The 112,076-nt window shown below is 72.6% G+C and carries 108 protein-coding genes, 1 pseudogene and 2 riboswitches (1 of these 111 running past the window's edge); of the genes and pseudogenes, 76 read left to right on the forward strand and 33 right to left on the reverse strand.

Annotation, left to right across the window (positions count from 1 at the left end):
* From ACYQ0U_RS08085 to ACYQ0U_RS08095, 3 genes are all read right to left on the reverse strand, one after another.
* A partial coding sequence (locus ACYQ0U_RS08085) for an alpha/beta fold hydrolase (RefSeq protein ID WP_459971426.1) occupies positions 1-1,240 on the reverse strand: 1,240 nt, incomplete at its 3' end.
* Positions 1,241-1,258: 18 nt separating this feature from the next.
* Positions 1,259-2,650: an alpha,alpha-trehalose-phosphate synthase (UDP-forming) gene (locus ACYQ0U_RS08090; RefSeq protein WP_459971428.1), complete on the reverse strand. Its 1,392-nt coding sequence runs from the start codon at positions 2,648-2,650 to the stop codon at positions 1,259-1,261.
* Positions 2,651-2,846: 196 nt separating this feature from the next.
* The gene (locus ACYQ0U_RS08095) at positions 2,847-3,851 is read right to left on the reverse strand and encodes a Gfo/Idh/MocA family protein (protein WP_459971430.1); all 1,005 of its coding nucleotides are present in this window, start codon (positions 3,849-3,851) and stop codon (positions 2,847-2,849) included.
* A gap of 126 nt (positions 3,852-3,977) precedes the next feature.
* Between ACYQ0U_RS08095 and napA the strand changes: the two genes are divergently transcribed.
* From napA to ACYQ0U_RS08165, 14 genes are all read left to right on the forward strand, one after another.
* Complete coding sequence (gene napA, locus ACYQ0U_RS08100; RefSeq protein WP_459971432.1) at positions 3,978-4,274, forward strand: nucleoid-associated protein NapA; 297 nt, start codon at positions 3,978-3,980, stop codon at positions 4,272-4,274.
* Between the two features lies 1 nt (position 4,275).
* Positions 4,276-4,773, forward strand: coding sequence for a LytR C-terminal domain-containing protein (locus ACYQ0U_RS08105; RefSeq protein ID WP_459971434.1), 498 nt, complete (start codon positions 4,276-4,278; stop codon positions 4,771-4,773).
* 29 nt (positions 4,774-4,802) lie between these two features.
* Positions 4,803-5,642 carry a trehalose-phosphatase gene (otsB, locus tag ACYQ0U_RS08110; protein WP_459971436.1) on the forward strand — a complete coding sequence of 280 codons (840 nt, stop codon included), beginning with the start codon at positions 4,803-4,805 and terminating at the stop codon, positions 5,640-5,642.
* Positions 5,643-5,696: 54 nt separating this feature from the next.
* Positions 5,697-7,229 (forward strand): LON peptidase substrate-binding domain-containing protein, encoded by a 1,533-nt coding sequence (locus tag ACYQ0U_RS08115; protein ID WP_459971438.1) that lies wholly within the window; start codon positions 5,697-5,699, stop codon positions 7,227-7,229.
* Complete coding sequence (locus tag ACYQ0U_RS08120) at positions 7,133-8,017, forward strand: S16 family serine protease (protein ID WP_459971861.1); 885 nt, start codon at positions 7,133-7,135, stop codon at positions 8,015-8,017. Before ACYQ0U_RS08115 ends, ACYQ0U_RS08120 begins: the two co-directional genes overlap by 97 nt.
* Before the next feature lie 154 nt (positions 8,018-8,171).
* A riboswitch (SAM riboswitch) is annotated at positions 8,172-8,289 on the forward strand.
* Positions 8,290-8,296: 7 nt separating this feature from the next.
* On the forward strand, positions 8,297-9,577 hold the full coding sequence (gene thrC, locus ACYQ0U_RS08125; RefSeq protein WP_459971440.1) for a threonine synthase: 1,281 nt from the start codon (positions 8,297-8,299) through the stop codon (positions 9,575-9,577).
* 18 nt (positions 9,578-9,595) lie between these two features.
* Positions 9,596-9,874 carry a MoaD/ThiS family protein gene (locus ACYQ0U_RS08130; RefSeq protein WP_459971442.1) on the forward strand — a complete coding sequence of 93 codons (279 nt, stop codon included), beginning with the start codon at positions 9,596-9,598 and terminating at the stop codon, positions 9,872-9,874.
* A gap of 38 nt (positions 9,875-9,912) precedes the next feature.
* Complete coding sequence (locus ACYQ0U_RS08135) at positions 9,913-10,932, forward strand: LacI family DNA-binding transcriptional regulator (protein ID WP_459971444.1); 1,020 nt, start codon at positions 9,913-9,915, stop codon at positions 10,930-10,932.
* A 21-nt stretch (positions 10,933-10,953) separates the two neighbouring features.
* Positions 10,954-11,829 (forward strand): ATP-grasp domain-containing protein, encoded by an 876-nt coding sequence (locus tag ACYQ0U_RS08140; protein WP_459971446.1) that lies wholly within the window; start codon positions 10,954-10,956, stop codon positions 11,827-11,829.
* Between the two features lie 213 nt (positions 11,830-12,042).
* Positions 12,043-13,668, forward strand: a complete 1,626-nt coding sequence (gene groL / locus ACYQ0U_RS08145; RefSeq protein ID WP_459971448.1) for a chaperonin GroEL — start codon at positions 12,043-12,045, stop codon at positions 13,666-13,668.
* 195 nt (positions 13,669-13,863) lie between these two features.
* On the forward strand, positions 13,864-14,262 hold the full coding sequence (locus ACYQ0U_RS08150; protein ID WP_459971450.1) for a RidA family protein: 399 nt from the start codon (positions 13,864-13,866) through the stop codon (positions 14,260-14,262).
* A gap of 50 nt (positions 14,263-14,312) precedes the next feature.
* Entirely contained in the window at positions 14,313-14,828 is a 516-nt protein-coding gene (locus tag ACYQ0U_RS08155) for an RNA polymerase sigma factor (RefSeq protein ID WP_459971452.1), read from the forward strand.
* Positions 14,825-15,442 (forward strand): hypothetical protein, encoded by a 618-nt coding sequence (locus ACYQ0U_RS08160; RefSeq protein WP_459971454.1) that lies wholly within the window; start codon positions 14,825-14,827, stop codon positions 15,440-15,442. The genes ACYQ0U_RS08155 and ACYQ0U_RS08160 overlap by 4 nt, the downstream gene beginning before the upstream one ends.
* Complete coding sequence (locus ACYQ0U_RS08165; protein ID WP_459971456.1) at positions 15,439-16,002, forward strand: nucleotidyltransferase family protein; 564 nt, start codon at positions 15,439-15,441, stop codon at positions 16,000-16,002. Before ACYQ0U_RS08160 ends, ACYQ0U_RS08165 begins: the two co-directional genes overlap by 4 nt.
* Here the strand turns inward: ACYQ0U_RS08165 and ACYQ0U_RS08170 are convergent.
* Entirely contained in the window at positions 15,989-16,237 is a 249-nt protein-coding gene (locus tag ACYQ0U_RS08170; RefSeq protein ID WP_459971458.1) for a DUF3253 domain-containing protein, read from the reverse strand. The two genes, ACYQ0U_RS08165 and ACYQ0U_RS08170, sit on opposite strands and share 14 nt — an antisense overlap.
* 61 nt (positions 16,238-16,298) lie before the next feature.
* On the opposite strand from ACYQ0U_RS08170, the gene ACYQ0U_RS08175 reads away from it, so the two are divergent.
* The 9 genes from ACYQ0U_RS08175 to ACYQ0U_RS08215 all read left to right on the forward strand — a co-directional run bounded on the left by ACYQ0U_RS08175 (position 16,299) and on the right by ACYQ0U_RS08215 (position 26,418).
* The gene (locus tag ACYQ0U_RS08175; protein ID WP_459971460.1) at positions 16,299-17,171 is read left to right on the forward strand and encodes an AAA family ATPase; all 873 of its coding nucleotides are present in this window, start codon (positions 16,299-16,301) and stop codon (positions 17,169-17,171) included.
* Entirely contained in the window at positions 17,168-18,283 is a 1,116-nt protein-coding gene (locus ACYQ0U_RS08180; RefSeq protein WP_459971462.1) for a vWA domain-containing protein, read from the forward strand. Before ACYQ0U_RS08175 ends, ACYQ0U_RS08180 begins: the two co-directional genes overlap by 4 nt.
* The gene (locus tag ACYQ0U_RS08185; protein ID WP_459971464.1) at positions 18,276-19,403 is read left to right on the forward strand and encodes an XdhC family protein; all 1,128 of its coding nucleotides are present in this window, start codon (positions 18,276-18,278) and stop codon (positions 19,401-19,403) included. The genes ACYQ0U_RS08180 and ACYQ0U_RS08185 overlap by 8 nt, the downstream gene beginning before the upstream one ends.
* A 77-nt stretch (positions 19,404-19,480) precedes the next feature.
* A complete protein-coding gene (locus ACYQ0U_RS08190) occupies positions 19,481-20,503 on the forward strand; it encodes an alpha/beta hydrolase family protein (protein ID WP_459971468.1) in 1,023 nt (340 codons plus the stop codon).
* 30 nt (positions 20,504-20,533) lie between these two features.
* Complete coding sequence (locus tag ACYQ0U_RS08195; protein WP_459971470.1) at positions 20,534-21,769, forward strand: transcriptional regulator; 1,236 nt, start codon at positions 20,534-20,536, stop codon at positions 21,767-21,769.
* An 89-nt stretch (positions 21,770-21,858) separates the two neighbouring features.
* Entirely contained in the window at positions 21,859-22,329 is a 471-nt protein-coding gene (locus ACYQ0U_RS08200; RefSeq protein ID WP_459971472.1) for a (2Fe-2S)-binding protein, read from the forward strand.
* Positions 22,326-24,797 carry a xanthine dehydrogenase family protein molybdopterin-binding subunit gene (locus ACYQ0U_RS08205; RefSeq protein WP_459971474.1) on the forward strand — a complete coding sequence of 824 codons (2,472 nt, stop codon included), beginning with the start codon at positions 22,326-22,328 and terminating at the stop codon, positions 24,795-24,797. Before ACYQ0U_RS08200 ends, ACYQ0U_RS08205 begins: the two co-directional genes overlap by 4 nt.
* Positions 24,794-25,648: an FAD binding domain-containing protein gene (locus tag ACYQ0U_RS08210; protein WP_459971476.1), complete on the forward strand. Its 855-nt coding sequence runs from the start codon at positions 24,794-24,796 to the stop codon at positions 25,646-25,648. Before ACYQ0U_RS08205 ends, ACYQ0U_RS08210 begins: the two co-directional genes overlap by 4 nt.
* Before the next feature lie 2 nt (positions 25,649-25,650).
* Positions 25,651-26,418, forward strand: coding sequence for an SRPBCC family protein (locus tag ACYQ0U_RS08215; RefSeq protein ID WP_459971478.1), 768 nt, complete (start codon positions 25,651-25,653; stop codon positions 26,416-26,418).
* On the opposite strand, the gene ACYQ0U_RS08220 is transcribed toward ACYQ0U_RS08215, so the two are convergent.
* The 4 genes from ACYQ0U_RS08220 to ACYQ0U_RS08235 are packed head-to-tail and all read right to left on the reverse strand — an operon-like array spanning position 26,399 to position 31,787.
* Entirely contained in the window at positions 26,399-27,757 is a 1,359-nt protein-coding gene (locus ACYQ0U_RS08220) for an MFS transporter (protein ID WP_459971480.1), read from the reverse strand. The two genes, ACYQ0U_RS08215 and ACYQ0U_RS08220, sit on opposite strands and share 20 nt — an antisense overlap.
* Before the next feature lie 55 nt (positions 27,758-27,812).
* Entirely contained in the window at positions 27,813-28,421 is a 609-nt protein-coding gene (locus tag ACYQ0U_RS08225; RefSeq protein ID WP_459971483.1) for an alpha-ketoglutarate-dependent dioxygenase AlkB, read from the reverse strand.
* A gap of 38 nt (positions 28,422-28,459) precedes the next feature.
* Positions 28,460-31,000, reverse strand: coding sequence for an ABC transporter permease (locus ACYQ0U_RS08230; RefSeq protein WP_459971485.1), 2,541 nt, complete (start codon positions 30,998-31,000; stop codon positions 28,460-28,462).
* Position 31,001: 1 nt separating this feature from the next.
* Positions 31,002-31,787, reverse strand: a complete 786-nt coding sequence (locus ACYQ0U_RS08235) for an ABC transporter ATP-binding protein (RefSeq protein ID WP_459971487.1) — start codon at positions 31,785-31,787, stop codon at positions 31,002-31,004.
* A gap of 201 nt (positions 31,788-31,988) precedes the next feature.
* Between ACYQ0U_RS08235 and ACYQ0U_RS08240 the strand changes: the two genes are divergently transcribed.
* On the forward strand, positions 31,989-32,648 hold the full coding sequence (locus tag ACYQ0U_RS08240; protein ID WP_459971863.1) for a GntR family transcriptional regulator: 660 nt from the start codon (positions 31,989-31,991) through the stop codon (positions 32,646-32,648).
* 137 nt (positions 32,649-32,785) lie between these two features.
* On the opposite strand, the gene ACYQ0U_RS08245 is transcribed toward ACYQ0U_RS08240, so the two are convergent.
* The gene (locus tag ACYQ0U_RS08245) at positions 32,786-33,130 is read right to left on the reverse strand and encodes a hypothetical protein (protein ID WP_459971489.1); all 345 of its coding nucleotides are present in this window, start codon (positions 33,128-33,130) and stop codon (positions 32,786-32,788) included.
* Positions 33,131-33,200: 70 nt separating this feature from the next.
* Here ACYQ0U_RS08245 and ACYQ0U_RS08250 point away from each other — a divergent pair, with 70 nt between their 5' ends.
* Positions 33,201-33,911 carry a copper homeostasis protein CutC gene (locus ACYQ0U_RS08250; protein WP_459971491.1) on the forward strand — a complete coding sequence of 237 codons (711 nt, stop codon included), beginning with the start codon at positions 33,201-33,203 and terminating at the stop codon, positions 33,909-33,911.
* A gap of 2 nt (positions 33,912-33,913) precedes the next feature.
* Entirely contained in the window at positions 33,914-34,171 is a 258-nt protein-coding gene (locus tag ACYQ0U_RS08255) for a DUF4031 domain-containing protein (protein WP_459971493.1), read from the forward strand.
* A gap of 46 nt (positions 34,172-34,217) precedes the next feature.
* Here ACYQ0U_RS08255 and ACYQ0U_RS08260 read toward each other — a convergent pair whose 3' ends face one another.
* The 5 genes and pseudogenes from ACYQ0U_RS08260 to serA form a co-directional block, all read right to left on the reverse strand.
* Positions 34,218-34,814: an HD domain-containing protein gene (locus ACYQ0U_RS08260; RefSeq protein WP_459971495.1), complete on the reverse strand. Its 597-nt coding sequence runs from the start codon at positions 34,812-34,814 to the stop codon at positions 34,218-34,220.
* Positions 34,815-34,905: 91 nt separating this feature from the next.
* Entirely contained in the window at positions 34,906-36,159 is a 1,254-nt protein-coding gene (locus ACYQ0U_RS08265) for an MSCRAMM family protein (protein ID WP_459971497.1), read from the reverse strand.
* A 34-nt stretch (positions 36,160-36,193) separates the two neighbouring features.
* On the reverse strand, positions 36,194-37,060 hold the full coding sequence (locus tag ACYQ0U_RS08270) for an oxygenase MpaB family protein (protein ID WP_459971499.1): 867 nt from the start codon (positions 37,058-37,060) through the stop codon (positions 36,194-36,196).
* Positions 37,061-37,069: 9 nt separating this feature from the next.
* Positions 37,070-38,196 (reverse strand): annotated as a pseudogene (locus ACYQ0U_RS08275) (RtcB family protein).
* A 24-nt stretch (positions 38,197-38,220) separates the two neighbouring features.
* A complete protein-coding gene (gene serA, locus ACYQ0U_RS08280) occupies positions 38,221-39,429 on the reverse strand; it encodes a phosphoglycerate dehydrogenase (RefSeq protein ID WP_459971501.1) in 1,209 nt (402 codons plus the stop codon).
* Between the two features lie 150 nt (positions 39,430-39,579).
* Here serA and ACYQ0U_RS08285 point away from each other — a divergent pair, with 150 nt between their 5' ends.
* Positions 39,580-42,282 (forward strand): alpha/beta hydrolase, encoded by a 2,703-nt coding sequence (locus tag ACYQ0U_RS08285; RefSeq protein ID WP_459971504.1) that lies wholly within the window; start codon positions 39,580-39,582, stop codon positions 42,280-42,282.
* A gap of 225 nt (positions 42,283-42,507) precedes the next feature.
* Here ACYQ0U_RS08285 and ACYQ0U_RS08290 read toward each other — a convergent pair whose 3' ends face one another.
* From ACYQ0U_RS08290 to ACYQ0U_RS08300, 3 genes are read right to left on the reverse strand one after another with little or no spacing between them, the layout of a single operon-like run.
* The gene (locus ACYQ0U_RS08290; RefSeq protein ID WP_459971506.1) at positions 42,508-44,148 is read right to left on the reverse strand and encodes a DNA repair helicase XPB; all 1,641 of its coding nucleotides are present in this window, start codon (positions 44,146-44,148) and stop codon (positions 42,508-42,510) included.
* 19 nt (positions 44,149-44,167) lie between these two features.
* A complete protein-coding gene (locus tag ACYQ0U_RS08295; RefSeq protein WP_459971508.1) occupies positions 44,168-44,689 on the reverse strand; it encodes a CGNR zinc finger domain-containing protein in 522 nt (173 codons plus the stop codon).
* Positions 44,690-44,705: 16 nt separating this feature from the next.
* Positions 44,706-46,955: a helicase C-terminal domain-containing protein gene (locus ACYQ0U_RS08300; RefSeq protein WP_459971510.1), complete on the reverse strand. Its 2,250-nt coding sequence runs from the start codon at positions 46,953-46,955 to the stop codon at positions 44,706-44,708.
* A gap of 57 nt (positions 46,956-47,012) precedes the next feature.
* Here ACYQ0U_RS08300 and ACYQ0U_RS08305 point away from each other — a divergent pair, with 57 nt between their 5' ends.
* The 5 genes from ACYQ0U_RS08305 to ACYQ0U_RS08325 all read left to right on the forward strand — a co-directional run bounded on the left by ACYQ0U_RS08305 (position 47,013) and on the right by ACYQ0U_RS08325 (position 52,031).
* A complete protein-coding gene (locus ACYQ0U_RS08305) occupies positions 47,013-47,837 on the forward strand; it encodes a PP2C family protein-serine/threonine phosphatase (protein ID WP_459971513.1) in 825 nt (274 codons plus the stop codon).
* The gene (locus ACYQ0U_RS08310) at positions 47,834-48,751 is read left to right on the forward strand and encodes an FHA domain-containing protein (protein ID WP_459971515.1); all 918 of its coding nucleotides are present in this window, start codon (positions 47,834-47,836) and stop codon (positions 48,749-48,751) included. The genes ACYQ0U_RS08305 and ACYQ0U_RS08310 overlap by 4 nt, the downstream gene beginning before the upstream one ends.
* Positions 48,748-49,824: an RDD family protein gene (locus ACYQ0U_RS08315; protein WP_459971517.1), complete on the forward strand. Its 1,077-nt coding sequence runs from the start codon at positions 48,748-48,750 to the stop codon at positions 49,822-49,824. Before ACYQ0U_RS08310 ends, ACYQ0U_RS08315 begins: the two co-directional genes overlap by 4 nt.
* Positions 49,825-50,010: 186 nt before the next feature.
* A complete protein-coding gene (locus ACYQ0U_RS08320) occupies positions 50,011-50,418 on the forward strand; it encodes an SRPBCC family protein (protein ID WP_459971519.1) in 408 nt (135 codons plus the stop codon).
* A gap of 11 nt (positions 50,419-50,429) precedes the next feature.
* The gene (locus ACYQ0U_RS08325) at positions 50,430-52,031 is read left to right on the forward strand and encodes an AMP-binding protein (protein ID WP_459971522.1); all 1,602 of its coding nucleotides are present in this window, start codon (positions 50,430-50,432) and stop codon (positions 52,029-52,031) included.
* A 63-nt stretch (positions 52,032-52,094) separates the two neighbouring features.
* On the opposite strand, the gene ACYQ0U_RS08330 is transcribed toward ACYQ0U_RS08325, so the two are convergent.
* Complete coding sequence (locus tag ACYQ0U_RS08330; RefSeq protein ID WP_459971524.1) at positions 52,095-54,173, reverse strand: S8 family serine peptidase; 2,079 nt, start codon at positions 54,171-54,173, stop codon at positions 52,095-52,097.
* An 87-nt stretch (positions 54,174-54,260) separates the two neighbouring features.
* On the opposite strand from ACYQ0U_RS08330, the gene larE reads away from it, so the two are divergent.
* On the forward strand, positions 54,261-55,679 hold the full coding sequence (gene larE / locus ACYQ0U_RS08335; protein WP_459971526.1) for an ATP-dependent sacrificial sulfur transferase LarE: 1,419 nt from the start codon (positions 54,261-54,263) through the stop codon (positions 55,677-55,679).
* Positions 55,680-55,722: 43 nt separating this feature from the next.
* Positions 55,723-56,115, forward strand: a complete 393-nt coding sequence (locus ACYQ0U_RS08340) for a cold-shock protein (RefSeq protein ID WP_459971530.1) — start codon at positions 55,723-55,725, stop codon at positions 56,113-56,115.
* Positions 56,116-56,127: 12 nt separating this feature from the next.
* Here the strand turns inward: ACYQ0U_RS08340 and ACYQ0U_RS08345 are convergent, their stop codons facing one another.
* Positions 56,128-57,483 (reverse strand): MFS transporter, encoded by a 1,356-nt coding sequence (locus ACYQ0U_RS08345; RefSeq protein WP_459971532.1) that lies wholly within the window; start codon positions 57,481-57,483, stop codon positions 56,128-56,130.
* A 69-nt stretch (positions 57,484-57,552) separates the two neighbouring features.
* On the opposite strand from ACYQ0U_RS08345, the gene ACYQ0U_RS08350 reads away from it, so the two are divergent.
* A complete protein-coding gene (locus tag ACYQ0U_RS08350; protein ID WP_459971534.1) occupies positions 57,553-58,329 on the forward strand; it encodes a DUF3027 domain-containing protein in 777 nt (258 codons plus the stop codon).
* Between the two features lie 10 nt (positions 58,330-58,339).
* On the opposite strand, the gene ACYQ0U_RS08355 is transcribed toward ACYQ0U_RS08350, so the two are convergent.
* Positions 58,340-58,633: a DUF2530 domain-containing protein gene (locus ACYQ0U_RS08355; RefSeq protein WP_459971536.1), complete on the reverse strand. Its 294-nt coding sequence runs from the start codon at positions 58,631-58,633 to the stop codon at positions 58,340-58,342.
* A gap of 36 nt (positions 58,634-58,669) precedes the next feature.
* Here ACYQ0U_RS08355 and ACYQ0U_RS08360 point away from each other — a divergent pair, with 36 nt between their 5' ends.
* The 7 genes from ACYQ0U_RS08360 (at position 58,670) to tuf (ending at position 66,505) form a co-directional block, all read left to right on the forward strand.
* Positions 58,670-60,115 (forward strand): NCS2 family permease, encoded by a 1,446-nt coding sequence (locus ACYQ0U_RS08360; RefSeq protein ID WP_459971538.1) that lies wholly within the window; start codon positions 58,670-58,672, stop codon positions 60,113-60,115.
* Between the two features lie 126 nt (positions 60,116-60,241).
* Positions 60,242-60,694, forward strand: coding sequence for a MarR family winged helix-turn-helix transcriptional regulator (locus tag ACYQ0U_RS08365; RefSeq protein ID WP_459971540.1), 453 nt, complete (start codon positions 60,242-60,244; stop codon positions 60,692-60,694).
* Positions 60,694-62,073, forward strand: coding sequence for an MFS transporter (locus tag ACYQ0U_RS08370; RefSeq protein ID WP_459971865.1), 1,380 nt, complete (start codon positions 60,694-60,696; stop codon positions 62,071-62,073). Before ACYQ0U_RS08365 ends, ACYQ0U_RS08370 begins: the two co-directional genes overlap by 1 nt.
* Positions 62,074-62,207: 134 nt before the next feature.
* Positions 62,208-62,582 carry a 30S ribosomal protein S12 gene (rpsL, locus tag ACYQ0U_RS08375; RefSeq protein WP_011757353.1) on the forward strand — a complete coding sequence of 125 codons (375 nt, stop codon included), beginning with the start codon at positions 62,208-62,210 and terminating at the stop codon, positions 62,580-62,582.
* A gap of 1 nt (position 62,583) precedes the next feature.
* Entirely contained in the window at positions 62,584-63,054 is a 471-nt protein-coding gene (rpsG, locus tag ACYQ0U_RS08380; RefSeq protein WP_028636427.1) for a 30S ribosomal protein S7, read from the forward strand.
* 73 nt (positions 63,055-63,127) lie between these two features.
* The gene (gene fusA / locus ACYQ0U_RS08385; protein WP_459971544.1) at positions 63,128-65,239 is read left to right on the forward strand and encodes an elongation factor G; all 2,112 of its coding nucleotides are present in this window, start codon (positions 63,128-63,130) and stop codon (positions 65,237-65,239) included.
* A gap of 72 nt (positions 65,240-65,311) precedes the next feature.
* Positions 65,312-66,505: an elongation factor Tu gene (gene tuf, locus ACYQ0U_RS08390; protein ID WP_459971546.1), complete on the forward strand. Its 1,194-nt coding sequence runs from the start codon at positions 65,312-65,314 to the stop codon at positions 66,503-66,505.
* 168 nt (positions 66,506-66,673) lie between these two features.
* On the opposite strand, the gene ACYQ0U_RS08395 is transcribed toward tuf, so the two are convergent.
* Complete coding sequence (locus ACYQ0U_RS08395) at positions 66,674-68,017, reverse strand: aspartate aminotransferase family protein (RefSeq protein ID WP_459971547.1); 1,344 nt, start codon at positions 68,015-68,017, stop codon at positions 66,674-66,676.
* Between the two features lie 19 nt (positions 68,018-68,036).
* Here ACYQ0U_RS08395 and trmB point away from each other — a divergent pair, with 19 nt between their 5' ends.
* Positions 68,037-68,771 (forward strand): tRNA (guanosine(46)-N7)-methyltransferase TrmB, encoded by a 735-nt coding sequence (gene trmB / locus ACYQ0U_RS08400; protein WP_459971548.1) that lies wholly within the window; start codon positions 68,037-68,039, stop codon positions 68,769-68,771.
* On the opposite strand, the gene ACYQ0U_RS08405 is transcribed toward trmB, so the two are convergent.
* Positions 68,752-69,756 carry a LacI family DNA-binding transcriptional regulator gene (locus ACYQ0U_RS08405; RefSeq protein ID WP_459971550.1) on the reverse strand — a complete coding sequence of 335 codons (1,005 nt, stop codon included), beginning with the start codon at positions 69,754-69,756 and terminating at the stop codon, positions 68,752-68,754. The two genes, trmB and ACYQ0U_RS08405, sit on opposite strands and share 20 nt — an antisense overlap.
* 47 nt (positions 69,757-69,803) lie before the next feature.
* Between ACYQ0U_RS08405 and ACYQ0U_RS08410 the strand changes: the two genes are divergently transcribed.
* Complete coding sequence (locus tag ACYQ0U_RS08410) at positions 69,804-71,159, forward strand: GH1 family beta-glucosidase (RefSeq protein WP_459971552.1); 1,356 nt, start codon at positions 69,804-69,806, stop codon at positions 71,157-71,159.
* Positions 71,160-71,164: 5 nt separating this feature from the next.
* Here the strand turns inward: ACYQ0U_RS08410 and ACYQ0U_RS08415 are convergent, their stop codons facing one another.
* From ACYQ0U_RS08415 to ACYQ0U_RS08430, 4 genes are all read right to left on the reverse strand, one after another.
* Positions 71,165-72,094 carry a carbohydrate ABC transporter permease gene (locus ACYQ0U_RS08415; protein ID WP_459971554.1) on the reverse strand — a complete coding sequence of 310 codons (930 nt, stop codon included), beginning with the start codon at positions 72,092-72,094 and terminating at the stop codon, positions 71,165-71,167.
* Entirely contained in the window at positions 72,091-73,053 is a 963-nt protein-coding gene (locus ACYQ0U_RS08420; RefSeq protein ID WP_459971557.1) for a carbohydrate ABC transporter permease, read from the reverse strand. Before ACYQ0U_RS08420 ends, ACYQ0U_RS08415 begins: the two co-directional genes overlap by 4 nt.
* A 144-nt stretch (positions 73,054-73,197) precedes the next feature.
* Positions 73,198-74,589 (reverse strand): ABC transporter substrate-binding protein, encoded by a 1,392-nt coding sequence (locus tag ACYQ0U_RS08425; RefSeq protein ID WP_459971559.1) that lies wholly within the window; start codon positions 74,587-74,589, stop codon positions 73,198-73,200.
* A 255-nt stretch (positions 74,590-74,844) separates the two neighbouring features.
* Complete coding sequence (locus ACYQ0U_RS08430) at positions 74,845-75,654, reverse strand: RDD family protein (protein ID WP_459971561.1); 810 nt, start codon at positions 75,652-75,654, stop codon at positions 74,845-74,847.
* Positions 75,655-75,679: 25 nt separating this feature from the next.
* Here ACYQ0U_RS08430 and ACYQ0U_RS08435 point away from each other — a divergent pair, with 25 nt between their 5' ends.
* Positions 75,680-76,675: a stage II sporulation protein M gene (locus ACYQ0U_RS08435; protein WP_459971563.1), complete on the forward strand. Its 996-nt coding sequence runs from the start codon at positions 75,680-75,682 to the stop codon at positions 76,673-76,675.
* An 85-nt stretch (positions 76,676-76,760) separates the two neighbouring features.
* Here ACYQ0U_RS08435 and ACYQ0U_RS08440 read toward each other — a convergent pair whose 3' ends face one another.
* Positions 76,761-77,093: a winged helix-turn-helix transcriptional regulator gene (locus ACYQ0U_RS08440; RefSeq protein WP_459971565.1), complete on the reverse strand. Its 333-nt coding sequence runs from the start codon at positions 77,091-77,093 to the stop codon at positions 76,761-76,763.
* A gap of 124 nt (positions 77,094-77,217) precedes the next feature.
* Here ACYQ0U_RS08440 and ACYQ0U_RS08445 point away from each other — a divergent pair, with 124 nt between their 5' ends.
* On the forward strand, positions 77,218-78,075 hold the full coding sequence (locus tag ACYQ0U_RS08445; protein ID WP_459971567.1) for an SDR family oxidoreductase: 858 nt from the start codon (positions 77,218-77,220) through the stop codon (positions 78,073-78,075).
* Here the strand turns inward: ACYQ0U_RS08445 and ACYQ0U_RS08450 are convergent.
* Positions 78,056-78,808 carry a putative protein N(5)-glutamine methyltransferase gene (locus ACYQ0U_RS08450; RefSeq protein WP_459971569.1) on the reverse strand — a complete coding sequence of 251 codons (753 nt, stop codon included), beginning with the start codon at positions 78,806-78,808 and terminating at the stop codon, positions 78,056-78,058. The genes ACYQ0U_RS08445 and ACYQ0U_RS08450 overlap by 20 nt on opposite strands.
* 16 nt (positions 78,809-78,824) lie before the next feature.
* On the opposite strand from ACYQ0U_RS08450, the gene ACYQ0U_RS08455 reads away from it, so the two are divergent.
* The 3 genes from ACYQ0U_RS08455 to ACYQ0U_RS08465 all read left to right on the forward strand — a co-directional run bounded on the left by ACYQ0U_RS08455 (position 78,825) and on the right by ACYQ0U_RS08465 (position 80,811).
* The gene (locus ACYQ0U_RS08455; RefSeq protein WP_459971571.1) at positions 78,825-79,181 is read left to right on the forward strand and encodes a hypothetical protein; all 357 of its coding nucleotides are present in this window, start codon (positions 78,825-78,827) and stop codon (positions 79,179-79,181) included.
* Positions 79,178-79,573 carry a hypothetical protein gene (locus ACYQ0U_RS08460; RefSeq protein WP_459971573.1) on the forward strand — a complete coding sequence of 132 codons (396 nt, stop codon included), beginning with the start codon at positions 79,178-79,180 and terminating at the stop codon, positions 79,571-79,573. The genes ACYQ0U_RS08455 and ACYQ0U_RS08460 overlap by 4 nt, the downstream gene beginning before the upstream one ends.
* Before the next feature lie 173 nt (positions 79,574-79,746).
* Complete coding sequence (locus ACYQ0U_RS08465; RefSeq protein WP_459971575.1) at positions 79,747-80,811, forward strand: MBL fold metallo-hydrolase; 1,065 nt, start codon at positions 79,747-79,749, stop codon at positions 80,809-80,811.
* On the opposite strand, the gene ACYQ0U_RS08470 is transcribed toward ACYQ0U_RS08465, so the two are convergent.
* Together ACYQ0U_RS08470 and ACYQ0U_RS08475 are read right to left on the reverse strand one after the other, a co-directional pair.
* On the reverse strand, positions 80,801-81,229 hold the full coding sequence (locus ACYQ0U_RS08470; RefSeq protein WP_459971577.1) for a GNAT family N-acetyltransferase: 429 nt from the start codon (positions 81,227-81,229) through the stop codon (positions 80,801-80,803). The two genes, ACYQ0U_RS08465 and ACYQ0U_RS08470, sit on opposite strands and share 11 nt — an antisense overlap.
* On the reverse strand, positions 81,226-82,134 hold the full coding sequence (locus ACYQ0U_RS08475; RefSeq protein WP_459971579.1) for an alpha/beta hydrolase: 909 nt from the start codon (positions 82,132-82,134) through the stop codon (positions 81,226-81,228). Before ACYQ0U_RS08475 ends, ACYQ0U_RS08470 begins: the two co-directional genes overlap by 4 nt.
* A gap of 71 nt (positions 82,135-82,205) precedes the next feature.
* Positions 82,206-82,313: riboswitch (TPP riboswitch) on the forward strand.
* Between ACYQ0U_RS08475 and ACYQ0U_RS08480 the strand changes: the two genes are divergently transcribed.
* The 6 genes from ACYQ0U_RS08480 to ACYQ0U_RS08505 all read left to right on the forward strand — a co-directional run bounded on the left by ACYQ0U_RS08480 (position 82,303) and on the right by ACYQ0U_RS08505 (position 90,558).
* On the forward strand, positions 82,303-83,394 hold the full coding sequence (locus ACYQ0U_RS08480) for a thiamine ABC transporter substrate-binding protein (RefSeq protein ID WP_459971582.1): 1,092 nt from the start codon (positions 82,303-82,305) through the stop codon (positions 83,392-83,394). It overlaps the preceding riboswitch by 11 nt.
* A gap of 10 nt (positions 83,395-83,404) precedes the next feature.
* Positions 83,405-85,039 (forward strand): ABC transporter permease, encoded by a 1,635-nt coding sequence (locus tag ACYQ0U_RS08485; protein WP_459971584.1) that lies wholly within the window; start codon positions 83,405-83,407, stop codon positions 85,037-85,039.
* Positions 85,039-86,028, forward strand: coding sequence for an ABC transporter ATP-binding protein (locus ACYQ0U_RS08490; RefSeq protein WP_459971586.1), 990 nt, complete (start codon positions 85,039-85,041; stop codon positions 86,026-86,028). The genes ACYQ0U_RS08485 and ACYQ0U_RS08490 overlap by 1 nt, the downstream gene beginning before the upstream one ends.
* A gap of 18 nt (positions 86,029-86,046) precedes the next feature.
* A complete protein-coding gene (locus ACYQ0U_RS08495) occupies positions 86,047-87,084 on the forward strand; it encodes a phosphatase PAP2 family protein (RefSeq protein WP_459971588.1) in 1,038 nt (345 codons plus the stop codon).
* Positions 87,085-87,306: 222 nt separating this feature from the next.
* On the forward strand, positions 87,307-88,548 hold the full coding sequence (locus ACYQ0U_RS08500; protein ID WP_459971590.1) for a C40 family peptidase: 1,242 nt from the start codon (positions 87,307-87,309) through the stop codon (positions 88,546-88,548).
* Positions 88,549-88,608: 60 nt separating this feature from the next.
* A complete protein-coding gene (locus ACYQ0U_RS08505) occupies positions 88,609-90,558 on the forward strand; it encodes an acyl-CoA dehydrogenase family protein (RefSeq protein WP_459971592.1) in 1,950 nt (649 codons plus the stop codon).
* A 49-nt stretch (positions 90,559-90,607) separates the two neighbouring features.
* On the opposite strand, the gene ACYQ0U_RS08510 is transcribed toward ACYQ0U_RS08505, so the two are convergent.
* Positions 90,608-91,114, reverse strand: coding sequence for an inorganic diphosphatase (locus tag ACYQ0U_RS08510; RefSeq protein WP_459971594.1), 507 nt, complete (start codon positions 91,112-91,114; stop codon positions 90,608-90,610).
* A gap of 98 nt (positions 91,115-91,212) precedes the next feature.
* On the opposite strand from ACYQ0U_RS08510, the gene dacB reads away from it, so the two are divergent.
* The 13 genes from dacB (at position 91,213) to ACYQ0U_RS08575 (ending at position 103,120) form a co-directional block, all read left to right on the forward strand.
* Positions 91,213-92,592 (forward strand): D-alanyl-D-alanine carboxypeptidase/D-alanyl-D-alanine endopeptidase, encoded by a 1,380-nt coding sequence (dacB, locus tag ACYQ0U_RS08515; protein WP_459971596.1) that lies wholly within the window; start codon positions 91,213-91,215, stop codon positions 92,590-92,592.
* Complete coding sequence (locus ACYQ0U_RS08520; protein WP_459971598.1) at positions 92,589-93,623, forward strand: zinc-dependent metalloprotease; 1,035 nt, start codon at positions 92,589-92,591, stop codon at positions 93,621-93,623. Before dacB ends, ACYQ0U_RS08520 begins: the two co-directional genes overlap by 4 nt.
* Complete coding sequence (tilS, locus tag ACYQ0U_RS08525; RefSeq protein ID WP_459971601.1) at positions 93,620-94,576, forward strand: tRNA lysidine(34) synthetase TilS; 957 nt, start codon at positions 93,620-93,622, stop codon at positions 94,574-94,576. The genes ACYQ0U_RS08520 and tilS overlap by 4 nt, the downstream gene beginning before the upstream one ends.
* Positions 94,577-94,616: 40 nt before the next feature.
* Positions 94,617-95,342, forward strand: coding sequence for an Ig-like domain repeat protein (locus ACYQ0U_RS08530; RefSeq protein ID WP_459971603.1), 726 nt, complete (start codon positions 94,617-94,619; stop codon positions 95,340-95,342).
* 15 nt (positions 95,343-95,357) lie between these two features.
* On the forward strand, positions 95,358-95,909 hold the full coding sequence (gene hpt / locus ACYQ0U_RS08535; RefSeq protein ID WP_459971605.1) for a hypoxanthine phosphoribosyltransferase: 552 nt from the start codon (positions 95,358-95,360) through the stop codon (positions 95,907-95,909).
* Positions 95,910-96,206: 297 nt separating this feature from the next.
* On the forward strand, positions 96,207-98,276 hold the full coding sequence (gene ftsH, locus ACYQ0U_RS08540; RefSeq protein WP_459971607.1) for an ATP-dependent zinc metalloprotease FtsH: 2,070 nt from the start codon (positions 96,207-96,209) through the stop codon (positions 98,274-98,276).
* A 7-nt stretch (positions 98,277-98,283) separates the two neighbouring features.
* Positions 98,284-98,907 carry a GTP cyclohydrolase I FolE gene (folE, locus tag ACYQ0U_RS08545; protein WP_459971609.1) on the forward strand — a complete coding sequence of 208 codons (624 nt, stop codon included), beginning with the start codon at positions 98,284-98,286 and terminating at the stop codon, positions 98,905-98,907.
* A 9-nt stretch (positions 98,908-98,916) separates the two neighbouring features.
* Positions 98,917-99,759 carry a dihydropteroate synthase gene (gene folP, locus ACYQ0U_RS08550; protein WP_459971611.1) on the forward strand — a complete coding sequence of 281 codons (843 nt, stop codon included), beginning with the start codon at positions 98,917-98,919 and terminating at the stop codon, positions 99,757-99,759.
* Complete coding sequence (gene folB, locus ACYQ0U_RS08555) at positions 99,756-100,130, forward strand: dihydroneopterin aldolase (RefSeq protein WP_459971613.1); 375 nt, start codon at positions 99,756-99,758, stop codon at positions 100,128-100,130. Before folP ends, folB begins: the two co-directional genes overlap by 4 nt.
* The gene (folK, locus tag ACYQ0U_RS08560) at positions 100,123-100,692 is read left to right on the forward strand and encodes a 2-amino-4-hydroxy-6-hydroxymethyldihydropteridine diphosphokinase (protein ID WP_459971615.1); all 570 of its coding nucleotides are present in this window, start codon (positions 100,123-100,125) and stop codon (positions 100,690-100,692) included. Before folB ends, folK begins: the two co-directional genes overlap by 8 nt.
* Before the next feature lie 7 nt (positions 100,693-100,699).
* Positions 100,700-101,188: a DUF3180 domain-containing protein gene (locus tag ACYQ0U_RS08565; protein ID WP_459971617.1), complete on the forward strand. Its 489-nt coding sequence runs from the start codon at positions 100,700-100,702 to the stop codon at positions 101,186-101,188.
* Between the two features lie 175 nt (positions 101,189-101,363).
* Positions 101,364-101,978, forward strand: a complete 615-nt coding sequence (locus ACYQ0U_RS08570) for a hypothetical protein (protein WP_459971619.1) — start codon at positions 101,364-101,366, stop codon at positions 101,976-101,978.
* A gap of 59 nt (positions 101,979-102,037) precedes the next feature.
* Positions 102,038-103,120: a GNAT family N-acetyltransferase gene (locus ACYQ0U_RS08575; RefSeq protein WP_459971622.1), complete on the forward strand. Its 1,083-nt coding sequence runs from the start codon at positions 102,038-102,040 to the stop codon at positions 103,118-103,120.
* On the opposite strand, the gene ACYQ0U_RS08580 is transcribed toward ACYQ0U_RS08575, so the two are convergent.
* The gene (locus tag ACYQ0U_RS08580) at positions 103,113-104,126 is read right to left on the reverse strand and encodes an ABC transporter ATP-binding protein (RefSeq protein ID WP_459971624.1); all 1,014 of its coding nucleotides are present in this window, start codon (positions 104,124-104,126) and stop codon (positions 103,113-103,115) included. The two genes, ACYQ0U_RS08575 and ACYQ0U_RS08580, sit on opposite strands and share 8 nt — an antisense overlap.
* A gap of 3 nt (positions 104,127-104,129) precedes the next feature.
* Here ACYQ0U_RS08580 and ACYQ0U_RS08585 point away from each other — a divergent pair, with 3 nt between their 5' ends.
* From ACYQ0U_RS08585 to ACYQ0U_RS08595, 3 genes are read left to right on the forward strand one after another with little or no spacing between them, the layout of a single operon-like run.
* Positions 104,130-104,837 (forward strand): ABC transporter permease, encoded by a 708-nt coding sequence (locus ACYQ0U_RS08585; RefSeq protein WP_459971626.1) that lies wholly within the window; start codon positions 104,130-104,132, stop codon positions 104,835-104,837.
* A complete protein-coding gene (locus ACYQ0U_RS08590) occupies positions 104,834-105,598 on the forward strand; it encodes an ABC transporter permease (protein ID WP_459971628.1) in 765 nt (254 codons plus the stop codon). The genes ACYQ0U_RS08585 and ACYQ0U_RS08590 overlap by 4 nt, the downstream gene beginning before the upstream one ends.
* 50 nt (positions 105,599-105,648) lie before the next feature.
* Positions 105,649-106,599 carry an ABC transporter substrate-binding protein gene (locus ACYQ0U_RS08595; RefSeq protein WP_459971630.1) on the forward strand — a complete coding sequence of 317 codons (951 nt, stop codon included), beginning with the start codon at positions 105,649-105,651 and terminating at the stop codon, positions 106,597-106,599.
* 62 nt (positions 106,600-106,661) lie between these two features.
* Here the strand turns inward: ACYQ0U_RS08595 and ACYQ0U_RS08600 are convergent, their stop codons facing one another.
* The gene (locus ACYQ0U_RS08600; protein WP_459971632.1) at positions 106,662-107,771 is read right to left on the reverse strand and encodes a glycosyltransferase family 2 protein; all 1,110 of its coding nucleotides are present in this window, start codon (positions 107,769-107,771) and stop codon (positions 106,662-106,664) included.
* 34 nt (positions 107,772-107,805) lie between these two features.
* Here ACYQ0U_RS08600 and ACYQ0U_RS08605 point away from each other — a divergent pair, with 34 nt between their 5' ends.
* The 5 genes from ACYQ0U_RS08605 to panD all read left to right on the forward strand — a co-directional run.
* Positions 107,806-108,885 (forward strand): sulfotransferase family protein, encoded by a 1,080-nt coding sequence (locus ACYQ0U_RS08605; RefSeq protein ID WP_459971634.1) that lies wholly within the window; start codon positions 107,806-107,808, stop codon positions 108,883-108,885.
* Positions 108,882-109,796, forward strand: a complete 915-nt coding sequence (locus tag ACYQ0U_RS08610) for a hypothetical protein (RefSeq protein WP_459971637.1) — start codon at positions 108,882-108,884, stop codon at positions 109,794-109,796. Before ACYQ0U_RS08605 ends, ACYQ0U_RS08610 begins: the two co-directional genes overlap by 4 nt.
* Before the next feature lie 204 nt (positions 109,797-110,000).
* Positions 110,001-110,927 carry a Rossmann-like and DUF2520 domain-containing protein gene (locus ACYQ0U_RS08615; RefSeq protein WP_459971640.1) on the forward strand — a complete coding sequence of 309 codons (927 nt, stop codon included), beginning with the start codon at positions 110,001-110,003 and terminating at the stop codon, positions 110,925-110,927.
* Positions 110,924-111,811: a pantoate--beta-alanine ligase gene (gene panC / locus ACYQ0U_RS08620; protein ID WP_459971642.1), complete on the forward strand. Its 888-nt coding sequence runs from the start codon at positions 110,924-110,926 to the stop codon at positions 111,809-111,811. Before ACYQ0U_RS08615 ends, panC begins: the two co-directional genes overlap by 4 nt.
* Positions 111,811-112,076, forward strand: partial view of an aspartate 1-decarboxylase gene (gene panD / locus ACYQ0U_RS08625; protein ID WP_459971644.1) — the 5' portion only. Its footprint extends 154 nt past the window's final position; 266 of the gene's 420 nt are visible here — the first part of the coding sequence; the start codon lies at positions 111,811-111,813; the stop codon falls past the right edge of the window. The genes panC and panD overlap by 1 nt, the downstream gene beginning before the upstream one ends.

Genomic DNA, 112,076 nt, shown 5'->3' on the forward strand with positions numbered 1-112,076 from the left:
ACAGCGCGCGGGAGCCGCCGGAGCCGTAGCGCCGGGAGGGGTTCGAGCCGATGGTCGCCGGGGAGGCCGCGGCCTTCTTCGTGGCCGCTGCCTTCTTGGCGGCCGGGGTGGCCCTCTTCGCAGCCGCCGGCGCCTTCCTCCGCGCCGGGGCCTTCTTCGCCACCCGGGGGTCCGCGCCCGACCGCTGCTCGATCCACTCGTCGAGCACCCGCCACGTCGTGCCGCGGGCGGCGCGTCCGGTGAGCATGCCGAGGTGCCCGCCGGGCACGATCTCGAACCGGACCTCGCGCGAGCCGGTCAGCAGCGGGACCACGGCCTTGACCGCGGCGACGGGGGCGATGCCGTCGGTGGCGCCGGCGAACACCAGCACGGGGGCCGTGATCGACGACAGGGAGACCGGGTCCTCGCCGACCTGGACGGTGCCGGACGCGAGCGCGTTGCCCTTGGCGAAGCGGTGGTAGAGCTGGCCGAAGCTGCGGCCGGGGTAGGCGGTCATCCGCGCGGTGAACCGGTCGACGGCCTCGACCTGTGCGAGGAAGTCGGTGTCGTCGAGGTGGGTGGCGATCGCGATCGGCTTGGTGACGAGCTTCTGGAACGACGAGAGCTGGAAGGCCCAGCGCACCAGCGGCGTCGGTGCGCCGCCGGCGGCGCGGTAGGCCCGTGTGACGAGCCCGTGTCCCCGGGTGAGGTCGAGCAGCGGCCGCAGGGGCGCCACCAGCGGCACCTTGGTGACGTCGACGGGGGAGCCGATGATCGACAGCGACGCGATCGGGAGGTCCTGCTCGTGGGCGGCGGCGAGCATCGCGAAGATGCCGCCGAGGCTCCAGCCGACGACGTGCACGGGCCGCCCGCCGGCGTGCGCGGAGACGGCGCGGACCGCGGCGGGCACGACCTCCTCGACCCAGTGCTCGAGCCCGAGGTTGCGGTCCTTGAAGGAGACGTTGCCGTACTCGACGAGGTACGTCGGGCGCCCGCCCTCGACGAAGTGCTGCACCACCGAGCAGCCGCGGCGCAGGTCGAAGCAGAGCGCGGGGGCGGCGAGCGGCGTCACCAGCAGGATCGGGTCGCCCTGCGAGCGGACGTTGATCGCCGGCCGGTAGTGGTAGACGGCGCGAAGGGTGTCCTCGTCGATCAGCGTGCGGGGCATCGGGCGCAGGTCGGCGACCCCGCCGTAGAGGACGGCGTGGGCGACGTTGCCCGCCGCGGCGACGAGCTGGTCCGGCTTGGGCACCAGGTCCATGCCGGAACTGTACGTTCCCTACGACTTCCGGGCGGGTCGGACCGTCTTGCCGTGGTCGGGGACGACGGCCGCGAGCTCGGTGAGGAAGCTCTGCGCCCAGGCCGCGACGTCGTGCTGCGTGACGGTCTTGCGCATCGCCTTCATCCGGCGGGTGATCTCCTTGGGCTCGGCCCGGCTGGCCTCGAGCAGTGCCGACTTCATGCCGTTGATGTCGTAGGGGTTGATCAGCCAGGCCTGCCGCAGCTCGTCGGCCGCGCCGGCGAACTCCGAGAGCACGAGCGCCCCGTCGTCGTCGAAGCGGCAGGCGACGTACTCCTTGGCGACCAGGTTCATGCCGTCGCGCAAGGGCGTCACGACCATGACGTCGGCGGCGCGGAAGAACGCCGCCATCTCCTCGCGCGGGTACGACGAGTGCAGGTAGTGCACCGCTGGCCGGCCGATCTTGCCGAGGTCGCCGTTGAGCCGGCCGACCAGGCGCTCGATGTCGTCGCGGAGGATGCGGTACTGCTCGACCTGCTCGCGCGAGGGCGTCGCGACCTGGATGAACACCGCGTCCTCGACGTCGAGCTGCCCGTCGGCGATGAGCTCGCCGAACGCGCGGAGCCGGGCGTAGATGCCCTTGGTGTAGTCGAGGCGGTCGACGCCGAGGAAGATCTTGCGTGGGTTGCCGACGGCCTCGCGGATCTCCTTCGCGCGCTGGGCGATCTCGGGCGAGCGGGCGAGCTCCTGGTAGCCCTCGACGTCGATGGAGATCGGGAAGGCGGCGGCGCGGACCGTGCGACCCTCGGGCAGGTAGACCAGGTCGCGGTGCGTCTTGTGACCGACGCGCTGCCGGACGAGCCGGATGAAGTTCTGCGCTGCGCCGCTGAGCTGGAAGCCGACCAGGTCGGCGCCGAGGAGTCCCTCGAGGAGCTGGCGGCGCCACGGCAGCTGGGAGAACAGCTCGTTCGGAGGGAACGGGATGTGCAGGTAGAAGCCGATCCGCAGGTCCGGCCGTAGGTCGCGCAGCATCGCCGGGACCAGCTGGAGCTGGTAGTCGTGGACCCAGACGGTCGCGTTCTCGGCGGCCACCTCCGCAGCGCGCTCGGCGAAGCGCCGGTTGACCGCCACGTAGGTGTCCCACCACTCGCGGTGGAACTCCGGCTTCGCGACGACGTCGTGGTAGAGCGGCCACAGGGTCGCGTTCGAGAAGCCCTCGTAGAACTCCGCGATCTCCTGGGCGGTCAGCGACATCGGCACCAGGTTCATGCCATCGGACTCGAACGGCTCGAGGCCCTGCTCGGTCCCGCCGGGCCACCCGATCCAGGTGCCGTCGTTGGACCGCATGACGGGCTCCAGCGCGGAGACGAGGCCGCCCGGAGAACGACGCCAGGCCCCGTCGACACGGTCCACGGGCAGTCGGTTCGCCACGATGACAAGGTCTGCCGAGCCAGCTGCACCCACGAAGGTCACCCTAGTCAACGCGCCCCAACCCGTCGGGCGGCGTCGTTCCCAGCATGGCCGGCGGGAGAGGCCGGCAGGGCAGAGAAGATCACCATGAGCACCCGGTGCCCGCTGGGAGCGCCGGACACGCCCCGCGGGGTACGGCGGCCCGGTGCCCGCTCGCTCAGGACTTCGGGAAGCCGACGCCGACCTGCCCGCGGACGTCGTCCATCTGGCGCAGGATCGCCAGCGTCTGGGCCTGCGGCACCAGCGGGCTCTCCCGCAGCCCGGCCTCGAGGCAGCGGCCCACCTCGACGATCTCGTGGGCGTAGCCGCGGCCGAGGACCGGCTCGTAGTCGATCGGCGCGGGCTCCGCCCGGACCACCGTGTCGTTGGTGTCGGCCGTCGCGTAGGGGGTGAACGTGATCCGCGACGGGTGGTGGAAGTCGTCGACGTCGATCCGGCCCAGGTCGGTCGCGATCGCGGCGCTGCGGCTCGACCAGGACGTCATCGACGCGGTCATGGTGGCGAGCGCCCCGCCCGGGTAGCGGCCGACGATCGCGACGTCCAGGTCGATGCCGCTCGTGGAGAGCTCGGCGGTCGCCCGGAGGTCGCGCGCCTCCCCGAGCATCAGGTGGGCGAAGGTCAGCGGGTAGACGCCCATGTCGAGGAGGGCCGACGCACCGAGCTCCGGGTTGAGCATCCGGTCCTCCGGGGGCGCGTCCACCCGGAACCCGAGCTCGGCGTGCAGGTGCCGCGGGGTGCCGAGCTCGCCGGAGCGCAGGCGCTCGCGGAGGGCCAGGATCCCGGGCTGGCAGGCGGTCCACATCGCCTCCATGAGGAAGCGGTCGTGCTTGCCGGCCAGCCGCACCATCTCCTCGGCCTCGGTGGTGTCGAGCGTGAGCGGCTTCTCGCAGAGCACGTGCTTGCCGGCCTCGAAGCAGAGGCGGGCGTTCGCCAGGTGGAGGGCGTGCGGGGTCGCGATGTAGACGACGTCGACGGCCGGGTCGGCCACCAGCTCGTCGTAGGAGCCGTACGGCGTGCCGCCGTGCTCGGCGGCGAACGCCTCGGCGCTGGCCAGCCGCCGGGAGCCGACGGCCACCAGCTCCGCGCCCGGTGCCACCGCCAGGTCGCGGGCGAACGTGTGCGCGATCTTGCCGGTCGCGAGGATGCCCCACCGGGTCGTCATGGCCCGACCCTACGGGCGCGCCGGGCGACGCGCCCGCGAGGCGAATGACATCGTTGTGGTTCGTCACCTACAGTGGACGCTGACCCGCACTGTCGGACATGACCAGCTCGGAACGGGGAGGACTCCATGGACGCCGCGAACGCTCTCGGTAGCGAGGCCGCCGACGCCACCCCGGTGCTGAGCGAGCGCGACCGCGAGATCCTCGACTTCGAACGCCAGTGGTGGAAGTACGCCGGCGCGAAGGAGACCGCGGTCCGCGAGAAGTTCGACATGTCGTCGACGCGCTACTACCAGGTCCTCAACGCGCTGATCGACCGGCCGGAGGCCCTCGAGGCCGACCCGCTGCTCGTCCGCCGGCTCCGCCGGTTGCGCTCCGCCCGCCAGCGCCAGCGGTCGGCGCGCCGTCTCGGCTTCGAGATCTGACATGCGCGTCCGCAACCAGCGCGGCGTGGTGATGCCGTCCCCCGTGGTCATGCTCACCGTGATCGCCGTGGCCATGGCCGCGATCGCCTACGTCGCCACCCGCGGCGGCGAGCCGACCGAGCGCGAGGTCACCACGGTCTCCGGCCAGGAGAGCGAGCCGAGCGAGTCGCCCTCGCCGTCGTACTCCCCGACGAAGAAGCCGAAGCCCGAGCCGCCGGCCGTCAAGCGCGGCAAGGTGTACGTCGAGGTCTACAACAACTCCGGCGTCACCGGCCTGGCCGGCAGCGTCGGTGCGAAGGTCACCGGCATGGGCTGGCAGGTCGTCGGCACCGACAACTGGTACGGCACCATCCCGGCGACCACCGTCTACTACCCGCCGAAGCTGAAGGCCGCCGGCAAGCAGCTGGCCCTCGACCTCGGCATCAAGCGCAGCGCGCTCGCCGTCGATCCGATGCGCCGCGACCGGCTGACGCTGATCCTCACGGGTCCGTTGGGCTGAATTCATCCGCGGGTGACAGGGTGGACCTCATGGAGTTCACCTCGCCCGAGGGGGAGCAGAAGTACGCCGCGCTGGTGCGGGCCGCCGGCCGCGCCGTCGTCGGGCTCGACTTCGACGGCACGCTCGCGCCGATCGTGGACGACCCCGAGCGGGCCCACATCCACCCCGAGGCTGCCGACGTGCTCGTCGACCTGGCCGAGGTGGTCGCCGCCGTCGCCGTGATCACCGGCCGGCCGGCCCGCCAGGCGCTCGACCTGGGCGGGCTCGAGGAGGTCGGCAACACGATCGGCGACCACGGCAAGGAGCTCTACCTCTTCGGGCAGTACGGCAACGAGCGGTGGAGCTCCACCCGCCGGCGGATCATCTCGCCGCGGCCGCCGCAGGGCCTGTCTCGGTTCCTCCGGGACCTGCCGCGCACCCTCCGCGACGCCGACGCCGCCGACGCCTGGGTGGAGGACAAGGGCCTCGCCCACGCCGTCCATACCCGCCGGATGGCCGACCCGGACGCGGCGTACGCCCGGCTGCTGCCGGCGCTGCGCGAGCTCGCGGACCGCAACCACCTCGTCCTCGAGCCGGGCCGCCGGGTGATCGAGGTGCGGGCGTCCGGCATGGACAAGGGCAAGGCGGTCGAGGCGCTCGTCGAGGAGGTCGGCGCCGGCGCGTTCGTGTTCGCCGGTGACGACCTCGGTGACGTCGAGGCCTTCGAGGCCGTCGCGACGCTGGCCAAGGACGGCCTGCCGACGCTGCTGGTCTGCTCGGCGTCGGACGAGGTGAGCGCGCTGGTCGAGCGGGCCGACGTGGTCGTGCACGGCCCCGAGGGGGTGCTGGAGCTGCTGCGGCGGCTCACGGAGGACGCGCGTTCGTCCTGAGCGAACAGGAGGGTGTCTCCGGAACACCGCTCCGAGGTCGGGCGTTCAGCGGGCATGTCCCTGAAGCTCCCCGTTCTCTTCGTCTCGGACCTGGTCGTGCTCCCCGGCATGGTCGTGCCGCTGGAGCTCGACGACGCCGCGCGCGCCGCGATCGACGCGGCCCGTGCCGGCAGTGACTCCCAGGTCCTGGTGGCCCCGCGGCTCGAGGACCGCTACGCGTCGTACGGCGTCGTGGCGACCATCGACCGCGTGGGCCGATTCTCTGGCGGCAGCCCCGCCGCGGTCCTCAAGGCCGGTCACCGTGCCCGCATCGGCAGCGGCGTGTCCGGTCCCGGCGCCGCGCTCTGGGTCGAGGTCGACCCGGTGGAGAACCCTGTCGGCGACCACGTCACCGACCACGCCCGCGAGCTCGCGGAGGAGTACAAGCGGCTCGTCGTCGCGGTGCTCCAGCGCCGCGAGGCCTGGCAGGTCATCGACACCGTGCACCAGATGAGCGACCCGTCCGCGATCGCGGACGCGGCCGGCTACGCGCCGTACCTCTCCACCGACCGCAAGCGCGAGCTACTCGAGGACCCCGACGTCGAGTCGCGCCTGGAGAAGCTCATCGCCTGGACCCGCGACTACGTCGCGGAGGCCGAGCTCACCGACAAGATCGGCGAGGACGTGCGCGAGGGCATGGAGAAGCAGCAGCGCGAGTACCTGCTGCGCCAGCAGCTCGCCGCGATCCGCAAGGAGCTCGGCGAGGGCGAGCCCGAGGGCGCGGAGGACTACCGCTCCCGCGTCGAGGCCGCCGACCTGCCCGAGCACGTGCGCACCGCCGCGCTCAAGGAGGTCGACAAGCTCGAGCGCTCCAGCGAGCAGAACCCCGAGGCGGCGTGGATCCGCACGTGGCTCGACACCGTCCTCGAGCTGCCGTGGAGCGTCACGACCGAGGACTCGACCGACATCGCCGCGGCCCGCGCCGTGCTCGACGCCGACCACCACGGCCTCGACGAGGTCAAGGAGCGGATCGTCGAGTACCTCGCCGTCCGCGCGCGCCGCGCCGAGCGCAACCTGCAGGTGATCGGCGGCCGGGGCTCCGGTGCGGTGATCCTGATGGCCGGCCCTCCGGGCGTCGGCAAGACGTCGCTCGGCGAGTCCGTCGCCCGCGCCCTCGGCCGGAAGTTCGTCCGCGTCGCCCTCGGTGGCGTGCGTGACGAGGCCGAGATCCGCGGTCACCGCCGGACGTACGTCGGCGCGCTGCCCGGCCGCATCGTCCGGGCCGTGAAGGAGGCCGGCTCGATGAACCCGGTCGTGCTGCTCGACGAGGTCGACAAGGTCGGCGCCGACTACCGGGGCGACCCGGCCGCACGCTGCTGGAGGTGCTCGACCCGGCGCAGAACCACACGTTCCGCGACCACTACCTCGAGCTCGACCTGGACCTGTCCGACGTCGTGTTCATCGCGACCGCCAACGTCGTCGAGCAGATCCCGTCGGCGCTGCTGGACCGGATGGAGCTGGTCACGCTCGACGGCTACCCCGAGGACGAGAAGGTCGCCATCGCCCGCGACTTCCTGCTGCCCCGGCAGCTGGAGCGGGCCGCGCTGACCGCCGACGAGGTGACGGTCACCGACGCGGCGCTGCGTGAGCTGGCGGCCAACTACACCCGCGAGGCCGGCGTCCGCCAGATGGAGCGGCTGCTGGCCAAGGTGCTGCGCAAGGCCGCGACCCGTCTCGCGACGGGTGCCGACCGGGTCGACGTGGACGTCGCGGACCTCAAGGACCTGATCGGGCGGCCGCGGTTCACCCCGGAGTCGGCCGAGCGCACGGCGGTCCCGGGTGTCGCGACCGGCCTGGCGGTCACCGGCCTCGGCGGCGACGTGCTGTTCATCGAGGCGTCGGTGTCCGCCGGGCCCGCGGGGCTGACCGTGACCGGCCAGCTCGGCGACGTGATGAAGGAGTCCGCCCAGATCGCGCTGTCCTTCGTCCGCTCGCACGCGGCGGCGCTCGGCGTGGACCCGGCCGTCCTCGACCGGGCCGTGCACCTGCACGTGCCGGCGGGCGCCGTACCCAAGGACGGGCCGTCGGCCGGCATCACGATGGTGACCGCGCTGACCTCGCTCGCGACCGGCCGGCCGGTGCGCTCGGAGGTGGGCATGACCGGTGAGGTCACGCTCAACGGCCGGGTGCTGCCGATCGGCGGGCTCAAGCAGAAGCTGCTCGCCGCGCAGCGGGCCGGCCTGACCGAGGTGTTCGTGCCCCAGCGCAACGAGCCGGACCTCGACGACGTCCCGGCCGACGTCCTCGAGAACGTCACGGTGCGCGTCGTGTCCGACGTCCTCGACGTCGTCCGCGGAGCGCTCGCCCAGCCGGAGGCTGTGACTGTGGCGGCGTGACGGTGGCGTACCCACGGACGAAACTGTCGTCGACCGCGCTCGGGAGCGACCGGATCGTCCGTGGGTACGCCGACGCGACGGATTTCGAGACGCGGGCCGTCCAGCATGCGGAACCGATGTGCGCATGCTGAGACGGCCCGCGTACTGTTGCACCTGCTCATCCAGAGGGACTGAGGGAACGGCCCTGAGAAGTCCCGGCAACCGCCGCACACACCAGTGCGGGCTCGGTGCCAAATCCGTCCGCCGCGAAGGTCGCGCCGGAAAGATGAGGAGGACTCCGTGAGCGCACCTGTCATCGAGCACAGCACCACGTCTGGCGCGACCCTGCGTGAGGGCGCCTTCGGCAATGCCACCAACCTGTCGTGTCGCGAGTGCGGCCACCTGGTCGAGCTCGGGCCGCACTACGCGTGTCCGGAGTGCTTCGGCCCGCTGGAGATCGCCTACGACTTCGGCACCGTCACCCGCGAGCAGATCGAGGCCGGCCCGGCCAACATCTGGCGCTACAAGGCGCTCCTGCCGGTGCCGTCCGACATCGAGTCGAGCCCCAACACCGAGCCGGGCTTCACCCGCCTGCTCCGCGCCGACAACCTCGCCGCCGAGCTCGGCATCGCGAGCCTGTGGGTCAAGGACGACTCCACCAACCCCACCAACTCCTTCAAGGACCGCGTCGTCGCCTGCGCCCTGAGCGCGGCCCGCGAGCTCGGTGCCAAGGTGTTCGCCTGCCCGTCGACCGGCAATCTCGCGAACGCCGTCGCCGCCGCTGGCGCCCGCGCCGGCATCAAGACCGTGGTGTTCATCCCGAGCAACCTCGAGCAGCCCAAGCAGGTCAACAGCGCGGTCTTCACCGACTCGCTGGTCGCCGTCGAGGGCAACTACGACGACGTCAACAAGCTCGCCTCCGAGATCGCGGGCGAGGAGGACGGCTGGGCGTTCGTGAACGTCAACGTCCGCCCGTTCTACGCCGAGGGCTCCAAGACGCTCGGCTACGAGATCGCCGAGCAGCTCGGCTGGCGGCTGCCGGACCAGATCGTGATCCCGGTCGCGAGCGGCTCCCAGCTGACCAAGGTCCACAAGGCCTTCCAGGAGCTGATCAAGCTCGGCCTGGTCGAGGACAAGCCGTACCGGGTGTTCGGTGCGCAGGCCGAGGGCTGCTCGCCGGTGTCGGTCGCCTACAAGGCCGGGGTGGACGCGATCCGCCCGGTCAAGCCGGACACCATCGCCAAGAGCCTGGCCATCGGCAACCCCGCCGACGGCATCTACGTGCTCGACATCTGCCGGGAGACCGGTGGCGCCGTCGAGGACGTCACCGACGACCAGGTCCGCGAGGGCATCGTGCTGCTGGCCCGCACCGAGGGCATCTTCACCGAGACCGCCGGCGGCACGACCGTCGCGGTGCTGAGGAAGCTCGTCGAGACCGGCCAGCTCGACACCTCCCTCGAGACCGTCATCATCAACACCGGCCACGGCCTGAAGACGCTCGACGCGGTCTCGGGCTCGGTCGCACCGGCCGCGACCATCGCGCCGACGTACGCCGCCTTCGCCGCCACCGGCCTCGCCTGACCTGTCGAAAGGGAACTGATGTCCGTCTCCGTCCGGATCCCCACCATCCTCCGCACCTACACCGGCGGCGAGTCCGAGGTCAGCGCCGCGGGCGCGACGCTGGCCGAGGTCCTCGACGACCTCGACGGCAACTACAGCGGCATCAAGGGCCGGATCCTCGACGAGTCGGGCGAGCTGCGCCGGTTCGTCAACGTCTACGTCGGGAACGACGACGTGCGGTTCCTCGACAACCTGGCGACGCCCACCCCCGACGGCACCCAGGTCTCGGTCATCCCGGCGGTCGCCGGCGGCTGCTGACGCCCCCTGCTCGCGCCGCGCGTCGGCATACTGACGCCATGAGACCCCCGCCCAGCCGGCCGACCCTCGAGCAGGTCGCCGCTCGCGCCGGGGTCGGGCGGGGCACCGCCTCGCGCGTCATCAACGGCGGCGCGAGGGTCTCCGCGCGCTCCCGGCAGGCCGTCGAGGACGCCGTCGCCGAGCTCGGCTACGTACCCAACCCAGCCGCCCGCGCTCTGGTGAAGCGGCGCACCGACACGGTCGCGCTGGTGATCGCCGAGTCCGAGGAGCGGGTGTTCGGCGAGCCGTTCTTCGCCGGCGTCATCCGCGGCATCGGCGCCGCGCTCGCCGAGGTCGACCGCCAGCTCGTGCTGATCTTCGCCCAGGCCTCCCGGCGGCGCGGCGCCCTCGACGACTACCTCACGCGGCAGCACGTCGACGGCGTGCTGCTCCTCTCGCTGCACGACGACGACCAGCTGCCCGAGCGGATCCGCTCGCACGGCCTCCCCGTGGTGGTCGGGGGCCGCGCCGGCGTCGACGTCGCGAGCGGGTTCGTCGACGTCGACAACGTGCAGGGCGCCGGCCTCGCGGTCGCCCACCTCCTCGAGCGTGGCCGGCAGCGCATCGCCACCATCGCCGGCCCCTCCGACATGGTCGCCGGCAGCTCGCGTCTCCAGGGGTACGCCGCCGCGCTGGCCGCCGCGGACCGGACCGTCGACGAGCGGCTCGTCGAGCACGGCGACTTCGGCCAGGAGAGCGGTGAGTCGGCGATGCGGGCGCTGCTCGGGCGCGAGCCCGCGCTCGACGCAGTGTTCTGCGCCAACGACCTGATGGCCGTGGGTGCGCTCCAGGCGCTCCGCGAGGCCGGTCGCCGGGTGCCGGACGACGTCGCGGTCGTCGGCTTCGAGGACGCGCCGATCGCGCGTTCCGCCCATCCGCCGCTGACCACCGTGCACCAGTCCCCGGAGGAGATGGGGCGCGAGATGGTGGCCCTGCTGCTCGAGACGATGGCCGATCCGGACACCGACCATCCCGGCCGGATGTTGACCACCCGTCTGGTCGTGCGCGACAGCAGCTGAAGCACGCCTTAGCATTTGGGCATGGAGCAGCGTGGCGAGGCACAGGTGCCGCTCGTCCTGCTCGCGACCAGTCGCGAGTGGCCCGACGGCGAGCCGGGTCACGGCGCGCTCGACGCGGCCCTGGCCGCGCACGGTCTGGCGAGCCGGTGGGTGGTCTGGGACGACCTGGCGGTCGACTGGGGCACGGCCGAGGTCGTGGCGGTCCGGTCGGCCTGGGACTACGACGGCCGACTGGGTGAGTTCCTCGGGTGGGCGTCCGGCGTCGGGCCGACCCTGCTCAACGGCGCCTCGGTGTTCCGCTGGAACACCGACAAGCGCTACCTCATCGAGCTCCAGGACACCGGCCTGCCGGTCGTCCCCACGGTCGCGGCCGACACGATCTTCGAGGTGCGCGCGGCCGCCGACGACTTCGGCCTGGCCGTCGTGAAGCCGCGCGTGGGCGCCGGTGGCCGGGGGCTCGAGGTCGTCAGCGACGGCCGGGTCTGGCTGCCGCAGGAGGGCCACGAGGGCCCGTGGGTGGTCCAGCCGCTGCTGGAGTCGATCCACACCGAGGGCGAGATCTCCGTCTTCGTCATCGGTGGCCGCCCGGTCAGCCAGGTCGTCAAGCACCCGAGCGTCAACGACATCCGCGTGCACGACCAGTACGGCGGCACCTCGCGCTCGGTCGAGCTCGGCGAGCAGGCGGCCACCCTGGCGGCCCAGGCCATCGCCGCCGTCGTGGACCTGCTGGGCGAGGAGATCGTCTACGGCCGGGTCGACATGATGCGCTACCAGGACCGCCTGGTGGTGAGCGAGGTCGAGCTCACCGAGCCCGGCCTCTACCTCGACGTGCTGCCGCTCAACGCGCTGCCGTTCGCCGAGGCGGTCGCCGCGCGGGCGTACCCGAAGACCTGGTGAGCGCGGGCGGATCGCCCTTCTTCTTGCACTCGCCATGGTCGAGTGCTAAACATGACGCTGGCACTCTCCTCGGGAGAGTGACAATCCGGATCGGTGCCAGTTGAGGTCCTTCGCGCCGGCGAGAAAGGGTTCGCCGGGTCAGCAGGGCCGTCCGTCGCGGGCAACCCACCGAGCCGGTTCCACGAACTCTAAGCGTGAGGAATCGCAGGAGTTATGCCCAAGCTGATTGCTTTCAACGAGGAGGCCCGGCGCGGCCTCGAGCGTGGCATGAACACGCTCGCCGACGCCGTCAAGGTCACCCTCGGCCCCAAGGGCCGCAACGTCGTGCTCGAGAAGAAGTGGGGCGCCCCCACGATTACCAACGATGGTGTCTCCATCGCCAAGGAGATCGAGCTCGAGGACCCGTACGAGAAGATCGGTGCCGAGCTCGTCAAGGAGGTCGCCAAGAAGACCGACGACGTCGCTGGTGACGGCACCACGACGGCCACGGTCCTCGCCCAGGCCATGGTCCGCGAGGGCCTGCGCAACGTCGCGGCCGGCGCGAACCCGATGGGCCTGAAGCGCGGCATCGAGGCGGCCGTCGAGGCCGTGTCGGAGCAGCTCTCCAGCATGGCGATCGACATCGAGACCAAGGAGCAGATCGCGGCCACGGCCTCGATCTCCGCCGCCGACACCACCGTCGGCGAGATCATCGCCGAGGCGATGGACAAGGTCGGCAAGGAAGGTGTCATCACCGTCGAGGAGTCGAACACCTTCGGGCTCGACCTCGAGCTCACCGAGGGCATGCGCTTCGACAAGGGCTACATCTCGGCGTACTTCGTCACCGACCCGGAGCGCATGGAGACGGTCCTCGAGGACCCGTACATCCTCATCGCGAACCAGAAGGTCTCGAACGTCAAGGACCTGCTGCCGCTGCTCGAGAAGGTCATGCAGTCCGGCAAGCCGCTGCTGATCCTCGCCGAGGACGTCGACGGCGAGGCCCTGTCCACGCTGGTCGTGAACAAGATCCGTGGCACCTTCAAGTCCGTCGCCGTCAAGGCCCCGGGCTTCGGTGACCGCCGCAAGGCCATGCTGCAGGACATCGCGATCCTGACCGGCGGCCAGGTCATCTCCGAGGAGGTGGGCCTCAAGCTCGAGACCACCGGCATCGAGCTGCTCGGCCAGGCCCGCAAGGTCGTCATCACCAAGGACGAGACCACCATCGTCGAGGGTGCGGGCGACGCGGACCAGATCGCCGGCCGCGTGAACCAGATCCGTGCCGAGATCGAGAAGTCGGACTCCGACTACGACCGCGAGAAGCTCCAGGAGCGCCTCGCCAAGCTGGCCGGCGGCGTGGCCGTCATCAAGGTCGGCGCGGCCACCGAGGTCGAGCTCAAGGAGCGCAAGCACCGCATCGAGGACGCCGTTCGCAACGCGAAGGCGGCCGTCGAGGAGGGCATCGTCGCCGGCGGTGGCGTCGCCCTGGTGCAGGCGTCGGCGACGGCGTTCGACAAGATCGACCTCACGGGTGACGAGGCCACCGGCGCGAACATCGTGCGCATCGCGGCCGAGGCCCCGCTGAAGCAGATCGCGATCAACGCCGGTCTCGAGGGCGGCGTCGTGTCGGAGAAGGTGCGCAACCTGGAGGCCGGTCACGGCCTCAACGCGGCCACCGGCGAGTACGTCGACATGATCGCCGCCGGCATCATCGACCCCGCCAAGGTGACCCGCAGTGCGCTGCAGAACGCCGCCTCGATCGCGGCGCTCTTCCTCACCACCGAGGCCGTCGTGGCCGACAAGCCGGAGAAGGCCGCCCCCATGGGCGACCCGTCCGGCGGCATGGGCGGCATGGACTTCTGAGTCCAGCCCGAGCTGTTTCACGCGAGCGGCCCTCGTCTTCCGGGACGGGGGCCGTTCGTCGTCCCGACCCGTCCCGATCGGGGTAGTCCCTGACGTTCGAGGGGTCGACACGCCGTATGGACCCCTCGACCGTCAGGGACTACCCCCGGGAAAACCGGTCGGCACGGCCACCCCCGGGCAGGCAGGATCAGGCCCGTGCCAGTCGAGCTGATCCGAGCCGGAGCCCTGTCCGACGACGTGCCGTACGCGTACGCCGCCCTGGCCGAGCAGGGGAGCCTGGTGTTCACCGCCGGGGCGTGTCCGCTCGACGACGCCGGGGAGGTCGTGGCGAAGGGCGACTACGCCGCCCAGGCGCAGCGCGTGATGGACAACCTCGTCGTCGCGCTGGAGGCTGCGGGGTGCACCCTGGCCGACGTCGCCAAGAGCACGGTGTACGTCGCCGGCACGGATCGGGGCGACCTGGTGACCGCCTGGCAGGTGGTGCGCGCGGCCTTCGGTGACCACGACGCACCGAGCACTCTGCTCGGCGTCGCCCTGCTGGGCTACCCCGACCAGCTCGTCGAGGTCGAGGCGATCGCGGTGCGCCCTGGATAGAACCGGCATAGAACCGGGCCCGATTGGCCACTTGTGACACCGTGTTCAGCGTGGACGAGAGCCGACGGGACCGCTTCGAGCGGGTCGCGCCGACCCTGATCGAGCCGGTGCGCCGATTCCTCGCGCGCCGGACCGACCCCGAGACCGCCGAGGACGTCCTGGCCGAGACCCTGCTGATCTGCTGGCGCCGGGCGACCGAGCTGCCGGACGAGCCGCTGCCGTGGGTGTACGCCGTGGCGCGCAACTGCCTGCGCAACGCCGAGCGCTCCGCGCGGCGGCAGGAGCGGGTCGCGGCCCGGATCATGGCCCAGCCGCCGGACGTGGAGCCGCCCGACGACCCCGCGCTCGAGGAGGCCCTCGCGGCGCTGCGCCCCGAGGATTCCGAGCTGCTCCGCCTGTGGGCGTGGGAGCAGCTGACGCCGGCCGAGATCGCGGTCGTCCTCGCCATCTCGCCGAACGCCGCGAGCACGCGGCTCACCCGCGCGAAGAGGAAGTTGTCCGACCGGCTGCGCAAGAGTAGGGCCGTTGCCGGACATGAGGAGTCGAGAGAGGGGAGAAGGTCATGACCGACGAGCTGCACGACCGCCTGCGGGCCGCCGACCCTGCCTCCTCCCTCCCGCCGGCCGACCCCCACCGGGTGGCCCGACTCCTGGAGGACGTCATGAGCACCGAGCTCACCACCGAGAACCGCGAGACCGGCACGCGCGACCGCAGCCCGCTCACCTGGCTGGTGGCGGCCGCGGCGGTGCTGATCATCGCGGGCGTCGGCCTCTTCGCGGTCCTCGCCCACGGCGAGGACCAGCCCGCGCCCCCGCCCGCCGCCGACCACCAGACCGTCACCGAGCTCACCGCGCCCGGCCCCGAGGCGTACGCCGCCAGGTGCATGGTCCCGAACGCCGAGCTGCTCTCCCGGCAGGAGGTCGCGGTCGACGGCACCGTCACCACGGTCGCCGACGGCGTCGTCACCCTCGCCGTCAGCAAGTGGTACGCCGGCGACCCCACCGACCTGGTCCGGGTGCAGGCGCCCGAGGCCGCGATGCAGGAGCTCGTCGGCGCGGTCGACTTCGAGGAGGGCGGCCGCTACCTGGTGTCCGCGACCGACGGCGTCGTCACGGTGTGCGGGTTCAGCGCGCCGTGGTCGGAGGACCTCGCGGCGCTGTACGCCCAGGGCTTCGAGTGACCGTCGACGGCCTCGTGCTCGCCGCAGGCGCGGGCCGCCGGATGGGACGCCCGAAGGCGCTGGTGGACGGCTGGCTGGTCGGCACCGTCCGCACGCTCGCCGAGGGCGGGTGCGCCCAGGTGACCGTCGTGCTCGGCGCCCGGGCCGAGGAGGCGCTGCCGCTGCTCGAGGGGACCGGCGCGACCGCGGTCGTCGCGGCCGACTGGGCCGACGGCATGTCCGCGTCGCTGCGGGCCGGGCTGAGGGCGCTCGCGGGCACGGACGCCGACGCCGCCCTCGTCAGCCTGGTCGACCTCCCCGACGTCTCCGCGGCGGTCGTCGCCCGGGTCCTGCGCGCGGGAGCGAGCGCCGGCACGCTCCGCCGGGCGGCGTACGGCGGGGAGCCCGGCCACCCGGTCCTGCTCGGCCGGGACCACTGGGCCGGTGTCGCAGGGGAGTCCGCGGGCGACCGCGGGGCCCGCGGCTACCTCGCCACGCACGACGTCGAGCTGGTCGAGTGCGGCGACCTGGCCACCGGGCGGGACGTCGACCGGCGCGGCGACTCCCTCAGCGACGCCTGATCCGCACCGGCCCCTTCGCCGAGGCGAGGTCCACGACCTCGCCGCCCTGGGTCACCTCGACCTCGTCGGCGTCCACGAGCCGCTGCGCGGCCGCGCGGGCGGCGTCCATCAGCGGCCGCCAGTCGTCGGGCTCGACGGCCCGGGCGGCGTCGGACGGGCAGATCGTCGCACCGGGCCGGCGCCGGGTCAGCAGGTCGCGGATCGCCTGCTCCAGGCGGGCGTCGACAGCGCTCACTGGTCCAGTCTGTCGCGGTGGGCCAACCCCGGACCAACGGGCGGGGACGTAGCCTTGACACATGACCCTCGAGTCCCCCGCAGCCGTGGCCGCTCGCCTCGGCGGGACCGGCTACCTCGCCGACGACGCGCTCGCCACGGTGACGTTCCTGGCGCTGCGGATGCAGCGCCCCCTGCTGCTCGAGGGTGAGCCCGGCACGGGCAAGACCGCGCTCGCGGAGGCGATCGCCGAGACGCTCGACCTGCCGCTGATCCGGCTCCAGTGCTACGAGGGCATCGACGCCACCCAGGCGCTCTACGACTGGGACTTCCCCCGCCAGATCCTCCACCTCCGCGCCCTGGAGGCCGCGGGCGGCGCCGACGTGGAGGAGGCCGAGAAGAGCCTGTACGACGCCCGCTTCCTGCTCGCGCGTCCCGTGCTCCAGGCGCTCCAGCAGAGCCCCGCGGTGCTGCTGGTCGACGAGGTCGACCGGGCCGACGACGAGTTCGAGGCGTTCCTGCTCGAGGTGCTGTCGACCTACCAGGTGTCGATCCCCGAGCTCGGCACCGTGCGTGCCAGCACCCCGCCGATCGTCGTGCTGACCTCCAACCGCACCCGTGAGCTGCACGACGCGCTCAAGCGGCGCTGCCTCTACCACTGGATCGACCACCCCGGTCTCGAGCGCGAGGTCGAGATCCTGCGCAGCCGGGCACCCGAGGTGTCCGAGCAGCTGCGCCGCCAGGTCGTCGAGCTCGTGCAGGGCCTGCGCGGCCGGGACGACCTCCAGAAGCCGCCCGGCGTCGCGGAGACCCTCGACTGGGCGCGTGCGCTGCAGTACCTCGGCACCGCCGACCTCGACCTCGCCGCGGCGTCGGCGACGCTCGGAGCGCTCGTGAAGTACCGCGAGGACTCCGACCGCGTCCGCCACGCCCTGGACCAGATGCTGCGGCCATGACCGGAGCCATCATCCGCCAGCCCGACGAGGTGCTCCTCGGCTTCACCCGGGCGCTGCGCTCGGCCGGCGTCCCCGTCACCCACGACCGCACGCAGGGCTACCTCGCGGCGACGGCGGTCCTCGGCATGGACGACCAGCGGGCGACCTACCTCGCCGGCCGGGCCACGCTCTGCGCCGGCCCCGACGACCTCGAGCGCTACGACCAGGTCTTCCACGCCTACTTCGGCTCCCCCGACGGCCTGCCCCGCCCGCGGCCCGCGCAGCCGCCGGTCGCGCCCAGCTACTCCGGGCTGCCTGACGCCGAGGGCGCCGGCGAGGCGGACGAAGCCGACGAGGAGCTCGTCCACGCCCGCGCGAGCGACACCGAGGTGCTGCGGCACCGCGACGTCGCCGCGCTGTCGAACGCCGAGAAGCACCGGCTCGCCGGCATGTTCGCCACCCTGCGCCCGCGACCGCCGCTGCGGCGTACCGCCCGCCACCAGCGCTGGCATCGCGGCCAGGTCGACGCCTCCCGCACGCTGCGCGACTCGCTGCGCCGGATGGGGGAGCCCGCCGACATCGCCTGGCGCCGCCGTGGCCGCCGGCCACGTCGGGTGGTGCTGCTGGTCGACGTGTCCGGCTCGATGAGCGGGTACGCCGACGCGCTGCTGCGCCTCGCGCACCGGTTCACCCAGGTCACCCCGACGGTCGAGACGTTCACGGTCGGCACCCGGGTCACCCACATCACCCGCGCCATGCGGCTGCGCGAGCCCGAGCGGGCGATCGTGGCCGCCGGCGAGACCGTGCCGGACTGGTCGGGCGGCACCCGCCTCGGGGAGACGCTGCGCTTCTTCCTCGACCGCTGGGGCCAGCGCGGCATGGCGCGGGGGGCGGTCGTGGTCGTGTTCAGCGACGGCTGGGAGCGCGGCGACCCGGCGCTGCTCGGCGAGCAGATGGAGCGGCTCCAGCGCCTCGCCCACCGGGTCGTGTGGGTCAACCCGCACCGTGGCAAGACCGGCTACGAGCCGGTCCAGCAGGGGGTGGTGGTCGCGCTGCCGTACTGCGACGATTTCGTCGCCGGGCACTCGCTCGCGACGTTCGCCGAGCTGACGGAGGTGGTCTCCCGTGCGTGACGTGCTGCCCGAGCTGCTGAGCTGGTGGCGGGCCGGCGAGACCGTCGGTGTCGGCACCGTGGTCGCGACCTTCCGCTCCGCCCCGCGCCCGCCCGGCGCCTCGATGCTGGTCGGCCCCGACGGCACGGCCGTGGGGTCGGTGTCGGGCGGTTGCGTCGAGGGCGCGGTCTACGACCTCGGAGAGTCCGTCGTGCAGTCCGGCACGCCGGTGCTGGAGCGCTACGGCGTCTCCGACGACGACGCCTTCGCGGTCGGGCTGACCTGCGGCGGCATCCTCGACGTGTACGTCGAGAAGGTGAACCGCGAGACCTTCCCCGAGCTCGGCGAGGTCGCCGCGGACATCGAGGCCGGCCGCCCGGTCGCGCTGGCGACCGTGGTCGAGCACCCCGACCCGGCCTGGCTGGGCCGGCGCCTGATCGTGCGCCCCGACGAGCCCGCCGCCGGCTCGCTCGGCTCGGCGCGCGCCGACGACGCCGTCCACGACGACGCGCTGGGCCTGCTGGCGCACGGCTCGAACGCCACGCTCACCTACGGCCCCGACGGCGAGCGCCGCGGCGAGGGCATGCGGGTGTTCGTCTGGGCGTTCGCGCCGAAGCCGCGGATGCTGGTCTTCGGCGCCATCGACTTCGCGGCCGCGGTCGCGAAGGTCGGCAGCTTCCTCGGCTACCACGTGACCGTCTGCGACGCCCGGCCGGTGTTCGCGACGAACAGCCGGTTCCCCCACGCCGACGAGGTCGTCGTCGACTGGCCGCACCGGTACCTCTCCGCCGAGGCGGAGGCCGGGCGGATCGACGGCCGCACGGTGATCACCGTGCTCACGCACGACCCGAAGTTCGACGTACCCCTCCTGGAGGTGGCGCTCCGGCTGCCCGAGGTGGCGTACGTCGGGGCGATGGGCTCGCGCCGCACCCACGAGGACCGGCTCGCGCGGCTGCGCGAGGCCGGCGTGGACGAGAAGGAGATCGCGCAGCTCTCCAGCCCGATCGGGCTCGACCTCGGCGCCCGGACCCCGGAGGAGACCGCGATCAGCATCGCCGCCGAGATCGTCGCGGGGCGCTGGGGCGGCTCCGGCGAGCGGCTGGCCAGCCTGGACGGACGGATCCACCGGGACCTGGCGTGACTCGGCTGCGCCGAGACCGTCGAGACACCCCCAACCGCCCCTGGCGGGCCCTGATCGGGACCGTTCTGGGTGTCTCGATGCTCGTGACCGGCTGCTCCTCCGACACCGATCCCGCCGCGGATCCGGGCCCGACCGCGGCGGCGCCCTCCTCGGACCCGACCCCGACGGCGCCCTCCTCGGGCCCCACCCAGCCCCCCACCCCCACCGAGCAGTCCGAGATCCTGCCACCGCGCACCGACACCCCCTCGCTGGCCAACCTGATGCGGGTCGACTTCGACGGCCGCGACCTCCGTGTCCTGCGCAGGGAGGTCCGCACCGACGCCTACACCCGGATGCAGGTGACCTACCGCAGCAACGGCACGCTCGTCTCCGGCGTGCTCCTCCGGCCGCGCGGGAAGGGCCCGTTCTCGGCGGTCGTGCTCAACCACGGCTACATCGAGCCGGCCTCCTACGTCACCGGCCAGGGCATGGCGCGCGAGCAGGACTGGCTGGCGCGGGCCGGGTTCGTCGTGCTGCACACCGACTACCGCGGCCACGCCGCCGGCGACCCCGCGACCGACCTCGAGCGCGAGCTGCGGCTGGCCTATGCGCAGGACGCGATCAACGCCGTGCTCGCCCTCGAGAAGCTCCGGTACGTCGACGAGGACCGCACCGCGATGGTCGGCCGGTCGATGGGCGGCGGCGTCACGATGAACGCGCTCGTCGCGGCGCCCGGCCTCGTGGACGCCGCGGTGATCTACGCCAGCGTGAGCTCGCGCTACCTCGACAACCTCCGACGCTGGACCATCCCCGAGCGTCCGGCCGGCGCCCAGGACCTCTTCCGGCGCTTCGGCACCCCGCAGCAGAGCCCGGCGTTCTACCGCGGTCTGTCACCCCGGACGCACTTCGACCGGATCACCGAGCCGGTGCTCGCCCTGCACGGCGCGGTCGACGCCACCTGCCCGCCGCCGTGGTCGCGCAGCACCCAGCGGCTCATGCGCGCGGCGGGCGTCGACAGCCGGCTGGTGACCTACCCCGGCGAGGACCACACGTTCTACGCGCGATGGGAGGACTCGATCCGCCTGACCGTGCAGTTCCTCCGGCGTCATCTCAGGGTGTGACGGGTCTCACGGAGTGCTACCGTCCCGGGCATGGCCCGCAGTGAGCTGCAGACCCGGCGCACTGACGCCTTCCGCGCCTGGAGCGCGTTCGTCGAGTACGGCGACGACGCCGAAGAGCTCGTGCGCCCCGAGATCCTGAGCAGCTGGAACCGCTCCGGGGCCGCCATCTCCACCGACGTCGCGCAGGCGCCGCTCGACGACGAGTCCGACACCGAGGCGTTCTGGCGGGACTCCCCGCTCCAGACCGCCGTCGAGCGGGTCGAGGCCGAGCTCCGCCGCACCGCCGAGGACGGCGACCTCGTCGTCGCGGTGACCGACGCGGAGACCCGCATCCTCTGGACGTACGGCGGCCGGATCATGCGCCGCAGGGCCGAGACCGTGAACTTCGTGCCCGGTGGGCGCTGGGACGACGAGTCCGTCGGCACCAACGCGCTCGACCTCGCCAACCGCCTCGGCGCCCCCGCGATGGTCTTCAGCGCCGAGCACTACGCCTCGATCGTGCACAACTGGGTCTGCTGGGCCGCTCCGGTGCACGACCCGGTCAGCGGCGCCAAGCTCGGCGTCATCGACCTCTCGACCACCTGGAACCGCACCCACCCGATCGGGCTCGCGACCGCGCGCGTGATGGCGCGGCTGATCGAGTCCGCGATGCCGGTCTCGCACCACCACCCGACCGCGTCCGTGCTCGACGAGCGCAGCGAGCCCGGCCTGGTCATGCGGCTGCTCGGCACCGCCGAGACCTGGCTCGACGGGCAGCGGCTGCTGCTCAACCGCCGCCAGACCGAGGTGCTCGCGCTGCTGGCGATGCACCCCGAGGGTCTCTCGCTCGAGCACCTCCACGCGCTGGTCTACGGCGACCAGGCGGTCACGCTGTCCACGCTCAAGGCCGAGGTCTCCCATCTGCGATCGGCGCTCGGCGGCCAGCTCTCCTCGCGTCCCTACCGGCTGCCGATGCCGGTCGCGACCGACGTCGACCTCGTGCTGTCGCTGCTGCGCACCGGTCGGGTCGGCGCGGCCGTCGAGGCCTACGGCGGGGACCTGATGCCCGGCACGAACTCGCCGGCGCTCAACGAGCTCGCCGAGTACGTCGCCGTCGCGGTCCGCGAGGCCCTGCTCGCCGACCCGCAGCCCGACGCCGTGGTCCGCTACAGCGAGCTGGCGCCGTACGACACCGAGGTCGTCGAGGTCTGCCTGGCGGCGCTCGGCGGGGGTCCGCACCCCGCCATCCCGCTCCTGAAGGGACGGCTCGCCGCGGCTCAACGGTGAGATCCGCACCCAGGCCGCCTGACCCGACTCGGCGACCCCTGGGACGGCGACCAACCCTGCACCAACCCTGAGCCCCTAGCGTGCGCGCCATGACGCGGATCACACTCACCGTCGACGGGGCCCAGGTCTCCGACGACGTCGAACCTCGCATGCTGCTCGTGCAGTACCTGCGGGAGAAGCTCGGCAAGACCGGCACGGTCATCGGTTGCGACACCAGCAACTGCGGCGCGTGCACGGTCCACCTCAACGGCACCAGCGTGAAGTCCTGCAACGTCCTCGCGGTCCAGGCCGACGGGGCGCAGGTCACCACGATCGAGGGACTCGCGCAGGACGGGCAGCTGCACCCCGTGCAGGAGGCCTTCCGCGAGTGCCACGGTCTCCAGTGCGGGTTCTGCACGCCGGGCATGATCATGCAGAGCGTCGACCTGCTGAAGGAGAACCCGAACCCGTCGGAGGAGGAGATCCGGCTCGGGCTCGAGGGCAACCTGTGCCGCTGCACGGGCTACCACAACATCGTCCGCGCGGTGCAGCACGCGGCAGGGCAGGGGGTGACCTCGTGACCGCCACCGAGCTCGAGCGCGAGATCGGCCGCGAGCGCCGCCGCAAGGAGGACCAGCGCCTCATCACCGGTCGCACCCGGTGGACCGACAACCTCCAGCTGCCCGGGATGCTGCACCTGGCGATGGTGCGCAGCCCCTTCGCCCACGCCAACATCACCTCCATCGATACCAGCGCCGCGAAGTCGTCGCCCAACGTCGTGACCGTCCTCACCGGCGCCGACTTCGGCGAGGAGCTCGGCGTCTGCATCAACGCCTGGCCGATCACGCCCGACCAGGTCGCGCCGGTGCACTCGCCGATGCCGGCCGACCGGGTGACGTTCGCGGGCGAGATCGTGGCGGTCGTGGTCGCCCGGTCCGCCGCCGAGGCCCGCGACGCCGCCGAGTTGGTCGACGTCGAGTACGACGAGCTGCCGGCCGTCCTGGACATGAAGGAGGCCGCGGCGGACACGGTGCTGGCGCACCCCGACCTCGGCACCAACAAGTCGGCCCGCTGGGTCTTCGACTCGGGCGAGGCCGGCACCGGCGGCAGCGTCGAGGACGCGATCAGCAAGGCCCGCGGCGACGGCATCGTCATCGAACGCGAGTACCGCCAGCAGCGCCTGATCCCGGCGTTCATGGAGCCGCGCTCGGTCGTGGTCGACCCCACGGGTGAGCAGTACGTCATGTACTCCGCCACCCAGATCCCGCACATCCTGCGGTTCGCCCTGGCGGCCACCACCGGCGTCCCGGAGTCGAAGATCCGTGTCATCGCCCCGGACGTCGGTGGTGGTTTCGGCGGCAAGCTCCAAGTAACGCCGGAGGAGTGGATCGCCTGGGCGGTCGGCCGCCGGCTCGGCAAGCCCGTCAAGTACACCGAGACCCGGTCGGAGTCCCTGCTCGCGGCCCACCACGGTCGTGACCAGTGGCAGAAGCTCACGCTGTCGGCGGAGAAGGACGGCACGGTCACCGGCCTGAAGGTCGAGCTGCTGGCCGACCTCGGTTCGTACGTCTCCCTCGTCGGCGGCGGCGTCCCGGTGCTCGGCGCGTTCATGTTCAACGCCATCTACAAGTTCCCCGCCTACCACTTCGCCGTCCAGACGGTCCTCACCAACAAGACCTGGACCGACGCCTACCGCGGCGCGGGCCGTCCGGAGGCGACGTTCGCGATCGAGCGCCTGATGGACGAGCTGGCCGCCGAGGTCGGTGTCGACCCGCTGGAGATCCGGAAGAAGAACTGGATCGAGGAGTTCCCGTTCACCACGGTCGCCGGGCTCGAGTACGACTCCGGCAACTACGAGGCCGCCACGGCGCGCGCCAAGGAGATGATCGGGTACGACGAGCTGCGCGCCGAGCAGCGTGAGCGCCGCGAGCGTGGTGACCGCGTCCAGCTGGGCATCGGCGTCTCGACGTTCACCGAGATGTGCGGCCTCGCGCCGTCCCGGATCCTCGGCTCGCTCGACTACGGCGCCGGCGGCTGGGAGCACGCGAGCGTGCGGATGCTGGCGACCGGGAAGGTCGAGGTGGTGACCGGCGCCTCCGCGCATGGTCAGGGCCACGAGACGGCGTTCAGCCAGATCGTCGCCGACCGGCTCGGCGTCGCGTTCGAGGACGTCGAGGTCCTGCACGGAGACACCCAGGTGGCGCCCAAGGGACTGGACACCTACGGGTCGCGCTCGCTGGTCGTCGGCGGGGAGGCGCTCGTGCGCGCCGCCGACAAGGTCATCGAGAAGGCCAAGCCGATCGCGGCCCACCTGCTCGAGGCGTCGGCCGACGACCTCGAGTTCTCCGGCGGGCGGTTCACGGTCCGCGGCACCGACCAGGGCCTGGGGATCGGCGAGGTCGCGCTCGCGACGTTCGCCGCGCACAACCTGCCGGACGGGGTGGAGCCGTCGCTGGACTCGGACGCGACCTTCGACCCGGTGGACTTCAACTACCCGCACGGCACCCACATCTGCGCCATGGAGGTGGACACCGAGACCGGCGCGCTGAAGATGCGCAAGTACGCCTGCTGCGACGACATCGGCAACATCATCAACCCGCTGATCGTCAGCGGCCAGGTGCACGGCGGCCTGGTGCAGGGCATCGCCCAGGCGCTGTGGGAGGAGGCGGTGTACGACGACTCCGGCACGCTGGTGTCCGGGTCCTTCGTGGACTACCTCCTGCCCACCACGGCGGACACGATCAGCTTCGACATCGACCACACCACGTCGCCGAGCCTGACCAACACGCTCGGCACCAAGGGGGTCGGCGAGGCGGGCGCGATCGCCTCCACGCCCGCGGTCGTCAACGCGGTCGTCGACGCGGTCCGCCACCTCGGGGTGAACGACATCCAGATGCCCTGCACGCCCGAGCGGGTGTGGAAGGCGATCCAGGGCTCCGGTGCGGGCGGCTCGACCGAGGGGGCGGCGATGCCGCACTTCGAGGCGGGCGGCGCCGCCGGGAACCAGGAGATCCCCGGACAGTCCAGCACGGAAGGAGCGGGCCAGTGATCCCCGCAGCGTTCGACTACGTGGCGCCGACCTCGGTCGAGGAGGCGCTGGCCGCGCTGGCCCAGCACGGCGACGACGCCAAGATCATCGCCGGCGGGCAGAGCCTGCTGCCGGTGCTCCGGCTGCGGCTCAACGCACCCGAGATGGTCATCGACCTCGGCCGGATCGAGTCGCTGCGCGGCGTCCGCGACGACGGCGACGTGATCGTGGTCGGCGCGATGACGCCGCACGCGGTCGTCGGCTCCGATCCCCTGGTCAACGAGCACGCGGGGCTGATCGCCAAGGCGATCGAGCACCTCGCCGACGCGCAGGTGCGCCACCGCGGCACGTTCGGTGGTGCGCTCGCCCACGCCGACCCGGCGGGTGACCTCGGGGCGCCCGCCCTGGCGCTGGGCGCGGAGTTCGTGATCCAGGGCTCCGGCGGGACCCGCACGGTCGCGGCCGACGACTTCTTCGTCGACCTGTTCGAGACCGCGATCGGGGAGGACGAGATCCTGACCGAGGTCCGGATCCCCAAGCGGACCGGCTGGGGTGCGCAGTACGAGAAGTTCGTGCGGGTCGCCCACCAGTGGCCGATCGTCGCGGTGGCGGCGACCGTCCGCCTCGAGGGCGGCACGATCGCCGAGGCCCGGGTCGGGCTCACCAACATGGGCTCCACCCCGCTGCGCGCCCGCGCGGTCGAGGACGCCCTCGTCGGGCAGCCCGCGACCGAGGACGGCGTACGCGCCGCGGCCGAGCGGGCCACCGAGGGCACCAACCCGCCCTCGGACCTCAACGGCGACGCCGACTACCGCCGCCACCTCGCGCAGGTGCTGACCCGCCGCGCGGTGCTCGCGGCCGCAGGAGGCTGAGCGTGGATCTCACCCATCGCTTCACCGTCCCCACGTCGGTCGACGAGACCTGGGCGCACTTCAACGACATCGCCAGTGTCGCGGAGTGCTTCCCGGGCGCGACGGTCGCGTCGGTCGACGGGGACAGCTTCTCGGGATCGGTCAAGGTCAAGCTCGGCCCGATCGCGCTGGTCTACAACGGATCCGGCACGTTCGTGGAGAAGGACGAGTCCGCGCACCGCTTCGTGGTCGACGCGAAGGGCAAGGACAAGCGGGGCAACGGCACCGCGGGCGCCAAGGTCACGCTGACCATGGCGCCCGCGGGCTCCTCCACCGAGGTGGAGGTGGTGACCGACCTGGCGATCACGGGCAAGCCCGCGCAGTTCGGTCGCGGGGTCATGCAGGACGTCTCGGACAAGCTGCTCGGGCAGTTCGTGGACTGCCTGGAGCAGCGACTGTCGGCGGGGCCGGAGGGGTCTGCGGGGTCCCAGGGGTCCGAGGGGTCCGAGGGGTCCGAGGGGTCCGAGGGGTCGCAGGGGTCGCAGGGGTCGCCCGCCGGCGTACCCACGGACGAAACGGTTGCTGCCGAGGCCGAGGGACAACAGGAACGTCCGTGGGTACGAGCCGCCGAGCCATCCGGGGCAGGGGCACCTCCGGCCCATCGCGACGACGCCCTGAACCTGGGTACGGCGGTGCTGCCGGTGCTCGCGCGGTCCTACTGGAAGCAGGGGGCCGCCGGGCTCGGCGTGCTCGTGCTGCTCTGGTGGGTGGTCAGTCGGTCGCGGCGCTGATCGTCTTCGCCGACATCGACGAGATCTCGGCGGGGTCGTCGGAGCGGCGGGCCCGGACGCCGTTGACCTTCGCGCTGAGCTGCGGCTCCAGCCGGGCCACCGCGATCACCGCGGTGAGCAGGCAGCCGGCGACCAGCGAGCCGATGTAGAGCGCGCCCAGCCCGTGGTCGACCAGCAGGCCGGCCACGGGCGGGGCGATGATCGCCGCGAGCTGGAACGTGCCCGAGCTGAGCGCGTTGTAGCGGCCGCGCAGGTGGTCGGGCGCGAGCTCGTTGACCAGCGCCGGGATCGTCGGCTGGAGCAGGGTCTCGCCGAACGCGAAGACCGACGCGCAGGCCGCGAGCAGCAGCGTGGCGCCGACGGTGCCGGACACGAAGCCGGTCGTGCCGAGGAGCAGCCACGAGCACGCCCAGACGACGGCCATCACCGCGATCACGCGGGTGCGCCGCCGGCGCTCGATCCGCTGGAGCACGAACAGCTGGAGCACGACGATCACGACCGTGTTCGCCGCGAACGCCAGGCCCAGGCCGCGGGTCGACACCTCGCCGACTGCACGCGCGAAGGCCGGCATGCCGGCGTTCAGCTGGGAGTAGCCGACGTAGGACGAGACGAAGCTGAGCAGCATCAGCGTGCCGACCGCGGGCCGCCGGGCGACCGCGAGGTAGCCGACCTTCTCCGCGGCGATCTCCGCGTGGTGCTCCGGCCGGCCGGCGACGTGGCGCAGCGGGATCAGCAGGAGGAGCAGCGCCGGCAGGTAGCTCGCCGCGTCGGCGAGGTAGATCGCCGCGTCGGCGAGGTAGATCGCCTGGAAGGTCACCGGCTCGGTGACGTCGACCAGGAAGCCGCCGACGATGCCGCCGATCCCGATGCCGAGGTTGAGCAGGGTGAAGTTCACGCCGAAGTAGCGCTGCCGGAGGTCGCCGGGCACGACGTTCGCGGTCAGGGTCTGGAAGCCCGGCCAGGTCACGCCGAAGGCCATGCCGGACAGCAGCAGGGCGGCGCTGGCCATCAGCTCGGTCGAGGAGAACGCGAGCAGCGTGTTCGAGACGACCTGGAGGACCAGCGCGAGCAGGAGGATGCGCCGCGCGCCGAACCGGTCGATGGCCGTGCCGCCGGGCCCCACGACCAGGAACCCGACCAGGGGCGGGAGGCCGAGCAGCAGGCCCACGTGGCTGAGCGGGATGTCGCGGACCTCGTGGAGGTAGATGACGTGGAACGGCAGCACCAGCCCGGTGCCGATGAACTCGAACACCACCACTGAGAGGAGCAGCTTGCCCTCGCGCGGGAGGTCGTGCCAGAAGGAGGCGAGGGTCGGCCTGGCGGAGGTGTTCTCGGACATTCGGGCCAGTCTCCCAGCGCCCGCCGACAGCGGGCACGCGGCCCGGCAGGTCGCGTCAGAACACGTTCAGCGGCCGGAACTGCACCGAGATCCGCGGGCCGGCGTGCGCGACCTTGGGCACCGCGTGCTCCCACGTGCGTTGGCAGGAGCCGCCCATGACGAGCAGGTCGCCGTGGCCCATCTCGACCGAGATCGACGCACCACCCAGCCGCGGCCGCAGGGCGAGCCGGCGCGGGTCGCCGAGGGAGACGATCGCGACCATCGTGTCCTGGGTCTTGCCGCGGCCGATGGTGTCGCCGTGCCAGGCGACGCTGTCGCGGCCGTCGCGGTAGTAGCAGCACCCGGCGGTCACGAACGGCTCGCCGAGCTCGGGCCGGTAGTGCGCCGAGAGGGCTCCCCGGGCCCGGGCGAGCGCCGGGTGGGGGAGCGGGTCGCCGGCGCCGTACGTGTGCAGCAGCCGGGGTACGTCGACCTCGCGGTCGTACATCTGGCGGCGCTCGGCCCGCCACGGGACGTCGTGGACCAGCGCCGTGAACACGTCGTCCGCCTCGGGCAGCCACCCGCGGGCGACGTCGACCCAGGCGCCCCGGCTGAGCGGCCTCCGCTCGATCGCGTCGAACGAGGGAGCCACCGGTGCGGAGAACAGCGAGCCCTGGAAGTCCATGGACCCACGGTACGCCGTGTTTCGAACAGGTGTTCGACCTATTCGGTGGCGATCGCGTCGAGCACGTCGAGCCGGGACGCCCGGATCGCCGGGAGCACGGCGGCGAGCACGCCGACCAGCACCGCGATCCCGAGGAAGACGACCAGCTGGCCCAGGGGCAGCCCGAGGCTGGTGAGGTCCTCGGCGAGGGCCTGGCGCAGCAGCACGCCGATCAGCAGCCCGAGCGTCATGCCCAGCACCGCGCCGAGGACGGCGATCGCGACCGACTCCAGCGTGATCATGCGCCGCAGGCGCGCCCGGCTCATGCCGATCGCGCGGAGCAGGCCGATCTCACGGGTGCGCTCGATGACCGACAGGCCGAGCGTGTTCACGATGCCGATCACCGCGATCACGATGGCCAGCGCCAGGAGGCCGTAGATGATGTAGAGCAGCTGGTTGACCTGGTCGCGGATGGACTCGGAGAACTCCTCCTTGTCGTAGACCGCGACGATCGGGGTCGACTCCGCCGCCTCGTCGAGCGCCTCTCCGACCGCGTCGGCGTCTGCGCCCGGCTCGAGCACGATGCTGAGCGAGGTGTCCTGGCGAGGCACTCCGGCATCGGCGAGCAGCTCGACCGGGACGCTCAGCTCGCCGATGGTCTCGGTCGGCTCGACGATGCCCGCGACCTCGAGGTCGAGGCTCTCCCCGGCGAGGAACGTCGCGGTCAGCGGAGAGCCGACCTCGAGGCCGTGGTCCTCGGCGAAGTCCGTGGTGACCACGGCCTGCCGGCCCTCCGGCCGGGCGCTCCCGTCGACGACGTCGAGGTCGTAGATGTCGGTGAATGCGGCGTCGTTGCCGGTCAGGAACACCGTCTCGTCCTCGACCCGGGCGCCGGTCCACTGCTGGCGGCTCACCCGGGCGACGCCGTCGACCTCGGCCAGGTCGTCGCCGACGGCGGTGGTGAAGGGCAGGAAGTTGGTGCTCTGCACCACGAAGTCGGAGGTGAACTCCTCGTCGACGAGGTCGTCGACCGACGCGTTGAGCGAGGAGGCCAGCACCCCGATCGTGGAGACCAGGGCCAGCCCGATCATGAGCGCCGACGCGGTCGCGCCGGTCCGGCGCGGGTCGCGCAGGGCGTTCTCGCCGGCCAGGCGGCCGGTGGCGCCGAAGAGCCGGCCGAACAGGCTGCGGCACAGGGCCAGGACCGGCTGGCCGATGACCGGGCTGATCGCGGCGACGGTGAGGATCCAGATCACCGCGGCGACGCCGATCCACAGCGAGTCCGGGCCCGGGGCGCCGGCGATGCCGACGGCCGCGAGGACCGCACCCGCGGCCAGCAGCACCGAGCCGATCGCCGTACGCCGGCCGAGCGAGCCGCGGGCCGGGGCCGAGTCGGCGCGCATCGCGGCGACCGGGGCGACCCGGCCGGCGCGCCGCGCGGGCAGGTACGCCGCGACCAGGGTCACGCCGATGCCGACGACGTAGCTGACGACGACCGCCCGGGCGTCCAGCGTCAGCGCGCTGCCGGCGATGTCGAGCCCGATCGCGCGGAACAGCGCGGCCAGCCCGCGCGCCAGCAGCCAGCCCAGCGCGATGCCCGCGGTCGCCGCCAGCGCGGACATCACGACCGCCTCCAGCAGCACCGAGGAGGTGACCTGGCGGCGCCCGGCGCCGAGCGCGCGCAGCAGCGCCAGCTCGCGGCTGCGCTGCGCGACCAGGATCGTGAAGGTGTTGACGATGATGAACCCGCCGACGATCACCGCGATGATCGCGAACACCAGCAGGAACGTGGAGATCACGTCGAGGAACTGGCCGACGGCGTCCTGTGACTCCTCCGCGACCTGGTCGCCGGTCACGGCCTCGAAGCCCTCCGGGGCGACCCCGCCGGCGGCCGCGGCGAGCTCCTCCTGGGAGACCCCCTCGGCCGCGGTCAGCGAGACCTGGTGGAACGCGTCCGCCCCGTCCAGGAACAGGTCCTGGGCACCCTCGGTGCTGAAGACGAGCAGCGTGGCGCCCGCCGTACCGCCGCCGTTGAACTCGGCGGTGCCGACCAGCGTGGCCGTCCGCTCGGACTTCCCGAAGGGGGCGAGCAGCCCGACCTCGTCGCCGAGCTCGTAGTCGCCGTTGGCGGCCGCGTCGTCGTCGAGGACGATCTGGTCGGGCGTCGTGGGCCACTCGCCGCTCGTGAGGACCATCGGCGGGTCGCCGGCCATGTTGGGGCCGTCGGTGTGGTTGAAGGCCAGGGTGGGTGCTCCGGTGCCGCCGACCAGGGTGCCGTCGGAGGCCAGCAGGCTCATCCCGATGCCGACCACGTCGCCGTCGGCGCGGGCCACCTCGGGCAGCGCCGCGAACTCGTCGACGAGCTCGGGCGGGAGGGTCCGCGTGGTCTGCGCCGGCCCGGCCTCGAAGGACGCCGTCTGCTCGGCGCGCACGACCCCGTCGGGCGTCGAGCTGTAGATGATGCCGTCGAAGGTGCTCGAGAGGCCGTTGCTGAAGACGAGGACGCCGGAGAGGAACGCCACGCCCAGCACGATCGCCAGGCCGCTCATCAGCAGCCGCACCTTGCGGGCCAGCAGGTTGCGGAGGGTCAGCCGGAGCACGTCAGTCCTGCCCGGCCCGGGGCGAGCGCGCCGCCGCCAGGTCTTGGAGGCGGGTCATGTGCTCGAGGATCTGCTCGCGCCTCGGCGCCTGGATCTCGTCGACCACCAGCCCGTCGGCCAGGAACACCACGCGGTCGCAGTACGACGCCGCGACGGCGTCGTGGGTGACCATCACGACCGTCTGGGCGAAGTCGTCGACGCTGCGCCGCAGGAAGGACAGCACCTCGGCCCCGGACGTGCTGTCGAGGTTGCCGGTGGGCTCGTCGGCGAACACGATCGAGGGCTTGCTGGCCAGCGCCCGCGCACACGCCACGCGCTGCTGTTGCCCGCCGGACAGCTCGCCGGGCCGGTGCCCGAGGCGGTCGCGCAGGCCGACCGCGTCGATGACGGTGTCGAGCCACTGCCGGTCGGGCTTGCGGCCGGCCAGGTCGAGCGGGAGCAGGATGTTCTCCTGCGCGGTCAGCGTCGGGATCAGGTTGAACGCCTGGAACACGAAGCCGATCCGCTCGCGCCGCAGCGCCGTCAGCTCCTTGTCCTTGAGTCGGCCCAGGTCGGTGCCGCCGACCTCGACCGCGCCCGCGGACGGGGTGTCGAGGGCCGCCATGCAGTGCATCAGCGTGGACTTGCCGGACCCGGAGGGGCCCATGATCGCGGTGAACCGGCCGGCCTCGAGGTCGAGGGTCACGCCGGCCAGGGCGTGGACCGTCGAGTCCCCGGTCCCGTAGGTCTTGCGCAGGTCGACGGCGCGCGCGGCCGGAGCCGCGGGGGACGGTGGATCGCTGGTCATGGGACCAGCCTGCCGGAGGCGCACCGAGGCGCGCCATCAGGGTTCACCCTGAGCGCGCCGTGCGGGCCGGGTGGGCGCGGCGCGTGACCGGTTTCGGCGAACGGCGGACGGAACCGGCCTAGGCCACCTACATTTCCCCCTGTGGACGAGTTGCTGGTGACTGAGGGGCGTGCGCTGAAGCATGTTCAGGTGCGCGAGTACGTGCGCACTCTCGTCACGGGGGCGGCACCCGGCTCACCTGCGCCGAGCGAACGGGAGCTCGTGCATCGGTTCGGGGTCGCCCGCATGACGGTGAGGCAGGCGATGGATGCCCTCGTGGTCGAGGGCCTCCTGGAGCGCATTCCCGGGCGGGGCACCTTCGTGGCCCGCCCGCGGCGCGCGGCGAGCAGGCTGACCAGCTTCACCGAGGAGATGTCGCGGCGGGGCCTGCTGGCCGAGTCGCAGACGCTCCTCGCGCGCCGTGAGCAGGCGGGGCCGGGCGTCGCCCGCGCCCTGAACCTCACGGAGGGGGACGCGGTCATCCACTGGCGCCGGCTGCGCCGGGCCGACAGCGTGCCCATGTGCGTGGAGGACGCCTACCTCAACGAGGTGCTGCTGCCGGGCTTCCTGCAGAGCGGCATGCCGACGAGCCTGTACGACGCGCTCGAGTCGCGCGGCCTGCGACCGAGCTGGGCCGAGGACTCGGTGAACGCCGACGTCGCCGGCGACGAGGAGGGCCAGCTGCTCGAGATCGAGCCCGGCACTCCCGTCCTGCGCCACTCGCGCCGCGCCTTCGCGGGTGAGAAGGTCGTCGAGGTCTCGCGGACCGTCTACCGGGCCGACCGGTACACGATGTGGACCCAGGTGGGCTCGGAGGGCTGATCGCCTCTGGGCTCGCGCCCGCCGCCGATTCATCACGGTAGGCGGGTGAACTGTCACTCCCCTCAGTGGGTATGCCGCGGGGAGTGCGGACTCGCCTACCTACCGTGATGAATCGCCAGCAGCAGTGCCCGACCCGCTCAGAGCCCCCCCAACGGCGCGACGACGTCGCCGGACTCCTCGCAGACCCACACCGGGTCGGGGCCGCCGAGGTCGGGCTGGATGTAGAGCGCGTGCTCTCGTGCCCGGTCGCCACAGTCCTGGCACAGCGGCCACCGGGCGGAGGTCTCGAAGAGCGCGTCCTGCACGTCCTGGGCGACGAGCCCGGCGACGTACTCCTCGCCCTCGGGCCACTGCTCGGCCCACCACTTGCGCTGGGACACGGCGTCCTCGAGCGCGGAGACCGCCTGGGCGTCGGCCTGCCCGCGTGCCTGGAGGTCTGACAGCACCCGCGCGCGTGCGCTCAGCAACAGGCCGTGGTCCATGCCCCCATCATGCCCCCGCACACCAGCGCGGCTCCCCGTCCACAGGGGTGGAGCCACCTACGATGCCCCCATGGGCACGGCGCTCCTCGAGGTCGCCGTCCTCGACCCGCGGGACGTACCCGGCGCGGAGGAGGGCGGCGCCGACCGGCTGCTCCTCGCGACCGCGGCGGGCACCTCGCCCGAGCCCGCGCTCGTCTCCGCGGTCTGCCGGGACACCGAGGTCCCGGTGCACGTGGTGCTGCGGCTCGACGAGACCTGGAGCACCACCGGCGGCGAGATGACCCGGCTGGTCGGGCTCGCCGAGGACTACCTCGGCTCGGGCGCCGCCGGCGTGTCCTACGGCTTCCTCGACGCCGACCTCGAGGTCGACACCGAGACCTGCGCCTACCTGGCCGGGCAGCTGCCCAACGTGCCGTGGATCTTCTCCCGCGCCATCGACGACACCCTCGACCTGCGCCGCTCGTGGCGCCGGCTCGAGGGCCTGCCTGGGCTCGTCGCCGTCTGCTCGGCGGGCTCGCCGCGCGGCCTGGAGGCCGGGTACGACGAGCTGCTCGCCCTCGCCTCCTCCGACCCCGATGTCGCCCGCAGGCTCATGCCGGGCGGCGGGCTGGTCGCCGAGCAGGTGCCGTGGCTCGTCCGCGCCGGCGTCCGCCAGTTCCACCTCGGCCGCCAGGCCCGGCCGGGCGCGTCCTGGAAGGCGTACGTCGACGCCGGCCACGTCCGCTCCTGGCGGCTGCTGCTGGACGACGCGGTCGATCGGGCCTCCCGCTCCGTCGGATGATCATGATCGACCCGCCCAACGCCGCGGGCCACGGGCGGCTGTGGTCGCACCTGGCCAGCGACGCGTCGTACGACGAGCTCCACGCGTTCGCCGCCACCGTCGGCATCCCGCCCCGCGGCTTCGACCGCGACCACTACGACGTCCCGGCCGAGTGGTACGACGAGGTGGTCGCCGCCGGCGCCGTCCCCGTCACCTCCCGCGAGCTGGTCGCCCGGCTCCACGCGGCGGGGCTGCGACGGCGCAAGCGGGGTAGTCCCTAACGTTCGAGGGGTCGACACGCCGTGCTGACCCCTCGAACGTCAGGGACTACCCCAGCGAAGCGAGCTCGGCCGCGACGTTGGCGCGGGCCGCGGCCTCCCAGGAGGAGCGCGCGTGGGGGGTGTGGAAGAGGTGCGGCTTGGCGAGGAGGTCGCGGAGGATCGCGGCCCGGCCGGCGGCGAAGTCGGGGTCGGAGACCTGGGCGTACTCGCGGCGCACCGCGGCGACGTACTCCGCGTAGCGCTCGGGCGCCGCGGCGAGGATGGCGAGGTCGGCGTCGGAGAGCGCGCAGCCGTTGCGGTCGTCGTCCGCGGGGCGGTGGTGCTCGGTCAGCAGCACGAGCCGGACCACCTCGTCCACCACGGCCGGCTCCACCAGCCCCGGCAGCGCCTCCGCCGCCCACGCCGCGGAGCGCTTCTCGGCGTCCGGCTGGGCGTCGTACACGCTGTCGTGGAACCACGCCGCCAGCACGACCGCCATCAGGTCGAACGACTCGCCGTGCGCCGCCAGCTCCTGGAGGCGCTCGAGCACCTCGTTCAGGTGGCGGCTGTCGTGGTAGCCGCGGTCGGGATGCGCGTACGACGCGACGAGCTGCGCGCCGAGGGTCCGGTCGCCGGAGAGCGGCCAGTCCACGAGGAGGTCCACGCCGGACATCGAAGCAGCACCGGGCCGCTGAGCGCTACGTCCACGAGAACACGTTCCAGGTTCGGCCAGGTCCGGGAAGCCCCGCAGCCGGTCAGCTGCGGCAGGGGGTCGTCTGGGCGGCCGAGGTCGACCGCGGCAGGTAGACCGGGCCGTAGAACGACTCCTCGCCCGTCGTGACGCTGGCGTCGTGGGCCTCGCCGCCCTCGAAGAGACACCAGTTGTCGGGCGGCGCGGCCTTCATCCAGCCGCCGCCCGAGCCGGGGTCGACGGTGATGGTGAGCCCGTCCTGCGTGGCGAGCTGGCCCTCCAGCTCGAAGCGACCGTCCGCGTCCGTGACCGCGGTCGCCAGCTCACGTCCCCGGGCGTCGTAGAGACCGACCCGTACGCCGGCCATGGTGAACTCGGTGGGGCCGTTCGAGCCGCCACCGTCGGCGACGACGCCCGTCACCCAGCCGCCGCGCCTGGGCACGGTGAAGTCGCCGAAGGCCATCCGCCCGGAACGGACGACGCCACCCCTGACGGCTCCCGTGGCGGTGAACCAGACCCCGGCGCCCTCGTACTTGATCCGGTAGCGGCCGGGGAAGAGCCCGCGGAACACCGCCTTGCCGCTCCGGACCTTCGAGGACCACCACTGCCCGGTCGTGCGGCTCGTCACGGTGACGGTGGAGCTCGGCGCGGAGCGACCCTCCTTGGTGTCGACGAAGACGGTGAGGTTCCCTGCCAGCTTCCTGAGATCGACCGCCTGGTTCCTGGACTGGCCGAAGTCGACGCCGCCGACCCAGGTGCACGTGTCGACGTACTTGCGGGCCCGGTCGAAGGTGAACAGGCAGTACTTCCCGGCGGGCAGGCCGCCGACCGCGAAGCGACCCTTCTTGTCCGCCGTCGTCGGGAACGACTGCTCCGAGCGGTTGGCGGCGACGACCCGTGCCCCGGGGAGGACCTTGCCGCCGGCGCGCGCCACACCGGTGATGGAGGCGCCGGGTCGCATCGTCACGCTCGTGCCGATCGCGCGGTGGCGCACGGTGATCTCGATGTCGGTCGGGGCGTACTTCGAGGTGTTCCACGCGGGTCGCTGATCGATGAACTGGAGGTGGTAGGTCCCGGGCTCGAGGCGAAGGGCGTAGCCGCCGCCGTGGGCCCCGCGGGTACCGAGGTAGCTCCAGTCCTGGTCGAACCAGAGCACCTTCATGCTGGGGCACTTCGACATCCCGGGACAGTTGATGGCGCCGTAGACGCGCTCGCGCTCGACGGCCGCGCGCGCAGCCGGCCCCGGGGTCACCAGCAGTGCGGCCAGCAGGGCCGCGAGGGCGAGCAGCACCGTGAGCAGGCGGGCGCGGGAAGCCATGCGTCCATCGTGGCAGCGCTGTCCGGACCGCCGCTCAAGCGATTCTCTCGGTTTCCTCAAGACGCCGCGGGGTCATCGCCCACCTGATCGTGCCGGTCGCGAGCCCGCCGAGCGCGGGCACGACGGTGCGCTCGGAGACCGGCAGCCAGGGCAGGCGCAGCGGCCACCGGGTCCAGCGCGGCATCAGCCCGACCGCCGCGGCGACCAGCACGGCGTAGGGCCCCCTCGCGACCAGCGGCAGCGGCGGCCGGAGCAGCACGTAGCGGACCGCCGCGCGCGCCTCGGGCGTGCCGCGCAGCTCGGGACGGTACGACGCCAGCGCCTCGACCAGCTCCGCCTCGGTCCGCGGCGGGTCGACCACGCCGAGGCGGCGGGCCACCTCGCCGGCCTGGGCGACGTAGGTGTCGCGGTCGGCGCCGACGAGCGGCTCGGCGCCGTACCGGTCGTGTGCGCGCAGGAAGCTGTCCACCTCGGCCACGTGCACCCAGCCGAGCAGGTGCGGGTCGCTGGCGGCGTACTCCGTGCCGTCGGGCAGCGTGCCGGTCACGCGCTCGTGGATCGCGCGGACCGCGGCGACGGCCTGCTCGGCGTCCTCGACGTGCCCGAACGTCGTGACCGCGAGGAAGCGGCTGGTGCGGGCGAGTCGTCCCCACATGTCGCCGCGGTAGCCGCTGTGCTCGGCGACGCCCCGCATGGCCGCCGGGTGGAGGGTCTGGAGGAGCAGCGCGCGGATGCCGCCGACGAACATCGACGCGTCGCCGTGCACCCGCGCGATCGGGCTGTCCGGCTCGAACCAGCGCGGGCCCGGCCGGCGGTGGATCCGCTCGGCGTGGGTCGCGCCGTCGGGGCCGGCCACGCGCAGGAACAGCTCGTGCCCGAGCCGTTCCCGCACGCCACCCATGCCCCGAGCCTACGGATCCGGGGTCAGTCGCCCTTGACGTTGACCAGCTGCCGCAGGGTGTGCCGCACCTCGACGAGGTCGGCGGCGTCGGCCATCACCACGTCGATGTCCTTGTACGCCGCCGGGATCTCGTCGATGAAGGCGTCGGTGTCCCGGTACTCGATGTCGCCATCGCCGCCCGCAGGTCTCGACGGTGAACGTCCTGCGCGCCCGGGTCCGGGAGAACGCCCGCCCCGCGCCGTACGACGCGGTGCCCATCGAGCCCGGGATCAGGCCGGGTCGGCCGGCCTCGGCGCTGATCGCGCCCTTGCGGGAGAGCCACACGCGCTCCCCGAAGTGCTCCTCGACCTCGGTGTAGTTGTGGTGGCAGTTGATCTCCTCCAGCCGCTGCACGGGCTCGCCGGTCCACTCCGACACCTCGCGCACGACGCGGTCCATCATCTCCTCGCGGTTGAGCAGCGCGTAGGTCTGCGCCCGCCGCATCTGCGCGATGTAGGCGTCGAACTCCGCGGTGCCCTCGGTGAGGTAGGCCAGGTCGCGGTGCGGCAGGTCCTCGCCGTCGCAGAGCCGCCGAGCCACGCCGATGTGCCGCTGGGCGATCTTGTTGCCGACACCCGGGAGCCGGAGTGGAGGAAGAGCCACACGCGCGACCGCTCGTCCGCGGTCACCTCGATGAAGTGGTTGCCCGAGCCCAGCGTGCCGAGCTGGAGATCCCACCGCTTCGCGGACGCCGCCGGGTCGAAGCCCGCCTCCTCGGCGAGGCCGCGGAGCTGCTCGAGCCGCTCCCGGGTGTGGTCGCGGCTGATCGTGCGGTTGGCGGCGCCGGCGGACAGCGGGACGGCCCGCTCGATCTCCTGGCGCAGCCGCCGCCGGTCGGCCGGGAGGTCCTCACGGGCGAACTGGGTGCGGACCGCGATCATGCCACAGCCGATGTCCACGCCGACGGCGGCGGGCATGATCGCGCCGCGGGTCGGGATGACCGACCCCACGGTCGCGCCCAGCCCCTGGTGCGCGTCCGGCATCAGCGCCAGGTGCGGGTGGATGAACGGCATCCGCGCGGTCGTGACCGCCTGCTCACGCGTGCCGTCCTCGAGCAGGGAAGCCCAGCTCAGGAGCTTCTCGGTGATCCTCTCCATCCGGGCCCGGTGCCCAGAAGCGGGCTACGACGTGCGCGCGTCCCAGGTCCGCAGCCAGATCGCCGACTCGGACTCGGCGAGCTTCTCCAGCGCGTCGGACGGCAGCGGGTCGAGGGTGTCGGTGACGACGTACCCCTGCTCGCCGCGGGTGGCGAGGTACTGCCCGGTGACGTTGGCGCCGGCGTCGGCGAGCACGCCGTTCACGCTGGCCAGTACGCCGGGGACGTTGACGTGCAGGAAGCCGATCCGGTGGCCGGCCTGGAGCTGCGGCGCCTGGACGGCGGGCAGGTTGACGCTGAGCTCGGTACGGCCCTCCTGGGAGAAGCCGGCGAGCTTGTTGGCGACGAAGAAGCCGATCTCCTCCTGCGCCTCCTGGGTGGAGCCGCCGACGTGCGGGGTGAGGATCACGTTGTCGAGCCCGCGCAGCGGCGACTCGAACGGGTCGCCCTGGGCCTTGGGCTCGACGGGGAACACGTCGAGGGCGGCGCCGGCGATGTGGCCGGAGAGGATGTGCTCGCGCAGCGACTCGGTGTCCACCACCATGCCGCGCGCGGCGTTGATGAACAGGCTGCGCGGCTTCATCTTGGCGAACTGCTCGGGCCCGAAGAACCCGGCGTTGCCCGGCCGCCCGTCGACGTGGAGGCTCACCACGTCGGCCTGCGCGAGCAGCTCGTCGAGGGTGCGCATGCGCTGCGCGTTGCCGTGGGCGAGGCGGTCGGCGGTGTCGAAGAAGATCACCCGCAGGCCCATCGCCTCGGCGAGGTTCGAGAGCTGGGTGCCGATGTTGCCGTAGCCGACGATGCCGAGCGTGCGCCCGCGGATCTCGTGGCTGCCCTTGGCCGACTTGTCCCAGATGCCGGCGTGCATCTTCTCGGTCTTCTCGGCGAGGCGGCGGGCCAGCACGATGATCTCGCCGATGACGAGCTCCACGACGCTGCGCGTGTTGGAGTACGGCGCGTTGAAGACCGCGATGCCGCGCTCGGCCGCCGCCACCAGGTCGACCTGGTTGGTGCCGATGCAGAAGCAGCCGATCGACAGCAGGTCCGAGGCCGCGTCGAGCACGCGCGGGGTGATGTGGGTGTTGGAGCGGATGCCCAGCAGGTGCACGCCGGGCAGCGCCTCGACCAGCTCGTCCTCGGAGAGGGAGCCTAGGCGCAGATCGACCTCGAAGCCGCGGGCCTCCAGGACCTCGACGGCGACCGGGTGGATGTTCTCGAGCAGCAGCACCTTCACGGTCCACCAGCCTAGGTCGGCTCGCGCGCAGCACCGAAACGACGCCGACTGATGGGACGCAACCCTCCGGGCCGCCCGGGCGTCCCAGAGGTAGGCGCCGTGGTGGCGATCATCGAGACGGGGAGACGAGGGAGCGGCATGATGCACGCCATGGGAGCACGTAGGCGCATCGGCGCCGTCCTGGTCGCCCTCGCGACCACCACCACCGTCCTCGCGGTCGGGCCGACCGGGACCACGGCGGACGCCGCCGGCGGCGTACCCGCCAAGGGCGACGTGGGCACGTGGCAGGTGACGTCGCTCGGCGACGGGCGGTACGACGTGGCGTGGCGCTCGCCCCGCCGCTTCCCGATCACCTCCGACCGGCCGACGATCACCGGGCCGTCGGGCCTGCTGATCGGCCCGCCGACGGTGGCACCCGACGGCCGCACCGTGCACGCCGTGGTCACCGCCGCCGAGCTCCCGGACCCGGCCGACCTCGACGTCGTGCTCTCCGGCGACCGGCTCGACCAGGCCGGTGACGACCTCGCCCGGGTCGCCGCGGCCCCGGGCCGGTCCCTCGTCCTGCCCGGCACCGTCACGCTCGAGGAGGACCCGGCGACGCCGGGGCCCTACGAGGTGGTGACCAGCGACTACGAGCTGCCCGGCGTGAAGATCAAGCGCATGCCGCGGCCGATCGAGATGGTCGGGCACGTGGTCGAGCCCGCGGCGGACGCCGAGACCGGTCCACGGCCGCTCGTGCTGTTCATGCACGGCCGCCACAGCTTCTGCTACAGCCCCGACGACGAGCTCGGTGACGGCGACTGGCCCTGCGAGCCGCCGATGCAGGAGATCCCGAGCCAGCTCGGCTACGACTACGTCCAGCGGATGCTGGCCTCGCAGGGCTACGCGACGGTCTCGGTCCGCGTCAACGGCATCAACGCGCAGGACTACCGGCTCGACGACGGTGGCGCCGACGCCCGCGCGGAGATCGTCGAGGCGCACCTACGCGAGTGGGTCGGGCTCGCGGCCGACCACCAGGTCGACCTCGACCGTGTCGTGCTCGTCGGCCACAGCCGCGGCGGCGAGGGCGTGAACCGCGCCTCGATCCAGATCCCGCTGAGCGCGCCGTACCGCATCGCCGGCCAGGTGCTCATCGCGCCGACCGACTTCGCCAACCAGACGGCGCCGTACGTCCCGACCGTGACGCTGCTGCCGTTCTGCGACGGCGACGTCAGCGACCTCCAGGGCCAGAAGTTCACCGACACCGCGCGCGACCTCACCACCGGCGACACCTCGCTGAAGAGCTCGGTCCTCGTGATGGGCGCGAACCACAACTACTTCAACACCGAGTGGACCCCGGGCCAGGCCGTCGCCCCGGCGTGGGACGACTGGGGCGGCCCACGGCGGGCCGAGTGCGGCACGAAGAACCCCGACCGCCTCAGCGCGGAGGAGCAGCAGGACGTCGGCACGGCGTACGTCGCCGGCGCGGTGCACCTTTTCGCGGCCGACGACCAGAGCGCGCTGCCGCTGTTCGACGGCTCGCGGGTGCGGGTCGACTCGATCGGTGACGCGCAGGTGCTCAGCCACGCGATCGGCGGGGGCCGCGACGTGCGCACCCCGGGCCGCGACCTCGGGCGCGCGCTGCCGGACGGCGCGACCACCCGCTTCTGCCGGGGGATCTACGCGCCCGGCCGGATCGCGTCCTGCGCCTCCGGCCTCGACTACACCGGGACGCGGCCGCACTGGCCCGAGGAGTACGAGCACCTCCGCACCCGCGAGTTCTTCCAGATGGCGTGGACCGCGCCCGGCCAGTCCGGCGGCGTGGTCCTCGACGAGCCGCTCGACCTGAGCGGCGACCGCCTCGAGCTGCGCACGATCGTCGACCCGAACGCCGGCGACGTCGACCTGCGGGTGCGGATCACCGACGCCGACGGAAGCACCGCCGTGGTGACGCCGCAGGGCGGCGGCAACGTGCCGGCCCTCGGGGTGCGGCGCGAGACGCAGAAGTACTGGGCCGAGACGGTCGTCGTCGACGCCACGGGCACCGACGGCGTCGACCTCACGCGGGTCGTCCGGGTCGACCTGGTCAGCGCCAGCGACAGCGGACGCGTGTGGGTGGCCGACCTCTCCGCCGCGCCGGCCGAGCTGGCCGACGTACCGGACGTGCGCCTGCCGACGGTGAACATCGGCCGGGTGAGGGTGCAGGAGGGCAACGGCACCAAGCCGGTGACCGCGTCGCTGCCGTTCACGGTCGTCGGTGAGGTGACGCGGCCGGCACGGTTCTCGGTGACCACGGCCGGGCAGGCCGTCCGCGACGTGCAGCGCTTCAACGTCGACCTCGCTCCGGGCCAGACCTCGGGCTCGATCCCGGTGACCTACCAGCCGGACCGCCGCGACGACTTCCGCGCGATGATCACCTCGGCCTCCGCCTGGGCGACGCGGAACATGATGACCGACGCCTACCTCGGCCAGCTCGCGGTCGTGGACGACGACCCCACGCCCCCACTGCGGGTCCGGGCGCTCGACCGCACCGTCACCGAGGGCGAGCCCGTGCGGTGGGAGGTGACGCTCGGTGCCCCGGTCGACTACGACCTGTTCGTGTGGGGCCGGATCGTCAGGAGCCCGCGCCCCGCGCTCGCCGCCGACGACGTGCCCGCTTCGTGGTTCCGCAGCCACGTCGGGACCGGCGCCGAGCCCGGCAAGCCGCTGTGGCGCTACCGCCCGTCGCTCTACGACCAGCTCGCCAGCGGCGACACCCGGGTGGTCCTGTCGGTGCCGACCGTGCGCGACGACCGGGACGAGGGCCGGGAGTCGATCACGCTGCGGGTGAAGGTCAACCGCGCCGCGGTCGAGCGGACCGTCTACGTCAGGTAACGACCCGGCCCGGCGGCGCGTTCGAACGCGTTCGTCGCTCGCCGGGAGATGACTCGGGGCGGCTGCCCTTGCGGCGCAATTGCGCGGAACGGGCGGTCGGGGTGCGGTCCGGGTTGCCCTTGCGGCGCAATTGCGCGGAACGGGCGGTCGGGGTGCGGTCCGACCCGGCCCGCTGCACGCCGCCCACGGCGGCGCACGCGCCGGACGACGCTCGCGACGGCCGTGTCAGGCCCCCACGTCCTCCGCATCCACGATCCGGTACGCGTACCCCTGCTCGGCGAGGAACCGCTGCCGGTTCTGGGCGAAGTCGGCGTCGACGGTGTCGCGCGAGACGATCGTGTAGAAGTGCGCGGTGCGGCCCTCGGTCTTGGGGCGCAGCAGCCGGCCGAGGCGCTGGGCCTCCTCCTGGCGCGAGCCGAAGGACCCCGAGACCTGGATCGCGACCTCGGCCGAGGGGAGGTCGATCGAGAAGTTCGCGACCTTCGAGACGACCAGCAGCCCGATCTCGCCGGAGCGGAAGGCGTCGAAGAGCCGCTGCCGCTCCTTGACCGGCGTCTCGCCCTTGATCACCGGGGCGTCGAGCGCGGCGGCGAGCTCGTCGAGCTGGTCGATGTACTGGCCGATCACCAGCGTCGGCTGGCCGGGGTGCGAGGCGACCAGCGACTCGACGACCGAGATCTTGTGGTGCGTGCACGACGCCAGCCGGTAGCGCTCCTCCGGCTCGGCGGTCGCGTAGGCGATCCGCTCGGCCGACGGCAGCGTCACCCGCACCTCGACGCAGTCGGCCGGCGCGATCCAGCCCTGCGCCTCGATGTCCTTCCACGGCGCGTCGTAGCGCTTCGGCCCGATCAGCGAGAAGACGTCGCCCTCGCGGCCGTCCTCGCGCACGAGCGTGGCGGTGAGGCCGAGGCGGCGGCGGGCCTGGAGGTTCGCGGTCATCCGGAAGATCGGCGCGGGCAGCAGGTGCACCTCGTCGTACACGATCAGGCCCCAGTCGCGCGCGTCGAGCAACTCGAGGTGCGGGTAGACGCCCTTCCGCTTGGTCGTCAGCACCTGGTACGTCGCGATGGTGACCGGCCGGACCTCCTTGACGGCACCGGAGTACTCCCCGATCTCGTCCTCGGTGAGGGAGGTACGCCGGACGAGCTCGTCCTTCCACTGCCGGGCCGAGACGGTGTTGGTGACGAGGATCAGCGTGGTCGCCTTCGCCTCGGACATCGCGGCGGCGCCGACGAGGGTCTTGCCGGCCCCGCAGGGGAGCACGACGACCCCGGAGCCCCCGTGCCAGAAGGACTCCGCCGCCTCGCGCTGGTAGGGCCGCAGGTGCCAGCCGACCTCGGACAGGTCGATCGGGTGCGCCTCGCCGTCGACGTACCCGGCGAAGTCCTCGGCCGGCCAGCCGAGCTTGAGCAGCGCCTGCTTCAGGTTGCCGCGCTCCGAGGCGTGCACCAGCACGGTGTCGTCGTCGACGCGGGAGCCGATCATCCCGGCGACCTTCTTGGCGCGCAGGACCTCCTCGAGCACGGGCCGGTCGTTCGAGACCAGCGCCAGCCCGTGGACCGGGTGCTTCTCCAGCCGCTGGCGGCCGTAGCGCGCCATCGTCTCGGCGACGTCGATCAGCAGCGCGTGCGGGACGGCGTAGCGGCTGTACTCGAGCAGCGTGTCGATCACCTGCTCGGCGTCGTGGCCCGCGGCGCGCGCGTTCCAGAGCCCGAGCGGCGTCAGCCGGTAGGTGTGCACGTGCTCCGGCGAGCGCTCCAGCTCCGCGAACGGGGCGATCGCCTTGCGGCAGTCGGCGGCGCGCTCGTGGTCGATCTCGAGGAGCAGGGTCTTGTCCGACTGGACGATGAGCGGACCGTCATTCACCCGACAAGCCTACGAACGGTCATGCGCCGGCCTTCTGCCGCGCACGGAAGGCGGCCACGTTGGCCCGCGAGGAGCAGCGGTCGGAGCAGTAGCGACGCGAGCGGTTCGGCGAGGTGTCGACGAAGACGTTCGTGCACGGGTGGGCCGAGCAGACGCCGAGCCGGTCGGGGCCCAGGTCGCAGACCAGCGTGGCCAGGCCGAGCAGCGACTCGCCGACGAGCAGCTCGGCGACGCTGGCGTTGTCGGTCGCGACGTGCAGGTGCAGGTCCTGGGCGTCGTGGTCGGAGATCCGCGGCGTGATCGGGTGGTGCGACATCAGCTCGTTCAGCCCGCCGACCACGTCGCCGACCCGGCGGTCGTCACCGGCCTCGAACACCGGCCGCAGCTCGCGCTGGAACTTCCGCATCAGCATGCAGTCCCGGTCGCTGGCGCGGTCGCGCAGCCACGGCCGGTCGTCGAGGTACGCCGCCAGCCCGGCGACATCGCTCATGTCGGCGTTCAGCAGCGCGGCCGAGGCCTCGGCGTAGCGGAGGAAGTCCACGGTCGAATCGTAGGGACTAGGCGGTCACCGGGCGCACCGTCGTGATGCGGTGGACGGCAAAGGTTCGGACGTCGTCGCTGCGGTGGTCGTGCGCGGTCAGCGACCCGCCCTCGACCCGGATCGGGTCGACGAGCCGCTCGGAGGTGGACCCCTGGTTGTCGACGTACCCGATCAGCACGGACTCCTCGGCCTCGATCGCCTCGCGCAGTGCGGCCATCGACCCGCTCGGCGAGAGCGTCTCCGCCGCTGCGGCCGGCCGGGAGGACGCGGCGCGGTCGCCGGCGCGGATCGCGGTGACGACATGCGCGGTGTGGGCGGTCTCGCGGGCGGCGCGGGCCGCCCGCGGCCGGTGTTCCTTGGGCGTCCGGGCCCGCAGTTGGTCGGGCCGCGCGACGTGCACGGTGCCGTCGGCGGCCTCGACCACGGGCGCCGCCCCGAGCTCGCGCAGCCGCGGCAGCAGCACGTCGAGGGGCGTCGAGCTCACCAGCACCGTCGGCGCGATCCGGCGCAGCCCCAGGGTCCCGGCGCGCGGGTGGTGCAGCAGCCCGGTCAGCGCCGCGTCGTCGTCGGAGCGCAGGAACGCCTCCGCGTGCCCGACGCGGACGGTGCCGTAGGTCCGCGCGGTGTCGTCGACCAGGTAGGTCAGCGGCTGGGGGACCGGGGTGCGCGAGACCGAGGAGACGAAGTCGTGCAGCTCGACCGCGGACCAGCCCATGTCCAGCGCCCGGCGGACCGATCCCGGCGTGAAGCGGTAGACGGTGGCGCCGCCCCGCGACTCCACGTCGGCCACGACCTGCAGCCGGCGGGCCAGCTGCGACTCGAGCGGGCCGGGGGCGACCGCGGTCAGGTCGGCCTGGAGCAGCACGTGGTCGACGGGGGCGGGGAGGAGGGCGTCGAGCCGCTTCTCCGCCTCGGCGCGCTCGCCGGCCACGAACGCACGGCCGAAGGACGTCAGTCCGCCGAGCGCGACCACGCCGAGCACCGCGGCCTCGTCGACGGCCCACGCGACCTGGGAGTCCCGCGTGCGCGGGCGACGGGGGCGGAGCCAGGCGATCCGGCGGACCAGGGACGGCACGCCCGTCCCGGCGGCGAGCACCTCGCCGGCCGGCAGCCCGGCCAGCTCGTCGAGCGCCATCCGCCGGCTCTCGACCTGGTGGATCCCCGCGAGCTCGGGTGCCAATGCGTTCCACACCTTGCCGGCCGGGTCGCGGCCGCCCACGAGGCCGGGCATCCGGGGCGACTCCAGCCAGGCCTGCGCCAGCGCCGCCCAGCGCTCCGCGACCGGGCGGGCGGTCCACTGGTCGAAGAGGTCCGTCGGCACCCAGGCGGGGTTGCCGTCCGGGTCGGCGGAGGTGGCGATCAGGCCGGCGGCGTACGCCGTCTCGACGAGGAGTGCCGCCGTCGGCTCGTCGACGTGCAGGTCGGTGGCGGTGGCGCGGAGGTCGCGCACGCCGAGGCCGCCGCTGCGCAGCGCCGACGGGGGAGTGAGGCCCCACTGGTCCAGGAGCAGCTCGACCCGACGCACCGTCTCGAACGCCGCGCCCGCGCCGCTGCGGTCGACCAGCGCCTCCCCGCGGTCCGTGGTCGCGAGCGTGGGGACGACGTCCACCGGCTCGGTCGTCGTCCGGCCCCCACGCAGCGCGAGGCCGACCTCGCCCGGCAGTACGACGACGCCGCCGCTGCGCGGGACCAGCAGCCGGCGCGCGAGCAGTTCCTCGGCCGGCGTCTCGGCGTCCTCGGGCAGCACGGTGTGGCGCGAGGTCCCGGTGGTCGCCTCGCCGCCCGACTCGAGCACGTGGTCGAGAAGCCCGCGGGCCTGCGGGGAGAGCTCGTCGAGCCGGCGGCGTACCTCCTCCTGCGACGGCGGCTCGGCCGACATCGGCCGCAGCCCGCTGACCGTCAGCGCCTCGGCCACCCCGCTGAGCGCCCGCACGCCCTGGGTCGACTCCCAGGCCAGGGCGAGGTCCAGCAGCCGGTCGAGCGCGGCGGCCACGGACCCCGGCGCCGCGTGCACGACGGCCGCCAGGTCGCCCGGTGTGGTTTGCCCGACCACCACGAGGGCATCTAGGACACTGAGCTCGACCTGCGACAGCTGGTCGAGCGCTCGGAGCAGCGAGGTCCGGGTGGCGGCACGGGACGCCAGCTGGCCTGAGTCATGAGGGGCCGGAGTGGCGAGATCAGGGCGGTCGAGGAGCAGGCGGGACAGCCGGTCGTCCGACCAGCTGCGCAGCTGGTCGGCGAGCGTGCGGTACCCGGACGTGGCCATCGTCCCCACGTTAGGGCACGACCCCCAGCACGGTGGCCGACCCGCAGGACGGCAGCGATGAGGCAGGTCGAGGTCCACCACGGCGCCGCCACCGACGTCGGTCGCGTGCGCGAGGTCAACGAGGACGCCTGGATGGCGGCCGCGCCGGTCTTCGCCGTCGCCGACGGCATGGGCGGTCACGAGGGGGGCGACGTCGCGAGCCGGATCGTGGTCGAGGAGTTCGCCCACCTCGCCGAGCGCGGCTACGACCCGCGCCGCGGCCGGGAGGCCGTGGCCGAGGTGCTCGCCGAGGCGCAGCGCCGCATCCTGGAGTACGCCGAGCAGCAGGCCGACGAGGGCGTCGCCGCGCGCCGGCGGGCCGGCACGACGGCGGTCGCCGCGCTGCTCGTCGAGGACGAGTCCGGCCCCGCGTGGCTGCTCGCGAACCTGGGCGACTCCCGGGTCTACCGCTTCGTCGACGGCGCGCTGGCGCAGGTGAGCAACGACCACAGCCTGGTGCAGGAGCTCGTCGACGCCGGCCGGATCAGCCCGGAGGAGGCGGCCGTCCACCCCGAGCGCAACGTCATCACCCGGGCGCTGGGCGAGTCCCTCGGCGTCGAGCCCGACTACTTCGTGCTCCGCCTGGCCGACGCCGAGCGACTGCTGCTCTGCACCGACGGTGTCACCGGCATGATCGACGACGCGGCCATCGCGCAGCTGCTCGCCGAGGCGACCGACCCGCGCGACGCCGCCGACCGGCTGGTCGCCGCGGCCGTCGCCGCCGGCGGCGAGGACAACGCGACCGCGGTCGTCATCGACGTCGTCGGCCTGGTGCCCGAGGACCACTACGACCCCGACCGCCAGCGCGCCAGCCTGGAGAAAAAGCTCGGAGCCCGCCCATGACCGCGACCTGGTCCTGCCGCAGCGGGGCCTGGTTCGGCATCTTCGGCGAGGGTGCCGCCGTCCTGCTGCCGCCGACCGAGAAGGCGCGCGTGGCTCCGGTCTGGGAGCTCGTCGACGACGGCGCCGGCTTCGACGAGACGCTCGACGCCCTCATCTCCTCGGGCCTGCGCGACCTGCCCGGCTTCGTCCTGGTCAGCCGCGACGGTGACGAGACCCGGGTGGTGCTCCGCGGCGAGGCGCGCGCCCACTTCGCCACCGGTGACGACGTCGTCCACGTCGAGGGGGATCGCGCCACGACCTGGGTCGAGCGCACCCTCCACGGCGTGACCCGGGCCCGGCTCGAGGTCGCGGACGCACCCGACGACGCCGACCTCGTCGTCGCCCACGGGCTGCTCCGCGTGGCGACGGCCGAGTGGACCGGCAGCGTCGTCGAGCCCGACGCCGACCACGACGCCGACGCCCACGCCGACCCCGACCACGACGGCCACACGCAGGCCGGCCCGGAGACCCCGCGTCGCCCGCTGCCCGGCATCCCCGGCCAGCCGCCCGCGCCGCCGATCACGCGGCCCGTGGCCCGGCTCGAGCTGCCGACCGGGGAGACCGTCGAGGTCGACCGGGTGGTCGTCGTCGGCCGTGCCCCCGAGGCCCGCGACCACGAGGGCACGCCGCCGCGGCTGGTCCGCGTGTCCAGCCCGCACCAGGAGATCTCCTCGACCCACCTCGAGATCCGGCCCGGCTCCGGCGCCGACCACGGCTCGGCCGTCGCCACCGACCTCGGCTCCACCAACGGCACCCTGCTCGTGCAGCCCGGCCTGCCGCCGGAGGACCTCAAGGCCGGCGTCCCGGTGCAGCTGATCCCCGGCGCCGTGCTCGACCTCGGTGACGGCGTGAGCATCCGGGTGGTGTCGCCGTGAGGCCGGCCGCGGAGCTCGACCACCGGTTCTACGGGTTCGCCGTCGACCGGCTGGTGATGGGGGCGATCGACGGCCTCGCGGTCTACCTCGCCTGGCGGTTCCTCATCGACCGCGACCAGGTCGCCGCGGGCGTCGCCGTCATCGCCGCCACCGTCCTCGTCGGGTACGCCGCCTTCGCGGTGGTGCTCGGCCTGACCGGGTCCTCGCCCGGGAACGCGCTGCTCGGCCTGCGGGTCGTGCAGGCCGGCACGGACCTGCCGATCGGCGCCGGCCGGGCCCTGCTGCGCCAGCTCGTGCTGGGCGTCGCCACGGTGCCGACCTTCGGGCTCGGCACCGCCACCCTCGCCTGGACCGCGGCGATGGATCCCGGAGGTCGCCGGCACGGCTGGCACGACCGGGTCGCCGGCTCCGAGGTCGTCGACGTGCGGCCGGTGCCGGAGGAGCCCGTCGAGGTCGACGCCGGCCCGCGGCACGTCGTCAACCTGACCGCGATGCGCCTGGTGCCCGCGCCCTCGATGCCGCCCCCACCGCCCCCCGTGGCGGCCCGGCCGGCCGCACCCCCGTCCCCGCCCCGCCCTCAGCCCCACCGCCAGTCCCAGCCGAGGCCCGAGCCCCACCCGGTGCCGGAGCGGACGCCGCAGCACCGCGCGCCCGACCCGGTCCCGGCGGCCGCCCCGCCGAAGCAGCAGCTCGGCTACCCCCTGGTGGCCGAGCCCGCCGGGCCCCCGGCCCGGTGGCGGGTCAGCTTCGACTCCGGGGAGTCCTTCGTCGTCGGCGGCCTGACGCTGATCGGTCGCCGCCCCGAGGGCCGTTCGGGCGAGGACGTCCACCAGGCGGTCCCGCTGCGCTCGGAGGACATGTCGCTGTCCAAGACCCATGCCCAGCTCCAGGTCGTCGCGGACGGCGTACTCGTGGTGATGGACCGCGGGTCGACCAACGGGTCGGTGCTGCTGCGGCAGGGAGTCGCGCGGGACCTCGCCGCCGGCCGGCCCACCACGCTCCTCGACGGCGACCACGTGCGGTTCGGCGACCGGATCATGGCCGTGGCGCGCGATGGTTCCCCGCAGCAGTGACGAACGTGACGAGCCGCCCTGCCTCTCTCGTCGGTGACACCGCGGCGTGTCAACTGCTCCCCAACCAGCGCCACCAGCTCGAGCACCGAGGCCGGGTCCCGTCACCTCCGGGTGGTGGGCCCCGGCCCATCTCCGCGGGGGTTCCGACCCTTCCCGCGACCCGTGGTGTGTGCGTAGGTTGCTGGAATGAGCTTCGAGTACGAAGGCACCGCGTCCACCAGCGCTTCCCCTGCCGACGTCTGGCACCTCTGGGCCGACGTCGGCAGCTGGCACTGTTGGGACCCGGCAGTGCAGCGCGTGGCCCTCGAGGGCCACTTCGCGGAGGGCGCGGCCGGCACCCTCTGTCTGGAGGGCGACATCGAGGCGCCGTTCGTCCTGGAGATCGTCGAGCCCGGTTCGCGGTTCCTGGACCGGATCACCATGGGTGACCTGGTCATCCACGTCGACCACGAGGTCAAGGCGACCGCCGACGGCTCGGAGATCACGGTGCGCACCGTCGTCAGCGGGCCCGGCGCCCAGGACGTCGGCCCGATGGTCACCGCCGACACCCCGAAGGTCCTCGCGGGGCTGGTCGAGCTGGCCGAGAAGCGCTGACCGCCCCCGGGATGGAGGCCTACGCCGTCGGGGAGACCGAGCCCCCGCTGCTCGAGGAGACCATCGGCGCCAACCTCGAGCGCACGGTCGCGGCCCACGCGGACCGCGAGGCGCTGGTCGAGGTCGCGAGCGGCCGCCGGTGGACCTGGGCCGAGCTGGACCGTGACGTCGACGCCCTCGCGGTCGGCCTGGTCCGCGCCGGCATCGGCAAGGGCGACCGGGTCGGCATCTGGTCGCCCAACTGCGCGGAGTGGACGCTGACGCAGTACGCCACCGCGAAGATCGGCGCGGTGCTCGTCAACATCAACCCGGCCTACCGCACCCACGAGCTCGCCTACGCGTTGAACCAGTCCGGCACGAGGCTGCTGGTCACCGCGACGTCGTTCAAGACCAGCGACTACCCGGCGATGGTGGCCGAGGTCGTCGACGAGACGCCGGTCGAGCAGGTCGTCCACCTCGGGTCGCCGGAGTGGGAGGCGCTCGCGTCGGCCGACGGCTCCCTCGCCGATGTCGTGACCTGGACGCTGACCCCGGACGATCCGATCAACATCCAGTACACGTCGGGCACGACCGGCTACCCGAAGGGCGCCACGCTCAGCCACCGCAACATCCTCAACAACGGCTACTTCACGACGGAGCTGATCGGCTTCACCGAGGAGGACCGTCTCTGTATCCCAGTGCCCTTCTATCATTGCTTCGGGATGGTCATGGGCAATCTCGGCTGCACCGCCCACGGCGCGACGATGGTGATCCCGGCGCCGGGCTTCGACCCCGAGATCACGCTGCGCACGATCGCGGAGGAGCAGTGCACCGCGGTGTACGGCGTACCGACGATGTTCATCGCGATGCAGAACCACCCGACGTTCGCCTCGCACGACCTGTCCTCGCTGCGCACCGGCATCATGGCCGGCTCGATCTGCCCGGTCGAGGTGATGAAGCGCTGCGTGCACGAGATGCACATGGCCGAGGTGTCCATCGCCTACGGCATGACCGAGACCTCGCCGGTGTCGTGCCAGACCCGCGCCGACGACGACCTCGAGCGGCGGACCGCGACCATCGGCCGGGTCCACCCGCACGTCGAGGTGAAGGTCGTCGACCCGGTCACCGGCGAGACCGTGGAGCGGGGGCAGCCGGGCGAGCTCTGCACGCGCGGCTACTCGGTGATGCTCGGCTACTGGGACGACGAGGAGAAGACTGCCGAGGCGATCGACGTCGACGGGTGGATGCACACCGGTGACCTCGCCGAGATGCGGGAGGACGGCTACTGCAACATCGTCGGCCGGATCAAGGACATGGTCATCCGGGGCGGTGAGAATATCTATCCCCGCGAGATCGAGGAGTTCCTCTACGCCCACCCCGACGTGGAGGACGTGCAGGTGATCGGCGTCCCCGACGAGAGGTACGGCGAGGAGCTCTGTGCCTGGATCAAGATGCGGTCGGGTGCCCCGCCCCTCGACGCCGACGCCGTCCGCGCCTACGCCACCGGCAGGCTCGCGCACTACAAGATCCCGCGCTACGTGATGGTCGTCGAGGAGTTCCCGATGACCGTCACCGGCAAGATCCGCAAGGTCCAGATGCGCGAGGAGTCCGCGAAGGCGCTGGGCTTGGGGTAGTCCCTGACGAAATGGGGGTCGACACGCCGGGCTGACCCCCGTCTCGTCAGGGACTACCCCGGATCAGCGGGTGATGAGGACCGGGATCCGGGTGACGGTCCCGGTCGAGCCGGTCCAGGTGATGAAGCCGTCGTCGTCCGGCTGCGGCAGCGACGTCCGGCCGACGGTGACGGTGAACGACCCGCTCTCGCCGGGCGCGAGGCGCAGGGAGGCGGGGGAGACCTCGACGTCGTGGCGCTCGAAGCCGCGCACCCGCGCGAGGAAGGTGACGGTGCGGCCGGTGACGTTGGTGACCGTCCGCTCGGCGGTGTCGGCGGTCCCGCCGAGCAGCACCGACGGCGTGTTCAGGTCGCCGGCCAGGGTGGCCGAGAGCCAGCTGCGGTAGTCGGTGGGCTCGACGTCGTAGACCAGGCCGGCCCGCGCCTCCGGGTCGGGGACGACGCGGCCGGCGCCGGCGGCCAGCACCGAGGCGCCGGGCAGCGGGCGCGCGGTGGTCGCCAGGGCCGAGCGGACGGCGGCCTCGGACCAGTCGGGGTGCCGGGCGACCAGCAGGGCGGCGGCACCGCTGGTGATCGCGGTCGACACCGAGGTGCCCGAGGCGAGGTTCCAGCCGCCGGGCACCGCGCCGAGCACGCCGCTGCCGGTGGCCACCAGGTCGGGCTTGGCGACCGGCCCCTCCGGGTCGCCGTGGCTCGACCAGCGGGCGACCCGGTGCGCGGCCCGGTCGGCGCCCAGGGGCTCGAGGTCGATCCGGCCGTCCGGGTGCGCGGCCGCCCAGCGGCGTACCTCCCGGGCGGGACCGACCGCGAGGTGGACGGTGGGGACGCGGTGGAAGTCGGCGGCCACGGAGCCGCGGCGGGTGTTGGCGAGGACCATGCCGGCGCCGTCGGCGCGGGCGACCGCCTCGGACTTGTCGACGCGGGCGATCCTGCCGCGGTCGCACAGCACGACCCGCCCCGCGACCCGGGCGGCGTCGAGGCTGCCCGGGGTGCACACCCGTGCCTCCTGCCGCGTCGCGTCGGCGGTGGCGACGTCGGCGGCGAGCACCAGCCGCGCGGACCCGACGCCGCGGGCGGCGGCCATCGCGCCGGTCAGGGCGCGCCCGTCGGGCAGCCGGACCTCGCCCCGGCGCACCGGGCCGGCGGCGGCGCCGACGGTGGTGACCCAGGGGGAGGGGTGGGCGGCGACGGTGTCGGCGGTGTTGCCGGCGGCGGCGACCACGGCGACGCCGTTCTCCGCCGCGCCGAGCAGCGCCCGCTCGACGGTGTCGAACTCGTCCGGTCCGCCGACGGCCAGGTTCAGGACGTCGACGCGGTCGGCCGTGGCCGCGTCGATCGCGCTGACCAGGTCGGCCGTCGAGCAGCCGTCGTCGGCCGGGTCGGGCGCGGTCCAGCACGCCTTGTAGACCGCGAGCCGCGCCTGCGGTGCCACGCCGGCGTACGTCCCGAGCCGCTGGCCGCGGACGCGAGCAGCGACCCCGGCGTTGCCGGCCGCGATCGAGGCGACCTGGCTGCCGTGCCCGGACCGGTCGCGGGCGGACAGCGACTCCTCCGTGCGGATCCGGTCGGCCCCGAAGCCGTCGACGAACCAGCGGGCGCCGACCACCTTCGCCGAGCAGTCCTCGGCCGACCAGGCCTCGCCGGCCACGCACTCGCCCATGAAGCCGTCGGGCTCGGGCCCCAGGTCGCCGACGCCGGAGAACACCGCCGACTCCGGGGCGATCCCGGTGTCGACCACGCCGATCACCGTGCCGGCGCCGCCCGCGGTCCGCCGCGGCAGTCCGGGTACGGCGGTCGCCGGCTGCGCCCTCCCGGCCAGCGGACGCACGGCGTCCCTCTCGACCAGGGCGACGTCCTCGTCGCGGGACAGCTCGGCCGCGTCGGCCGGAGCGAGCCGGACGGCGACGCCGTTGAGGGCGGTGGTCCAGCGGTAGACGGGGGCCGGGTTGCCCACGGTCGCCAGCACGGCGTCCTGCCGGGCGTGCAGCGTGAGCTCGCCCAGGAGGCCGGTCGTCCCCGGGCCGCGGAGCGTCACGAGGTAGAGGTCGCCGTCCTCGACCACGGCGTGCGCGGCCGACGGTGGCGCGACCGTGACGAGGGCAGCCGACAGCGCAGCAACACCTGCCGCGATCGTGGCTCGCACGGTTCCCCCTCGGGCACTACCGTCACGTGAGCCACTCATTGTGACAGGCGTTTCTCGATCTCTCACCCCGATCCCTACGCTGATCCCATGCATGCAGCGCCCCTGGTCGTCGGCTTCGACCTCGACATGACGCTGATCGACACCGCGCCCGGGTTCCGCGACGTGCTCGCCGCGCTCGGCGCCGAGCTGGGCGTCGAGCTCCCGGTCGAGGAGATGACCAGGAAGCTCGGCCCGCCGCTCGACCTGCTCCTCGAGCCCTACCTGGCGCTTGAGGCGATCGGCCCGGCCGGCGACCGGTTCCGCGCGCTCTACCCCGACCACGCCGTGGTCGGCACGCCCGCCCTAGCCGGCGCCCACGAGGCCATCGCCGCCGTCCGTGCCCACGCCGGCCGGGTCGTGGTCGTCACCGGCAAGTACCCCGCCAACGCGCAGCTCCACCTCGACCATCTCGCCTTCGACGTCGACCACCTCGAGGGCTGGGTGTGGGGCGTCGGCAAGGCCGACGTCCTCCGGCGCGAGGGCGCGACGATCTACGTCGGCGACCACGTCCACGACGTCGAGGGCGCTCTAGCCGCTGGGGCGCTGAGCGTCTCGGTGCTGACCGGCGGCTGCACCCGCGAGGAGCTGGTCGAGGCCGGCACGCACGTCGTCCTCGACAGCCTCCACGAGTTCCCGGCCTGGCTCGACGAGCACCTCCTCGACCTGCGCCTGGACGCGCTCGCCGCGGACCTGCGCGAGCGCGGGTCGGTGCTGGTCGCCTACAGCGGCGGCGCCGACAGCGCCTTCCTGCTCGCCGCCGCGGTGCGGGCGCTCGGGCCGGAGCGGGTCGCCGCCGCGACCGGCTACTCCGACTCGCTGCCGCAGTCCGAGCGCGACCCCGCCCGCGACTTCGCGGCGTCCCTCGGCGTGCAGGTCCTCACGCCGAAGACCCACGAGATGGAGCGTGAGGGCTACCGCGCGAACGGCGCCGACCGCTGCTACTTCTGCAAGGCCGAGCTGATCGAGGTGCTCGCGCCGCTGGCGGCCGCGCAGGGTCTCGCGCACGTCGTGACCGGCACCAACGCCGACGACGCCGTCGCCGGCTTCCGCCCCGGCATCCGGGCCGCCGACGAGCGCGGCGCGATCGCCCCGCTGCGCGACGCCGGGCTCACCAAGGCCCAGGTGCGCGCCGCCTCGCGGCGCTGGGGACTGCCGACCTGGGACAAGCCCGCCGCCGCGTGCCTCTCCTCACGGGTGGCGTACGGCGTCGAGGTGACTCCCTTCCGGCTGGGCCGGGTCGAGCGCGCGGAGGCCGCCGCCCGCGCCGCGCTCGCGGGTGCCGGCCTGGTGAACCTCCGCGTCCGCGACCTCGGCGACCGGGCCTCGGTCGAGGTGGACGCTGCGCTGCTGCCGCTCGACGCGGATGTCGAGGAGCAGGTGCTGGCCGGCGTACGCGACGCGGGCTTCGACCGGGCCGCGGTGGACCCCCGCGGATTTCGTTCCGGCTCCCTCAACGAAGCCCTCTAGAGTTGTCTCTCGCAGCAACCCGTCATCAGGAAGAGGACAGATCGTGCCCACTGGCAAGGTGAAGTGGTTCGACGCCGACAAGGGTTTCGGCTTCCTCTCCCAGGAGGACGGGCCCGACGTCTACGTGCACGCCGACGCGCTGCCCGAGGGCGCGACGCTCAAGCCGGGCACCCGCGTGGAGTTCGGCATCGCCCAGGGACGCCGCGGTGAGCAGGCCCTCCAGGTGAAGGTGCTCGACCGGCCGGCCTCGGTCTCGCGCAACCAGCGCGACCAGCGCCGCAAGAAGCCCGACGAGATGGCCACGATCGTCGAGGACCTGATCCGGCTGCTCGACGGCGTCGGCGAGGCGTACCGCCACGGGCGCCACCCCGACCCGAAGACCGCGCGCCCCACGGCCAAGCTGCTCCGCGCGCTGGCGGACGAGCTCGAGCTCTGAGCCGGTTCCCGGCTAGTTCCCCGTCGCGACCTCGCGTCCCATCCGGCGCGGGTGGCGGGCGAGGACGAAGGCGCCCCACGCGGTGAGCACCCCGAGCGCGACGCCGAGGCCGAGGCGCGGCGGGTCGATCGGCATCGCGATGCCGACGAAGCCGCCGACGACCCAGGCGAGCTGGAGCGTGGTGTCGCTGCGTGCGAAGGCGCTCGCCTGCACCCGGTGCGGCACGTCGCGCTGGATGGTCGCGTCGAGGGAGAACTTGGCCAGCGCCTGGCCGAGCCCGGCCACCAGGCCGAGCAGGGCGAGCGCGAGCACGCCGTAGAACAGGAAGCCGAGGACGACGACCGCGACGTCGGCGACGAGCACCGCCGAGACGGTGACCGCCGGGTTGATCCTCTTCAGCACCGACGCCGCGACGACGCCGAGGAGGTTGCCGGCCGCGGCACCGCCGACCACGAGCGCGGTGAGCACCTCGGTGCTCCAACCGTCGAGGGGGTTCTCGCGCAGCTGGAACGCCATGAACATGATGAGGAAGCCCGACAGCCAGCGCGGGGCGCAGTTCGCGCGCAGCGCGTAGGCGACGGCCGGCGGGATGCGGACGCTGCCGGTGCGGGCGTTCTCCGTGTCGCCGCGCAGGACGAGGTCGCCCTCGCCCTCGGACGAGTCGACCCGTGCGGGCAGCCGGATGGCGGCGATGGTCGCGGCCACGAAGAGCAGGAACGCGTAGCGCAGCACCCACTCCGGGCCGGCGAGCGAGGCCAGGCCCGCGATCGGCGCCGACACCGCGACGCCGACGATGCCCGACATCGAGACCCGCCCGTTCGCCTTGACCAGCGTGAAGTCGCGGGGCAGCAGCCGGGGTACGGCGGCGGCTCGCGTCACGCCGTACGCCTTGGACGCGACGAGCACGCCGAGCGCGGCGGGGAACAGCCACGCGGAGTCGGTGACCACGGCCCCCGCGAGCGCCCAGCACAGGAACGCCCGGGTCGCCATGGTCGCGCCGATCGCCCAGCGCCGACCGTGGGCGAACCGGTCGAGGAACGGGCCGATCAGCGGCGCCACGATCGCGAACGGCAGCATCGTGAGCGCGAGGAAGAGCGCCACCTGGCCGCGCGCCTCGCCCGACGGCACCGTGAAGAACAGCGTGCCCGCCAGCGAGATCGCCACCGCCGCGTCGCCGGCGGTGTTGAAGAAGTGCATCTGGATCAGGCGCGAGAGGCCGGACTCGCCGGCGCCCTGGGCCTCCGCCGCCCGCCGGGCGGTGCGCATCGTGAAGCTCCCGGCGCGGCGGGTCGCCCGCGCGGTGGCCCCGAACCCCCTCGAGACCTTGGACCCGCCGGCGGCGGTCGTGGGGTCGGTGGGCTCGGCCATGGCCCCATCCTGCCCGGTCGACCCCCACCCGAACTGACATCTGGGGCCGTCGTGGGTCATGATTCGGTCGTGATCACCGCCGTGCGCCCCAAGTCCGACTCCGCCTGCGTGGCGGCCGTGGACGTCGCGCGCGCCGCGCTGCTCGAGGACGTCCCCGCCGCGGACGCCGGCGAGCACCTCGGTCACGTGGTCGAGGGCGAGCGCGTCGTCACCCATCTCTTCGCGTGCACCCGCGCGGGGTACGTCGGCTGGCGCTGGTCGGTCACCGTCGCCCGGGCGCCGCGCCAGAAGCAGGTCACGGTCGACGAGGTCGTGCTCATCCCCGGCGACGAGGCGATCGTCGCCCCGGCGTGGGTCCCCTACCGCGAGCGGATCAAGCCCGGCGACCTGTCCCCGGGCGACCTGCTGCCGGTGTCCGACGACGACCCGCGGCTGGTCCCGACCTACGCCTTCGGCGACGACGAGCTGGACGGCGACGCCAAGGCGCAGATCCGCACAGTGGCCAAGGAGCTCGGCCTCGGCCGGGTCCGCACGCTCTCGCCGGAGGGCCGCGAGCTCGCCGCCCAGCGGTGGTACGACGGCGACGGCGGCCCCGACTCGCCGCTGGCCCGCTCCGCCCCGGACGCCTGCACCACCTGCGGCTTCCTGCTGCGCCTCAACGGCCCGCTCTCGGAGTTGTTCGGGGTGTGCGCCAACGGGGACGCCAACGACGACGGCCGGGTCGTGTCCTTCGACCACGGATGCGGTGCCCACTCGGAGGTCCGGCTCGCCAAGAAGCACGAGCCGCAGCCCCTTCCGGAGCCGGTGTTCGACACCCTCACCCCGGACGAGATCGAGCTGTTCTAGGCGCCCGGTCCTACAGCTCCGCCACCGGCCGTCCCTCGGCCCGCGCCTTGCGCCGGCGCCGGCAGTACTCCAGCCCGAACAGCCCCAGGCCGAAGCCGGCCAGGCAGGTCCAGAGCCACCACTCGCTGCCGTGGTCCTCCAGCCGGCCGTAGAACGGCAGCAGGGCGATGAAGCCGACCAGCCACACCGCCGTACCGACCTCGACGGTGCGCACGCCGTCGACGTCGAGCGGCTCGACGTCGGCCACGAAGAACGTCCGGTTGCCGAACTCACGGGTCATCGGCTGTTCGCCCTGCGGTTCCACGTGAGACACGCTAGTCGACGCCCCCTCTCGTCTGGGATGCTGCGCGCCGTGAGCACTCAGACCACGGCCGCCTCGAGCGGCATCGATCGCTTCTTCAAGATCACCGAGAGGGGATCGACCGTCGGCCGCGAGGTCCGCGGTGGCCTCGTCACGTTTTTCACGATGGCCTACATCATCGTGCTGAACCCGTTGATCCTCGGCTTCGCGGCGGACGAGGACGGCCAGCTCCTCGGCGGCGGCACGGAGCCGAACCTGGCGATGATCGCCGCCGGTACGGCGCTGGTCGCTGGCCTCATGACGATCCTCATGGGCGTCGTGGCCAACTACCCCCTCGCGCTCGCGACCGGGCTCGGCCTCAACGCGTTCGTCGCCTTCTCGATCGCCAGCCAGATGACCTGGGCCGACGCCATGGGCCTGGTCGTCATCGAGGGCCTGCTGATCCTGGTGCTCGTGCTGACCGGCTTCCGGGAGGCGGTGTTCCACGCCGTGCCCGCGCAGCTCAAGGTCGCCATCTCGGTCGGCATCGGTCTCTTCATCGCGCTGATCGGCTTCGTCGACGCCGGCTTCGTGACCCGCACGGACGCCGAGACCAACACGGTCCCGGTCGAGCTCGGGCAGGGCGGCGAGCTCGCCGGCTGGCCGGTCGTCGTCTTCTGCATCGGCCTGCTGCTCGTGATCGCCCTGTGGGTGCTCCGCGTCAAGGGCGCGATCCTGATCTCGATCGCGGTGACCACCGCGATCGCGCTGGTCGTCGAGGCGATCGGCGAGCCGAAGGTGTGGGGCCTCACCAAGCCGGTCTGGCCCGAGGACGTCATCAAGACCCCGGACTTCGGCACGGTCGGCGAGTTCAGCCTGCTCGGCTCGTGGGAGAACGCCGGTGTCATCACCGTCGTCCTGCTGATCTTCACGCTCATGCTCGCCGACTTCTTCGACACCATGGGCACGATGACCGCCATCGGTGCCGAGGCCGGTCTGCTCCGGGAGGACGGCACCCCGCCGAACACCCGCCGGATCCTCGTCGTCGACTCGATCGCCGCGGCCGCCGGTGGTGCCGGCGGCGTCTCGTCGAACACCTCCTACATCGAGTCGGCCTCCGGCGTCGGCGAGGGCGCCCGCACCGGCCTCGCCTCGGTCGTGACCGGTGTGCTGTTCCTCGTCGCGATCTTCCTGGCGCCGCTCGTGGAGATGATCCCGGCCCAGGCGGCGGTCCCGGCGCTGGTCCTGGTCGGGTTCCTGATGATGCAGCAGGTCAAGGGCATCGACTGGGACGACCTCGAGATCGCCATCCCGGCGTTCCTCACCATCGTGCTGATGCCGTTCACCTACTCGATCACCGTCGGCATCGGCGCCGGCTTCGTGACCTACGTCTTCATCAAGCTCGTCCGGGGCAAGGTCGCCACCATCCACCCGCTCATGTGGGTGGTCGCGGCGCTCTTCGTCGTCTACTTCGCCATCGGCCCCATCACCAACTGGCTCACCTGAGCCCGTCGTCAACGCCGAGTCGGCGCAGTCTCAGCTGAGACTGCGCCGACTCGGCATTTCAGGAGCAGGCAGGCACTGTCACGGTGACCGGAATAGTTAGCACAGGTAATGAGTTATGCTAACGAAATGCCTACCGTGGAGAAGGTCGTCAGGACGGACGCCGGGCTCGCCGCCGAGCTCCGGCTCAGCGTCATGCGCCTGCGTCGCCGGCTGGCCAACGAGCGCCATCCGGACAACGAGCTGAGCCTCAACCAGATGGCGGTGCTCGGCTGCCTGTTCCGCAACGGCGGGGCGCTGACCGTCGGGGAGCTCGCCTCCGCCGAGCGGGTGCAGCCGCCGTCGATGACGCGGTCCGTCAACTGCCTCGAGCGCAGCGGCGACGTCGTACGCCGCCCGCACGAGACCGACGGCCGCCAGGTCGTCGTCCAGCTGAGTGACCAGGGCCGGGCGCGAGTGCTCGCCGATCGAGACCGCCGCGACGCCTGGCTGAACCAGCGCCTGAAGGAGCTCAGCCCCGAGCAGCGCGCCACCCTCCGCAAGGCAGCCCCCATCCTCGAAGACCTCGCCCAGAAGGACTGATCACCACGAGCCCCACGTTCCGCGCCCTCCGCAATCCGAACTACCGGTTGTACCTGGCCGGCAGCGCGGTGTCGAACACCGGCACCTGGATGCAACGCGTGGCGCAGGACTGGCTCGTCCTCCAGCTCCCCGGCAACTCCGGCACCGAGCTGGGCATCACCACCGGGCTGCAGTTCCTCCCGGTGCTGCTGCTCAGCCCGTACGCCGGCGTGATCGCCGACCGCTTCCCGAAGCGCCGCCTCCTCCAGGTGACGCAGGCGACGATGGCGGCCGCCTCCCTGGTCCTCGGCCTGATCGCCGTGCTCGGCCTCGCGCAGACGTGGCACGTCTACCTGATCGCGTTCCTGTTCGGCATCGGCTCGGCGTTCGACGCCCCGGCCCGCCAGTCGTTCGTCTCCGAGATGGTCGGCCAGGACGACCTCACCAACGCGGTCGGCCTCAACTCGGCGAGCTTCAACGCGGCCCGCATCCTCGGCCCGGCGCTGGCCGGCCTGATGATCGGCGTGCTCGGCGGCGGGGCCGAGGCCACCGGCTGGGTCATCCTCATCAACGCGATCTCCTACGCAGCGGTCATCGCGCAGCTGGAGCGGATGAACACCGCGCTCCTCAACACCCCGGACGCGCAGCCACGCACGCCGGGCATGCTCGCCGAGGGCGTCCGCTACGTCCGCAGCCAGCCCAAGATGGTGATGATCCTGATCATCGTCTTCTTCGCGGGCACCTTCGGGATGAACTTCCAGATCACCTCGGCGCTGATGGCCACCGAGGTCTTCGGCAAGGGCGCCGGCGAGTTCGGCCTCCTCGGCTCGGCGATGGCGGTCGGCTCGCTGACCGGTGCGCTCATGGCGGCCCGCCGCGTGCGGATCCGGATGCGGCTGATCGTGGGCGCCGGCCTGGCCTTCGGCGTGGCCGAGATCGTGGCCGGCTTCCTGCCGACGTACCTCGCCTTCGCGCTGTTCAGCCCGGTCATTGGGTTCTGCACGCTGACCCTGCTGAACTCCGCCAACGCGACCATGCAGCTCGAGTCCGACCCCCGGCTCCGCGGACGCGTGATGGCGCTCTACATGACCATCGTGATGGGCGGTACGCCGCTCGGCTCCCCGATCATCGGCTGGATCGGCACCCACCTCGGTGCCCGCTGGAGTCTGGTCATCGGCGGCGTGCTGACGATCGTGGGAGTACTCTTGGCTCTCGCCGTGTACGCACGGCTCCGCGGAGGCGCCCGCAGCGTTTTGCATGCCGTCGAGCCCCCGGGTAGCCTTAATCCTCGTGTCTGGGACAACCAGGCCGTTGCGCGTGCCCGGAAGCAGTCGAGTGAACAGGCTCTCGGCTCCGGCACGGAAATCCCCGTCAGCGAGACCGTGAGCGGCTCCCGCTGATCGGCGGGCCGGGCGACACGCCCGACCTCGGGGGCGAGCAGCGCGGGTTGGGTTCGCACCAGCCGGACACGAAGCAGCACACCGTGCGAGCAGAGCGTTCGTACTGAGAGCGGAAAAGAAGGGGAACCACTCAGGTGCCCACCATTCAGCAGTTGGTCCGCAAGGGCCGCCAGGACAAGGTGTCGAAGAACAAGACGCCGGCCCTGAAGGGATCGCCGCAGCGCCGAGGCGTCTGCACGCGCGTCTACACCACCACCCCGAAGAAGCCGAACTCCGCCCTGCGCAAGGTCGCCCGTGTGCGCCTGTCCAGCGGCGTCGAGGTCACCGCCTACATCCCGGGTGTCGGTCACAACCTCCAGGAGCACTCGATCGTGCTCGTCCGCGGCGGCCGTGTGAAGGACCTTCCCGGCGTCCGCTACAAGATCATCCGCGGCACCCTCGACACCCAGGGCGTCAAGAACCGCAAGCAGGCTCGCAGCCGCTACGGCGCCAAGAAGGAGAAGAGCTGACATGCCGCGCAAGGGTCCCGCTCCGAAGCGCCCGATCGACGTCGACCCGGTCTACGGGTCGCAGCTGGTCACCCAGCTCGTCTCGAAGGTGCTCCAGGACGGCAAGAAGCAGGTCGCTCAGCGCATCGTCTACACCGCGCTCGAGGGCTGCCGCGAGAAGACCGGCACCGACCCGGTCGTCACGCTGAAGCGTGCGCTCGACAACGTCAAGCCGGCCATCGAGGTTAAGTCCCGCCGCGTCGGTGGTGCGACCTACCAGGTCCCGATCGAGGTCAAGGGCACGCGCGGCACCACGCTCGCGCTGCGCTGGCTCGTCGGCTACGCCGCCGACCGTCGCGAGAAGACGATGCACGAGCGCCTCATGAACGAGATCCTCGACGCCTCCAACGGCCTCGGTGCCGCTGTGAAGAAGCGCGAGGACACCCACAAGATGGCCGAGTCCAACAAGGCCTTCGCGCACTACCGCTGGTGACCACGGGCGCGGGCGACCATCGTCGCCCGCGCTCCACACCGCAATTCCTACTTTCTAAGGAACGCTGACAACAGTGGCTGTCGACATCACCACGGACCTCAACAAGGTCCGCAACATCGGCATCATGGCGCACATCGACGCCGGCAAGACCACCACCACCGAGCGCATCCTCTTCTACACCGGCATCACCTACAAGATCGGTGAGGTCCACGAGGGCGCGGCCACGATGGACTGGATGGAGCAGGAGCAGGAGCGCGGCATCACGATCACGTCCGCCGCGACGACCTGCTGGTGGAAGAACCACCAGATCAACATCATCGACACCCCGGGCCACGTGGACTTCACGGCCGAGGTCGAGCGCTCGCTGCGCGTCCTCGACGGCGCCGTCGCGGTGTTCGACGGTGTCGCCGGTGTCGAGCCCCAGACCATGACCGTGTGGCGCCAGGCGAACAAGTACTCGGTGCCCCGCATGTGCTTCGTCAACAAGCTGGACCGCACCGGCGCGGACTTCTTCCGCTGCGTCGACATGATGGTCGAGCGCCTCAACAGCACCCCGCTGGTCCTCCAGCTCCCGATCGGGGCCGAGAGCGACTTCCTGGGTGTCATCGACCTGGTCGGCATGCGCGCGCTCACCTGGCGCGGCGAGACCACCATGGGTGAGGACTACGCCGTCGAGGAGATCCCCGCGGAGCTGGCCGAGCAGGCCGCGGAGTACCGCGAGAAGCTGCTCGAGACGCTGTCGGAGGCCGACGACGAGATCATGGAGAAGTACCTCGAGGAGGGTGAGTTCACCGTCGACGAGCTCGAGGCCGCGATCCGTCGCGCCACGCTCGCCGACAAGCTCAACCCGGTCCTCTGCGGCACCGCGTTCAAGAACAAGGGCGTGCAGCCCCTGCTCGACGCGGTCGTGAAGTTCCTCCCCTCGCCTCTCGACATCGACGCGATCATCGGCCACAAGCCGAACGACGAGGAGACCACGATCTCCCGCAAGCCGTCGGACGACGAGCCGTTCTCGGGCCTGGCCTACAAGATCGCCTCGGACCCGCACCTCGGCAAGCTGATCTACGTCCGCGTGTACTCGGGCAAGCTCGAGGCGGGCTCGACCGTGGTCAACTCGGTCACCGGCCGCAAGGAGCGGATCGGCAAGGTCTACCAGATGCACGCGAACAAGCGTGAGGAGATCGCGTCGGTCGGCGCCGGCCAGATCGTCGCCGTCATGGGCCTGAAGGACACCAAGACCGGTCACACCCTGTGCGACCCGAGCAACCAGGTCGTCCTCGAGTCGATGACGTTCCCGGCCCCGGTGATCGAGGTCGCGATCGAGCCCAAGACCAAGGGCGACCAGGAGAAGCTCGGCACCGCGATCCAGCGGCTCTCCGACGAGGACCCGACCTTCACGGTCAAGTCCGACGAGGAGACCGGCCAGACGATCATCGCCGGCATGGGCGAGCTCCACCTGGAGATCCTCGTCGACCGGATGAAGCGCGAGTTCCGCGTCGAGGCCACCGTCGGCAAGCCGCAGGTCGCCTACCGCGAGACCCTTCGCAAGGAGGTCACGAACCACAGCTACACGCACAAGAAGCAGACCGGTGGTTCGGGTCAGTTCGCGAAGGTCGTCGTCTCGCTCGGTCCGAACATCGACCCCGAGACCGGCACCGGCGCGGGCTACGAGTTCGTGAACAACGTCTCCGGTGGTCGCGTCCCGCGCGAGTACATCCCGTCGGTCGACCAGGGTGGCCAGGAGGCCATGGAGTTCGGCGTCCTCGCCGGCTACCCGATGGTCGACGTGAAGTTCACGCTCGAGGACGGCGCCTACCACGACGTCGACTCGTCCGAGCTCGCGTTCAAGATCGCCGGCAACCAGGCCTTCAAGGAGGCCGCCCGCATGGCCAAGCCCGTGCTGCTGGAGCCGATGTTCGCGGTGGAGGTGACGACCCCCGAGTCGTTCCTCGGCACCGTCATCGGTGACATCAACAGCCGTCGTGGCCAGATCCAGGCACAGGAGGAGCGTCACGGTGACATGGTCATCAACGCCCTCGTGCCGCTGTCCGAGATGTTCGGGTACGTTGGCGACCTGAGGTCCAAGACCTCCGGCCAGGCTTCGTACTCGATGGAGTTCGACTCGTACGCCGAGGTTCCCACGAACATCGCCGACGAGATCATCAAGAAGGTTCGCGGCGAGTAATCGTCACTGACCCTCGGCAGTACACCCAGCAAGTACGAGTCAAGTACCACATCAACCCAGGAGGAGCCCACAGTGGCTAAGGCGAAGTTCGAGCGGACCAAGCCGCACGTCAACATCGGCACGATCGGTCACATCGACCACGGCAAGACCACCCTGACTGCCGCGATCACCAAGGTCCTGCACGACAAGTACCCGGACCTGAACCCGTTCACGCCGTTCGACGAGATCGACAAGGCTCCGGAGGAGCGCCAGCGCGGTATCACGATCTCGATCGCGCACGTCGAGTACCAGACCGAGGCGCGCCACTACGCGCACGTCGACTGCCCGGGTCACGCGGACTACATCAAGAACATGATCACCGGCGCGGCCCAGATGGACGGCGCGATCCTCGTGGTCGCCGCCACCGACGGCCCGATGCCGCAGACCCGTGAGCACGTGCTGCTCGCCCGCCAGGTCGGCGTGCCGGCCCTGGTCGTCGCCCTGAACAAGTGCGACATGGTCGACGACGAGGAGCTCATCGAGCTCGTCGAGATGGAGGTGCGCGAGCTCCTCTCCGAGTACGAGTTCCCGGGCGACGACATCCCGGTCGTGCGCGTGGCGGCCTTCCCGGCCCTCAACGGCGACGCCAAGTGGGGCGAGTCGGTCCTCGAGCTGATGAACGCGGTCGACGAGTACATCCCGACCCCGGAGCGCGAGACGGACAAGCCGTTCCTCATGCCCGTCGAGGACGTCTTCACGATCACCGGTCGTGGCACCGTCATCACCGGTCGCATCGAGCGCGGCATCGTCAAGGTCGGCGAGGACGTCGAGATCGTCGGCATCCGCGAGGGCTCGCAGAAGTCCACCGTCACCGGTGTCGAGATGTTCCGCAAGCTTCTCGACGAGGGCCAGGCCGGTGAGAACGTCGGTCTGCTGCTTCGTGGCACCAAGCGCGAGGACGTCGAGCGCGGCATGGTCGTCATCAAGCCGGGCACCACGACCCCGCACACCAACTTCGAGGCCTCGGTCTACATCCTCTCGAAGGAGGAGGGCGGCCGTCACACGCCGTTCTTCAACAACTACCGTCCGCAGTTCTACTTCCGGACCACGGACGTGACCGGCGTCGTGACCCTCCCCGAGGGCACCGAGATGGTCATGCCGGGTGACAACACCGAGATGTCGGTGGAGCTCATCCAGCCGATCGCCATGGACGAGGGTCTGCGCTTCGCGATCCGCGAGGGTGGCCGCACCGTCGGCGCCGGCCGGGTCACCAAGATCACCAAGTGACCTGACCTGACCTAGTCAGACACAGCAAGGGCCCCCGGCCGTCAGGCTGGGGGCCCTTGCTGTGTCCGCTGACCTGTCAGGAATGGTCGTCCGGCCGCCGCTGACCCGTCAGGAATGGCCGACCAGAAGTGACAGGTCAGCGGGCTCGGGACGACCGGAAGTGACAGGTCAGCGAAGGAGGGCGGCGACGGCCTCGCCGAAGACCTCGGTGTGCCGGTCGACGTCCGCCTCGGTGTGGTGCGGGCTGAACAGCGCCATGTTGTGGAACGGCGTCAGCAGCACGCCGCGGTTGAGGCACCACAGGTGCAGGAAGCCCTCGAGCTCCTCGTCGACCGCGGCGGCCGCCGCGGCGCCGTCGCGCGGGGGCGGGCAGAACCAGTACTCCGCCCGGCAGCCGAGCTGCTGCACGTGCCAACCGAGGCCGTGCTCGGCGATCACGCCGGCGACGCCGTCGGTGAACCGCTCCGCCAGGGGTACGGCGACCGCGAAGTCCTCCTCGCGCAGGCAGGTCGAGAGCGTCGCCCGGATCGCGGCCAGCGCGAGCGCGTTGCCGGTGAGCGTGCCGCCCACGCCCGCGACGTCGATCTCGTGGCCCAGCATCGGGCCGGTGAGCCGGTCCCGCACCTCCGCGCTCAGGCCGTACGCCGCACAGGGGATGCCGCCGCCGATCGGCTTGCCGACGACCAGCAGGTCGGGCTCGAGGCCCCACGCGGCGGTCGCGCCGCCGGGGCCGGAGCACAGGGTGTGGGTCTCGTCGATGACGAGCAGCACCCCGTGCCTGCGGGTGATCTCGCGGACCGCGTCGAGGTAGCCGGGCTCGGGCAGCACGATGCCGATGTTGGTGAGCGCCGGCTCCATGAGCAGGCACGCCACGTCGCCCAGCGCGAGCCGCCGGTCGAGCGCCTCGGCGTCGTTGAACGGCACGACCGCCGTGGTCGCCGAGACCGGCACCTGCGGGCCGAGCGCCCCGGGGCGGGGGACGACCGCGTCGCCGTCGAGCACGGCCAGGGTCTCGTCGACCGTGCCGTGGTAGCACCAGTCCATCACCGCGATCCGCGGCCGGCCGGTGAGGTGGCGCGCGAAGCGCAGCACGAACCGGTTCGCGTCGGTCGCCGACATCGCCAGCTGCCACGACGGCAGCCCGAAGCGCCGGGTGAGCTCCTCGCCCACCCACACCGCGTCGGCCGACGGCAGCATCGTGGTGATGCCCCGCGACGCCCGCTCGGCCAGGGCCGACGTCACCTGCGGCAGCGCGTGGCCGGTCATCGCGCCGGTGTCGCCGAGGCAGAGGTCGACGTACTCGATCCCGTCGACGTCGGTCAGCCGCGCGCCGGAGGCGGAGTCGAAGAAGAGCGGGAAGCGGCCCGGCCACCGGGTCATCCACGGCATCGGCACCCCCGCCAGCAGCGGCCCCCGGGCCTGCTCGGCGAGGTCGGCGGAGCGCGGGTGGAGGTCGGCGAACCGGTCCTCCTCCTGGGCGCGGAGGGTGGCGAGTCGGTCCGGCGCGATCATGGTTGCGAAGATAGGGCACATGCCCGAGGACCGTGCGCGACCGGCGCGCCCGCACCACAAACTGACCGAGGACGGCCGGCGGATGCGGGAGGTGCTGACCTACTCCCGCCGCGGCAGCCGGTTCACGCCGCGGCAGGCCGAGGCGTGGGGCACGTACGCCGAGCAGTGGTGGCTGCCGGACGAGGCGGTCGACGCGGACGGGTTCACGCTCGCCGGCATGTTCGACCGGACGGCGCCGCTGGTCGTGGAGATCGGCTGCGGCATCGGGGAGGCGACGGCGGTGCTCGCCGCGGCCCGTCCCGACCACAACGTGCTGGCCTTCGAGGTCTGGCGACCCGGTGTCGCCGACAGCCTGGGCCGCATCGGCGAGGCCGGGCTCACCAACGTGCGGATGCTCAGCGTCGACGCGGTCTGGTCGATGGAGCACCTCGTCGAGCCGGGCACCCTCGCCGGCCTCTGGACCTTCTTCCCCGACCCGTGGCACAAGAAGCGGCACCACAAGCGCCGACTGGTGAACCCCGACTTCGCGCACCTCGCCGCGACCCGGCTGGCGCCGGGCGCCGAGTGGCGGCTGGCGACCGACTGGGCCGACTACGCCGAGCAGATGGTCGAGGTCCTCGACGCCGAGCCGCTGCTCGAGGGCGGCGTCACCGAGCGGTGGGCGGAGCGCCCGGTCACCCGGTTCGAGCGCAAGGGCCTCGACGCCGGCCGGGAGATCACCGACCTGCGCTACGTCAGGGTGGCGGCGCGGTAGTACGCCGGACCACGAGCCGGGTCGGGAGCACCACCTGCTCCGGCACCCACTGCTTGCCCGAGAGCCCGGCGAGCACCTGCTGGGCCGCGACCCGGCCCTGCTCGTGGACGGGCTGCGCGACGGTGGTGAGGTCGAAGAACTCGGCCATCTCGTGGTCGTCGATGCCGATGACCGAGACGTCCTCCGGCACCCGGAGGCCGAGCTCCCGCGCGGCGCGGATGACGCCGATCGCCATCTCGTCCGACGCGGCGAAGATCGCGGTGGGCCGGTCGGGTCGGTCGAGCAGGGCCAACCCGGCGCGCGACGCGCCGGCGGCGCTGAACTCGCCGTCGGCCTCGAGCGTCGGGTCGTGGTCGAGGCCGGCCTCGGCCAGGGCGCCGCGGTAGCCGGCGACACGAGCGGCGGGCGCGGTGAAGTCGAGGACCCCGTCGACCGCGCCGCCGACGTACGCGATCCGCTGGTGGCCGAGCCCGGCGAGGTGGGACGTCGCGCAGCGGGCCGCGGCCTCGTCGTCGATCCGCACGGTCGCCCAGCCGGGGACGTCGGCCCCGACGATCGTGACCGGCCGGCCGAGCTTGTCCAGCCGGGCCAGCTCGTCGGGGCTGGGCTTGAGGCTGAGCACCAGGACGGCGTCGACTCGCTTGGTCAGCAGGCTGGTCTCGAAGACCCGGTGCCGGGCCGACTCGTCGCCCGCGAGGTTGTAGAGCAGCAGGTCGTACCCCGCGCGCCGGAGCACCTCCTCGGCGCCGTGGACGACCGCGGCGAAGAACCAGCGGGTCACCCACGGCACGATCACCGCGACGGTGCGGGTCTGGCCGCTGGCCAGGCCGGCCGCGCTGGGGGAGGGCACGTAGCCGAGCCGGCGGGCGGTCTCCATGACCCGGCCCCGGGTCTCCTCCGAGACGCCGGGCAGACCGCGCAGGGCGCGGGAGACCGTCGCCGTCGACATCTCGACCTCGCGCGCCACGTCCTTGATCCCGGTCATGTTGGGAGCGCTCCCATTCCGTCGGCGTACGGATTAGGGTGGCGCGCATGACCCAGCACCTGCCGGACGGCTCCCGCCTCTCCTACGGCGTCGCGACGGCGGCGTACCAGATCGAGGGCGCGACGACCGAGGACGGCCGCGGACCCTCCATCTGGGACACCTTCGCGAACACCCCGGGCGCGACCCGGGACGGCAAGGACGGCTCGGTCGCCTGCGACTCCTACCACCGCTACGCCGAGGACCTCGACCTGGTCGCCGGCTCCGGAGTCGGCTGGTACCGCTTCTCCGTCGCCTGGCCGCGGATCGTGCCCGCGGGCACCGGCCGCGTCGAGAAGCGCGGCCTGGACTACTACGACCGGCTCGTCGACGCGGCGCTCGCGCGCGGTGTGCAGCCGACCGCGACGCTCTACCACTGGGACCTCCCGCAGGCCCTCGAGGACCGCGACGGGTGGCTCAACCGCGACACCGCGGAGGCCTTCGCCGACTACGCGATGGTCGTCCACGACCGGCTCGGCGACCGGGTGAAGGTCTGGGCGACGCACAACGAGCCGTGGTGCGCGGCGTACCTCGGCTACGCCGCCGGCGTGCACGCCCCCGGCCGCACGGAGGGCGGGGCCGGGCACCGCGCGGCCCACCACCTCAACCTCGGCCACGGCCTCGCCGCGGCCCGGCTCCACGAGGCCGGCGTGACCGACCTCGGCATCGTCCACAACCTCGCGCCGTTCTGGCCCGAGGACGAGGCGGCCGCGCAGGCCGCCGACGAGCTCGACGCCGTCCGCAACCGGGTGTGGCTCGGACCGCTCGTCGACGGGGCGTACGACGAGGGCCTGCTCCGCGTCGCGCCCGAGCTGGCCGACCCGTCGCTGGTGCGCGACGGCGACCTGGCGCTGGTCCGCGGCTCGGCCGACTGGATCGGCGTCAACTACTACACGCCGTTCCGCCCGACCCTGGCCGATCCGGGCGTGGAGCGGCACCCGGAGGTCGACGCCTACCCGGGCGTCACGCCGGTCTCGTTCGTGGTGCGTGAGCCGCGCACCGACATCGGCTGGGAGGTCGACGCCACCGGGCTCGAGGCGATCCTCCTCCAGACCCACGAGCGCACCGGGCTGCCCCTGGTGGTCACCGAGAACGGCGCGGCCTGCCCCGACACCAGCCTCGACGACCAGGATCGGATCGGCTACCTGCGCGACCACGTCGCCGCCACCGAGCGGGCCCGCGCCGCAGGCGCGGACGTCAGGGCGTACATCGTCTGGACGCTCCTCGACAACTTCGAATGGGCGGAGGGCTACACGAAGACCTTCGGGATCGTACACATCGACCCCGAGGACCAGACCCGGACGCCGAAGGCGTCCTACCACTGGCTGGCGGAGCACATCGCGTCCGGGTCCGGTCCGACGGGCTGAGTCCGTCAGCCCTTGACGCTTCCCGCGAGCAGGCCGCGCACGAAGTAGCGCTGCAGCGCGAGGAAGACGATCAGCGGCACCACGAGCGCGACGAACGCGCCCGCCGACAGCAGGAACCAGTCCTGTCCACGCGTGCCCGACAGCTCGGCCAGGCGCACCGTGAGCGGCGAGGTCTGGAGGCTGCCGCCGCTGAACACCAGCGCGACGAGCAGGTCGTTCCAGACCCAGAGGAACTGGAAGATGCCGAACGCCGCGATGGCGGGCGCCATGAGCGGCAGCATGAGCCGGCTGAAGATCTGCACGTGCCCGGCGCCGTCGACGCGGGCCGACTCGATCAGCTCGCCCGGGATCTGGCTCATGAAGTTGTGCAGCAGGTAGATCGCCAGCGGCAGCGCGAACATCGAGTGCGAGAGCCAGATCGTGTAGAAGCCGCCGCCCGGGGCATCGGCCCCGGCGAGGCCGAGGTCCACGTAGAGCGTGAGCAGCGGGATCATCGTGACCTGGATCGGGACGATCTGCAGCGCGAAGATCGCGACGAACAGGATGCTGCGGCCCGGGAACTGCATCCACGCGAACGCGTAGGCCGCCATCGTCGCGATGGCCACCGGGATCAGCACCGCCGGGAGCGTGATGACGATCGAGTTGATGAAGTACGTCGCGAAGTCGGTGCCCGGGTCGTTGAGGACGTAGTCGTAGTTGTCGAGGGTGAAGGACGGGTCGGTGAAGACCGTCCACCACCCGCTCGACGTGACGTCGCTCTCGGGCCGCAGCGAGGTGATGAACAGGCCGATCGTCGGGACCGTCCAGAGGACGGCGATGACGACCGCCGTGACGGACGCCCAGGGCGAGGTGAGCGCCTTGTGGGCGCTGCTGGCCGCGGTCTCCTGGGCGACGACGGCCTCGACGCCCTTCTCGTCCGGGATGACGGTGCTCATCGTGCCTCCAGCTTGCGCATCTGACGGACGTTGTAGATGACGATCGGGACCACCAGCAAGAAGATCAGCACGCCCAGGGCGGAGCCCAGCCCGCGGTTGCCGGCCGTGAAGCTCTGCCGGTAGAACTCGTAGGCCAGCACGCTGGTGTCGAAGTTGCCGCCGACGGTCGTGCGCACGATGTCGAAGGCCTTGAGGGTCGTGATGCTGATCGTCGTGAGCACCACGATCAGCGAGGGCCGGATGCTCGGGACCGTGATGAAGCGGAACATCTTCAGACCGCTCACGCCGTCGAGCCGTGCGGCCTCGACGATGTCCTCGGGGATGGCCTTGATCGAGGCCGACAGGATCGTCATCGCGAAGCCGGCCTGGACCCAGATCATGATGACGATGAGGAACAGGGTGTTCCAGGGCGCGTCCTGCAGGAAACGGTAGGTGTCGAAGCCCAGCACCTTGAGGATCTGGTTCGCGATACCGATCTGGTCGCTCTCGGTCTGGCGGTAGTCGTAGACGAACTTCCAGATGAGCGACGCGCCGACCAGGGAGATCGCCATCGGCAGGAAGATGAGCGCCTTGGCGAACTTCTCGAACCGGGCGCGGTCGATGAGGACGGCATAGACGAGCCCGATCCCCGTGGAGAACAGCGGGACCAGGGCGACCCAGAGCACGGTGTTGATGAGCACCTGGATCTGGGCGTCGTCGGTGAAGATCGTCTGGTAGTTCTCGAACCCGACGAACTCCTGGAGGTTCCGGCTCCGGAAGGAGTTGTAGATCGTGACGAGGGCCGGGTAGACCAGGCCGACGCAGATCAGGGCGACGGCCGGGAGGATGAACGCGGCCGACTGTGCGATCTCGCCGCGGCGCGATCGCAGGCGTTGGGTCGCGAGGAGGATCACGGCGACGACGGCGAAGAACACGCCGACCGCGATCAGCATCTGGGCGAACTTCTCGCCTGTGGACATGTGGGACTCCTGTGGCTCAGGGCGCCGGACCGGAGGCTCGGCATCCGCGTGGACGAGGAGAGGGACGAAGGCGGAGGGGGCCCGCCCGCCGTACGACGGACGGGCCCCCGATGTTTCCGCAGGCCGGCTGGCGCCGGCGACCGGTCACGGCCAGGACGCCTCGATGTTGTCGAGGGTGTCCTCCGTGCTCTGGTCCTCACCGATCCACGCGGTCATCTCCTTCCAGAAGGAGCCCGCGCCGACCGCGCCCGGCATCAGGTCCGAGCCGTCGAAGCGGAAGACCGCGTCGGGGTTCTGCAGGATCTCGACCGAGACCTTGTCGATCGGGCTGGCGACGTTGGCGATGTCGAGCTTCTTGTTGGCCGAGACGAAGCCGCCGCGCGTGGTGGCCTTGCCCTTCTCGTTCACCCACACGCCGCCGGAGATGTAGGTCATGAAGGCCTGCACCTCGACGTCTTCCGAGAACGCGGTGACGAACTCGCCACCACCGAGGACCGGGCTGCCGAACTCCTCGCCGATCGGCGGGAGGTAGAAGGCGAACGCGTCGCCGTCCTCCGACACGTCGGTGCCATCGGGCCAGTTGGCGGCGTAGAAGCTCGCCTGGCGGTGCATCGCGCAGTCGCCGTCGAGGATCGGCAGGCCGCCGTCGGTGAACTCGGTGCTCGCGATCGAGCGGAAGTCGCCGAAGCCGCCGTTGACGTAGTCGTCGTTCTTCAAGATGTTGCCGACGGTGTCGAGGCCCTCGACCACGGCCGGGTCGTTGAAGGGGATCTCGTGGTTGACCCACTGGTCGTACACGTCGGGACCGCCGGTCCGGAGCAGCACGTCCTCGAGCCAGTCGGTGGCCGGCCAGCCGGTTGCCTCGCCGGAGCCGATGCCCGCGCACCACGGCTTGATGCCGCTGTCCGCGATGGTGTCGGAGAGGGCGAGCATCTCGTCCCAGGTGGTCGGGATCTCCCAGCCGTTGTCGGCGAACATCTTCGGGGAGTACCACACGAAGGACTTCACGTTGGCGGTCAGCGGCGGCGCGTAGAAGGTGCCGTCGACCGTGCCGTAGGCCTTCCAGTCCTCGCCGTAGAACTCGTCGACGTTGGCGGAGACGCTCTCGGGCGCCTCGACGACGGCGCCGGTGTCCTCGACCAGGGTCTTGAGGAGGCCCGGCTGCGGGACGAACGCGACGTCCGGCGGGTTGCCGGACTGGACGCGGACGACGAGCTGGGTCTCGAACTCCTTGGAGCCCTCGTAGGTGACCGTGGCGCCGGTGCAGGTCTCGAACAGCTTGAACGAGTCGATGTAGGGCTGGTCCTCGGGGGCGACGATCGAGGTGTAGATCGTGACGTCCTTGCCGTCGAGGTCACCGAAGTCGGCGAGCTGCTCGAGGCCGTCGCACTCGGCCATGTCCTCGCCCGGCCAGGTACCGCTGGCCTCGCTGCCACCGCCGCCTTCGTCGCCACCGCCACAACCGGCGAGGACGAGCCCCGTGCTGACGAGGGCGGCCGCGACGGCCATCCCTCGGCGGGTGTTCCGTGATCGCATGCGTGCATTCCCTTCTGCAGTGTCAGCAGGTCCGTCCCTGGGTCCACGCTCCGGAGCCTGCTGTCCGTCGAGGACGATGCAAACGTTTACGTAACCGCCCGTCAAGGCGCCGCAATAACGTTTCCGTAACGCAGGTCACATTTCGTGGGAACGCTCCCACAGCTCCATGGCCCTGGTCCGCGCCGTTTCGCTAGCGGACAGGTCGTCAGCAGGTCTGGACCGGACGCGCGATCTCGGGAGCCGTCCCCGGGGAGGTCAGCGACGCCGGACCAGGCGTCGCCGCAGGTCGGCCTCGCGGGCGAGCCGGGCGCTGTCGCGCTCGCGTCGGGCGGCGACCACCGCCGCCAGGAACGCCTCGGGAGCGGTGCCGGGCGGAGGGGGCGGGGCGACGTACTCGCCCACGGCGGTGGCCAGCTCGGTGCCGATCGTCGCGCGCGAGGCCGGGTCGATCGCCGGCAGTCGGCCGAGGAACTGGCGGACCGCGAGCGCGAGGCCGGTCGGGAGCGACGCCATGTCGGCCGACTGCGCCCACGCGGCGAGGTGCGGCGGCATCTGCGCCGGGTGGGCGAGCTGGAGCTTCACCCGCTCGCGCACGACATAGGTGCCGGCGGCGTAGTCGCCCAGGCGCTTGCCGCGCGAGCTCAGCAGAGCCGAGAAGAACGCGGGACCGCCGAGGAACACGTAGATCTCCACCACGCCGATCAGCGCGCGGACGAAGGCGTGCTGGAAGGAGATCGGGCCGGCGTCGTCGCGGACGGTGCGCAGCCCGAAGGCCAGCTTGCCGATCGTGCGGCCGCGGGTCAGCGTCTCCATCGCGGTCGGGAAGACCAGGAACGACACGATGACCGAGGCGAGCATCGCCACCTCGGTCAGCGCCTCGCTGGAGCGTAGGGAGGCGATCACCAGCCCCATGACCAGCGCGATCAAGAGCACGAACGTGATCACGACGTCGAGCAGCCCGGACGCGATCCGCGACCCGAGCCCGGCCGGGGGCAGGTCGAGCGCGACCGCCTCGCCGGTGACGAGGTCGTCGGTGGTCAGCGTCGCGAACTCGGGGGCCGCCATGGTGCGGTCAGTCTAGGCTCGGGGCATGGACCTCGACGCGTACGTCGCGGCGCACGCGGCCGAGTGGCAGCGGCTCGAGGTCCTGACCAGGACCCGGCGGCTCAGCGGTGCGGAGGCCGACGAGCTCGTCGAGCGGTACCAGCAGGTGGCGACCCACCTGTCCGTCGTCCGCACCTCGGCGCCGGACCCGTCGCTGGTCGCGCACCTCTCCTCGATCCTCGCGCGGGCGCGCACGAAGGCCGCGGGCACGCGCACGGGCACGTGGCGCGGCGTGCGGCTGTTCTTCGTGGAGCGGTTCCCGGCGGCGCTCTACCGGCTGCGGTGGTGGTGGCTGGGGACCATGGCCGCCTGCGTCGTCGTCACCGCGGTGATGATGATCTGGCTGCTGGAGCACCCGCTCGTCGAGCAGAGCCTGCTGTCGCCCGAGGAGGTCGACCAGTTGGTGCGGCACGACTTCGAGAACTACTACAGCGAGTACGCCGCCAGCCACTTCGCCGCCCAGGTCTGGGTCAACAACGCGTGGGTGACGGCGCTCTGCCTGGCGCTCGGCATCCTCGGCGTGCCGGTCGTGTACCTGCTCTTCACCAACCTCGCGAACGTCGCCGTCATCGGCTCGATCATGATCCGCCACGACCACGGCGCCCACTTCTGGGGGCTGATCCTCCCGCACGGCCTGCTCGAGCTCACCGCCGTCTTCGTCGCCGGCGGCGTCGGCCTGCGGCTGTTCTGGTCCTGGGTCGAGCCCGGAGGGCTCACCCGCGCCCAGTCGCTCGCCCGCGAGGGCCGCACGGTCGGCACCGTCGCGCTCGGCCTGGTCGCCGTGCTGCTCGTCAGCGGCGTGATCGAGGGGTTCGTGACGCCCTCGCCGCTACCCACCTGGGCCCGCGTCGGCATCGGCCTCCTCGCCGAGGCGGTCTTCTTCGCCTACGTCTTCGTCCTCGGCCGCAACGCCTACCTCCGCGGCCAGAGCGGCGACGTCGACGGGGCGCTGGTGGAGGACCGGGTCGCTACGCAGGCGTGAGGCGGCGGGAGGTCATACGGGCTGGCTGCCCGAGCGACCACCTCGCATGACGTCCTGCTGCTTGGGCAGGTGACGGCGAGCGCCGTCAGGTCCGGACGTGCCCCTGGGCCCACCGGACGAGCGGGGCGAGGAGGCCGACGGCCTGGTGGCCGGCCTCGGTGAGGGAGTACTCGACGTGCGGCGGGACGACCGGCCGCGCGTCCCGGACGACGAGGTGGTCGGCCTCGAGGGTCTGGAGCGTCTGGATCAGCATCTTCTCGCTGACGCCGGCGATCTCCCGCTTCAGCTCGCTCCAACGCAGCGTCCGCCCGTCGAGGGCCAGCAGCACCAGCACGCCCCACTTGCTCGTCACGTGCTCGACGAGCGTGCGGGTGTCGGGGCAGGCGGTGTCGAGCTGGAGGTCGCGGACGAGGGCCATGGCGCCGATCATACTCACCTGCGGGTGGGTACCCCACTTCAAAGTAGGTACTGCCCGGAGGGAAGGTACCCGCCGTCGACCGGGTTGGGACGGGTGCACCCCGCACCCGAACCTGGAGGAACCCATGTCCTACGTCGTCACCGGAGCCACCGGCCACCTCGGCCACCTCGTCGTGGAGGCCCTGCTCGAGAAGGGGATCGCGCCCGGCGACGTGGTCGCCACCGGCCGCTCGGTCGAGAAGCTCGCCGACCTCGCCGACCGCGGCGTGCGGGTCGAGCGGCTCGACTTCGACGCCGTCCCCGAGACGGTGCCCTGGCTCGGCGCGGGCGACGTCGTGCTGCTCGTGTCGGGCAGCGACGTGGGCCGCCGGGTGCCCCAGCACACCGCGGTCGTCGAGCTGGCGCAGCGCGCCGGCGCCGCCCGCATCGTCTACACGAGCGCGCCCGCCGCCGACGACACCGACCTGGTGCTCGCGCCCGAGCACGCCGCCACCGAGCAGGTGATCCGCGCGAGCGGTCTGCCGTTCACCTTCCTGCGCAACGGCTGGTACACCGAGAACTACGTGCCGGCGTTCGAGCGCGCCCGCGAGACCGGCGTGGTCGCGGGCAACACCGCCGACGGCCGGGTCGCGAGCGCCCCGCGCTCGGACTTCGCCGAGGCCGCCGCGGTCGTCCTGACGACCGACGGCCACGAGGGCGCCGTCTACGAGCTGTCCGGCGACGTGGCCTGGGACTTCGACGAGCTCGCCGCGACCTTCGCCGCGGTGCTGGGCCGCGACGTGACCTACGCGCGGCTCACGCCCGAGCAGCACCGACAGGCGCTGCTCGACGCCGGTCTCGACGAGGGTACGGCGGGCTTCGTGGTCGCCCTCGACCAGAACATCGCCGACGGCCTGGTCGCCGTCACCACCGGCGACCTGGCCGAGCTGCTCGGCCGGCCGACGACCCCGCTGCGGGAGACCGTCAGCGCCTGGTCCCGATGACCGCCTGACCGGCGATCTCGGCGCGGAGCCCGGCGGCCTCCATGAGCGCCGCGCTGGTGGGCGCCTGCCGCTCGCTCGACTCGACGAGCACGCGGCCGCCGGGCGCCAGCCACTCCGGCGCCCCGGCGATCACCCGGCGCTGCACGTCGAGGCCGTCGGGCCCGCCGTCCAGGGCGACCCGGTGCTCGTGGTCCCGGGCCTCCGGCGGCATCAGCGCAATCGCGCCCGTTGGGACGTAGGGCGCGTTCGCGACCACGGCCGCCACCCGGCCGCGCAGCTCGCGGGGGAGCGCGTCGTACAGGTCGCCCTCGAACACCCGCTCCGGCGGGAGGTTGTGCCGGGCGCAGGCCACCGCGGCCGGGTCGATGTCGGCGGCGTACACCTCGACGTCCAGGTGCGCTCGCAGCACTGCGCCGATCGCGCCGCTGCCGCAGCACAGGTCGACGACGACGTCGCCGGGGCGCAGCCCCCGTTCGGCCGCCGCCACGAGGGCGGCCGACCGCTGGCGCGGCACGAACACCCCCGGCGCCACGACGACCCGCTCGCCCATCAGCTCCGCGAACCCCACCACCAGCTCCAGCGGCTCGCCGGCGACCCGGCGGGCGACCATCGCGGCCAGCGCGTCCGCGTCCGGCGCCTCGCGCAGCAGCAGCGCGGCCTCGTCCTCGGCGAAGACGCAGCCCGCGGCGCGGAGGGTGGCCGCCAGGGCTGCTGCCGGGGGCGGGGCGTCCATGGCCGATGATGCTCCCATGCCGAGCGTCTCCACCCAGATCACCTGGATCGTGGTCGGGTATGCCGCCCTCGTCGCCGTGCTCGCCCTGGTGCTCGCCCTCCGCAGGGGCGAACGCCCGGGCTGGCTCGACCAGATGGTGTGGATGCTCGAGGCGCTGCTCGTGGTCCGCGCGCTCGCCGGGCTGTCGGCGTTCTCCGGCGACGGTCCCGGCTCGACCTCGACCTACGTCGGCTACCTGCTGGCCTCGGTGTGCGTGCTCCCGATCGCGATGAAGTCCGTCGAGGGCGACCGCGCGGTCTGGTCCTCGGCCCTGGTCGCGGTCGCCGCCGTCGCGGTCGGCGTGCTCGCCGTACGCCTCGAGATGACGGCATGACCCACCCGGCCCGGTCCGGCCCGCACCAGGTCCTGCTCGCGGTCTACGCGCTGTTCGCGCTCGCCGCGGGTGCGCGCTCGCTGGTCCAGCTGATCACCGAGTACGACGAGGCGCCCCTGGCCTACTGGCTCTCGTTCGCGGCCGCGCTCACCTACGTCCTCGGGTGGTGGGCGATCCGGCGGGCGGCGGTCGGCCGCACCGGGTTCGCCGCCGTGATGCTGTGGGTCGAGCTCGCCGGGGTGGTCACCGTGGGGACGCTGTCGCTGGTCGAGCGGGACTGGTTCCCGGACGCGTCGGTGTGGTCGGGCTACGGCATCGGCTACGGGTTCGTCCCGCTGGTGCTCCCCGTCGCCGGCCTGGTCTGGCTGCGCCGACAGAAGAGCGTGGTCTGAGATCTCGAGGCACCGACCTCGGCGCTCGCCCAGCTGTAAAGCGGCGGCCGGCTACCGCGTCGTGATCACGGGCGAGCCAGTACGTCACCGGCGAGCTGCTCGAGATCGACGGCGGCATCCAGCAGCCCACCGTGGACCTCGGGTTCCTCGACCTGGGCCCCTAAGGTGACTGGGTGACCTCGTCAACCACCTCCACCGCCCACGCCGTCTCCCCGGACTCCGGCGAGCACTGGAGCAAGGAGGGGGCGTGGCAGGTGGCCGAGGGGATCCACCGGATCCCGCTGCCGCTGCCGATGGACGGCCTCAGGGCGGTCAACGTCTACGCGATCGAGGCCGACGACGGCCTGGTCCTCGTCGACGGCGGCTGGTCGATCCAGGTCGCGCGCGACCTGCTGGAGCGCTGCCTGCGCGACGTCGGCTACGGCTTCGGCGACATCCGGCGGTTCCTCGTCACGCACGTCCACCGCGACCACTTCACGCTCGCCACGGTGCTCGGGCACGAGTACGGCGCCGACGTCGCGCTGGGCCTCGACGAGAAGCCCGCCCTCGACCTGCTCAACGGTGGGCTCGAACTCGACGGCAACCCGTTCCTCGGCGTCCTGCGCACCGCGGGTGCCCACGAGATCGCCGACATCTGGGCCGCTGGCGACGACGGCGAGCGGCCGGACCCGATCTCGTGGCAGTACCCCGGCAGCTGGCTGTCCGGCGACCAGCAGGTCAGGGTCGGCGCCCGCACGCTCGACGCCGTGCACACCCCCGGCCACACGCCGGGCCACTACGTCTTCGCCGACCAGCGGGCCGGGCTGCTGTTCGCCGGCGACCACGTGCTGCCGACGATCACGCCGTCGATCGGCTTCACGGTGCCGCCGGTCGCGAACCCGCTCGGCGACTTCATGGCCTCGCTGACCCGCGTGCGCGCGCTGCCGGACCTCACCGTCCTGCCCGCGCACGGGCCGGTGGCGCCGTCCTCGCACACCCGCGTCGACGAGCTGCTGGTCCACCACGAGCACCGGCTCGACCTCAGCCTGGCGGCGCTCGCCTCCGGGCCGCGGACCGCGCACCAGGTCGCCCAGGAGCTGCCGTGGACCCGCCACGACCACGCCTACCCCGAGCTCGACGAGTTCGCCCGGGGCATGGCGTCGATGGAGACCAAGGCGCACCTCGACCTCCTCGTCGCGCAGGGCCGCGCGACCGCGACCGACGGCGCCGACGGGGTCTCGTACGCCGCTAGCGTGTGAGCCGCATCGGGACGTGCGGGATGCCGTCCTCGAGGAACTCCTCGCCGGCGGCCTCGAAGCCGAACGTCGCGTACCAGGACGCCAGGGGTGACTGGGCGTCCAGCACCACGTCGCGCCCCTTCGACACCTGCAGCGCAGTCTCCATGACGGGGTCCGCCCAGCCGCGACCCCGGGCGCCGGGCGCGAGCAGGACGCGGCCGATGCGCCAGACGTCGCCGTCGTCGAGCACCCGCGCGTATCCCAGCAGCACATCGTCGTCCATCAGCAGCACATGCCGCGTCTCGGGCTCGACGTCACGGGCGTCCAGGTCGGGGTAGGGACACTGCTGCTCGACGACGAAGACGTCCTGGCGGATCTTGCAGATGCCGTAGACGGCGTACGGGTCGAGCATCTCGAACGAGACGGCCAGCACCTTCATCGCAGGAACTCGCGGATCGCGGCGCGGGCCTCGCGGGCCTCCGGGACGCCCGGCAGCAGCGGGTAGACGTGGATGAGCCCGGGCGCCTCGACGTAGCTCAGGTCCCAGTGGGCCTCGGCGGCGCGCCGGGCCAGCAGGCGGCAACCGGGCGTGAGGGCGTCGCGCGTGCCGCAGATCATCAGGGTGGAGGGCAGCCCGGTCAGGTCGGCGAGCGCCGGGGAGGCCTCGGGGCGGCCGAGGTCGTCCGCGGAGCCGGCCCACCACGCGGCGTACGCGCGGAGCTTGCCGAGATGGAGCCACGGATCGCGGCGGGCGAACTCCTCGGACTCGGGCGTGCTCGTGGTCAGGTCGACCCATGGTGCGAGCAGGACCATCCGGCCCGCCTGCGGCCCGCCGCGCTCGCGCAGCGTGAGGGCCAGGGCGAGGGCGTAGCCGCCGCCCGCGGAGTCGCCGCCGAGCAGCAGCTCGTCGGAGTCCTTGGCCCACCGGGACGCGAGGTCGGCCAGCGCCTCGTGGGAGTCGCGCCAGGTGTGCTCGGGCGCGAGGGGGTAGTCGGGCAGCACGACCCGCAGGCCGAGCCGCGAGGCCAGCGACGCGACGAAGCGGACGTGGGCCGGGTCGATCCCGGCGACGTACCCGCCCCCGTGCAGGTAGACCAGCGTGCGGTGCGGGTCGGTGCCGCGCGGGGTGATGACGTAGGACGGGAACTCGCCGGCCGGGCCGCGCAGGACCTCGGTCACCACCGAGAACCGCTGGGCGAACCGACGCCCGCCCGGCGCCTTCCGGTCGAGCGTCGCGTGCCAGCGCACGATCCGCTCGCGCTCGGCTTCGACGCTGTCGAGCTCCTGGCTCCTGCGGAGGCGGGGGACGACCCGGGCGAGGAACTCGTGGCGTCTGCTCGGCATGCGCCCAAGGTAGTCGTGTCCACCAGGGCGACCTCGTCGGCCGGTGTCCAGCGCAAGGGTCTAGTCTCGGCCTCACGAGACAGGGGAGCACGCGCCGCGTGCTGAGAGTGCGGAACAGCCGCAGACCCTATGAACCTGCTCCGGTTAGCACCGGCGAAGGGAGTCGGAATGAGACGTGTCCGTGTGCTGGTGCCTGCGCTGGTGCCCGCCCTCGCGCTGGTCGTGACGGGCTGCTCGACGGTCGGCAACGACAGCGGCGGTGCCGGTGGCGGTGGCGGTGGCGGTGGCGACGACGAGGCGGCCGCCTCCAGCGAGGTCGTGCTGGTCACCCACGACTCGTTCCACCTGCCGAAGAAGCTGGTGAGGCAGTTCGAGGAGGAGTCCGGCTACGAGCTCGTGCCCCGGGCGTCCGGCGACGCGGGGACGCTCACCAACAAGCTGGTGCTCACGAAGTCCAACCCGCTCGGCGACGTCGCCTTCGGCATCGACAACACCTTCGCCTCGCGGGCGCTCGAGGAGGGGGTGTTCGCGCCGTACGACGCGAACCTGCCCGCGGGCGCCGAGGAGTACCTCCTCCCCGGTGACGACGACGGCGCCCTCACCCCGGTCGACAACGCGAGCGTCTGCGTGAACGTCGACGACACCTGGTTCGCCGACCACGACCTCGAGCCGCCCACGTCGCTCGACGACCTCGTCGACCCGGCGTACCGCGACCTCTTCGTCACCCCGGGCGCCGCCACGAGCTCGCCGGGCATGGCGTTCCTGCTCGCCACGATCGCGGCGTACGGCGAGGACGGCTGGCAGGACTGGTGGACCGACCTGATGGCCAACGGCGCGAAGCTCACCGACGGGTGGTCGGACGCCTACCAGGTCGACTTCACCCAGGGCGGCGGGAAGGGCGACCGCCCGATCGTGCTGTCCTACGACTCCTCGCCGGCGTTCACCGTCGCCGACGGCCGGACCACGACGAGCGCGCTGCTCGACACCTGCTTCCGCCAGGTCGAGTACGCCGGCGTGCTCGACGGCGCCGAGAACCCCGCCGGCGCCGAGGCGCTGGTGGACTTCCTGGTCTCGCCGGAGGTGCAGGCGGCGCTGCCGGAGAGCATGTACGTGTTCCCGGTCGACCCGTCCGTCGAGCTGCCCGCCGAGTGGGCGGAGTTCGCCGAGCAGCCGACCGACCCGCTGGAGGTCGACCCGGCCGACATCGACGAGAACCGCGACGCGTGGCTGCGCGACTGGAGCGACCTCACCTCGCGGTGAGCGACCCCGGATGAGGCGAGTGCTCGCCCTGGCCGGCCTGGCGGCGGTGCCGCTGGCCGTCCTCGGCGTGTTCTTCGTGCTGCCGGTCGCGGGCATGGTCGGCGAGGGCTTCTTCGTCGACGGCGTGCTGGACCCCGGGGCGGTCGCCGAGGTGCTCGCCCGGCCGCGCGTGCACCGCGTCGTCTGGTTCACCCTCTGGTCGTCCCTGCTGGGGACCGCGTTCTCGCTCCTGCTCGGCGTCCCCGCCGCGCACCTGCTGCACCGCCGGGCCTTCCCGGGACGGCGGGTGCTGCGGGCCCTCCTGCTGGTGCCGTTCGTGCTGCCGACCGTCGTGGTCGGCGTCGCGTTCCGCGAGCTCATCGGTGAGGCCGGGCCGCTCGGCTTCCTCGGCCTCGACGGGTCGGCCGCGGCGATCGTCGCGGGACTGGTGTTCTTCAACGTCGCCGTGGTGATCCGTGCGGTCGGTGCGGCGTGGGAGTCGCTCGACCCGCGGCCCGCCGAGGCCGCGGCGGCGCTGGGCGCGAGTCCGGCCCACGTGCTCCGGACCGTGACCCTGCCGATGCTGCGGCCGGCGATCGTCTCGGCGGCGAGCGTGGTGTTCCTGTTCTGCGCGACCGCCTTCGGCGTCGTGCTGACGCTCGGCGGGCTGCGGTACTCCTCGGTGGAGACCGAGATCTACCTGCTCACCACCAACCTGCTCGACCTCCAGGCGGCCGCGGCGCTCTCGATCGTGCAGCTGCTGGCGATCACCGCGCTCCTCGTCGTCGCGAGCCGGCTCCGCGCCGTACCGGACCCGAGCCTGGCGCGCACCACCGCCGCCCCGTCCCGGGTCTCGCGGGGTGACTGGCCCGGCGTGCTGGCGGTGGTGCTGGTCATCGTGCTCGTCGGCCTGCCGATCGCCGCGCTCGTCACCGGCTCGCTCCAGGTGGGCGACGGCTGGAGCGTCGGGAACTACCGGGCGCTCGACACCGAGGGCTCGCGCCAGGCCCTGCTCGTGCCGGTGACGACCGCGCTCGTGACGTCGCTGCGCACCGCGGTCGACGCGACGTGGATGTCGCTCTCGCTCGGCCTGCTCGTCGCGGTGGTCGTGACCCGGCGCTCGCGCACGCGGTCCGAGCGACGCGCCCGCGGTCTGCTGGACGGCCTGTTCATGCTGCCGCTCGGCGTGTCCGCGGTGACGCTCGGCTTCGGGTTCCTCATCACGCTCGACGAGCCGCCGCTCGACCTGCGCGACTCGCCCCTGCTGGTGCCCATCGCCCAGGCCCTGGTGGCCCTCCCGCTCGTCGTGCGCACGCTCGCGCCGGTGCTCGGTGGCGTCGACGACCGGCAGCGGCAGGCCGCCGCGTCGCTCGGTGCCGGACCGCTGCGCACCTTCGTCACCGTCGACCTGCCGGTGATGTGGAAGCCGCTGCTCGCGGCCGCCGGTTTCGCGTTCGCGGTGTCGCTGGGCGAGTTCGGCGCGACGTCGTTCCTCGCGCGCGACGACAACCCGACGATGCCGGTCGTGATCTTCCACCTGATCGGGCACCCGGGGGCGATGAACTACGGCATGGCCCTCGCCGCGGCCGTCGTGCTCGCCGGCACGACCGCCCTCGTCGTGCTGTTGGTGGAGCGGCTGCGCGTCCCGTCGGTGGGGTCGTTCTGATGCTGAGCCTGGATCGGGTCACGGTGGAGTACGACGGCGTCCCGGCCGTCGCCGACGCCTCGCTCACCCTCGAGGACGGCCACGTGCTCGCCGTGCTCGGGCCCAGCGGCTCGGGCAAGTCGACGCTGCTGCGCGCGGTCGCGGGGCTCGAGCCGCCCGCGGCCGGGTCGATCCGCTGGGACGGCGCCGACCTGTCCGGCGTACCCACCCACAAGCGGGGGTTCGCGCTGATGTTCCAGGACGGCCAGCTGTTCGGGCACCTGACCGTCGCGCGCAACGTGGCCTACGCGCTGCGGATCCGGCGCACCCCGAATGCGGACGCCCGGGTGCGCGAGCTGCTGGCGCTCGTCGGGCTGGAGGGGTACGGCGACCGACTGCCCGCGACCCTGTCCGGCGGCGAGCGGCAGCGGGTCGCCCTCGCCCGGTCGCTCGCGGTGCAGCCCCGGCTGCTGCTGCTCGACGAACCGCTCTCCGCGCTGGACGCCGGGCTGCGGGAGCGCCTGGCGACCGACCTGCGCGACATCCTCCGTGAGGCGGGCACCACCGCGCTGATGGTCACCCACGACCAGGAGGAGGCGTTCGCGGTCGCGGACCGGCTCGCGGTGATGCGAGCCGGCCGGGTCGTCCAGCAGGGCGACATCGCCGAGGTGTGGCGCGCCCCGGCCGACGCCGAGACCGCGCTCTTCCTCGGGTACGCGCGCGTGCTGGCCGGCGCCGCGGCCGGCGTCCTGCTGCGGGCGGTCGGGCTGCCGGACGCGCCCATGGTCGCCGTACGCCGTTCCGCCCTGGTCGTCGCGTCCTCCGGCCCGTTGACGGGGACCGTGCTCTCCGGGCGGGCGACGCCCGAGCAGATCCGGCTGGTCGTGGACGTGGACGGGATCGGCGAGGTGGACGCCGTCGCGCGGCTCGACGCGCATCCCGCACCCGGCGAGCGGGTGGCGATCGTGGTGGACGCCTCACGGTTGGCGGTGCCTCCGGCCGCGGGCTGAGTCCCTAGACTGGCGGGCGTGTATCGCCGCGCCTACGTCCTCCTCGTGGTGAACGCGGCAGTCATGCTCGTGTGGGCCGCGATCACCGCGAGGCACCTCGACCGCCCGCTGATCGACCCCGAGGGCAGCTTCCTCGGACCGTCGTGGCTGCGGCTCCCGATCCTCTGCATCGGTGCGCTCTTCCTCGACCTGGTGCCCCGCGCGGTGTGGCTCTCGCGCGGCCGGGTGCGGCAGTGGCCCGGGCTGATCCGCGAGCGGTGGGACCAGCACTGGTCCCGGGAGCGCCTGCTGCTGGTGGTCCTGGGCATCGTCTCCTTCTACGTGATCTACGTCTGCTACCGGAACCTGAAGTCGTTCCTGCCGCTGGTCAGCGGCCGGATGTACGACCGTGAGCTGCACATGCTCGACCGGGTGCTGTTCTTCGGCCGCGAGCCCGGCCCGGTCATGCACGACGTGCTGGGCACCACGGTCGTCGCGCACTTCCTGTCGGCCTTCTACCTGCTGTTCATCCCGATGGTCGCGATCCTGGTGACCGTCTGGTTGGTGTGGTCGCGCAACCTGTCCTACGGCTGGTGGTTCGTCACCTCCCAGGGCATCGCCTGGACGCTGGGCACCATCTCCTACTACGCGCTGCCGACCCTCGGCCCCGGCCTCGAGTACGGCTGGCTCTACGAGAGCCTCGCCCACACCGGCACCACCGACCTGATGAACTCCCTGGTCAATGCCCGGCAGGGCGTGCTGTGGAGCGACGGCCAGGCGCAGACCGTGGCCGGCTTCGCCAGCCTGCACACCGGGATCTCGCTGCTGTGGGCGCTGATGGTGCAGTACACCGTCCGCAGCAAGTGGCTCCGGATCCTCTTCTGGATCAACTTCGGCCTCACCGTCGTCGCCACCCTCTACTTCGGCTGGCACTACATCGCCGACGACATCGCCGGCATCACCATCGCCTTCGTCTCCTTCTACGTCGGTGCGATCGCGAGCGGCCAGAAGTTCGACAAGGGCGGGCTCGGCTCGCACCCGACGACGACGACCTCCAAGGTGCCGGTCGAGCGCTGACGGCCGGATAGTCCCTGCCGAAATCGGGGTCCCGCCCGGCGTGTCGACCCCCCTTTCGGCAGGGACTACCCCAGCCGCGCCCAAGTTACATCGATGTAGTTCGTCAAGCCGACTCGCCGGCATCCTCAGAAAAAGTTGAGCAAAATGTTTCTTTTGTGACGAAAGTTGTCTAGCGTTCCCCGAGTGCCGCATGGGGCGGCAGTTGAGTGAGGGGGCGGCACGGTGCGCGCGTACGGAGTGGCCACGGCGTTGGTCCTGACCCTCGTCGCCGGCGGTGTCGCGAGCGGCGTGGCCGTCGCGGACGACGACACGGTGCCCTCGCGGCAGGACGTCCGCGACGCGCGGTCGGCCGTCCGGGAGGCTGCCGACACGGTCGCCGGCGTGCGCGCCCAGCTCGTCGTCGCCAACCAGCGTCTCGAGCAGTCCGCGGTCGCCGCCGCGCAGGCCGCGGAGGCGTGGAACGGCGCCCGCTGGCGCGCCGCCCAGGCCCGCGAGGCCGCCCGTGAGGCCCGCGCCCACTCGCGCATCGCGGCGACCGACGTACGCCGCCAGCAGCAGGCGTACGGCGACGCGCTCGTCGCCAGCTACCAGATGGCGCCCGAGCTCACGGCCCTCGCCGCGATCGTCGACGCCGACGGCATCGGCGCCGTGGTCGACCAGACCACGTCGCTGCAGAACGCCGAGCGCGCGATGGACGCCACCTACCAGGGCTTCCGCGCCGCGGCGACGCTCGCCGAGGTCGCGACCGACCAGGCCGAGGAGGCCGAGGTCGACGCGCTCGACGCCGCCGCCGAGGCGAAGGAGGCCCAGGCCGCCGCGCAGGCCGCCGCCGACGCCGCGGCCGCCGACGCCGCCGCGATCGCCCAGGAGAAGGACGCGCTCATCGCCCGGCTCGCCGAGCTCTCGGGCGTCAGCGTCGACCTCGCCCGCGAGCGGCAGTCCGCGCTCGAGGCCGAGGCCGCCGCCGCGGCCGCCGAGGCGGCCCAGGCCCAGCAGGCCCAGCAGGACGAGCCGACCCCTACGCCCGCCCCGCAGCCGCCGGACCCCGAGCCCGAGCCCGAGCCCACGCCGCCCCCCGCCCCGCAGCCACCCGCACCGGCCGGCGGTGCGTCCGCGGCGATCGCCTTCGCCCGCGCGCAGCTCGGCGAGCCGTACCGCTGGGGTGCGGCCGGCCCGAGCGCCTGGGACTGCTCCGGCCTGACCGCGGGCGCGTGGAACGCCGGCGGCAAGTACCTGCCGCACTACTCGGTCGCGCAGTACCAGCAGTCCACGCCGATCTCGGCCGGCCAGCTCCAGCCCGGCGACCTGGTGTTCTGGGGCTCGTCGAGCGACCCGTCGTCGATCTACCACGTGGCGCTCTACACGGGGAACGGCACGATCATCCACGCCCCGCGGACCGGCAAGCCGGTGACCGAGGAGTCCATGTACTACTGGATCCCGCCGAACTTCTACGCCCGTCCCTGACGCCTCCCGAGCGGTCCAGATCACCGCTTGGAACCGGACCCGGCTGGGTAATTCGAAGGCATGGCCCCCGACACCACGCCGGACGTCGACGTCGCGGCGCTGACCGTCCTGCTCGACGGCAAGTACGCCGACGTCCGCGACCTGGTCCGCACGAACCTGGCCAAGTACAGCCAGATCCTCGACGAGGCCGAGGAGTTGTCGATCGACGACTTCCGCGAGCGCGTCAAGGAGGTCGTGGTCGAGATGGCCGCGACCGGCCAGACCGGGATGGGCTTCCCGGAGGAGTACGGCGGCGGCGGCGACATCGGAGCCTCGATCGCCGCGTTCGAGACCCTCGCGTACGGCGACCTCTCGGTGCTGGTCAAGGTCGGCGTGCAGTTCGGCCTGTTCGGCGGCGCCATCCTCCAGCTCGGCTCGAAGCACCACCACGACGCCTACCTCGCGGACCTCGTCACCGGCAAGGTCATGGGCTGCTTCGCGATGACCGAGACCGGCCACGGGTCGAACGTCCAGGCGCTCGGCACGGTCGCGAGCTACGACCCGGAGGCGCAGGAGTTCGTGATCACCACGACCTCGGAGCTCGCGCGCAAGGACTACATCGGCAACGCCGCGAAGCACGCCGAGCTCGCGGTCGTGTTCGCCCAGCTCGAGGTCGGCGGGACCTCGGAGGGCGTGCACGCGTTCGTGGTCCCGATCCGCGTCGACGGCGAGCCGGCCCCCGGCGTACGCATCGAGGACGACGGCCGCAAGATGGGCCTCAACGGCGTCGACAACGGCCGGATCTGGTTCGACGGCGTGCGGGTGCCGCGCACGGCGCTGCTCAACCGCTTCGCCGACGTGACCCCCGACGGCGTCTACGAGAGCCCGATCGAGAACCCCAACCGACGGTTCTTCACGATGCTCGGCACGCTCGTCCAGGGCCGCGTGTGCGTCGGCGGTGCCGGCATCAACGCCGCCAAGGTCGCGCTCGCGATCGCGGTCAGGTACGCCGTGCGGCGGCGTCAGTTCGAAGCCACCTCGGACGCGCAGGAGGAGCTGCTGCTCGACTACGGCCTGCACCAGCGCCGACTGCTGCCGCTGGTCGCGCGGACCTACGCGCTGCACTTCGCGCAGGAGGTCGTCGCCGGACAGCTGCACGACGTGTTCTCGGGCATCGCCGACGACGAGCACGCCCGGCGCGAGCTCGAGTCACGCGCCGCCGGCACCAAGGCGCTCGGCACCTGGCACGCGACCCGCACCATCCAGGAGTGCCGCGAGGCGTGCGGTGGCGCGGGCTACCTCTCCGTCAACCGGTTCGCGGCGCTCAAGGCCGACAGCGACATCTTCACGACGTTCGAGGGCGACAACCACGTGCTGCTCCAGCTCGTGGCCAAGGGCCTGCTGACCGACTACGCCAGCGAGTTCGAGGACATGGACCAGCTCGGCATGGTCCGCTTCGTCACCAACCTCGCCGTCGAGACCGTCATCGAGAAGACCTCGGCCCACAAGCTGCTCGAGCGGGTCCGCGACCTGCTCCCCGGCGGCGACCAGTGGGACCAGGAGGCCGGGCTGCTCGACTCGGAGTACCAGCTCGCGATGCTCCGCTTCCGCGAGGAGCACATGCTCGCCAGCGTCGCGCGGCGCCTCAAGCGCGGCATGGACCAGAAGATGAACCCGGGCACGGTGTTCTCCCAGGTCCAGGACCACGTCGTGGCCGCCGCCAACGCCCACGTCGAGCGCCTGGTGCTGGAGGCCTTCGTCGCCAAGGTGCGGGCGCTGCCGGACGACAGCCCCGGCAAGCCCAGCAACAAGGCGGCGCTCGGCCTGCTCTGCGACCTGTTCGCGCTCTCGACCATCGAGGCCGACCGGGCGTGGTTCATGGAGCACGGCCGGCTCACGGTGCAGCGCTCGAAGGCGATCAGCCGCGAGGTCAACAACCTCTGCCGCAAGGTCCGCCCCATCGCCGTACCGCTCGTCGACGCGTGGGCGGTGCCGCCGGAGATGCTGCGGTCGCCGGACCTGGTGGGCTGAGTGGTGGCGATCCCGGTCAACCGGGTATCGCCACCACCGCCGCCGAAGGTCAGTGACCCTCGGTCGTGAACCGCTTGAAGGAGTTCTCGACCTCGGCCTCGGCCTCGGTGCGCCCGACCCACTCGGCGCCCTCGACGGACTTGCCGGGCTCGAGGTCCTTGTAGACCTCGAAGAAGTGCTGGATCTCCAGGCGGTCGAACTTGGAGACGTGCGAGATGTCGCGCAGGTGCTCCAGGCGCGGGTCGGTCGCGGGGACGCAGAGGACCTTGTCGTCGCCGCCGGCCTCGTCGGTCATGCGGAACATGCCGATCGCGCGGCATCGGATCAGGCAGCCGGGGAACGTCGGCTCCTGGAGGATCACCATCGCGTCGAGCGGGTCGCCGTCGAGGCCGAGGGTGTTCTCGATGTAGCCGTAGTCGGCCGGGTACTGCGTGGAGGTGAAGAGCGTCCGGTCGAGCCGGATCCGGCCGGACTCGTGGTCGACCTCGTACTTGTTCCGCTGGCCCTTGGGGATCTCCACCAGCACGTCGAACTCGAGCACGTCTTCCTCCGGCATCTCGTCTACACGACCGTCGTCTCCTGGACCCGACGGGCGGGACCTGGTCCAGTCTCGCGCACAATGTGCCCAATCGTGGAGTCGGCAAGGGGTTCGAAGTGGGCAGACGTGACGCACGCCACTGGCGGCCCGTCCGGCTGCGTGTCTGGCTGCCCGTGGCGCTGGTGCTCGGCGTCCTCGCCGCGGCCGGCGTCGTCCTCTACGTCGACCCGCCGGAGCCCGAGCCGGACACCCCGGCCGCCGTCCCCCCGCCCGAGGGCCTCGACCTCCCGGCCCTCGCCGCACCGGCGCCGGTCGCCGAGGTCGCGGCGGGCGCCGCGGACCCCGCGAAGGTACGCCGCGCGATCGCCTCGTTCCTCGACGACGCCGACCTCGGACCGCACGTCCTGGCCACGGTCGCGGGGGTCGACGGGACACTCCTCTACTCGGCGGGCACCGGCACGGCCGTCCCCGCGTCCACGCTCAAGCTGCTCACCGCCACCGCCGCTCTCGAGGTGCTCGGGCCGGACCACACGTTCGCGACCCGGGTGGTCGCCGACGGCCCGCGCGGGGTGGTGCTCGTCGGCGGTGGCGACCCCCTGCTGACCGAGGACGACCTCACGACCCTCGCCCGGCAGACCGCCCGCGCGGTCGACGCCCGGGTCCGCGTCTCCTACGACACCGGCCTGTTCTCGGGCCCGGAGGTCAACCCGCACTGGCCGGCCAGCTACGTCGCCGACGAGGTCGTCGCGCCCATCCAGCCGCTCTGGGTCGACGGGGGCCGCGACGAGAGCGGCTACGGCCGCGTCGACGACCCCGCGCTGGCCGCCGCCACCGCGTTCGCGGGCGCCCTCGCGCAGGCGGGCGTCCGCACCGCCGGCGTACCCCGCGAGCGCCCGGCGCCCGCGGCCGCCGAGCTGCTCGCCGAGGTCGAGAGCGAGCCCCTGTCGCAGATCGTCGAGCACACGCTGGAGACCAGCGACAACGAGGCGTCCGAGGTGCTCGCCCACCAGGTCGGGCTGGCGGTCAGCGGCACGGCGTCGTTCGCCGCCGGCACGAAGGCCGTCCTCGCGACCCTGGAGGCGCTCGGCGTCCCGGTCGACGACGCCGAGGTGTACGACGGCAGCGGGCTCAGCCGCGACAACGCCGTCGACCCCGCCACCCTCACCGGGGTCCTCGAGGTCGCGGCCGCGGCCGAGCACCCGGCGCTCCGGTCGGTCGTGACCGGGTTGCCCGTCGCGGGCTTCACCGGCTCGCTCTCCGAGCGGTTCGGCGAGGACTCCGGGCGCGGCTTCGTCCGCGCCAAGACCGGCACGCTCTCCGGGGTCAGTGGGCTGGCCGGCACCGTCACCGACCGCACCGGGGTCCCCCTGGTGTTCGCCGTCCTCGCCGACGACATCGCGCTGGTCGACACCCTCGACGCGCGCGCCGCGCTCGACGACCTGGCCAGCGCGCTCGCCGCCTGCCGTTGCGGGGCCACGGGTACGGTCGCTCCATGACGTCGGGCGCCACGAGCATGGTCGACTGGGACCTCGCGATCTCGCTGGGCTCGCGCCTGGCCGGCGAGGGCCCGCAGATCTCGCGCGGCGAGGCCGCCGCCGTGGTCGACGAGCTCCGCGCCGGAGCCGAGCGCTCGACGCCGCTGGTGCGGGAGTTCACCGGCCTCCAGGCGGGGGAGCGCACGGCACCCGTGCTGGTGGTCGACCGTCCCGGGTGGATCGCCGCCAACGCCGACGGGTTCGCGACCGTGCTCGCCCCCGTCGTGGACAAGCTCACCGAGAAGAAGGGCCCCCCGACCGGCTGGCAGCTCGCCGTCGGCCGGCGCGTGACCGGCGCGGAGGTGGGCGGCCTGCTCGGCTTCCTCTCCGGCAAGGTGCTCGGCCAGTTCGACCCGTTCCACGGGCCGGCGGGGCGGCTGCTGCTGGTCGCCCCGAACGTCGTCCACGTCGAGCGCGAGCTCGAGGTCGACCCCTCCGACTTCCGCCTCTGGGTGTGCCTCCACGAGGAGACCCACCGCGTGCAGTTCACCGCGACGCCGTGGCTCACCGGCCACCTCCTCGGTGAGATGCACGCGATCGCGGACAGCCTCGACGCCTCCGGGCTGCTCGAGGACGGCGTCAGCCGGGTGCTCGACGCCGTCCGCAACCCCCACGGCAGCATCATCGAGGCGCTCAGCTCTCCGGAGCAGAGGGCGATCGTCGACCGGGTCACCGGCGTCATGTCCCTGCTCGAGGGCCACGCCGACGTGGTCATGGACGGCGTCGGCCCGACCGTGATCCCGACCGTCAAGGACATCCGGAGGCGCTTCGACAAGCGCCGCAAGGGTGCCGGCTCGCTGGACCGCATCCTGCGGCGGCTGCTGGGCCTCGACGCGAAGATGGCGCAGTACCGCGACGGCGCGAAGTTCGTCCGCGCGGTCGTGGACAAGGCCGGCATGGCCCAGTTCAACGCGGTGTGGGAGCGCCCCGAGAACCTCCCGTCCAAGGCCGAGATCGCCGACCCCCAGGCCTGGATCGCCCGAGTGCTGTGACGCTGCACCCGGCCGTCGCGGCCGTCCGCCTCGCCGTACGACGCTCGCTCGCCTCCGTCGAGCCCGGCCGGACCGTGGTCGTCGCCTGCTCCGGTGGAGCGGACTCGCTCGCGCTCCTCGCCGCCACGGTCTTCGAGGCGCGCAAGGCGGGCGTGCGGGTCGTCGGCGCGACCGTCGACCACGGCCTCCAGGAGGGCTCGGCCGCGCAGGCCGCCCGGGTGGTCGAGCAGATGGCCGCCCTCGGTGCCGACGAGACGCTGGCGGCCACGGTCCGCGTGGAGGGCGAGGGCATGGGCCCCGAGGCCGCCGCCCGCCAGGCGCGGTACGCCGTGCTCGAGGAGGTCGGCGAGCGCGTCGAGGCGGCCGCGGTGCTGCTCGGGCACACCCGGGACGACCAGGCCGAGACCGTGCTGCTCGGGCTCGCCCGCGGCTCCGGGGGCCGATCGCTCGCGGGCATGCGCCGCTCCTTCGGCCGGTTCGCCCGGCCGCTGCTCGACGTCTCCCGCGACGACACCGTGACCGCCTGCCAGGTCGAGGGCATCGACTACTGGGACGACCCGCACAACGCCGACCCGGGCTTCGCCCGGGTGCGGGTGCGCCGCACCGTGCTGCCGGTCCTGGAGGAGCAGCTCGGGCCGGGCATCGCCGGGACCCTGGCCCGCACCGCCGACCAGCTCCGCGACGACATGGACCTCCTCGACGACGTCGCGGAGGCGGCGTACGCCGAGCTGGCGGACCTCCCGGTCGACGGGCTGCTCGCCCAGCCGGCCTCGCTGCGGCGGCGGGTGCTGCGCCTCGCCGCGGTCGCGGCCGGCTGCCCGCCCTCGGAGCTGTTCCACGAGCACGTGCTGGCCATCGACGCGCTGCTCACCGGCTGGCACGGCCAGAAGTGGGTCGACCTCCCCGGGCACGTGCGGTGCGCCCGCGCGGACGGTCGACTCCATTTTTCGTGAAGTTCGCACGCTCCCGGCCGCCAAGGCTCATACTCGAGTCGTGCTCCCGAGTTCTCGTGCCCGCCTCGCGACCGCCCTCGCGGCGGTGGTCGCGCTCGCCGCCGGCGCCCTCGCCGTCCAGCAGATGCTGCCCGCCGCCGCCGCGCCCTCGGTCTCCGCGGTCGCGCCCACCGCTGCGCCCGCGGCCAACCTGGTCCAGGGCGTCGTCGTCGACCAGGCCGGCCGACCCGTCGACGGCGTCGAGGTCGGTGCGTTCGACGCGCAGGGCGACCGGGTGGCCTCGGACGAGACCTACGCCAGCACCTGGCCGGACGGCGAGCAGCACGGCTACTTCTTCGTCGAGGTGCCGCGCGGCACCCACACGATCAAGCTGATGAAGACCGGCTACAGGACCGTCGAGTACGACGCCGGCCAGATCACCAAGCGCCGCAAGAAGATCAGCATGGGCGAGATCGAGATCCAGAAGATCGCCGCGCCGACCACGACCACGGCGACCCCGGGGAGGTCGACGATCACGACCAAGGAGGCCGGCTCGGTGTCGGTCACGGTCAACGGCGAGGGCAAGGTCACCGGCGAGGTGGAGGTCCGCGAGGGCAGGAAGGTCGTCGGCACGGCCATCATCGGCAGGAAGGCCACCGTCACCCTCACGCTGGACAGGCTCCCGAAGGGCGACCACGTCCTGGCGGCGTACTTCCTGGGCACGGTCGACCACAAGGCGTCGAGCTCGAAGCACTTCACCCTCCACGTCACGAAGCCGAGGCGCTGATCTAGTCTCTGCGCCATGGACTCGTCCCACGTGGAGAACGACCTCGTCAACGTCCTCTTCACCGAGGAGCAGATCCAGGGGCGGCTCCGCGAGCTCGCCGCCGAGATCGAGGCCGACTACGCCGGCAAGGACCTCCTCATCGTCGGCATCCTGCGTGGTGCGGTGATGGTGATGGCGGACCTGGCGCGCAGCTTCAGCCGGCACCTGGAGATGGACTGGATGGCGGTGTCGTCCTACGGCTCCGGCACCAAGTCCAGCGGCGTCGTCCGGATCCTCAAGGACCTCGACACCGACATCTCGGGCCGCCACGTGGTCATCGTCGACGAGATCATCGACACCGGTCTCACGCTGTCCTGGCTCACGTCGAACCTGACCTCGCGCAACCCGGCGAGCGTCGAGATCTGCACGCTGCTGCGCAAGCCCGAGGCCCTCACGATGCCGGTGGACGTGAAGTACGTCGGCTGGGACATCCCCAACGAGTTCGTCGTCGGCTACGGCCTCGACTACCGCGAGCGCTACCGCAACCTGCGCGACATCGGCACCCTCGCACCGCACGTCTACTCCTGACGGGCGCCGCCCCCCCTTGCTCAAGCGGCGCAATTGCGCCGTCCGGGCAACCGGAACGCGCCGCCCGTTGCTCAAGCGGCGCAATTGCGCCGTCTGGGCAACGAGTTCGTCGTCGCCGATGGCCTCGACCACCCCGAGCGCTAACCGCAACCTGCGCGACATCGGCACCCTCGCGCCGCACGTCTGCTCCGGACGGCGGGCGCGGAGGACCGCTCCTAGGCCCGCCTGCGACAATGGGACGAGTCGACCGGCGCGTGTACCGTCGACCGTTCAGATGAGCTCGTCCGAGAGAAGCCTGTGAAGCGCATATTCAAGGGTCCCTGGCTGTGGATCGTCGTCGCCGTCGTCGGTGTGCTGCTCGCCCTCCAATACCTCGCCCCCAACGGCGGGTACGAGGAGATCGAGTCCTCCGCGATGCAGGAGAACATCGCCAGCGGCGACGTGAAGGACATCACCTTCATCGACGCCGGTGACCAGCAGATCAAGGCCGAGCTCGACAACGGCGACAAGGTCACCGCGTTCTGGCTCGACGGCACCCAGGCCGAGATCAAGGACGAGGTCCAGCGGCAGGTCGAGGCGGGCGACATCGACCAGTACACCGTCGAGGTCCCGAAGCCGAGCCTGCTCGGCTCGATCCTCGCGACGCTGCTGCCGTTCGCGCTGATCATCCTGCTGTTCCTGTTCCTGATGAACCAGGTCCAGGGCGGCGGGGGCCGCGGCGTGATGCAGTTCGCCAAGTCCAAGGCGAAGCTCATCTCCAAGGACATGCCGAAGACGACGTTCTCCGACGTCGCCGGCTGCGACGAGGCCATCGAGGAGCTCGGCGAGATCAAGGAGTTCCTCCAGGAGCCCGCCAAGTTCCAGGCCGTCGGCGCCAAGATCCCCAAGGGCGTCCTGCTCTACGGCCCGCCGGGCACCGGCAAGACCCTGCTGGCGCGCGCCGTCGCCGGCGAGGCGGGCGTGCCGTTCTACTCCATCTCCGGCTCCGACTTCGTCGAGATGTTCGTCGGCGTGGGTGCGTCCCGGGTCCGCGACCTGTTCGAGCAGGCCAAGGAGAACGCCCCGGCCATCGTCTTCATCGACGAGATCGACGCCGTCGGCCGCCACCGCGGCGCCGGCATGGGCGGCGGCCACGACGAGCGCGAGCAGACCCTCAACCAGCTGCTGGTCGAGATGGACGGCTTCGACGTCCGGGGCGGCGTCATCCTGATCGCGGCCACCAACCGGCCCGACGTGCTCGACCCGGCGCTGCTGCGCCCCGGGCGGTTCGACCGCCAGATCCAGGTCGACGCCCCCGACCTGGCCGGCCGCGAGCGGATCCTCCAGGTCCACGCGCGGGGCAAGCCGCTGGCCCAGGACGTCGACCTGCGCAACGTCGCCCGCCGTACGCCGGGCTTCAGCGGTGCCGACCTCGCCAACGTCCTCAACGAGGCCGCGCTGCTCACCGCCCGCGCCAACGAGAAGCTGATCACCCGCTCCGCGATGGACGAGGCGATCGACCGCGTGATCGCCGGCCCGCAGCGCCGCACCCGGTTGATGAGCGAGAAGGAGAAGCTCATCACGGCCTACCACGAGGGCGGCCATGCCCTGGTGGCCGCGGCGCTCCCCGGCACCGACCCGGTCCACAAGATCACGATCCTCCCGCGGGGCCGGGCCCTCGGCTACACGATGGTGCTGCCCGACGAGGACAAGTACTCCCAGACCCGCTCGCAGATGCTCGACTCGCTCGCCTACATGCTCGGCGGCCGGGCAGCTGAGGAGATGGTCTTCCACGACCCGACCACGGGCGCCGGCAACGACATCGAGAAGGCCACCAGCGTGGCCCGCGCGATGGTCACCCAGTACGGCATGACCGAGCGGCTCGGCGCGATCAAGCTCGGCGACTCCAACTCCGAGCCGTTCCTGGGCCGCGACCTCGGCCACGCGCGCAACTACTCCGAGGACGTCGCCGCGATCGTCGACGAGGAGACCAAGAAGCTCCTCGCGACCGCGCACCAGGAGGCGTTCGAGATCCTCGAGGAGAACCGCGACGTCCTCGACGCGCTGGTGCTGGAGCTCTTCGACAAGGAGACCCTCGACAAGGAGCAGGTCGCGCGGATCTTCGAGCCGCTGCGTCGCCGCCCCGAGCGTCCGGCGTGGACCGGCTCCGACCAGCGCGTGCCCTCGACGATCCCGCCGGTCGAGATCCCGCAGTGGATCCGCGACCGGGCCGCGGCCAACGCCGCCGCGAACGGGCAGAACGGCACCCAGGGCCAGGAGGAGAAGGGCGCGGTCCTCACCCCGCCCGGCCCGGGTGGCGACGTCCACGGCGACCCCGGTGTCGAGGGCCCCGGGTCGCGCCCCGAGCCGCCGTCGCCGGGAGCCTGAGCCGGGGATGACCGACCCGATCCGCTACGAGGGGCAGCCGGCCTCCGAGGTGCCGCCGTTCGACCAGGCGCGCGCCGAGGCGGCCGTGCGCGAGCTGCTGATCGCGATCGGGGAGGACCCCGACCGCGAGGGGCTGCGCGACACCCCCGCCCGGGTCGCCCGGGCGTACGCCGAGCTGACCGCCGGCCTGCGGATGGAGGCGACCGACGTCCTCACGACGACGTTCGACCTCGGCCACGACGAGATGGTGCTGGTCCGCGACATCGAGCTGTGGTCGATGTGCGAGCACCACCTGGTGCCGTTCACCGGTGTCGCGCACGTCGGCTACATCCCCGCCGAGAGCGGCAAGATCACGGGGCTGTCCAAGCTGGCCCGGCTGGTCGACGTCTACGCCAAGCGTCCGCAGGTCCAGGAGCGGCTGACCACCCAGGTCGCCGACGCGCTCATGGAGGTCCTCGAGGCCCAGGGCGTGATCGTGGTGATCGAGGCCGAGCACCTCTGCATGACCATGCGCGGGGTGAAGAAGGCCGGCGCCCGCACCATCACGTCCGCGGTCCGCGGCACGATGCGCAGCAACGCCGCCACCCGCGCCGAGGCGATGGCGCTCATCCACCGTCTAGCGGACCACTAGCGTGGAGGCATGCCGGTGCCGCTGCTGATGGGGGTCGTGAACGTCACGCCCGACTCGTTCTCGGACGGCGGGCGCTGGCTCGAGCCCGACGCCGCGATCGCGCACGGTCGCGAGCTGCTCGAGGACGGCGCCGACATCCTCGACATCGGCGGCGAGTCGACCCGCCCCGGCGCGACCCGGCCGCTGGTCGAGGAGGAGCTCGGCCGGGTGGTCCCGGTCATCACCGCGCTCGCCGCCGAGGGGGCGACGGTCTCGGTCGACACCATGCGGGCGGAGGTCGCCGAGGCGGCGCTCGCCGCGGGCGCGACGATCATCAACGACGTGTCCGGCGGCCTCGCCGACCCGGCGATCCTCGACGTGGCCGCAGCCGGCGGGGCGACGTACGTCGCGATGCACTGGCGGGCCCACGCCGACCACATGCGCGACTTCGCCGTGTACGACGGACCGGGCGGGGTCGTCGCGACGGTCCGCGACGAGCTCGCGGCGCGGGTCGAGGCGATCCTCGCGGCGGGCATCGCGCCGGAAAGGGTCGTGCTCGACCCCGGCCTGGGCTTCGCCAAGCGGCAGGAGCACAACTGGGCGCTGCTGCGCGACCTGGGGCCGATCCAGGACCTCGGGTACCCCGTCCTGGTGGGTGCGAGCCGCAAGTCCTTCCTCGGTCAGCTCCTCGCCGACCGGCGCGGGACCGTCCGGCCGGTCGACCAGCGCGAGCACGCGAACGCCGCGCTCACCGTCCACCTCGCCGGCCTCGGCGTGTGGGGGGTGCGGGTGCACGACGTGCGCGCCGCTCGAGACGCGCTGCGCGTCGTCGAGCGCCTGGACGAGGCTGCGATCGAGGAGGCGGGGGAGTGACCGACGAGCTGGCCGTGACCGGCATCGAGTGCTACGGCCACCACGGCGTGTTCGAGTTCGAGAGGCGCGAGGGGCAGGTCTTCGTGATCGACCTCGTCCTCGGCATCGACACGGCCCCCGCGGCGGCCTCCGACGACTTGCAAGACACCGCCGACTACGGAAGTCTCGTGGCCTCGGTGAAAGCCGCCGTGGAGAAGGATCCGGTCGACCTGATCGAGACCCTCGCCCAGCGGATCGCGGACGTCTGCCTCTTGGACGATCGTGTTGAATGGGTGCGGGTGACGGTCCACAAGCCGGACGCGCCCATCGACGCGACGTTCTCGGACGTGGCGCTCACGATCACCCGAAACGCGAGGTCCGCCCGTGACTGAGACCCCCAACCCCAACATCGTCGACACCGACACCCTGACGGGGGAGATGCGTCCCATCCGTCGGGCGGTGCTCGCGCTGGGGTCGAACCTCGGTGAGCGGATGGCCAGCCTCCAGGGCGCGCTGAACGCGATCGCGGACACCCCCGACGTCTGGGTCACCGGCGTCTCGCCGGTCTACGAGACCGAACCGGTCGACTGCCCGCCCGAGGCGAAGACCTTCCTCAACGCCGTCGTGCTCATCGACACCACGCTGGCCGCGAGCCGGCTGATGGACCGCGCGCTGGCCATCGAGGACGCCTTCGCGCGCGAGCGCAGCGACGTCACGAACGCGCCCCGCACGCTCGACGTCGACCTGATCGTCGTGGGCGACCGGCGCAGCGACGAGGAGTCCCTGCGGCTCCCGCACCCGCGGGCGCACGAGCGGGCCTTCGTGCTGCGGCCCTGGGCCGACCTCGAGCCCGACGCCGAGTTCCCGGGCCGCGGCCCGCTGGCCGACCTGCTCGACCAGGTCGACGGGAGCGGCCTGAAGCTGCGCGACGACCTGGTCCTCGAGATCCAGTGACATTCCGGTGAGCGAGCGCCCGTCCGGCGACGAGCCGGGCGGGGGTCGACTGCGACCGACGTCCGCGGCGACCCTCGCGATCTGGGCCGTCGTGGGCCTGGTCGGCGGGTGGCTGCTGCACCCGCTGGCCGAGCGGGTCCGCGGGACGGCGCCGGTCATCACCTGGGCCCAGCCGCTGGCCCTGCTGCTGGTCGCGGCGATCCTCGGCGCCACGGCGTGGCTCACCTGGCGCTCGGTGCACGTCCACCACGAGCGGCTGGAGCCGCACCGCGCGGTCAACCGCCTCGTGCTGGCTCGGTCCTGCGCGCTCGTCGGCGCACTGGTGGCCGGCGGGTACGCCGGGTACGCCTTGAGCTGGCTCGACGTCGACACCGAGCTGGGCGACCAGCGGGTGCTCCGGGCGGCGATCTCCGCCCTGTCCGGTGTGGCCATCATCGCCACGTCGATCGCCCTCGAGCGCGCGTGTCGCGTCAGCTCCGACCAAATCGAGACCTAGGGCAGGACACCCGATCCGGAGCGCCTGCTACGCGAAGCGTCGCATCCAACCTGGCGGCGTTGTCGGCGACTCAACGGGCCTCCGGCCCGCTTTCACACCTCCGCCTTGCCAGTTCGGCGCGACACTCCGCTCGCGACGGCGCCGGATCGAGCGTCCTGACCCTTAACCTGCTGGTATGGCTTCCCCTCAGGCTCCTGCCGGTCGGTCCAGCCGGCGTCGCCAGCGCAGCACCCGGCTGACGGTCGCCGTCGTCCTCCTCGTCGTCGCCGCCGCCCTCGTGGCCGCGGCGATCGCCAGCGCGTCGCTGGTGCTGGTCGCGGTCGCCGCGGCCTCCGCAGTCGTCCTGGGGGCCGCCGCCACCCGGATCACCCACTCCGAGCTCGTCGCCACCCGCCGGGAGGCGGCCCGCGACCGCTCCGAGCAGGCGCAGGCGTACCGCGAGATCACCGCGGCGCGCACCGCCGAGAACCAGGCGTTCGCCGAGACGATGCGCACGCGCATCGCCCGCCACGAGCAGTCGATCCACGAGCTCGAGGACGCCCTGACGGCCGCGCAGCAGCGGGCCGCGGAGGCCACCCGCAAGATGAACGCCGAGGCCCGCCGGGCCGACGCCGCCGAGCGGGCCGGCGAGGTGACCGCGGCCAACCTGGCCGAGGTCGAGCGGCGCGCCGCGGACGCCGTCGTCCGGGTCGCGGAGCTCGAGCACGAGCTGGACGTCGTCCGCGCCGAGCTCGACGTCGTCACCCAGGCCTGGCGCGAGGCCGAGGCCGCGCAGCGCAAGCACGCCTAGGTCGACCTCCGAGACCCTCACCACGTTTTCGGACCCGGCGAGACCGGGAAGGGGAGGGCGTGATCCCCGACGAGAACCGGTTCCACAGCGACCCCGACCAGGCGCTCGACGAGCGACCCGCACTGCCGGCGGGGTGGACGGTCGACGTACCCGATCCCGCTGACCGGTTCGACGTCGCCCGGCTGACCCACCTCCTGCGCGCGCACGAGCGGCACGGTCGCGGCTGGGCCGGCTCGGGCGTCGACGACGTGCTGGTCGAGGTCTCCGAGCGCGGGCTCCGGATGCGGGAGAACGTCGTCGTCCGGGACGTCGACGGCGAGATCCACGCCTGGGGCAGCGTGCACGACCGGTCGGTCGGCCGGATGCTGTTCGTGCACATCGTCGAGCGCGACCTGCCCGAGCAGGTCGCCGACGCGTGCTCCGACGTGCTGTTCGACTGGGCGGAGGGCCAGGCCCGCGCGGTCGGCGCCGCCCGCGGGCTGCGGACCCAGCAGATCGACACCGGCGCCTTCGAGGGCGACGAGCGCCAGGCCCGCTGGCTCTCCGGGGCCGGCTTCGAGCGGGTGCGCCACTGGTGGCAGATGAGCCGCCCGGTCACGCCCGACGAGCGCGTCCTGGTGCCCGACCCCCAGCGCTGGGAGGACCGGGGCGTGGTGTTCCGCCTGGTCCGGCGTACCGCCGAGGGCATGCCCGAGGAGTCCGACCTGCGCGAGCTGCACGAGGTGCTCGAGGGCGCCTTCGTCGACCACTTCAACTCCAGCGAGGAGACCTTCGAGGAGTTCCTCTTCCGGCTCCGCGAGGACCCCGGGCACCGCTGGGACCACTGGTGGCTCGCCGAGCTGGTCGACGCGGGCGAGCCCACGCCGGTCGGTGCGCTCGTCGGCACCGTCTCCGAGAGCACCACCGGACCCGACGGGTCCTACGTGTCCTACCTCGGCGTGCTCGAGGCGGCCCGCGGCCGCGGCGTCGCCAAGGGCCTGCTCCGCACGATCATCGCCGACGCCGCCCTCCGGGGCCGGGACCGCGTGGGCCTGGAGGTCGACGCCGACTCGCCCACGGGCGCCGCGGGCCTGTATACGTCGATGGGCTGGGCGACGAAGTACGTCACCGAGTCCTGGCACCGGGACGTCCAGGTCAGCTGACCGGGTCGGCCATCTCCGCCAGCGCCGCGCGCAGGGCGCGGTGGATGCCGTTGGGCGTGAGCACGCCGACGAACCGGGCGCCCTGCTTCACCCCGACCATGCCGCGGTCGTCGCGCAGCAGCACGGCGAGCGCCTCCCCGAGGGTGCCGTCCGCATCGATCGCGGCCCCGAGGTCACCCGCGCGGACGCCGTCGAGCGGCTCGACGTGGGCGAGGTCGAGCGGGATCACCTGGAGCCGGCGCAGGCCGCTGGTCGAGCCGACGAAGTCGGCCACGAAGTCGTCCGCCGGCCGGCCCAGGAGGCGTGCCGGGGTGTCGAACTGCGCCAGCCGTCCGCCGGTCGCGAAGACCGCCACCCGGTCGCCGAGGCGGACCGCCTCGTCGATGTCGTGGGTGACGAAGACGACCGTCACGCCGAGCTCGGCGTGCAGCCGCAGGAACTCGTCCTGGAGCCGCAGCCGGATCAGCGGGTCGACGGCGCCGAAGGGCTCGTCCATGAGCAGCACCGGCGGCTTCGCTGCGAGCGCCCGGGCGACGCCGACCCGCTGCTGCTGCCCGCCCGAGAGCTGGTGCGGGTAGCGGTCGGCGTACGTCGCGGGGTCGAGCCCGACCAGGTCGAGCAGCTCGAGCGCCCGGGTCCGCGCGGTGGCCTTGGACTCGCCGTCGAGCAGCGGCACCGTCATCACGTTCGTGACGACGTTCTGGTGCGGGAAGAGCCCGACCTGCTGGATGACGTAGCCGATCCCGCGGCGCAGCTTGACCGGGTCCTGCGTGGTGACGTCCTGGCCGTCGATCCGGACCGTGCCGCTGGACGGCTCGATCATCCGGTTGATCATCCTCAGCGTCGTGGACTTGCCGCACCCCGACGGCCCGACGAGGCAGACGAGCTCGCCCCGGCGTACGTCGAGGTCGAGCCCGTGCACCGCGACGGTGCCGTCGTCGTAGGTCTTGCTGACGCCCGAGAGCCGGATCATGGGGTCACTGGCCACCGAACCGGTACCGTCCATGCGGTGACCCTACTCGGGCCGGGCGCGGCCGCAGCGGAGCCGAGCTGCTACAGCCGGCTCACCAACGAGTGGTTCTGCGGGCAGTACGTGCGGGACTTCGAGCAGGAGATCATCGACGCGACCGTGCAGCACCTCGGCATCACCGTCGCCGCGGTGCTCCTGGGCGTCATGATCGCCTTCCCCCTGGCGTTGGTCGCGCGGCGCCTGCCCCGGCTCGAGACCGCGATCCTCGGCACGGCGACCGCGATCTACACGATCCCCTCGCTCGCGCTGCTGCCGCTGATGGTGCCGTTCACCGGCATCAGCGCGACCACGGTGGTGATCGCGCTCGCCCTGTACGCGCTGACCGTCCTCGTGCGCAGCATGCTCGAAGGGCTTCGCTCGGTGCCCGCGGAGGTGCGTGAGTCCGCGCGCGGCCTGGGCTACGGCGCGACCCGCCTGCTGTTCCGCGTCGAGCTGCCGCTCGCGCTGCCCGTGATGATGGCCGGGCTCCGGGTGGCGACGGTGTCGACCGTCGCCCTGACCACGGTCGGGTCGCTCGTGTCCTACGGGGGCCTCGGCAACCTGATCAAGGACGGCGTGGCCTCGAACTTCCGCGCCGAGCTGATGACCGCCTCCATCCTCTGCGTCCTGATCGCCGTGGTGTTCGACGTGGTGATCGTGTTCGCCCAGTGGTCGCTGACGCCGTGGACCCGGGGAGCGCGCGCATGATCGTCCTCTCCGACACCTGGGACTACCTCACCGACCCGGCCAGCTGGACCGGCCCCGGCGGGATGCTTCACCTGCTGGTGGAGCAGCTGCTGCTGAGCTTCACCTCCCTCGCGATCGCCGCGGTGATCGGCCTGCCCGTCGCCCTGTGGCTCGGGCACCGCGGCCGCGGCCAACTGCTGGCGATCAACGTCTCGAACGTGGGTCGCGCGGTGCCGACGTTCGCGCTGCTGGCCTTCCTGGTCACCGCGGACTGGCCGGGCACGGCGGAGCTCGGTCCCTACGGGCGCGCCGGCCTGGCGACGATCATCGCGCTCACGCTCTTCGCGCTGCCGCCGATCATCACCAACGCCAACGTCGGGATCCGCGAGGTCTCGCCGGCGGTGCGGCAGGCCGCGGACGGGATGGGCATGAGCGGGTGGCAGAAGTTCAGCCGCGTCGAGCTGCCACTCGCCGCACCGCTGGTGCTGCTGGGGCTGCGGCTGGCTCTCGTGCAGGTCTGGGCGACCGCGACGATCGCGGCCCTGGTCGCCGGCCCGGGGCTCGGCAACGTGATCACGGAGGGCTTCTACCGCACCAACTACGGCCAGGGCATCGCCGGCGCCATCGTGGTCGCAGCGGTCGCGCTGGTGCTCGAGGTGCTGGCGGCGCTCGCCCAGCGGATCCTCGACCCGACGCCGCGCGCATCGTCACCGAATCGTCACCGGGGAATGTCGGCGGTGGCACCTATGGTTGCCGATACGGCCGAGCCCCCTCGGCCGTGAGCACGACCGGACACGCGCGGAGCGCCCGCGGGACACAGAAGGTGATGCACATGCAGGTACGACGTTCTCTCGCCGCGGTGCTCGCCGCCGGCGCCCTCCTGGCCACCGCCTGCGGCACTGACGGGACCTCCGGCGACTCCGGCAGCTCGGAGGGCGACTCGACGGCTGCGGCCGACCAGGGACCCGTCCGGATCGCGAGCCAGGACTTCCCGGAGGCCGCCCTGGTCACGGCGATGTACGACGAGCTGCTGACCGACGCCGGCTACGACACCGACGTGAAGCTCGTCGGCACCCGCGACGTCTACATGCCCGAGTTCCCCGACGGCGTCGACGTCGTCCCCGAGTACGTCGGGGGCATCGTGAACTTCCTCAACGCGCAGGCGAACGGCGCGAAGGCGGAGCCGTTCACGGCCGGCGACGGGCAGGAGCTCGCCGACCAGGGCAAGTCCCTGCTCGACGACGCCGGGATGACGCTGCTCGACCTGTCGACGGCCACGGACACCAACGCGTTCTTCGTGACCCAGGAGTACTCCGACGCCGAGGGCGTCACCCGGCTCTCGGACCTCTCCGGCACGTCCGTCGTGCTCGCTGCGGCCCCGGACTGCGAGGGCCGCCTCGACTGCGCCGCCGGGCTGACCGACGAGTACGGCATCGACATCACCAAGATCCTGCCGCTGGGCTTCGCGAGCGACCAGACCTACCAGTCGGTGCTCAGCGGCGAATCCCAGCTCGGCCTGACCAGCACCACCGACGGCACGCTGGAGGGACAGGGCCTGGTGCTCCTCGAGGACGACAAGCTGATCCAGCCGGCGCAGAACCTCGTCCCGGCGGTCAGCACCACGTTCCTCGACGCCCACCCGGACGTCGCCGAGGTGCTCAACGCCCTGATGGCAGCGCTCACGACCGAGAAGCTCACCGAGCTCAACGGCCAGGTGTCGGTCGACCGGGCGAAGCCCGAGGACGTCGCCCACCAGTTCCTCGAGGACGAGGGCCTGCTCTGACGCCCGTCGCGACTCCGGCGTGGGCCGGGGTCGCGACGCCGTCCCCGTAGCCGGGGCGAACCTCAGTCGCGGACCTCGAAGTCGCGCAGCGCCAGCGCCGCGGGATCGACCGTGGCCAGGTCGATCACCGGGACGTCGATGCGCGGCCCGGCCGCGTCGCGGACCTGCGGCATCGGGCCGCCGACCTCGGCGACGTACGCCATCACGGCGGCGGCGTCCTCCCGCCGGCCCTGCTCGACGAGCCAGCCGGTGAGCCGGTGCACGGGCGGCAGCCCGGAGTGCACCAGCGAGCGCTCCGACCAGAGCTCCTGCACGCCCCGGGAGAGCAGCTCCCACCAGGCGTCGGAGCAGCCGGGGATCTCCACGAAGTAGCGGTGCAGGTCGCCGGCGAGCACTCGGTCGACGAACATCGTGCGGACCTGCTCGGAGCCGTAGTCGTCCACGGTCGCCAGCGACATCCGCTTGGTCGCCCAGCGGTCGCGGAGGTCGTCCAGGGACGAGCGCTGCTGGGTGATGGACGAGCCGTCGTGCCGGATCCGCCAGTGGTAGACGACCTCCGGGACGACCGCGAACAGCCGCGCCCGCGCGTAGGCCTCGGTCGTCGTCGGCTGGTCCTCGTAGCGGATCCGCTCCGCCCAGGCCAGCCCGGCGCCGTCCCAGAAGTCGCGGCGGAACAGCTTGTTCCACGCGAACACGTCGCCGAGGATCTCGGGGTGCTCCTCGAGCCGGACCGCCCGTCGCTCCCGGTGCAGCCGCTTCATCCACGGCAGCTCGGTGAGCCGGCCGTCCTCCCAGCGGGCGACGGAGCCGGTCACGAAGTCCGCGCCGGTGCGCTTCTGCTCCGTCACCAGGACCTCGTACGCCGCGGGCGGCACCACGTCGTCGGAGTCGGCGAACGCCAGCAGCTCGCCGCGCACGTGGCGCAGGCCCTCGTTGCGGGCGGCGCCCAGGCCGCGGTTCTCGGTGTGCACGGCGCGGACGCGGCGGTCGCGGGCGGCGTACTCGTCGGCGATCGCGCCGGAGGAGTCGGTCGACCCGTCGTCGACGAGCACCACGTCGAGCTCGCGGTGGGTCTGCCCGAGCACGCTGTCGACGGCCTCGCGCAGGTAGCCCTCCACGTTGTGGACCGGGACCACGACGCTGACCAGCGGGGAGCGCCGCCCGAACTTCATGGCGCCACCGTAGCGACCGTTAGGCTCCTGCCTCGTGAGTGACCCGAGTGCCGTCGACCCCGCCGACTACCCGCGGAAGGTGCTCTTCGTGGCGGGCGCGGGGCGCAGCGGCACCAGCACGATGGCCGGGCTGATGAAGATCATGGGCCTCCACGTGCCGCTCCCCGAGGTGGTCGCCGACGAGACCAACCCCAAGGGCTTCGGCGAGCCGCAGTGGGTCGTCGAGCACCACGACCGGCTGCTCCGCGAGGCCAACGTCCAGGTCAGCGACTCGCGCCCGGACGCGTGGTTCGAGACCGGACGGGTCTCGACGCGCGAGCAGGAGCGGATCCGCACGGCCGAGTGGCTGGGCGAGCACTTCGCGGTCAACCCCGAGCTGGTCGTGAAGGACCCGCGGCTGAGCTGGTTCCTGGGTCTCTGGCGCGTGGCCGCGATCCGCGCCGGCGCGACGCCGGTGTTCGCCACGATGCTGCGCCCGCCGGCCGAGGTGGTCGGCAGCAAGCAGACCTACTACCAGAACCGGCTGGGCTCGGCGCACCTCGCGGCGTCCTGGCTGAACATGCTGCTGCACACCGAGCGGGCCACCCGGGAGTCCGTCGCGGACGGCGGCCGCGTCTTCGTCCGGTACGCCGACCTGCTCGACGACTGGACCCGGGTCGTCATGCAGGCCGGGGAGCAGCTCCAGCTCCAGCACGTGCTGCACGCCCGGAGCGAGGCCATCCGCGACGGCCACCGGTTCGTCGACCCCAGCCTGCGCCGGATGAACCAGACGCTCGGCGACCTCGGCCTCCCGCCCCGGCTGCACGAGCTCGTCGGGCAGACATGGGAGGAGCTCAACAAGCTGGCCGAGCCCGGCGGCGACACCCCCGAGGTGCACCGGGCGCTCGACCAGCTCCGGGAGGGCTACGTCGACCTCTACGAGGAGGCCGCCGCGATCTCCCGGTCCTCCGTGGTGGCCGCGGAGCACAAGCTGAAGCGGCAGCAGCGGCTCAAACCGGCTCCCGATGCCGCGCCCGCACCGTCGCGCACGGACCGGATCCCGCACGGCCTCCGGGCCGCGGTCCCCGCACCGGTCCGCCGGGGCCTGCGGAAGCTGCTCGGCCGGTCCCGATGACCGCGCACCTCGGTGCCGGCGGCCTGAAGAACCTCGAGGGCCACGCCGACTTCGACATCACCTGGCCCTGGCTCCGGCCGGAGGGGCTGCGGCCCGGCGCCACCGCCGTACTCCGGGTGAAGAACGAGGCGCCGTCGCTGCCGTTCGTGCTCCCGCCGCTGCTCCGCGCGTGCGACGCGGTCCTGCTCGTCGACAACGGCTCCGACGACGGCACCCCCGAGGTCGCCCGCGACGTCGCCGAGCGGGCCGGGTACGCCGACGAGCTCACCGTCACGTCGTACCCCTTCGCCGTCGCGCGCGCCGGCGCCGAGCACCTGGCCCAGCACGAGCTGTCGGTCCACTCGCTGTCGTACTTCTACAACTGGTGCTTCGCGCAGGTCGGCACCCGCTACTCGTGGAAGTGGGACGGCGACATGGTCCTCACCACCGAGGGCGAGGTGTCGATGGGCGACCTGGGCTGGCAGGTCGGCGACGTGCAGTCGATCGTGCGGGTGCCGCGGCACGGCCTCTACCTCGAGAGCGAGTCCCAGGGCTACCTCGACCTGGGCTGGCGCAACGCCGAGGAGTGGGGCTTCCCGATCGGGCCGGACTTCGTCTACACCAAGGCCTTCGAGTGGGAGATCCGCACGACACCGGTCGGCGTGCGCTCGATCGCGCTGCCGCAGGGGCTCTGCGTGGAGCTGAAGTACCTCCACGGCGAGGAGTTCGCCCACTGGACCGACCCGGAGTCGTTCGCGACGTCGTGGCGCAACCGCCGCAAGCGCCGCGAGTGGGAGGTCTTCCACGCGCTCCGCGACGGCGTGGTCCTCCCCGGCGTCCACGAGATCACCGCCCCCGCCGGCGTCCACATCGTCGACCACGTCACGCACGACTGGCTCCCGCGCGCGCCGCGCCCACTCGACGTCGGCTGATCCGCCGCGGCGTCGGGGGTGTCGGCTACGTCACCCCGCGCGTCCCTTACCTCGGTCCAGACCGGGGCGTACCTTGGACCGCGCCGGGGAACAACCACCCCGACCACCACCACGACGAGCACACCGTCCGGTACCCACACCGGCCCCGATCCGCCACCGCGGCGAGGGGTGGTCGGAGGGACTGGAACGAAAGGTTCGACACCCATGACGCACCGCGCTGCCATGAGCATCGGCGTCGTCGGCGCAGGCCGCGTCGGCGCCGTCCTGGCCGCCGCCCTCGAGGCCGCGGGCCATCACGTGGTCGCCGCCGCCGGCGAGTCCGACGCCTCGCGCTCCCGCATCGCCGACCTGATCCCGGGCGCCCGGCACGGGAAGCCCTCCGACGTCGCGCGCGCCTGCGACCTGCTCCTGCTGACCGTGCCCGACGACATGCTGGAGAACGTCGTCACGGTGCTCAGCGACAGCGGCGCGATCCGCCCCGGGCAGTACGTCGTGCACACCTCCGGCCGCCACGGGCTGGCCGTCGTCGAGCCCGCGCGCCGGGTCGGGGCGCGGGTGGTCGCGATGCACCCCGCGATGACCTTCACCGGCACCGCTCTCGACCTCGACCGCCTCTCTGCTCGATTCGGGGGAGGCTGCGTCTTCGGCCTCACCGCCGGCACCGACGAGCACGCGTTCGCGGAGGGCCTGGTCGCCGACCTCGGCGGCCGCCCGATGTGGGTGCCCGAGCAGATGCGGACGCTCTACCACTCCGGTCTCGCGCACGGCGCGAACCACCTCGTCACCCTCGTGACGCAGGCGATGGAGATCCTCGCCGCGGCCGGCGCCGACGACCCGGCCGGCACCCTGCGGCCGCTGCTGACCGCCGCCCTCGACAACGCGCTCGAGAACGGCGACGCGGCCCTCACCGGCCCGATCGTCCGCGGCGACGTCAACACCGTGCGCGCCCACCTGGCCGACATCACCGCCAACGCGCCGCACACGATGCCGTCCTACGTCGCCCTGGCCCGCGACACCCTCGACCGGGTGGTGACCGACGGCCGCGTGCTGCCGATCCGGGCCAACGCGATCCGCCGGGTGATCGACGGCGCCGAGCGCGCCGCCCAGCTCCAGGCCGCCCGCCGCCGATGACGTCCAGCCCCGCCCTCGCCCCGACGCGCGAGGAGCTCGTCAGCCTGCTCGCGAAGCACGACGGCCCGGTCGGGTTCGTCCCCACCATGGGCGCCCTGCACGAGGGCCACGCCAGCCTGATGCGCGTCGCCCGCGAGCGTGTCGCCAGGGACGGGCAGAGCGGTCCCGTCGTCGTCTCGATCTTCGTGAACCCGCTCCAGTTCGGGCCGGACGAGGACCTCGACCGCTACCCGCGCACGCTCGACGCCGACCTCGAGGTCTGCGCCCGGGAGGGCGTCGACATCGTGTTCGCGCCGGCCGTCGAGGAGGTCTACCCAGGCGGTGAGCCGCAGGTGACGGTGTCGCCCGGCCCGCTCGCCGAGGTGCTCGAGGGCAAGGTCCGCCCCGGCCACTTCAGCGGGGTCCTCACGGTCGTCGCCAAGCTGTTCGGGCTGGTGCGCCCCGACGTCGCGGTCTTCGGCGAGAAGGACTACCAGCAGCTCGCGCTGATCCGCCGGATGGTGCTCGACCTCAACCTGGGCGTCGAGGTCGTCGGGGCCGAGACGGTCCGCGAGCCCGACGGGCTCGCGCTCTCCAGCCGCAACCGCTACCTCGACGCCGACGAGCGGGAGAGCGCCGCCGCGCTGAGCCGGGTGCTCCGCGCGGCCCAGGACAACGCCCGGTACGGCGCCGAGGGAGCCCTCGCCGCCGCGCGGGCCGAGCTGCGCGCCGCGCAGGGCGTGGACCTCGACTACCTGGTGATCACCGACCCGGACCTCGGCGAGCTGCGGGCCGACGTACCACCCGGGACGGAGGCCCGCGCGCTCATCGCCGCTCGCGTGGGCACGACCCGGCTCATCGACAACCTGCCCCTCGTCCTCTACCCCACTTCTGGGAGACCCTGATGCTCCGCACCATGATGAAGAGCAAGATCCATCGCGCCACCGTCACCCAGGCCGACCTGCACTACGTCGGCTCGGTGACCGTCGACGAGGACCTGCTCGACGCCGCCGACCTGCTGCCCGGCGAGCTCGTCCACATCGTCGACATCACCAACGGCGCCCGCCTCGAGACCTACACGATCGCGGGCGAGCGCGGGTCCGGCGTGATCGGCATCAACGGCGCCGCCGCGCACCTCGTGCACCCCGGCGACCTCGTGATCCTCATCGG

Source organism: Nocardioides pyridinolyticus (assembly GCF_054653575.1).

Bases quoted from the DNA above. Each gene is read 5' to 3' on its own strand.
- ACYQ0U_RS08270 (WP_459971499.1), bottom strand. From the start codon at position 37,060: ATGGGTGGCGTGCGGGAACGGCTCGGGCACGAGCTGTTCCTGCGCGTG.
- ACYQ0U_RS08135 (WP_459971444.1), top strand. From the start codon at position 9,913: ATGAGACCCCCGCCCAGCCGGCCGACCCTCGAGCAGGTCGCCGCTCGC.
- ACYQ0U_RS08115 (WP_459971438.1), top strand. From the start codon at position 5,697: ATGTCCCTGAAGCTCCCCGTTCTCTTCGTCTCGGACCTGGTCGTGCTC.
- ACYQ0U_RS08470 (WP_459971577.1), bottom strand. From the start codon at position 81,229: ATGAAGGTGCTGGCCGTCTCGTTCGAGATGCTCGACCCGTACGCCGTC.
- ACYQ0U_RS08425 (WP_459971559.1), bottom strand. From the start codon at position 74,589: ATGCGATCACGGAACACCCGCCGAGGGATGGCCGTCGCGGCCGCCCTC.
- panC (WP_459971642.1), top strand. From the start codon at position 110,924: ATGACGTCCAGCCCCGCCCTCGCCCCGACGCGCGAGGAGCTCGTCAGC.
- ACYQ0U_RS08570 (WP_459971619.1), top strand. From the start codon at position 101,364: ATGGCTTCCCCTCAGGCTCCTGCCGGTCGGTCCAGCCGGCGTCGCCAG.
- ACYQ0U_RS08600 (WP_459971632.1), bottom strand. From the start codon at position 107,771: ATGAAGTTCGGGCGGCGCTCCCCGCTGGTCAGCGTCGTGGTCCCGGTC.
- ACYQ0U_RS08510 (WP_459971594.1), bottom strand. From the start codon at position 91,114: ATGCCGGAGGAAGACGTGCTCGAGTTCGACGTGCTGGTGGAGATCCCC.
- ACYQ0U_RS08140 (WP_459971446.1), top strand. From the start codon at position 10,954: ATGGAGCAGCGTGGCGAGGCACAGGTGCCGCTCGTCCTGCTCGCGACC.
- ACYQ0U_RS08480 (WP_459971582.1), top strand. From the start codon at position 82,303: ATGAGACGTGTCCGTGTGCTGGTGCCTGCGCTGGTGCCCGCCCTCGCG.
- ACYQ0U_RS08405 (WP_459971550.1), bottom strand. From the start codon at position 69,756: ATGACCGGGATCAAGGACGTGGCGCGCGAGGTCGAGATGTCGACGGCG.
- ACYQ0U_RS08615 (WP_459971640.1), top strand. From the start codon at position 110,001: ATGACGCACCGCGCTGCCATGAGCATCGGCGTCGTCGGCGCAGGCCGC.
- ACYQ0U_RS08105 (WP_459971434.1), top strand. From the start codon at position 4,276: ATGCGCGTCCGCAACCAGCGCGGCGTGGTGATGCCGTCCCCCGTGGTC.
- rpsG (WP_028636427.1), top strand. From the start codon at position 62,584: ATGCCGCGCAAGGGTCCCGCTCCGAAGCGCCCGATCGACGTCGACCCG.
- ACYQ0U_RS08520 (WP_459971598.1), top strand. From the start codon at position 92,589: ATGACGTCGGGCGCCACGAGCATGGTCGACTGGGACCTCGCGATCTCG.
- ACYQ0U_RS08160 (WP_459971454.1), top strand. From the start codon at position 14,825: ATGACCGACGAGCTGCACGACCGCCTGCGGGCCGCCGACCCTGCCTCC.
- ACYQ0U_RS08395 (WP_459971547.1), bottom strand. From the start codon at position 68,017: ATGATCGCGCCGGACCGACTCGCCACCCTCCGCGCCCAGGAGGAGGAC.
- ACYQ0U_RS08410 (WP_459971552.1), top strand. From the start codon at position 69,804: ATGACCCAGCACCTGCCGGACGGCTCCCGCCTCTCCTACGGCGTCGCG.
- ACYQ0U_RS08250 (WP_459971491.1), top strand. From the start codon at position 33,201: ATGGGCACGGCGCTCCTCGAGGTCGCCGTCCTCGACCCGCGGGACGTA.
- ACYQ0U_RS08305 (WP_459971513.1), top strand. From the start codon at position 47,013: ATGAGGCAGGTCGAGGTCCACCACGGCGCCGCCACCGACGTCGGTCGC.
- hpt (WP_459971605.1), top strand. From the start codon at position 95,358: ATGGACTCGTCCCACGTGGAGAACGACCTCGTCAACGTCCTCTTCACC.
- ACYQ0U_RS08485 (WP_459971584.1), top strand. From the start codon at position 83,405: ATGAGGCGAGTGCTCGCCCTGGCCGGCCTGGCGGCGGTGCCGCTGGCC.
- ACYQ0U_RS08245 (WP_459971489.1), bottom strand. From the start codon at position 33,130: ATGGACCACGGCCTGTTGCTGAGCGCACGCGCGCGGGTGCTGTCAGAC.
- ACYQ0U_RS08420 (WP_459971557.1), bottom strand. From the start codon at position 73,053: ATGTCCACAGGCGAGAAGTTCGCCCAGATGCTGATCGCGGTCGGCGTG.
- larE (WP_459971526.1), top strand. From the start codon at position 54,261: ATGCATGCAGCGCCCCTGGTCGTCGGCTTCGACCTCGACATGACGCTG.
- ACYQ0U_RS08445 (WP_459971567.1), top strand. From the start codon at position 77,218: ATGTCCTACGTCGTCACCGGAGCCACCGGCCACCTCGGCCACCTCGTC.
- ACYQ0U_RS08590 (WP_459971628.1), top strand. From the start codon at position 104,834: ATGATCGTCCTCTCCGACACCTGGGACTACCTCACCGACCCGGCCAGC.
- groL (WP_459971448.1), top strand. From the start codon at position 12,043: ATGCCCAAGCTGATTGCTTTCAACGAGGAGGCCCGGCGCGGCCTCGAG.
- ACYQ0U_RS08175 (WP_459971460.1), top strand. From the start codon at position 16,299: ATGACCCTCGAGTCCCCCGCAGCCGTGGCCGCTCGCCTCGGCGGGACC.
- ACYQ0U_RS08220 (WP_459971480.1), bottom strand. From the start codon at position 27,757: ATGTCCGAGAACACCTCCGCCAGGCCGACCCTCGCCTCCTTCTGGCAC.
- ACYQ0U_RS08610 (WP_459971637.1), top strand. From the start codon at position 108,882: ATGACCGCGCACCTCGGTGCCGGCGGCCTGAAGAACCTCGAGGGCCAC.
- ACYQ0U_RS08255 (WP_459971493.1), top strand. From the start codon at position 33,914: ATGATCGACCCGCCCAACGCCGCGGGCCACGGGCGGCTGTGGTCGCAC.
- ACYQ0U_RS08430 (WP_459971561.1), bottom strand. From the start codon at position 75,654: ATGGCGGCCCCCGAGTTCGCGACGCTGACCACCGACGACCTCGTCACC.
- ACYQ0U_RS08285 (WP_459971504.1), top strand. From the start codon at position 39,580: ATGGGAGCACGTAGGCGCATCGGCGCCGTCCTGGTCGCCCTCGCGACC.
- ACYQ0U_RS08300 (WP_459971510.1), bottom strand. From the start codon at position 46,955: ATGGCCACGTCCGGGTACCGCACGCTCGCCGACCAGCTGCGCAGCTGG.
- ACYQ0U_RS08440 (WP_459971565.1), bottom strand. From the start codon at position 77,093: ATGGCCCTCGTCCGCGACCTCCAGCTCGACACCGCCTGCCCCGACACC.
- ACYQ0U_RS08195 (WP_459971470.1), top strand. From the start codon at position 20,534: ATGGCCCGCAGTGAGCTGCAGACCCGGCGCACTGACGCCTTCCGCGCC.
- ACYQ0U_RS08265 (WP_459971497.1), bottom strand. From the start codon at position 36,159: ATGGCTTCCCGCGCCCGCCTGCTCACGGTGCTGCTCGCCCTCGCGGCC.
- ACYQ0U_RS08225 (WP_459971483.1), bottom strand. From the start codon at position 28,421: ATGGACTTCCAGGGCTCGCTGTTCTCCGCACCGGTGGCTCCCTCGTTC.
- ACYQ0U_RS08320 (WP_459971519.1), top strand. From the start codon at position 50,011: ATGAGCTTCGAGTACGAAGGCACCGCGTCCACCAGCGCTTCCCCTGCC.
- ACYQ0U_RS08595 (WP_459971630.1), top strand. From the start codon at position 105,649: ATGCAGGTACGACGTTCTCTCGCCGCGGTGCTCGCCGCCGGCGCCCTC.
- ACYQ0U_RS08580 (WP_459971624.1), bottom strand. From the start codon at position 104,126: ATGGACGGTACCGGTTCGGTGGCCAGTGACCCCATGATCCGGCTCTCG.
- ACYQ0U_RS08120 (WP_459971861.1), top strand. From the start codon at position 7,133: ATGGAGCTGGTCACGCTCGACGGCTACCCCGAGGACGAGAAGGTCGCC.
- folE (WP_459971609.1), top strand. From the start codon at position 98,284: ATGACCGACCCGATCCGCTACGAGGGGCAGCCGGCCTCCGAGGTGCCG.
- ACYQ0U_RS08325 (WP_459971522.1), top strand. From the start codon at position 50,430: ATGGAGGCCTACGCCGTCGGGGAGACCGAGCCCCCGCTGCTCGAGGAG.
- napA (WP_459971432.1), top strand. From the start codon at position 3,978: ATGGACGCCGCGAACGCTCTCGGTAGCGAGGCCGCCGACGCCACCCCG.
- otsB (WP_459971436.1), top strand. From the start codon at position 4,803: ATGGAGTTCACCTCGCCCGAGGGGGAGCAGAAGTACGCCGCGCTGGTG.
- trmB (WP_459971548.1), top strand. From the start codon at position 68,037: ATGCCCGAGGACCGTGCGCGACCGGCGCGCCCGCACCACAAACTGACC.
- ACYQ0U_RS08095 (WP_459971430.1), bottom strand. From the start codon at position 3,851: ATGACGACCCGGTGGGGCATCCTCGCGACCGGCAAGATCGCGCACACG.
- ACYQ0U_RS08130 (WP_459971442.1), top strand. From the start codon at position 9,596: ATGTCCGTCTCCGTCCGGATCCCCACCATCCTCCGCACCTACACCGGC.
- ACYQ0U_RS08455 (WP_459971571.1), top strand. From the start codon at position 78,825: ATGCCGAGCGTCTCCACCCAGATCACCTGGATCGTGGTCGGGTATGCC.
- ACYQ0U_RS08190 (WP_459971468.1), top strand. From the start codon at position 19,481: ATGCTCGTGACCGGCTGCTCCTCCGACACCGATCCCGCCGCGGATCCG.
- ACYQ0U_RS08310 (WP_459971515.1), top strand. From the start codon at position 47,834: ATGACCGCGACCTGGTCCTGCCGCAGCGGGGCCTGGTTCGGCATCTTC.
- ACYQ0U_RS08345 (WP_459971532.1), bottom strand. From the start codon at position 57,483: ATGGCCGAGCCCACCGACCCCACGACCGCCGCCGGCGGGTCCAAGGTC.
- ACYQ0U_RS08460 (WP_459971573.1), top strand. From the start codon at position 79,178: ATGACCCACCCGGCCCGGTCCGGCCCGCACCAGGTCCTGCTCGCGGTC.
- ACYQ0U_RS08365 (WP_459971540.1), top strand. From the start codon at position 60,242: ATGCCTACCGTGGAGAAGGTCGTCAGGACGGACGCCGGGCTCGCCGCC.
- ACYQ0U_RS08435 (WP_459971563.1), top strand. From the start codon at position 75,680: ATGGACCTCGACGCGTACGTCGCGGCGCACGCGGCCGAGTGGCAGCGG.
- ACYQ0U_RS08450 (WP_459971569.1), bottom strand. From the start codon at position 78,808: ATGGACGCCCCGCCCCCGGCAGCAGCCCTGGCGGCCACCCTCCGCGCC.
- ACYQ0U_RS08490 (WP_459971586.1), top strand. From the start codon at position 85,039: ATGCTGAGCCTGGATCGGGTCACGGTGGAGTACGACGGCGTCCCGGCC.
- ACYQ0U_RS08180 (WP_459971462.1), top strand. From the start codon at position 17,168: ATGACCGGAGCCATCATCCGCCAGCCCGACGAGGTGCTCCTCGGCTTC.
- ACYQ0U_RS08360 (WP_459971538.1), top strand. From the start codon at position 58,670: ATGCTGCGCGCCGTGAGCACTCAGACCACGGCCGCCTCGAGCGGCATC.
- ACYQ0U_RS08505 (WP_459971592.1), top strand. From the start codon at position 88,609: ATGGCCCCCGACACCACGCCGGACGTCGACGTCGCGGCGCTGACCGTC.
- folP (WP_459971611.1), top strand. From the start codon at position 98,917: ATGCCGGTGCCGCTGCTGATGGGGGTCGTGAACGTCACGCCCGACTCG.
- ACYQ0U_RS08475 (WP_459971579.1), bottom strand. From the start codon at position 82,134: ATGCCGAGCAGACGCCACGAGTTCCTCGCCCGGGTCGTCCCCCGCCTC.
- ACYQ0U_RS08415 (WP_459971554.1), bottom strand. From the start codon at position 72,094: ATGAGCACCGTCATCCCGGACGAGAAGGGCGTCGAGGCCGTCGTCGCC.
- ACYQ0U_RS08235 (WP_459971487.1), bottom strand. From the start codon at position 31,787: ATGACCAGCGATCCACCGTCCCCCGCGGCTCCGGCCGCGCGCGCCGTC.
- ACYQ0U_RS08200 (WP_459971472.1), top strand. From the start codon at position 21,859: ATGACGCGGATCACACTCACCGTCGACGGGGCCCAGGTCTCCGACGAC.